At 68.9% G+C, this 115,343-nt stretch carries 99 protein-coding genes, 4 tRNA genes and 1 pseudogene (1 of these 104 running past the window's edge); 43 read left to right on the forward strand and 61 right to left on the reverse strand.

The genetic code is table 11. From position 1 onward, the window contains the following. On the forward strand, positions 1 to 1,314 hold a 1,314-nt coding region (locus APZ21_RS28860; RefSeq protein ID WP_204249176.1), incomplete at its 5' end, for a beta strand repeat-containing protein. A gap of 104 nt (positions 1,315 to 1,418) precedes the next feature. Here the strand turns inward: APZ21_RS28860 and APZ21_RS28865 are convergent. The 18 genes from APZ21_RS28865 to APZ21_RS28945 form a co-directional block, all read right to left on the reverse strand. Next, on the reverse strand, positions 1,419 to 2,615 hold the full coding sequence (locus APZ21_RS28865) for a DUF2399 domain-containing protein (RefSeq protein ID WP_054816441.1): 1,197 nt from the start codon (positions 2,613 to 2,615) through the stop codon (positions 1,419 to 1,421). Then, positions 2,608 to 6,816, reverse strand: a complete 4,209-nt coding sequence (locus APZ21_RS28870; protein WP_054816442.1) for a TIGR02680 family protein — start codon at positions 6,814 to 6,816, stop codon at positions 2,608 to 2,610. Before APZ21_RS28870 ends, APZ21_RS28865 begins: the two co-directional genes overlap by 8 nt. Next, complete coding sequence (locus tag APZ21_RS28875) at positions 6,813 to 7,958, reverse strand: DUF2398 family protein (RefSeq protein WP_054816443.1); 1,146 nt, start codon at positions 7,956 to 7,958, stop codon at positions 6,813 to 6,815. The genes APZ21_RS28870 and APZ21_RS28875 overlap by 4 nt, the downstream gene beginning before the upstream one ends. After that, a complete protein-coding gene (locus APZ21_RS28880) occupies positions 7,951 to 9,507 on the reverse strand; it encodes a DUF2397 domain-containing protein (RefSeq protein WP_054816657.1) in 1,557 nt (518 codons plus the stop codon). Before APZ21_RS28880 ends, APZ21_RS28875 begins: the two co-directional genes overlap by 8 nt. A 57-nt stretch (positions 9,508 to 9,564) precedes the next feature. Further along, on the reverse strand, positions 9,565 to 11,625 hold the full coding sequence (locus tag APZ21_RS28885; protein WP_054816658.1) for a hypothetical protein: 2,061 nt from the start codon (positions 11,623 to 11,625) through the stop codon (positions 9,565 to 9,567). Between the two features lie 404 nt (positions 11,626 to 12,029). Then, positions 12,030 to 13,835 (reverse strand): NlpC/P60 family protein, encoded by a 1,806-nt coding sequence (locus APZ21_RS36515; protein ID WP_371852311.1) that lies wholly within the window; start codon positions 13,833 to 13,835, stop codon positions 12,030 to 12,032. Between the two features lie 281 nt (positions 13,836 to 14,116). Next, entirely contained in the window at positions 14,117 to 14,905 is a 789-nt protein-coding gene (locus tag APZ21_RS28895; protein ID WP_054816445.1) for a hypothetical protein, read from the reverse strand. Then, positions 14,905 to 15,630, reverse strand: a complete 726-nt coding sequence (locus APZ21_RS28900) for a ParA family protein (protein ID WP_054816446.1) — start codon at positions 15,628 to 15,630, stop codon at positions 14,905 to 14,907. Before APZ21_RS28900 ends, APZ21_RS28895 begins: the two co-directional genes overlap by 1 nt. A 273-nt stretch (positions 15,631 to 15,903) precedes the next feature. Then, positions 15,904 to 16,080, reverse strand: a complete 177-nt coding sequence (locus APZ21_RS34475; RefSeq protein ID WP_156371387.1) for an alpha/beta fold hydrolase — start codon at positions 16,078 to 16,080, stop codon at positions 15,904 to 15,906. Positions 16,081 to 16,268: 188 nt separating this feature from the next. Then, entirely contained in the window at positions 16,269 to 16,844 is a 576-nt protein-coding gene (locus tag APZ21_RS28905) for a hypothetical protein (RefSeq protein ID WP_054816447.1), read from the reverse strand. Then, a complete protein-coding gene (locus APZ21_RS28910) occupies positions 16,841 to 17,380 on the reverse strand; it encodes a DUF6286 domain-containing protein (RefSeq protein ID WP_239476881.1) in 540 nt (179 codons plus the stop codon). The genes APZ21_RS28905 and APZ21_RS28910 overlap by 4 nt, the downstream gene beginning before the upstream one ends. After that, positions 17,377 to 17,697, reverse strand: coding sequence for a hypothetical protein (locus APZ21_RS28915; RefSeq protein WP_054816448.1), 321 nt, complete (start codon positions 17,695 to 17,697; stop codon positions 17,377 to 17,379). The genes APZ21_RS28910 and APZ21_RS28915 overlap by 4 nt, the downstream gene beginning before the upstream one ends. Continuing rightward, positions 17,694 to 17,882 carry a hypothetical protein gene (locus tag APZ21_RS28920; protein WP_054816449.1) on the reverse strand — a complete coding sequence of 63 codons (189 nt, stop codon included), beginning with the start codon at positions 17,880 to 17,882 and terminating at the stop codon, positions 17,694 to 17,696. Before APZ21_RS28920 ends, APZ21_RS28915 begins: the two co-directional genes overlap by 4 nt. Beyond that, positions 17,883 to 18,371: an Asp23/Gls24 family envelope stress response protein gene (locus APZ21_RS28925; RefSeq protein ID WP_054816450.1), complete on the reverse strand. Its 489-nt coding sequence runs from the start codon at positions 18,369 to 18,371 to the stop codon at positions 17,883 to 17,885. It abuts the gene before it with no gap. 82 nt (positions 18,372 to 18,453) lie between these two features. After that, positions 18,454 to 18,819: a hypothetical protein gene (locus tag APZ21_RS28930; protein WP_239476883.1), complete on the reverse strand. Its 366-nt coding sequence runs from the start codon at positions 18,817 to 18,819 to the stop codon at positions 18,454 to 18,456. Continuing rightward, positions 18,816 to 19,193, reverse strand: coding sequence for an Asp23/Gls24 family envelope stress response protein (locus APZ21_RS28935; RefSeq protein WP_054816451.1), 378 nt, complete (start codon positions 19,191 to 19,193; stop codon positions 18,816 to 18,818). The genes APZ21_RS28930 and APZ21_RS28935 overlap by 4 nt, the downstream gene beginning before the upstream one ends. Continuing rightward, positions 19,183 to 19,785: an anti-sigma factor family protein gene (locus tag APZ21_RS28940; protein WP_054816452.1), complete on the reverse strand. Its 603-nt coding sequence runs from the start codon at positions 19,783 to 19,785 to the stop codon at positions 19,183 to 19,185. The genes APZ21_RS28935 and APZ21_RS28940 overlap by 11 nt, the downstream gene beginning before the upstream one ends. Beyond that, positions 19,776 to 20,342 (reverse strand): RNA polymerase sigma factor, encoded by a 567-nt coding sequence (locus APZ21_RS28945; RefSeq protein ID WP_082393542.1) that lies wholly within the window; start codon positions 20,340 to 20,342, stop codon positions 19,776 to 19,778. The genes APZ21_RS28940 and APZ21_RS28945 overlap by 10 nt, the downstream gene beginning before the upstream one ends. A 313-nt stretch (positions 20,343 to 20,655) precedes the next feature. On the opposite strand from APZ21_RS28945, the gene APZ21_RS28950 reads away from it, so the two are divergent. From APZ21_RS28950 to APZ21_RS28965, 4 genes are all read left to right on the forward strand, one after another. After that, positions 20,656 to 20,853 (forward strand): hypothetical protein, encoded by a 198-nt coding sequence (locus tag APZ21_RS28950; protein WP_054816453.1) that lies wholly within the window; start codon positions 20,656 to 20,658, stop codon positions 20,851 to 20,853. A gap of 104 nt (positions 20,854 to 20,957) precedes the next feature. Further along, positions 20,958 to 21,971, forward strand: a complete 1,014-nt coding sequence (locus tag APZ21_RS28955; protein ID WP_054816662.1) for an adenylate/guanylate cyclase domain-containing protein — start codon at positions 20,958 to 20,960, stop codon at positions 21,969 to 21,971. A 3-nt stretch (positions 21,972 to 21,974) separates the two neighbouring features. Then, positions 21,975 to 22,793 carry a pseudouridine synthase family protein gene (locus APZ21_RS28960; protein ID WP_054816454.1) on the forward strand — a complete coding sequence of 273 codons (819 nt, stop codon included), beginning with the start codon at positions 21,975 to 21,977 and terminating at the stop codon, positions 22,791 to 22,793. A gap of 105 nt (positions 22,794 to 22,898) precedes the next feature. Further along, entirely contained in the window at positions 22,899 to 23,678 is a 780-nt protein-coding gene (locus APZ21_RS28965; protein WP_054816455.1) for a metallophosphoesterase, read from the forward strand. 2 nt (positions 23,679 to 23,680) lie between these two features. On the opposite strand, the gene APZ21_RS28970 is transcribed toward APZ21_RS28965, so the two are convergent. Next, positions 23,681 to 24,739: an AraC family transcriptional regulator gene (locus APZ21_RS28970; protein WP_054816456.1), complete on the reverse strand. Its 1,059-nt coding sequence runs from the start codon at positions 24,737 to 24,739 to the stop codon at positions 23,681 to 23,683. 82 nt (positions 24,740 to 24,821) lie between these two features. Here APZ21_RS28970 and APZ21_RS28975 point away from each other — a divergent pair, with 82 nt between their 5' ends. The 3 genes from APZ21_RS28975 (at position 24,822) to APZ21_RS28985 (ending at position 29,222) form a co-directional block, all read left to right on the forward strand. Then, complete coding sequence (locus APZ21_RS28975) at positions 24,822 to 26,300, forward strand: flavin-containing monooxygenase (protein ID WP_054816457.1); 1,479 nt, start codon at positions 24,822 to 24,824, stop codon at positions 26,298 to 26,300. Between the two features lie 64 nt (positions 26,301 to 26,364). Then, on the forward strand, positions 26,365 to 28,488 hold the full coding sequence (locus APZ21_RS28980) for an ABC transporter ATP-binding protein (RefSeq protein WP_082393543.1): 2,124 nt from the start codon (positions 26,365 to 26,367) through the stop codon (positions 28,486 to 28,488). Then, positions 28,485 to 29,222 (forward strand): energy-coupling factor transporter transmembrane component T family protein, encoded by a 738-nt coding sequence (locus tag APZ21_RS28985; RefSeq protein WP_054816458.1) that lies wholly within the window; start codon positions 28,485 to 28,487, stop codon positions 29,220 to 29,222. Before APZ21_RS28980 ends, APZ21_RS28985 begins: the two co-directional genes overlap by 4 nt. 55 nt (positions 29,223 to 29,277) lie before the next feature. On the opposite strand, the gene APZ21_RS28990 is transcribed toward APZ21_RS28985, so the two are convergent. The 5 genes from APZ21_RS28990 to APZ21_RS29010 all read right to left on the reverse strand — a co-directional run bounded on the left by APZ21_RS28990 (position 29,278) and on the right by APZ21_RS29010 (position 35,266). Next, positions 29,278 to 30,507, reverse strand: a complete 1,230-nt coding sequence (locus APZ21_RS28990; protein WP_054816459.1) for a lipase family protein — start codon at positions 30,505 to 30,507, stop codon at positions 29,278 to 29,280. A 223-nt stretch (positions 30,508 to 30,730) separates the two neighbouring features. Further along, positions 30,731 to 33,058, reverse strand: a complete 2,328-nt coding sequence (locus tag APZ21_RS28995; protein WP_054816460.1) for an ATP-dependent DNA ligase — start codon at positions 33,056 to 33,058, stop codon at positions 30,731 to 30,733. A 48-nt stretch (positions 33,059 to 33,106) separates the two neighbouring features. Next, complete coding sequence (locus APZ21_RS29000) at positions 33,107 to 33,313, reverse strand: antitoxin (RefSeq protein ID WP_054816461.1); 207 nt, start codon at positions 33,311 to 33,313, stop codon at positions 33,107 to 33,109. 52 nt (positions 33,314 to 33,365) lie between these two features. Next, a complete protein-coding gene (locus APZ21_RS29005; protein WP_054816462.1) occupies positions 33,366 to 34,511 on the reverse strand; it encodes an MBL fold metallo-hydrolase in 1,146 nt (381 codons plus the stop codon). A 26-nt stretch (positions 34,512 to 34,537) separates the two neighbouring features. Then, positions 34,538 to 35,266: an enoyl-CoA hydratase gene (locus tag APZ21_RS29010; protein ID WP_054816463.1), complete on the reverse strand. Its 729-nt coding sequence runs from the start codon at positions 35,264 to 35,266 to the stop codon at positions 34,538 to 34,540. Between the two features lie 82 nt (positions 35,267 to 35,348). On the opposite strand from APZ21_RS29010, the pseudogene APZ21_RS34480 reads away from it, so the two are divergent. Next, positions 35,349 to 35,489 (forward strand): annotated as a pseudogene (locus tag APZ21_RS34480) (pyridine nucleotide-disulfide oxidoreductase); the annotation flags it as partial. Between the two features lie 8 nt (positions 35,490 to 35,497). Here APZ21_RS34480 and APZ21_RS29020 read toward each other — a convergent pair. From APZ21_RS29020 to APZ21_RS29045, 6 genes are all read right to left on the reverse strand, one after another. Next, complete coding sequence (locus APZ21_RS29020; RefSeq protein ID WP_054816465.1) at positions 35,498 to 36,349, reverse strand: aldo/keto reductase; 852 nt, start codon at positions 36,347 to 36,349, stop codon at positions 35,498 to 35,500. 89 nt (positions 36,350 to 36,438) lie between these two features. Next, on the reverse strand, positions 36,439 to 38,196 hold the full coding sequence (locus APZ21_RS35860) for a carboxyl transferase domain-containing protein (RefSeq protein WP_054816466.1): 1,758 nt from the start codon (positions 38,194 to 38,196) through the stop codon (positions 36,439 to 36,441). A gap of 70 nt (positions 38,197 to 38,266) precedes the next feature. Then, the gene (locus APZ21_RS29030; RefSeq protein WP_174387363.1) at positions 38,267 to 38,869 is read right to left on the reverse strand and encodes a GTP-binding protein; all 603 of its coding nucleotides are present in this window, start codon (positions 38,867 to 38,869) and stop codon (positions 38,267 to 38,269) included. Then, a complete protein-coding gene (locus tag APZ21_RS29035; protein ID WP_054816467.1) occupies positions 38,850 to 39,224 on the reverse strand; it encodes a DUF742 domain-containing protein in 375 nt (124 codons plus the stop codon). The genes APZ21_RS29030 and APZ21_RS29035 overlap by 20 nt, the downstream gene beginning before the upstream one ends. A 7-nt stretch (positions 39,225 to 39,231) precedes the next feature. Next, complete coding sequence (locus tag APZ21_RS29040; RefSeq protein ID WP_011207200.1) at positions 39,232 to 39,645, reverse strand: roadblock/LC7 domain-containing protein; 414 nt, start codon at positions 39,643 to 39,645, stop codon at positions 39,232 to 39,234. Next, positions 39,642 to 43,466, reverse strand: coding sequence for an ATP-binding protein (locus tag APZ21_RS29045; RefSeq protein WP_082393562.1), 3,825 nt, complete (start codon positions 43,464 to 43,466; stop codon positions 39,642 to 39,644). The genes APZ21_RS29040 and APZ21_RS29045 overlap by 4 nt, the downstream gene beginning before the upstream one ends. 316 nt (positions 43,467 to 43,782) lie before the next feature. Between APZ21_RS29045 and APZ21_RS29050 the strand changes: the two genes are divergently transcribed. From APZ21_RS29050 to APZ21_RS29065, 4 genes are all read left to right on the forward strand, one after another. Further along, on the forward strand, positions 43,783 to 45,798 hold the full coding sequence (locus tag APZ21_RS29050) for an AMP-binding protein (RefSeq protein ID WP_054816468.1): 2,016 nt from the start codon (positions 43,783 to 43,785) through the stop codon (positions 45,796 to 45,798). Positions 45,799 to 45,928: 130 nt separating this feature from the next. Beyond that, positions 45,929 to 46,315 carry a hemophore-related protein gene (locus tag APZ21_RS29055; RefSeq protein WP_054816469.1) on the forward strand — a complete coding sequence of 129 codons (387 nt, stop codon included), beginning with the start codon at positions 45,929 to 45,931 and terminating at the stop codon, positions 46,313 to 46,315. Between the two features lie 104 nt (positions 46,316 to 46,419). Next, positions 46,420 to 47,121, forward strand: coding sequence for a response regulator transcription factor (locus tag APZ21_RS29060; RefSeq protein WP_156371402.1), 702 nt, complete (start codon positions 46,420 to 46,422; stop codon positions 47,119 to 47,121). Between the two features lie 88 nt (positions 47,122 to 47,209). Then, entirely contained in the window at positions 47,210 to 48,532 is a 1,323-nt protein-coding gene (locus tag APZ21_RS29065) for a sensor histidine kinase (protein ID WP_054816471.1), read from the forward strand. Between the two features lie 88 nt (positions 48,533 to 48,620). Here the strand turns inward: APZ21_RS29065 and APZ21_RS29070 are convergent, their stop codons facing one another. After that, positions 48,621 to 49,454 (reverse strand): LppX_LprAFG lipoprotein, encoded by an 834-nt coding sequence (locus APZ21_RS29070; protein ID WP_371852312.1) that lies wholly within the window; start codon positions 49,452 to 49,454, stop codon positions 48,621 to 48,623. A gap of 432 nt (positions 49,455 to 49,886) precedes the next feature. Between APZ21_RS29070 and APZ21_RS29075 the strand changes: the two genes are divergently transcribed. The 4 genes from APZ21_RS29075 to APZ21_RS29090 all read left to right on the forward strand — a co-directional run bounded on the left by APZ21_RS29075 (position 49,887) and on the right by APZ21_RS29090 (position 55,827). Beyond that, the gene (locus APZ21_RS29075) at positions 49,887 to 51,350 is read left to right on the forward strand and encodes a cytochrome b5 domain-containing protein (RefSeq protein ID WP_054816473.1); all 1,464 of its coding nucleotides are present in this window, start codon (positions 49,887 to 49,889) and stop codon (positions 51,348 to 51,350) included. A 136-nt stretch (positions 51,351 to 51,486) separates the two neighbouring features. Further along, positions 51,487 to 52,638, forward strand: a complete 1,152-nt coding sequence (locus APZ21_RS29080) for a type III polyketide synthase (RefSeq protein WP_054816665.1) — start codon at positions 51,487 to 51,489, stop codon at positions 52,636 to 52,638. A 37-nt stretch (positions 52,639 to 52,675) separates the two neighbouring features. Next, positions 52,676 to 54,517, forward strand: a complete 1,842-nt coding sequence (locus tag APZ21_RS29085) for an ATP-binding cassette domain-containing protein (protein WP_054816474.1) — start codon at positions 52,676 to 52,678, stop codon at positions 54,515 to 54,517. Between the two features lie 137 nt (positions 54,518 to 54,654). Further along, positions 54,655 to 55,827 carry a YhgE/Pip domain-containing protein gene (locus APZ21_RS29090; RefSeq protein ID WP_054816475.1) on the forward strand — a complete coding sequence of 391 codons (1,173 nt, stop codon included), beginning with the start codon at positions 54,655 to 54,657 and terminating at the stop codon, positions 55,825 to 55,827. Between the two features lie 65 nt (positions 55,828 to 55,892). Here APZ21_RS29090 and APZ21_RS29095 read toward each other — a convergent pair whose 3' ends face one another. Continuing rightward, positions 55,893 to 56,252 carry an FKBP-type peptidyl-prolyl cis-trans isomerase gene (locus APZ21_RS29095; protein ID WP_054816476.1) on the reverse strand — a complete coding sequence of 120 codons (360 nt, stop codon included), beginning with the start codon at positions 56,250 to 56,252 and terminating at the stop codon, positions 55,893 to 55,895. A 45-nt stretch (positions 56,253 to 56,297) separates the two neighbouring features. Further along, positions 56,298 to 57,602, reverse strand: a complete 1,305-nt coding sequence (locus APZ21_RS29100; protein WP_082393545.1) for a citrate synthase — start codon at positions 57,600 to 57,602, stop codon at positions 56,298 to 56,300. Positions 57,603 to 57,878: 276 nt separating this feature from the next. Here APZ21_RS29100 and APZ21_RS34485 point away from each other — a divergent pair, with 276 nt between their 5' ends. Next, positions 57,879 to 58,073 carry a hypothetical protein gene (locus tag APZ21_RS34485; RefSeq protein ID WP_156371389.1) on the forward strand — a complete coding sequence of 65 codons (195 nt, stop codon included), beginning with the start codon at positions 57,879 to 57,881 and terminating at the stop codon, positions 58,071 to 58,073. A gap of 155 nt (positions 58,074 to 58,228) precedes the next feature. Here APZ21_RS34485 and pdxH read toward each other — a convergent pair whose 3' ends face one another. Next, positions 58,229 to 58,957, reverse strand: coding sequence for a pyridoxamine 5'-phosphate oxidase (gene pdxH / locus APZ21_RS29110; RefSeq protein WP_054816478.1), 729 nt, complete (start codon positions 58,955 to 58,957; stop codon positions 58,229 to 58,231). A 112-nt stretch (positions 58,958 to 59,069) separates the two neighbouring features. On the opposite strand from pdxH, the gene APZ21_RS29115 reads away from it, so the two are divergent. Both APZ21_RS29115 and APZ21_RS29120 read left to right on the forward strand, forming a co-directional pair. Next, on the forward strand, positions 59,070 to 60,218 hold the full coding sequence (locus APZ21_RS29115; protein ID WP_054816479.1) for a citrate synthase 2: 1,149 nt from the start codon (positions 59,070 to 59,072) through the stop codon (positions 60,216 to 60,218). Between the two features lie 177 nt (positions 60,219 to 60,395). Further along, positions 60,396 to 61,241, forward strand: coding sequence for a polysaccharide deacetylase family protein (locus APZ21_RS29120; RefSeq protein WP_239476886.1), 846 nt, complete (start codon positions 60,396 to 60,398; stop codon positions 61,239 to 61,241). Between the two features lie 6 nt (positions 61,242 to 61,247). Here the strand turns inward: APZ21_RS29120 and APZ21_RS29125 are convergent, their stop codons facing one another. Then, positions 61,248 to 61,928, reverse strand: coding sequence for a hypothetical protein (locus APZ21_RS29125; RefSeq protein ID WP_054816480.1), 681 nt, complete (start codon positions 61,926 to 61,928; stop codon positions 61,248 to 61,250). 436 nt (positions 61,929 to 62,364) lie between these two features. On the opposite strand from APZ21_RS29125, the gene serC reads away from it, so the two are divergent. The 3 genes from serC to APZ21_RS29140 all read left to right on the forward strand — a co-directional run bounded on the left by serC (position 62,365) and on the right by APZ21_RS29140 (position 65,862). Continuing rightward, a complete protein-coding gene (serC, locus tag APZ21_RS29130) occupies positions 62,365 to 63,489 on the forward strand; it encodes a phosphoserine transaminase (RefSeq protein ID WP_054816481.1) in 1,125 nt (374 codons plus the stop codon). Positions 63,490 to 63,821: 332 nt separating this feature from the next. Further along, positions 63,822 to 64,820: a septation protein SepH gene (gene sepH / locus APZ21_RS29135; protein ID WP_054816482.1), complete on the forward strand. Its 999-nt coding sequence runs from the start codon at positions 63,822 to 63,824 to the stop codon at positions 64,818 to 64,820. Between the two features lie 289 nt (positions 64,821 to 65,109). Next, a complete protein-coding gene (locus APZ21_RS29140) occupies positions 65,110 to 65,862 on the forward strand; it encodes a DUF6928 family protein (RefSeq protein WP_054816668.1) in 753 nt (250 codons plus the stop codon). A gap of 8 nt (positions 65,863 to 65,870) precedes the next feature. On the opposite strand, the gene APZ21_RS29145 is transcribed toward APZ21_RS29140, so the two are convergent. Both APZ21_RS29145 and APZ21_RS29150 read right to left on the reverse strand, forming a co-directional pair. After that, positions 65,871 to 66,161, reverse strand: coding sequence for a DUF2537 domain-containing protein (locus APZ21_RS29145; RefSeq protein ID WP_054816483.1), 291 nt, complete (start codon positions 66,159 to 66,161; stop codon positions 65,871 to 65,873). Continuing rightward, a complete protein-coding gene (locus APZ21_RS29150; RefSeq protein ID WP_054816669.1) occupies positions 66,154 to 66,963 on the reverse strand; it encodes a TrmH family RNA methyltransferase in 810 nt (269 codons plus the stop codon). Before APZ21_RS29150 ends, APZ21_RS29145 begins: the two co-directional genes overlap by 8 nt. 100 nt (positions 66,964 to 67,063) lie before the next feature. Between APZ21_RS29150 and APZ21_RS29155 the strand changes: the two genes are divergently transcribed. Then, on the forward strand, positions 67,064 to 68,269 hold the full coding sequence (locus tag APZ21_RS29155) for a GNAT family N-acetyltransferase (RefSeq protein ID WP_054816484.1): 1,206 nt from the start codon (positions 67,064 to 67,066) through the stop codon (positions 68,267 to 68,269). Between the two features lie 53 nt (positions 68,270 to 68,322). Next, positions 68,323 to 68,733: a YccF domain-containing protein gene (locus APZ21_RS29160; protein ID WP_054816485.1), complete on the forward strand. Its 411-nt coding sequence runs from the start codon at positions 68,323 to 68,325 to the stop codon at positions 68,731 to 68,733. Between the two features lie 12 nt (positions 68,734 to 68,745). On the opposite strand, the gene APZ21_RS29165 is transcribed toward APZ21_RS29160, so the two are convergent. Then, positions 68,746 to 69,183, reverse strand: a complete 438-nt coding sequence (locus APZ21_RS29165; RefSeq protein WP_054816486.1) for a MarR family winged helix-turn-helix transcriptional regulator — start codon at positions 69,181 to 69,183, stop codon at positions 68,746 to 68,748. 62 nt (positions 69,184 to 69,245) lie between these two features. On the opposite strand from APZ21_RS29165, the gene APZ21_RS29170 reads away from it, so the two are divergent. After that, the gene (locus APZ21_RS29170) at positions 69,246 to 69,485 is read left to right on the forward strand and encodes a DUF2530 domain-containing protein (protein ID WP_054816487.1); all 240 of its coding nucleotides are present in this window, start codon (positions 69,246 to 69,248) and stop codon (positions 69,483 to 69,485) included. Positions 69,486 to 69,503: 18 nt separating this feature from the next. Here APZ21_RS29170 and APZ21_RS29175 read toward each other — a convergent pair whose 3' ends face one another. Beyond that, positions 69,504 to 71,561: a neutral/alkaline ceramidase gene (locus APZ21_RS29175; protein ID WP_054816488.1), complete on the reverse strand. Its 2,058-nt coding sequence runs from the start codon at positions 71,559 to 71,561 to the stop codon at positions 69,504 to 69,506. Positions 71,562 to 71,686: 125 nt separating this feature from the next. Here APZ21_RS29175 and APZ21_RS29180 point away from each other — a divergent pair, with 125 nt between their 5' ends. Then, entirely contained in the window at positions 71,687 to 72,310 is a 624-nt protein-coding gene (locus tag APZ21_RS29180; protein WP_239476891.1) for a TetR/AcrR family transcriptional regulator, read from the forward strand. Positions 72,311 to 72,319: 9 nt separating this feature from the next. On the opposite strand, the gene APZ21_RS29185 is transcribed toward APZ21_RS29180, so the two are convergent. After that, positions 72,320 to 75,205, reverse strand: coding sequence for a sacsin N-terminal ATP-binding-like domain-containing protein (locus APZ21_RS29185; protein ID WP_054816490.1), 2,886 nt, complete (start codon positions 75,203 to 75,205; stop codon positions 72,320 to 72,322). A gap of 41 nt (positions 75,206 to 75,246) precedes the next feature. Next, on the reverse strand, positions 75,247 to 76,785 hold the full coding sequence (locus APZ21_RS36095) for a DUF3027 domain-containing protein (RefSeq protein ID WP_156371390.1): 1,539 nt from the start codon (positions 76,783 to 76,785) through the stop codon (positions 75,247 to 75,249). A 17-nt stretch (positions 76,786 to 76,802) separates the two neighbouring features. Between APZ21_RS36095 and APZ21_RS29195 the strand changes: the two genes are divergently transcribed. The 3 genes from APZ21_RS29195 (at position 76,803) to APZ21_RS29205 (ending at position 80,150) form a co-directional block, all read left to right on the forward strand. Beyond that, entirely contained in the window at positions 76,803 to 77,576 is a 774-nt protein-coding gene (locus APZ21_RS29195; RefSeq protein ID WP_054816491.1) for a glutaminyl-peptide cyclotransferase, read from the forward strand. Positions 77,577 to 77,717: 141 nt separating this feature from the next. Further along, a complete protein-coding gene (locus APZ21_RS29200; protein ID WP_054816492.1) occupies positions 77,718 to 79,529 on the forward strand; it encodes an MFS transporter in 1,812 nt (603 codons plus the stop codon). Positions 79,530 to 79,562: 33 nt separating this feature from the next. Further along, positions 79,563 to 80,150 (forward strand): DUF2771 domain-containing protein, encoded by a 588-nt coding sequence (locus tag APZ21_RS29205; protein WP_054816493.1) that lies wholly within the window; start codon positions 79,563 to 79,565, stop codon positions 80,148 to 80,150. Between the two features lie 42 nt (positions 80,151 to 80,192). Here APZ21_RS29205 and APZ21_RS29210 read toward each other — a convergent pair whose 3' ends face one another. Continuing rightward, positions 80,193 to 80,633, reverse strand: coding sequence for a cold-shock protein (locus APZ21_RS29210; protein WP_174553590.1), 441 nt, complete (start codon positions 80,631 to 80,633; stop codon positions 80,193 to 80,195). 198 nt (positions 80,634 to 80,831) lie between these two features. Between APZ21_RS29210 and APZ21_RS29215 the strand changes: the two genes are divergently transcribed. Both APZ21_RS29215 and APZ21_RS29220 read left to right on the forward strand, forming a co-directional pair. Further along, positions 80,832 to 81,074: a hypothetical protein gene (locus APZ21_RS29215; RefSeq protein ID WP_054816494.1), complete on the forward strand. Its 243-nt coding sequence runs from the start codon at positions 80,832 to 80,834 to the stop codon at positions 81,072 to 81,074. Positions 81,075 to 81,451: 377 nt separating this feature from the next. Next, a complete protein-coding gene (locus tag APZ21_RS29220; RefSeq protein ID WP_054816495.1) occupies positions 81,452 to 82,078 on the forward strand; it encodes a transglycosylase family protein in 627 nt (208 codons plus the stop codon). A gap of 93 nt (positions 82,079 to 82,171) precedes the next feature. Here APZ21_RS29220 and APZ21_RS29225 read toward each other — a convergent pair whose 3' ends face one another. Beyond that, a complete protein-coding gene (locus APZ21_RS29225) occupies positions 82,172 to 82,360 on the reverse strand; it encodes a hypothetical protein (protein WP_054816496.1) in 189 nt (62 codons plus the stop codon). Positions 82,361 to 82,476: 116 nt separating this feature from the next. Between APZ21_RS29225 and APZ21_RS29230 the strand changes: the two genes are divergently transcribed. After that, on the forward strand, positions 82,477 to 84,927 hold the full coding sequence (locus APZ21_RS29230; protein WP_082393547.1) for a helicase-associated domain-containing protein: 2,451 nt from the start codon (positions 82,477 to 82,479) through the stop codon (positions 84,925 to 84,927). A 21-nt stretch (positions 84,928 to 84,948) separates the two neighbouring features. Here APZ21_RS29230 and APZ21_RS29235 read toward each other — a convergent pair whose 3' ends face one another. Further along, positions 84,949 to 85,470 carry an LppU/SCO3897 family protein gene (locus APZ21_RS29235; RefSeq protein ID WP_239476892.1) on the reverse strand — a complete coding sequence of 174 codons (522 nt, stop codon included), beginning with the start codon at positions 85,468 to 85,470 and terminating at the stop codon, positions 84,949 to 84,951. A 288-nt stretch (positions 85,471 to 85,758) separates the two neighbouring features. On the opposite strand from APZ21_RS29235, the gene APZ21_RS29240 reads away from it, so the two are divergent. Next, positions 85,759 to 86,592, forward strand: coding sequence for a hypothetical protein (locus APZ21_RS29240; protein WP_054816497.1), 834 nt, complete (start codon positions 85,759 to 85,761; stop codon positions 86,590 to 86,592). On the opposite strand, the gene APZ21_RS29245 is transcribed toward APZ21_RS29240, so the two are convergent. The 4 genes from APZ21_RS29245 to APZ21_RS29260 form a co-directional block, all read right to left on the reverse strand. After that, positions 86,589 to 88,049 (reverse strand): M1 family metallopeptidase, encoded by a 1,461-nt coding sequence (locus APZ21_RS29245; RefSeq protein WP_307587600.1) that lies wholly within the window; start codon positions 88,047 to 88,049, stop codon positions 86,589 to 86,591. The genes APZ21_RS29240 and APZ21_RS29245 overlap by 4 nt on opposite strands. An 18-nt stretch (positions 88,050 to 88,067) precedes the next feature. Then, entirely contained in the window at positions 88,068 to 88,721 is a 654-nt protein-coding gene (locus tag APZ21_RS29250; RefSeq protein WP_054816498.1) for a LysE family translocator, read from the reverse strand. A 72-nt stretch (positions 88,722 to 88,793) separates the two neighbouring features. Further along, positions 88,794 to 89,462 (reverse strand): DUF3239 domain-containing protein, encoded by a 669-nt coding sequence (locus APZ21_RS29255; RefSeq protein ID WP_054816499.1) that lies wholly within the window; start codon positions 89,460 to 89,462, stop codon positions 88,794 to 88,796. A 40-nt stretch (positions 89,463 to 89,502) separates the two neighbouring features. Then, positions 89,503 to 91,161: a DNA repair helicase XPB gene (locus tag APZ21_RS29260; protein ID WP_054816500.1), complete on the reverse strand. Its 1,659-nt coding sequence runs from the start codon at positions 91,159 to 91,161 to the stop codon at positions 89,503 to 89,505. 266 nt (positions 91,162 to 91,427) lie between these two features. Here APZ21_RS29260 and APZ21_RS29265 point away from each other — a divergent pair, with 266 nt between their 5' ends. Further along, positions 91,428 to 92,072 carry a LysE family translocator gene (locus APZ21_RS29265; protein ID WP_054816674.1) on the forward strand — a complete coding sequence of 215 codons (645 nt, stop codon included), beginning with the start codon at positions 91,428 to 91,430 and terminating at the stop codon, positions 92,070 to 92,072. 132 nt (positions 92,073 to 92,204) lie between these two features. On the opposite strand, the gene APZ21_RS29270 is transcribed toward APZ21_RS29265, so the two are convergent. After that, entirely contained in the window at positions 92,205 to 93,383 is a 1,179-nt protein-coding gene (locus APZ21_RS29270) for a pyridoxal phosphate-dependent aminotransferase (protein WP_054816501.1), read from the reverse strand. 182 nt (positions 93,384 to 93,565) lie between these two features. Between APZ21_RS29270 and APZ21_RS29275 the strand changes: the two genes are divergently transcribed. After that, entirely contained in the window at positions 93,566 to 93,784 is a 219-nt protein-coding gene (locus APZ21_RS29275; RefSeq protein ID WP_054816502.1) for a hypothetical protein, read from the forward strand. Between the two features lie 46 nt (positions 93,785 to 93,830). Here APZ21_RS29275 and sigJ read toward each other — a convergent pair whose 3' ends face one another. The 4 genes from sigJ to APZ21_RS29295 all read right to left on the reverse strand — a co-directional run bounded on the left by sigJ (position 93,831) and on the right by APZ21_RS29295 (position 97,619). Continuing rightward, a complete protein-coding gene (gene sigJ, locus APZ21_RS29280) occupies positions 93,831 to 94,748 on the reverse strand; it encodes an RNA polymerase sigma factor SigJ (protein ID WP_054816675.1) in 918 nt (305 codons plus the stop codon). Positions 94,749 to 94,847: 99 nt separating this feature from the next. Further along, positions 94,848 to 95,939 (reverse strand): 3-deoxy-7-phosphoheptulonate synthase, encoded by a 1,092-nt coding sequence (locus APZ21_RS29285; protein ID WP_054816503.1) that lies wholly within the window; start codon positions 95,937 to 95,939, stop codon positions 94,848 to 94,850. A gap of 219 nt (positions 95,940 to 96,158) precedes the next feature. Continuing rightward, complete coding sequence (locus APZ21_RS29290; RefSeq protein WP_054816504.1) at positions 96,159 to 96,629, reverse strand: carboxymuconolactone decarboxylase family protein; 471 nt, start codon at positions 96,627 to 96,629, stop codon at positions 96,159 to 96,161. A gap of 105 nt (positions 96,630 to 96,734) precedes the next feature. Next, positions 96,735 to 97,619 carry an oxidoreductase gene (locus APZ21_RS29295; RefSeq protein ID WP_054816505.1) on the reverse strand — a complete coding sequence of 295 codons (885 nt, stop codon included), beginning with the start codon at positions 97,617 to 97,619 and terminating at the stop codon, positions 96,735 to 96,737. Between the two features lie 120 nt (positions 97,620 to 97,739). Between APZ21_RS29295 and APZ21_RS29300 the strand changes: the two genes are divergently transcribed. Beyond that, entirely contained in the window at positions 97,740 to 99,356 is a 1,617-nt protein-coding gene (locus tag APZ21_RS29300; RefSeq protein ID WP_054816676.1) for a (2,3-dihydroxybenzoyl)adenylate synthase, read from the forward strand. Positions 99,357 to 99,401: 45 nt separating this feature from the next. Here the strand turns inward: APZ21_RS29300 and APZ21_RS29305 are convergent, their stop codons facing one another. Then, positions 99,402 to 100,715 (reverse strand): salicylate synthase, encoded by a 1,314-nt coding sequence (locus APZ21_RS29305; RefSeq protein WP_054816506.1) that lies wholly within the window; start codon positions 100,713 to 100,715, stop codon positions 99,402 to 99,404. 224 nt (positions 100,716 to 100,939) lie between these two features. Here APZ21_RS29305 and APZ21_RS29310 point away from each other — a divergent pair, with 224 nt between their 5' ends. The 3 genes from APZ21_RS29310 (at position 100,940) to APZ21_RS29320 (ending at position 105,357) form a co-directional block, all read left to right on the forward strand. Further along, the gene (locus APZ21_RS29310; protein WP_082393549.1) at positions 100,940 to 103,399 is read left to right on the forward strand and encodes a glycerol-3-phosphate 1-O-acyltransferase; all 2,460 of its coding nucleotides are present in this window, start codon (positions 100,940 to 100,942) and stop codon (positions 103,397 to 103,399) included. Continuing rightward, a complete protein-coding gene (locus APZ21_RS29315) occupies positions 103,396 to 104,850 on the forward strand; it encodes an HAD-IB family hydrolase (RefSeq protein WP_054816507.1) in 1,455 nt (484 codons plus the stop codon). The genes APZ21_RS29310 and APZ21_RS29315 overlap by 4 nt, the downstream gene beginning before the upstream one ends. A gap of 69 nt (positions 104,851 to 104,919) precedes the next feature. Continuing rightward, a complete protein-coding gene (locus tag APZ21_RS29320; protein WP_054816508.1) occupies positions 104,920 to 105,357 on the forward strand; it encodes a DUF6069 family protein in 438 nt (145 codons plus the stop codon). Positions 105,358 to 105,426: 69 nt separating this feature from the next. Here the strand turns inward: APZ21_RS29320 and APZ21_RS29325 are convergent, their stop codons facing one another. From APZ21_RS29325 to APZ21_RS29360, 7 genes are all read right to left on the reverse strand, one after another. Beyond that, entirely contained in the window at positions 105,427 to 106,146 is a 720-nt protein-coding gene (locus tag APZ21_RS29325; RefSeq protein ID WP_275426234.1) for a polyprenol monophosphomannose synthase, read from the reverse strand. 127 nt (positions 106,147 to 106,273) lie between these two features. Continuing rightward, positions 106,274 to 106,456: a hypothetical protein gene (locus tag APZ21_RS29330; RefSeq protein ID WP_054816510.1), complete on the reverse strand. Its 183-nt coding sequence runs from the start codon at positions 106,454 to 106,456 to the stop codon at positions 106,274 to 106,276. Positions 106,457 to 107,590: 1,134 nt separating this feature from the next. Next, positions 107,591 to 107,664: transfer RNA gene (locus APZ21_RS29340), tRNA-Phe, on the reverse strand. Between the two features lie 58 nt (positions 107,665 to 107,722). Then, positions 107,723 to 107,796, reverse strand: a tRNA-Asp gene (locus APZ21_RS29345). Between the two features lie 28 nt (positions 107,797 to 107,824). Continuing rightward, positions 107,825 to 107,897 (reverse strand) — tRNA-Glu (locus APZ21_RS29350). A 129-nt stretch (positions 107,898 to 108,026) separates the two neighbouring features. After that, on the reverse strand, positions 108,027 to 108,692 hold the full coding sequence (locus APZ21_RS29355; RefSeq protein WP_054816512.1) for a TetR/AcrR family transcriptional regulator: 666 nt from the start codon (positions 108,690 to 108,692) through the stop codon (positions 108,027 to 108,029). Positions 108,693 to 109,625: 933 nt separating this feature from the next. Next, positions 109,626 to 109,698, reverse strand: a tRNA-Lys gene (locus APZ21_RS29360). A gap of 1,250 nt (positions 109,699 to 110,948) precedes the next feature. Between APZ21_RS29360 and APZ21_RS29365 the strand changes: the two genes are divergently transcribed. The 3 genes from APZ21_RS29365 to APZ21_RS29375 form a co-directional block, all read left to right on the forward strand. Beyond that, a complete protein-coding gene (locus APZ21_RS29365) occupies positions 110,949 to 111,914 on the forward strand; it encodes an acyl-ACP desaturase (RefSeq protein ID WP_054816513.1) in 966 nt (321 codons plus the stop codon). A 157-nt stretch (positions 111,915 to 112,071) separates the two neighbouring features. After that, complete coding sequence (gene dusB / locus APZ21_RS29370; RefSeq protein ID WP_054816514.1) at positions 112,072 to 113,214, forward strand: tRNA dihydrouridine synthase DusB; 1,143 nt, start codon at positions 112,072 to 112,074, stop codon at positions 113,212 to 113,214. A 311-nt stretch (positions 113,215 to 113,525) separates the two neighbouring features. Continuing rightward, positions 113,526 to 115,343, forward strand: the 5' portion of a protein-coding gene (locus tag APZ21_RS29375) for an LCP family protein (protein ID WP_054816515.1). 333 nt of this gene lie beyond the right edge of the window; only the first 1,818 of its 2,151 coding nucleotides appear in the window; its start codon is at positions 113,526 to 113,528; its stop codon lies off the right edge, out of view.

Raw genomic sequence — 115,343 nt, forward strand, 5'->3', positions numbered from 1 at the left:
GCTCCCGCAGGAGCAGGGACGGTACAGGTCACCGTCACCACGGTCGGCGGAACCAGCAACGGTGTCGCCTACACCTACATTCCGGTCCCCACCCTCGTCACGGTGGTACCGAACGTGGGACCCGTGGCCGGCGGAACAACCGTCGTCCTCACCGGCACCGACCTCACCGGGGCCACGGCAGTCGATTTCGGTGCGACACCGGCGACCTCGTTCACCGTCGACTCCGCGACCCAGATCACCGCGGTCGCTCCGGCAGGAGCAGGGACCGTGCAGGTGACCGTCACGACGGTCGGCGGGACCAGCAACGGCGTGGGCTACACCTACATTCCGGTCCCCACCCTCGTCACGGTGGTACCGAACGTGGGACCGGTGGCGGGCGGAACAACGGTCGTCTTGACCGGCACCGACCTGACCGGAGCTACGGCAGTCGATTTCGGTGCGACACCGGCGACCTCGTTCACCGTCGACTCCGCAACCCAGATCACCGCGGTCACACCCGCGGGAACCGGGACCGTGCAAGTCACCGTCACCACCGCGGGCGGAACCAGCAACGGCGTGGCCTACACCTACGTCGCGGTTCCCACCCTCATCACGGTGGTACCGAATTCGGGATCGGCGGCCGGCGGCACAACCGTCGTCCTCACCGGCACCGACCTCACCGGGGCCACCGCGGTCGATTTCGGTGCGACACCGGCCACTTCGTTCACCGTCGACTCCGCCACCCAGATCACCGCGGTCACACCCGCGGGTTCCGGGACCGTCCAGGTCACCGCCACCACCGCGGGCGGGGCCAGCAATAGCGTGGCCTACACCTATGTTCCCGTTCCCACGCTCGCCACGGCGGTACCGAACGTGGGGCCCGAAGCAGGTGGAACCACCGTCGTCCTCACCGGGACGGGCCTGTCCACAGCCACCGTCGTCGATTTCGGCCCCACACCGGCCACCTCGTTCACGGTCGACTCCGACACCCAGATAACCGCCGTCTCCCCAGCGGAAACCGGGACCGTCCAAATCGCCGTCATTACCGGAGGCGGAGTCAGCAACAGCGTCGACTACACCTACATACCCGCACCCACCCTCACCACAGCGGTACCCGACACGGGCGAAGCCGCGGGCGGAACAACCGTCGTCCTCACCGGAACCGACCTCACCGGGGCCACCGCGGTCGACTTCGGTGCGACACCGGCCGCCTCGTTCACCGTCGACTCCGCCACCCAGATAACCGCCGTCTCCCCCGCGGGAACCGGGACCGTCCAGATCACCGTCACAACCGCAGGAGGGACCAGCAACAGCGTCGACTACACCTACCTCTGACGGCGGTCGAAAGACCCGGAACCAATCCGAATTCCCGTACTCGGCGCTGCTTCTCATGAGCGCCGAGTACGGCCGTCGGTATACCGGTGTGGAGAGTACGTCCGCTAGCGGACCTGCTGCGCTGCCGCACGGAGGTCGGCCAGCAGCAATGGCAGGATCGCCTCTTCGTGTAGATCCTTGCCGTGCAGGGCGTGCAGATCGGCGGGCCAGGCGTCCGCGGGTGTCTCCAGCCCGAAGTGACGGGAGTAGGTGCGGCTGTCGAAACGCCACGGCTCGGCGGTGGCGACCGCTGACTGGACAGTGCGGACGATGACCATGCCCGCGACGTCGATATCCGCACGCACTCTGACGGCTATCCCCGCTTCCGCGGCGCCGGCCAGCAGGTCCAGTGCGGCCAGCGCGGGCATGCCGTCGGTGCACACCAGAGCCGGGCATTGCTCGCCGAGTTCATCGGCGGCGGCCTCCGCCACCGCCGGATTCTCACACACGAACAACTCCGGCGGGGGCGATGCGAAAGACCACGGTCCCAGCAGATCCCGCAGTGTCAGCCACGAGGGAGCCCCGCGCCGGTGCCCGGCGGTGATATCCAGTGCGACATTCAGTGTGAGCACCCGCGAGGAAACGGTGTCGCAGCGCACACCCGCCGACGCCCACGCCGCCCGCCACCGCCTGCCCGGCCGGGCGGGCGGCGGGCTACCGCTTCTGATGGCTACGAGACGCGCGACCGTGCGCCCCAGTTCGGTGCTGTGATCGAGCGCGTGCGCGTCGCCGGTGGCCTCGGCCGCGAGCCGGCCGAGGCGCTTCGGCGGACCGGTCCATGGCAAGAGCGGCCACACCGCGGCGACACTGCCCGCCAACTCCTCGGCCCGGCCGGAACCCAGCTTCGGCGCCCTCGGACCGGCCAGCCATGACTCGACGATGTCCGCGGACAGCCCGACCCCGCCGAGGGTGTCCAGCACCAGGCGGCGTTCCCGCTGCTGTGCCCGCTCCCGCGCCGCCGCGAGTTCCCACCCGACCGGTAAGGGACCGCCGTGGAGCAGTTCGGCGAATCGGGCGACGGTGAGCCCGTGATGCGCGAGAGCGGCATTGAGCGCCCGCAGCGTCACCGCGTTCCCGGAGATCTCCCAGTCCACACCAAGCAATCGCCCGACTTGACGCCGCTGTTCGCTCGTCAGCGTCAATTTCAGCGATCCGCGTTCCAGCCCGCCGCCGCGATGGACGCGGCGGTATATCGCCTCGACAACGAGTGCGGGGCCGGGCAACGCGGCCCAGGTCCGTAATCCGGCGGGCAGCTCATCCATCGGCGGGCTCGAACAGGCCGTCCACCAGCACGGGTTCGTGCGCTGCGCCGAGCCGGTCCACGTCCACCTCGGTCAGCGTGCCTCCGCACCACAGGTAGGGCAGCACGTCGACACCGGGCAGGTGCTTCTCCCTGGCCAGTTCGTAGATCGCCACCGCGGGCACCGTCTCGTAGGTGCACCATTCATCGTGTGCGGTGAGCATGATGTCGAGCTCGAAATCGACTGTGAGCCCCATGAACGATGCCTTCACCTGAGCGTCGACACCGGTCATCGCCTCATCGAGCCACACCCAGCGCGGTGCGTGCGCCGCGGCCGCGTCATAGGCGACCACCGCCGCGGCGAATAACGGCTGCGACAACAGCACCACCTTCTCACCACCCGATTTGGCGCCGTGCTTGGCCGCGTCGAACGGCACCCACCGGCTGGTGCTGCCGGGCCGGTAGTGCAGACCGATCTTCAGCCAGCCTCGATAGTCGAGTGCCCGGCCGAGCTGATGCTTCCAGTCCACCGCGCCCTCGGCGGCCGCCTCGGAACGGGCTTCATCGATCTTGCGAGCGAGATACTGGCGCACCATCTCCTGCCGGTCGACCGACAGTTCGGCATAGCCCTGGCCGAGCGCGTCGAGTACCGCCGCCGCATCCGGCTCGGCCGGATCCGCGTGCCAGACCACTTTCACGGTGTGGCCCTGCCGGGTCGGGCGCTTGGCCAGCTGGTTGTTGATGTGGCTGAAGGTGCGCTGGGTGTAGTCGAGACGGTCTTTGAGGTGCTCGATGAAGGTCGAGCCGAGCAGGGTAGCCAGCACGCGTTGCTGCTCGGCGTCGAATCTGTCGCGTTGTTCGACCACCCGTGCGGCCAAGGTATCGGCCGCGGCGGGCGGCAGCTGGAATCCGGCGGTGCCGTCGGTATGGATCTCCGCCCGCGGCAGGGTCTCATCGTCGTCGAGGATTCGTGCGTCCTGCTGGGGCAACAGCGCCTGGCGCAGTTCCTCCAGCTTGTTCACGCATGCCCGCCACGCCCGATCCACGTCGGCGGGCTCGACTTTGAGCTCGACCGCGCGGCGCACCGCGGTCGCCAGATCCCGGGCCGCCTGCACATTCCGGCGCTCCGGCACCTCTACGGCGAGCGGCTGAGCGAGCCCGTGATCGAGCGCTTCCCACAGCCGCGCGATCGCCTGGTCGCGGCGCTGCTCGGCGTCTGCCCGTTCCCGTTCGTGATTGGCCAGCACCTCTTCGGCGCGAGCCTCGTCCACGCGCGCTCCGCTGAGCTGCTGGTCGTAGGCGTCGCGTTCGCTCTCCAACCGCTCGACGCGAGCGTCGAGTTCCGCCTTGCTCGCCAACTGCTGCTGCTGATCGGCGCCGAGCGCCTTCTCGGCGGTCCGCAGTGTCAGTTCGAGGTGGCGTTGTTCCTCCGCGACATCGTCGCGTGCGTTCTCGGCTTCGGCCCGCCGCCGCGCGATCTCCTCGAGGGTGAAGATCGCGTCGTCGTGTGCGTCCTCGGCCGTGTCCAGCTGCCGCAGGACCATGCCGTAGCGGTCTATGTCGCCACGCACGGCGTTGAGCGCATCCGCCTGATCGGTGAGTCGGTCCTGGGAGAACCGGTGCACCGCAGCGTATTCGGCCAGGGCGGCGCGTGCGACATCGAGATGAGCCAGTTCGGTCCCGTGCTTGGATTCGGCATCGGCGAGTTCGCCGTCCCTGGCGATCGTCGCGCGGGTGCGTTCCCCCCACAGCACCACCGCACCGTTGAGCTTGCGCTCCTCGGATTCCGGCAGCGCCCGCTCCTCGGCATCCAGCCGATCCAACGCCGCACCGGCCTTCGTGATCCCGGAATCGATCGCGGACAACCGCTGAGCCAACTCGTCCCGCTCGACTTCGAGTGCGGCGATGCGGCGTGCCCTGGCCGCCTCCCGCGCAGCGGCGCCGACATAGGTCGCCGGTCCGGCGGGATCCGCGCGACCGGCGAGTCCGCCCACGCGCCAGCAGCCGTCGGCGCCGAGCCAGTCACCGGCCGGTTCGGGTGCTCCCGCGGCACGCCAACCGAATCGGGCGAGCGCCCGCCGAACGAGTTCGACTCCCACGCCACCGGCTTCGACCGGTTCGAGCACCGCGAGCAGGTTCGTGCCCGACCGCTCCGCGGTCGCGGCGTCCGCGACCAGTCCCAGATCGGCGAACTCGACGTCGATGGCGCCATCCGGCGCGACCCAGGCGTCGAGCAAACCAGACCCGGCCAGCGCCGCCTCCAGTACCTCGAGCTCCGAATCGTCCACGCCCGGAACCGGATTGACCAGACGCCACAGCGGCGCGCCCTGCCCCTCGGAGATATCAGGCCGCGTCCGCCGTCGCCATGTCGTCGGAACCGGCGGCGCGGCATCGGTTTGCGCCCTCACCTCGGCCAGCTCCGCGGCGACCGCACCGGAGCGCTGCGCGATGGGCGCGCGCTCGAGCAGCCCGGACTGCTTACGCTCCTGCCATTCGGTGCGCGCGGCCGAGATGTGGGCACGCATCCGCGCCGTCACCGACGGCGGTGACGAAACCTCGCCGGTGTCCTCGATGACCGTCAGTTCGGCGATGAGATCGCACCAATCGGCCAGGATTTCGTCCGTTGGCCCGGCCACCTCGGCATCGCCGGACCATTCGCGCACCCGCGCCTCCAATGTCCGCGCGGCGCGCCGGACAGCCGACAGTGCCTCCTCCTCAGCCGCCCGCGCCCCGGCGAGCCGGTCCTCGGCGGCCTCGACCAGCCTGCCGGACCGCTCCACTCGCTGCGCCGCCGAGGCACGCTTTTCGTCGAGTTCCCGCAGGTGCCGGAATCGTTCCTGCCGGGACCGATGTTCACCGATCAGCGCGTCGACATCCCGGGTCGGCAGGTGACGCCGCACCGCCTCCGTCAGGCCCGCGAGCACCGCGTTGGCCGCCATCGACTGCTCAGCGGCACCCAACGCTTCGGCGGCATCGCGCACCTTGTCGGCGGCCTTCGTGACCTTCGTGGCGGCGTTCGCCTCGGAAACGCGTTCTCGTTCAGCCAGTTTGACGGCGCCGTCGTGTTGGGTTCGCACCCGCCGGAGTTCGCGGCGCAGCCCCTCGATTCGTCCGGTCGCGGATACCGCGTCCTTGTAGGAATCGGATTCGAGCAGCTCCCGCAAGGCCGTCCGCGCGTCCCCGAGCGCGCGGCGGGTCTCGGCGAGCCGCGTCTCGGATCGGCCACGCAACGCCATCGCGTCCGACAGCGTGGTCTCGGCGGCCTTCTTGTCACTCGTCGTCTTGTCCAGACTGGTGGTGGCGGCGGCCATCTCGTCGGACCGCAGCCGCAGCACCCGCTTGGCCCACGGCTGCCACCCCGTGCGGACGAATACCGCGATCGCCCGCGCCGATTCCTCGGTGCGCTGCATCGTCGCCCGGAGTTGTTCGAGATGCTCCCAGCCATCGGCGAGTTGATCGACTTCGTGAGAGGCCAGCGGCGGCAGCGCGTCACGCAAGGTCATGGCAAGGCTGGCCGGGTTGAGCCGCTCGCCCAGTTTCGGCTTACGCAACTGCTTGAGCAGTTCGGTGAGATTGTCGTACGACTCGGCACTGAGCCCGTAGAGTTCCTCGGCCAGCCTGGCCCGGTAGGCCGCGGCACTGCTCGGCAGCGCCACACCGTCGATCTGCTTGAGGTCCTTGAGTTCGAGCGCGCGGCCCGCCTCTAGCAGAGTGAAATCCCGGCCCAACCGCTGCCTGGTGACGAAATGCCAGGTGTTGACCGAAGCGGCGCCACTTCCCGCGCGCGCCGAGGCGCCGAGCCCGCAGGTGAAATAGGCCGGGGACCCGTCCTCGGCGATCCGGCCGAATTCGGCCCACGCGTATCCGAGTCCGGCATCGGCGGGTTCGCGTGGGTCGTCGCCGTCACCGGTGGGCAGCAGATTGAATCGCATGCTGCGATGCTGGGAACCGAAGGGGTCGAGCACCGACGGCGCGATCTCGCCGCGCAGCAGTAGCAGCGTGGTCAGTTCCAGCACCTTGGTCTTGCCCGCGCCGTTTCCGCCGCGCAGCACCAATCTGCCGTCGGCGAACCAGAATTCGGCGTCGTCGTATTCCCACAGGTTCACGATGCCGACACGCAGCGGCTGCCATCGTCCGCGGCTCGGCGACGGCAGTTCCCGGGACTGCGCGGCGTGCAGCCAGTCCTGCCCCCAGGCGCGGATGCCTGCGAGTTCGACGGTCATCGAGACTCCTCTATACGCGCGGTTTCGGCGAGAATCTCCGGCGTCCGGTATCGCGCGGCCGCCGGGGTCAGCTGCCACAGTCCGGGGCGCAGTGCCGGGCGGAGCAGATCGAGCGCCCGCAGCAGTTCCACCACTCTCTCCCGACGCGCGGTCGGCGCCGCGATCTCGGCGGTGATCGACTTCGGATGCCGCACCGCGACCTCCTCGACGGCCTCGCGCAGGTCGGCCTCGGCTACCACGCCGTCGTCGTCCCGGCGGCCATACAGGTCGCCGAGCACGACCAGAGTGACGAAATCGACCGCGCGCAATCGCGGGAAGGCCAGATCGGTTGCCGACTCCTCACCGGCGATGAGCGCCAAACCCTCGGCACGCTGTTCCACCACCCAACCGGTCATCTCGGTGCACCACGCCACCACCCGGGTGCGCTGGCGGATCAGATACGCACGCTCGGCTTCGGTGAGATCACTGTAGAGGCAGACCGGCAGCTCGATGATCCGCCGCATCACCGCGAACCGTTCGGCCGCCTCGGTGAACACCGCGCCGCGCTGGTCGAGTGCGGCCTTGAGCGCGGCCGGGTCGGCCATACGCAGCAGCATCTCGCGCTGCACGCCGTAGGTGCCGCCGACCTTGTCCGCCTGCCTGGCCCAGCCGTCGCGGCGGTCGACGCCATCGCTGCCCGCGATCGCCAGCGCGCCGGCCGATACCAGCAGCTCCAGCGCAGTGATGAACAATTTGCGCTCGGTGAACCGGTCGGGCTCATAGGGGGTGACCGGGCAGTCGTCGCGCGTGGAGATCACCCTGACCCGATCCGACAGGTCCTGGGTGGAGGTGATGTCCTCGGCTTCCTCCGCGGCCGCGGCGGCCAGCAGCGCGAGCACCAGCGCCCGACGCGGCGGCGGGTCGACCCGACGCGGCGCGATCACGGTGTCGCCCAAGGGTAGGCGGAACAGCCTGGCCGCGGTGTCGGTGACCACAAGACGGTAGCCGAGGCGGGAGGAGAACCAGTTCACCAGTTCCGGCCGGTGCCGGGGATGCCGAACGAGGCCGAACAGTTCCCGATGCCGGACGCGGTCGACCACCGGGTTGGCCAGCAGTCCGATGAACGCGCGGCGCAGGCCGAGCGCGTCCCGGTCGTCATCCACGGTGCACCGCCTCCGCCGGGTCGAGCGTGAAGAGCCAGTTCCGCGTCACGAGCCTGCCGTGCGGGCAATCCAGGGTGGTGGTGCCCGCAACCGCGGGCTCGGTCAATGTCACCCGCCATTTGCCGTCTTCGGTGACCCCGGCACGCCGCGGCTGTCCACGTCGGCCGCGCGCGGTCGCCAACAGATCGAGCAACAGCCGCAGTTCGGGCTCCGACAGCGGCGCCCAATCCGCCAGTTCGGTCCCCGATCGCGCGCGCAAAGCCGCCTCGGCCTCCCGCCGCTGGGCCAATGCCGCGGTCCGCGCCCGCCGTGCCGCCGCCCGCCCGGCGGACATATTCATCGCCTTGACCCGTCTGCCGACCGCGGCCCGCTGGCCGTGTTCCCGATAGCGTGCCGTGATCGGCGCCGCGGGCGCATCCGACCACGGCACGGCGTGGTCGTCGGCGCCGTCGGCGGCGATCAGCAGATGGCGTGCCGGGAACAGACCGATGGCCGTGTCCCACATGCGCCAGGCCGTTTCGTCGTCAGGTGCGCGCTCGATCGCACCGGCGAGCTCGAGCAACTCCCCGCGCCGGGTCAGCGCGCCGCCGGTATCCAGCAGAATGTGCATATTGCGGGCCCACGGCGCCACCAGGTCGCGCAATTGCCTGCGCAGCCGTCTGGCCTGCCCGTCGGCGCCGTCGAACCAGCTCCGCAACGATTCCCAGGTGCGCGTCCACCGCTGCACCTGTAGGTCCACCACGTTCTCGGGCGCGTCGTCGGCAAGGGCGCCGCGCACGCACGCCCGCCATACCGAGTCGATCAGCTGCGGATGCACCCGCGCCATCAACGCCGCGACAGCCGGGGTGTGAATGTCGACCTGCTCACCCCACATCCCGACATAGGATTGCAGCGTCCGCCACAGGACTTCCTGCTTGTCCGGGTCCGGCCCGCCGGACAGCGCGTGCGCCAGGCTGCGCTGCCAAGACCGCGCCGCCACCGCCATACCGTGATGCAAGGTGATGACCTGTTGGTACTCCGCCGCCGCGGAGGGAAAGTTTTGGTCCCGCAACGCGTCGGCGAACCCGCGCAAGCGGTCGTGGATCGCGCGCGGAGCCAGCGTCAGATCCGCGGCGGCATCCTCGTCGGCGGCCAGATCCGCGGTCCAGAACGCGTGCAGCCGGGCCGCCGTCGGAGTCAGCTGGAAGCGGTCACGACGCCGCAGGAAGTCCTCTCCGGTGCGCGCGGGCTCCTGCCACCGATTAAGCACTCCCCACCGCACCAGGCTGATCAACCGAGCATCGAGCGCGAAGGAGTCCTCGTGCAGCAGCCGATCGGCCACCTGCTGTCCGGCGCGCTCGCTCACCCACGCCCGCAATCGCGCGGCGATCTCATCGAACGACATACCGGTCAGACTGGTGTCCTGCGCCTCCACCAGCACATCGACGATCGCGCGATACTGCGCGGCGAACCGAGACACCAAGTAGGCGGGCACCAGTTCCTGCCCCGGCAGATGAGCGGCCCAAGGGTCGATTCCCGTCGATTCGACCAGCTCATCCCCATCACCCACCGGCACAGAATAGTCCGGCGGGCCGCGGTCGACGCAATCGTCGAGCCGCGGATGTGCTCACCGGCGCCCTTTGCGCTTGGCACGGGGTCGACCGGAGCGGGAAACCCCTTTCATGGGAATCACATTGGTGCGGGCGGGTGCGGCCACCTGGGCTCCGGCCACGGCGAGTAGCTCCGCCATGCCGGTGCGGTCGGGGTGATCGCAGTCCTGGAGCGCGGCGACCACGTCGCGGGCCTGTGCTCGCGGCAGGTCGGCGAGCGCGTCGGTGACGGCGTCGGGCCCGTGGATTTCCAGCAGGTGCAGGAACTGCTCGGCCATCCCGCGCAGTCCGTCCTCGGGATCGAGCTCGTCCGGGTCGATCTCGTCGTCGGCGACCAGCATCTGCAACACGATCGGGCCGACCTGCCGGTCCGCGCGCAATTCTCGCAAGAACGCGGATCGGTCGGGCGCGGTGCGGGCCAGCACATCGAGCATCACGGCCGCGCGGGCACGGAACGGGCAGCCGCGCACCCCGTCGAGCAGCAGCGGCAGTCCGCGCTCTCGGCCGCCGTGCGCGGCCAGCCACCCGGCGATCTCCGCGTCGGCCGTCTCCGGGCTGTAGTGCTCGGCGATCATGCCGAGGAGCTGGGCGGGTTCGGCCTCGGACAGCTCACCGACCAGCGGCGCGAAACGGCCTTCGCGGAGCAGGCGGGCGCGCACCGCGTAGGTCGCCAAGGGGGTCAGCGAGACCAACTCCATGGCGCCCGCGCCGGGTGCGAGCGCGGCACGCAACCGATCCCGAGCGTCCGGCGGCATCGCGGGATCGTCGGCGTCGAGCTCCCAGCTCGAGTCCAGGTCGGCCCGGTAGATCGGATCGGGATGGCCGACGGTCAGCTCGACCGCACCGAATTCGGCCAGCTGGCGGAGCAGCCGCCGCAGATCCGAGCCGACTCCCTCGCGCCATCGCGTCGCGGTCGCGGGATCGAGGGCGTCGAGATAGAACTCCGCGGCGCAAGCCGACCAGACGCTTTCGGCCAAGCGGACCACCGGCATCGGCTCGGGCAGTCCGTACACGGTGTTGAGCACATCGGGCAGCACCTCGTCGAGGATGATGTCGAGCATCCGGGTGTGTTCGGCCGCCCACGAGGCCGGGCGCGCGAGGAGGCCGAGGGCGGGCTGCGCGTCGAACGCCGCCGTCCACAGCGCAAGGCCATCCCGCAGCAGTGGCGCGGCCTTCGCCACGCACACCAGCCTGTTCTTGACCACCCGGACGAGCCGGATCTTCTTGGCCAGATCGATCGCGCGGGTGAGGCCGCCCAGGTCGGCACTGCTCTTGGTGCGAAACACGCGCTCGCCGATCCGCGGGTCGATGGTGTCTCCGGTGTCCAGCAGTTCCACCAGTTCGCGGGCATCGGCGAGTCTGATGTTGCCGGTCGTGGTCAACGCTCGGCCGTCACCGACCCAGCCGACCAATGCCCGCAGCCGGGCGACGACCGGCGTCTGCTCGGCGACCGCGGCGAGTTCGGCTTCCTCCGGCAGCGAAACCGGCAGTTGCACGATCGCGCGTTCGTGTCCGCCACCGCCCTCGAGGGCGTGCCGCGAGGCGATATGGGCGAGAACTTCGTGGTCGTAGTCGACCCGGCCGACGCCGACGTCCTCGAAGAACCTGTTCATGGCGGAACCGTCGGCGGGATCGACACCGTGACGGATCGCGGTCATCATCCAGAATTTGGCGATACCGAAGTTGCGCTCGTCGGCCATCGCCACGGCGAACTCGGCGGCGGACTCGGTGATGGCCGCGTCGACCTCGACCGATGTGTCGCCGGTGGGATCGGCCAGCCCCGTCGAGTGCAGGTAGGCGACGAGCAGACGCAGGGAATCCGGTACTCCGAGCGCGTCCTGCGCGCTGATCGACAGCCGCCGCGGTGCGTGCGACAACAGGAATTCCTCGGCCAGCGCGGCGGTCCAGTAACCCAAACGCCCGTCGATGCTGTGGTGCCGGAAATCCATCGCCGCGGCGAGCACGAAAGGATCGACCGAATGACCTCGCTCGGCGGCCCAGGCCGTGCAGCGCCGGGTCAACAGTTCTTTGGCCGCTTCGAATGCCTCGGTGTCTTCGGGCTCGAAGTAGGTGCGCATCGCTGTTCCGTCGTCCTTGCTGCTCTGGGTCGCGTACAGGTTATAGTCCGAGCGCGGCCGATGTGAGCCGTGCGGGATCACTCCCGCACGAGCATGAGGTCGGTTCTTCGGGCGACGGCCGTAATCCGAGAGGTTTCCGATCTGCCGCCGCACCGAGCTCACGGGCTTCGGTCGTCGAGCCTAGCGACCCGTTCCGAGCACCCGCGATCAGGTTCCGCGTCCCGGAACCGGTGCAAACGCCCGACGGCAGTCGCCCGCCGAGACGGCCACGTCACGAACGGCGGTCCCACGGCGAGCCGGCACGAACGGTGTTCGCACGGAACAGCGGCCGGCGCCGGCGCGCCGACCGCTGTAGATGTGGCTTGTATTCGATGCCGTTCGTGATCGGTTGGGAAGAAAGGAAATCAGAAACGACGGGCGGCGGTGTACGGCATGGAATCCATGTCGGATTCTATGACCCCCGTGCCGTAATCGGAGGCGTGGATTACTTTGCCGTCGCCCGCGTAGATGGCCGAGTGGCCGCCGCCGTAGTAGGAGATGACGTCGCCGGGCTCGAGCTCGTCCCGGGAGACGGGGGTGCCCGCGGCCAATTGGTCGTAGCTGGTGCGAGGGGTGTCTATGCCGGCTTGGTGGTAGGACCACTGGACGAGGCCGGAGCAATCGAAGGTGTCGGGGCCGGTGGCGCCGGTGCCGTAGTTGGAGCCGATCTTGGCTCGGGCCGCCTCCACGGCGAGTTCGCCGGAGGTCTTGGGGGCCACGGATTCCGACTGGGAGGAGCCGGGCGAGAACAGGAAGGTCGTGAAAGGGGCGGTGAAGCCGAAGAATTCGGACGGTACGGAGAAGAGCAGGGACGAGGACGCCGAACTCGAACCGGTATCGCTCGAGGCGGTGTCCCTCGCCGCGGCGGGGGCGGTTACCGCCGGATCGGTGAAAGCGACCGTGGGCAGGCCGTTCTCGACTTCGGCGCCGCCGAGGGGGGTCAGGTTCCAGATTCCGAGGGATCTGTCGGGGGTGGGCGACCTTCCGGTGACACCGCCGGGCGGCACGATTGCCGGCGGAATCATATTCGCGTCGACGACCACACCCGGGAATCCGATGGCCGGAAGCGCGCCAAGGGTGACGGTATGGACGGCGGGTGTCGAATATTGCGTGCCGGCGGGGGTGCGGCCATTCCGGGAGTTCGTCGACGTCCCGCTCTGCTGCGGATCGGTTCCGTTGTTCGGAGCGGCGCCGGTCGAGTGACCCTGGTCGGGCTCGGTGATGCCGGATCGACCCGTATTCGGGGCAATGCCGGGTTGCGCGGATTTCGGGGTACCCGACTCCGGCGTACCCGGCTGCGCGGATTTCGGGGTACCCGGCTGCCCGAACTCCGGCGTACCCGGCTGCCCGAACTCCGGCGTACCCGGCTGCCCGAACTCCGGCGTACCCGGCTGCCCGAACTTCGGGGTGCCGGGCTGCGCGGACTTCGGGGTGCCGGGCAGCTGTGAAAGATCCGCGCCGGGCGATGTGAAGCCGGGAAGGGCGTCGAGACCGTCGCCGAGGGGCAGGATCCTGGACAGTTCGGACAGCAGGCCGAGTTCCATCTCGGGCCCGCGCGGGCCGGTTCCGAAATCGCTCCCGCCGCGCTGGAATCCGGAAAGGAAGGCGTCGAAATCGTTGTCGCCGAACATATCCGGGAAGTCCGGCAGGGCGCCGAGTTCGATCGTCGGGTCGTTGGGGGTCGACGGCCGTTGCTCGGCCACGGTGATGCCGGAGATCGCGGGCGCGTCGGCGATCAGCGGTGCGTCCACCGGCTCTTCCCCAGCCCCGGACATGACCGGCGGTCGCGACGGCTCTCCGATGTCCGAGACGGTGGCGTCCGCGAGATCGGCGCCGAACCCGTTGTCGACGGTGAAGAGCGGAATGTGACGCACGATACCGGGCTGCGCGCCGTACCGCATTTCGGCGACTATCGGGCCCGAGATACGAATATCGGGATGCTGAATTTGCATCGTCCCTGGCGCGAATTCGAACTTCGGCGCTTGGAATGCGGGGACAGGGATATTGTCCGCAATGTCTATTGTTCCGATGCCGGGAACGGTGACCGGCGCGGCGGAGGCATTGCCCGCCGTCAGTAGCAGGGCTCCGAGAGCGGCGGCTGCGGCGCCGACCGTCAGGACGATCACACGGCGCAGCCTGCGGGTAGATCGGACGTCTTCGGGTGCTGCCATTGTTCGGTCCTCCGATGGTCACATCGACGGCCGATGGCGGACGCTCGGTGTTCACCACGGCCTTCGAATTGATTCGAAAAACATCACGGTGATCTGTTCTGTCCAGCGGATCCGAGAGCCAATCATTCGGCAGATAGCCGTCTAAGCAAAGTCGAACACACGTTATTTCGATAACGAACAAATAAAGAATTAACTGGCGAATTTATTCGTTTATTGGCAATAAATTGCCCCGCGGGCGAATTGCATCGCACCGCGGGGCAGGTGATCGCCGTAATCGCCGGTCAGACGGTGATCTGCTCTTCGATCTGCTGGGCGAGAGTGCGCAGGCGGGCGGCGAATTCGCGGGCCGCCACGGGATCTTCGCCGGAACCCTTCACCACCCGCCGACTCAGCGCGGCGAGTCTGGACTCCACGGTGCTGAACAGGTCGGCGGTCGGTTCGGCATCGGCGTCGACCTCGCCGCGCAACCACGCCTGCAACCGCTGCCGCACCTCGGCCTCGCCGCAACGTTCGGGCAGCACGGCGACGGCCTCGCGCAGTTTGACCGCGGTGACCTTGACATCGGGCGCGGCGGCAAGGGTCGTGTAGACGGCCACCGCGGCGTCCTCACCGTGTTCGGCGGCCACGGGCAGCAGTTCGCGCACCTGACCCTCGTTGATGCCGGGCGCCACCGGGTGCAGCCGGGCGGCCAGCGGCCACGCGCGAATCAGTTTGTGCGCGTAAGAGCGCTGCATATCCCAGCGCTGTTCGACGTAGTCGTCGAAGCTGGCGTGCGCGCTGCGGTAGAGCCGCCCGTCGCGCACGATCTGCAAGGCGCGACCCGCCGACCAGAACGCGATCCGCAAGCCGTCGATGGAGGTTTCGCAGGCGGCGAGCTGATCGCGTTCACGCGCGCTGAGCGGGCCGTCGCCCGCGGCCTCGGGCAGCGGCATGGTCAGCACATCGGGCTGTTCGACCGTTTCGGCGCGCCAGCGCGCATCGCGCAGCGGCGATACCGCCGGTGTGTGTTCGGCGGTGTCGGCCAGCGGATTCGCCGCGCCTATCGAGCCCTTTCTGCGTTGCGGAGGCATCAGGCGGGCACCTCCACGGCGGCGCGATACGGGCTGACCAGCTCGTCGCCGACCTGGCGGTACTCCCCCAGATCCTCGATGGGATTCTCGGCGCCCGCACCGACTTCCCCGTCGGCGGCTTCGCGGTACCACTTCCACGCGCTCAGGTAGCTGCTGAACACGTCATACCCCGCATCCTCGAGATGGGCTCGCTGCGTGCGGTATTCGGTGGATACGTTGACGCCCTTCTTCATGGTCACCGGCACCTTGGTCATGAGCACCCGCACACGGATCTCGCGTCCGCTGCCCGCCGCGGCCTCCTCGGCGGCACGGTAGGTGCTCGGCACGCGCTTGACCTCGGAGGGACTGACGCTGGTCAGCAGGAGCAGTTCGTCGCTGACCGGGATCGCGGCCTTGAATATCTCCGCGGACTCACCGCCCGCGTCGATGATGACGACGTCGTAGGCGGCGGCATTGTCGGCGACGCAGTCGGCGACGTGACGCGACGGGAAGGCGATGAGTTCGAACGGAATCGGGATGCCGCTCTGCGACAGCCGCCGGTGCCAGGAGTATCCGGTCTGACTGAGCGGGTCGGCGTCGATGACGAGCACCCGGCGTTCGTGGACCTGCGCGAAATAGGAGGCCAGGAAGAAGGCCGAGGTGGTCTTGCCGACTCCGCCCTTGAGATTCCCGAGTGTGACCACCAGGGGCCGGGGCAGTTCGAGTGGTGCGACAGAATTCGACATGGACAATCCTCCGTGGATGAGGAAAGCGTGAACTGTGCCGGGCCAGTCTGGCACGGGCGGCGCTCGTGACGGCCGCACGCGCGGCCGTGTCGGCGCGCCGCGCTCGCGTGGGCGTGCGCGAGATCGCCGGGCACACCGGCGGCGCTCGACCACGGACCTGATCCGCGCACCGGGCGCCGGCGCCGCAGATGTGTCCAATTGGACACAGTCCGAGTTCCGCACGGTTCGATCTTTGCCGAACATTATTGTCACGCAGTCGATTTCAGCATTTCACTACGGTGCGGGCGGAAGCGACGCGAACTCGCGCAGAATCCGCGCCACCTGGCCAGGACGCTCGACATTCGGCGAATGACCGGCCCCGGCGACGATCTCGACACGCGCGCCCGCGGCGCGGTATCCGGCGGCCGTGCGGATGACGTCGTAGAGCTGGTCACGGTCGCCGTGGATCACCAAACAGAGCTTGCCCGGTCTGGCGGATCTGCTCGCCCCAAGGGGGCGGCGGCCAAGCGGGCGCGGCGTTCGGCGATGACGGCGCGGTACATGGCGCGGTGGTCGCGGATCGGCAGGCGCGAGTCGGCGCAGGCGTTGTCCATCCGGAATCCGGGGACGAAACCCGCGCGCGGGCCGACCCGGCGTCGTCACCGCACCCGGGCCGGGCGGCGCTCCTCCTCGAAACGCAATTCCAGGGTGACCGGAATGACCTCGACCTCCAGCGCCCGGCGCAACCGGGCCACGGCGTGGTCCAGGATCCGGCGGCGCAACTCGGCGACATCGGCGTCCGGTTCGGCGGTGACGACCAGGTACAACTCGGGGGCGGTGCGGATGCCGCCGATCCAGGCGCCCGCCGAGCGCACGCCCTCGTAGGTCTCGATATCGGCCGCGACGGGTGCGGCGGCGGTCGACGAATCCAGGACGGTCACCCCGGCCGACCGCTCCGACCGGGTGCGCCAGGTGACCGGCTTCGGCATGCGGAACAGCTGGGCCAGCAGCCAGCGCAGGCACAGCAGCGCGAGCACGACCGCGCCCGCGACGACCGCGACGAACACCCCGGTCGGCGGGGCGGCGGTGCCGGGAACCAAGGTGGTGTCGGAGTCCACCCAGCGCAGCCGCCCGTAGTGGGCGGCGATCAGGGCGAGACCCGCGGCGATCAGCAGTACGCCGGTGAGGCCGAGCAGGCTGCGGTTCAGCGCGGCCGGGCGATTGCTCTCTGTCACGACGACTCGCGCTTCGTTCTCGGACCGCGCAGCCGGGCGCGCACCCGCCGCACGGGCGGGCCGAGTTCCTGGACGCGGCGGGTTACGGCGGCGCAGACCTCCTCGGCGATACCGTCGGTATTGCTCTGCCATGCCTGTCCGCGCACCGTCACCGTCTTGCGGTGCAGTTCGACTCGCACCGATTCGAGTCCTTCGACCTGTGCGGCGGCGGTGCGAAGGGAAGTGCGCAGGCCCGCGCGGGATACTCCCGCGCGCACTTCGTCGGACTCCGAGAGCGGCAGCACCGCGGCGCGTCCCGGCCACAGGGCGGCCCCCAGGGCGAGCAGTCCGAGGAGCGCGACGGCGACACCCGCGATGAGTACCTGGTAGTCACCCCAGGTCAGGTCGTGCAGGCGGGTGGCGACGGTGTCGTAGGACAGGTATTGACGCGCGCCCGCCATGCGTTGGATCAGCGAGACGGACACCGCGACGCACAGTGCGAGCACCACGATTGCCACGACGACGGCCGGGATCACCCGGCGCGAACGGCGGATCACCGAATCCTCCCTCCGACAACCTTTTCCGCGGTCAGCTCGGCGACGGAGATATCCACCGTTGCCACCACGAGACCGGTGAGTTCGGTGGTGCGCCGGACCAGATGGGCCCGGCACGCATCGGTGACCGAGGCGACCGGATGTGGATAGCCGATACGCACCCGAATATCCAATGACGTTCGGTCACCGCGAATTTCGGCATTCGCCTCGACCTCGCGCTCGATTCCGGCGACCTCGCGCGCGGCTCGCGCGGCGATGCGCCGCACCGCGCGCTCGGAGACCGTCGTGCGCCCCGGCAGCTCCTCGATCGCCGCCGTCATCGCCGGCTCCGGCGCTGCGCCGCGCGGACGATCCCGGACACGTCCAGCTCGCCGTCGAGCCACCGCCCGACCAGCAGGCCGACGATCCCGAACAGCAGCACGATGGTGAACGCGCCGAATCCGCCGAAGGCCGCGGCGAATCCGAGCGCGAGCCCGACCACCAGGCAGATCGTTGTCGCGTTCATCTACTGCACCCGGCTCACGCGGGCCGGCTCTTCCTCGTCCGTCCCGGGAATGAACACGTCGTTGACATTGATGTTGACCTCGACGACGGCGAGCCCGGTCATCTGCTCGATCGCATTGATGACATTGCGGCGCACCGCGCGCGCCACATCCGCGATCGCGACGCCGTATTCGACCACGATCTCCAGGTCGACCGCCGTCTGGGTCTCTCCGACCTCGACCGAAACCCCTTGCCCGACACTGGCCGAGGCACCGGGGATACGGTCGCGCAGTGCGCTGAACGCACGTGCCGCGCCCGCGCCGAGATCGTGGACGCCGCGCACCTCGCGAGTGGCGAGACCGGCGACCTTCTGCACGACGATATCGGCGATGGTGGTGCTGCCGAGCTCGCTGCTCAGCGCGCTCACCGGCCTCTGTTCGGGCGTGACGGTACGGGCGGGTCCGTCTGCCTTCGCGGCGGTGTCGGTCTTGTCGGTGGTGGTCGCGTTCATGGGGCTCCTCCTCGTCGATGCGGTGGACGTGCTCTATCGGTAGGACACCGGCCGGACGCGATCGTCACGGCCGGGCCGTGGATCAGGTACCCCCTTCGTCGGAATCCATTGCCGTGGAACCAGTTCCGGTCGACGCGGAGCCGGTGTCGCGGAAGGCGGCGGCGTCGAGGTCGGTGACGATCAGCCGCAGCGGCGAAGCCGACCATTCGGTGCCCGTCAGCGCGGCGCGGACCGCGACCGCCGCGTCGTCCAGCAGCGGTGGCAGCGGCAGCGCGGTGGCGACGACCCGCACCTCGACGCGCCCGGGAGACAGTTCGACCGCTGCCCCGCGGGCGTCCGAGGGCCACCACCGCGGCGGGTCGGCGCCCGAGGCGGCCGGGCGCAGACCGGTGATCGACTCCAGCGCCGCGAGCACGGCTCCGACCGCCGCGCCGCCCGCGGTGATCACGACGGCTCCGGTTCGATATCGGTCACCGTCACCGACACCTCGGCGACGGCGGCTCCGGTCTGCTCCCAGACCACGCGCGAAACCTCTCGTTGCACCGCGCAACCGACCGTCGCGACCCGGCATCCCGCCGCGAGCACCAGGTCGACGCGCACCGACAGCGCGCCGCCCGTGTCGTGCCGAACGCGCACGCCGTCGGCGGAAGCGGGCTCGGCGCCGGTCCGGCGCTGTCTCCCTTTGCGCACCAGGCTCGACACGAGTCCGCGCATGCCGGGTTCGAGTCGGGCCACCCCGGGAGTGGCCAGGGCGGCACGGGCTGCGACCGCGGCGAGGACCGCGTCCTCGATCACGATCTCCGGCGGCGCGCTATCGGTCACGGTGGTTCTCCCGGTCGGTGACGATATCGGCGACGACCACGTCGAGCCGGTTCAGCACGAGGCCGATCCGGGTGTCGATCGCGGTGGCGACCCGCTCGCGCACCAACGGCACCGCCGTGTCGACGGTGGCGCGGGACGGGTCGATCGCGATCGACAGGCAGACATCGACCCGGTGGCCGCCGTCGTCGTCGCGGCAGGCCGGGCGCACCGCGCAGTGCCGCGCCCTGACCCCGGACACCGTGTCGGCGGCATAGCGCAGCACGGCCGCCACGGCCTGTTCGCTGACCTCGACCGCGCCGGGTCGCGGGGTCGGCACCTCGAGCGCGCGACCGCGCCGGGCCTCCGCGCGCACCGCGGACATGATGCGTCCGACCAGATCGGGCGGGGTTGGCTCGGGTTCGTCGATCAGTTCCGCGGTGGCCGCCCGCAGGGCGCGCAGGCTGTCGCGCGCGGCGGCGCAGTGCGGGCAGGAGGTCTCGTGCTCGTCGCCGAGTCCCGCGTCGACCGCGTCGAGCCGGTCCCAGACCTGCTCCACTTCGCGACCGCAGGGCAGCCGGTAGTCCTGTCCCTCTGTCGTACTGTTCACCGCCACGGGTTCATCACCTCGGACAGTTGCGCTCGCGCCCGCGCGATGCGGCCGCGCACGGCCGTCCTGTTCGCGCCGACGATGTCTGCGATCTCCTCGTAGGACAGTCCGTCCACCTCCCGCAGTAACCAGCAGGCCCGCTGTTCGGGGGTCAGCGTGCCCAAGGCCGCGTGCAGGGCCCGCAGCTGATCGCTGACCTGCGCGGCGTGTTCGGGTTGCGCGTCCGAACGCGGTGACGCGGTGTCGTCGAGGTCGACGTCGACGCGCGGTCTGCGGGCCCGGATGGCATTGAGGCACTGATTGGTCGTCATGCGATACAGCCAGCCGACGAAGGCCGCGTCGGTCTCCAACTGCGGCAGCCGCCGCCATACGTGCAGGAAGACCTCCTGCACGACGTCCTCGGCGTCGGCCCGATCCCCGAGCATCTTGGTCGACAGGCGCAACATTCGCCCCTGGTAGCGCAGTACCAGTTGCTCGTATGCCCGCGTGTCGCCGTCACGGGCCCTGCTGACCAGGGTCGCGTCGTCGGGTGCGGCGTCGGGCACCGCTTCGATCGTGGTCACAACACCTCCTCCGCCGCTCACGTGTGGGACAACGGAAACGGAGAATCGTCACGTCCATTATCGCGTGATGGTTGTCTCAGCGGTTGCCGCGTGAGCGAACCGGGCGCGCCGGTGTCTTCTCCAGGTGCGCGACCGACCCGGGAACCACGACGCCATGGCTTCCCCGGACCGACCGGTGCGCGCGCCGCATTTTTCCCTGGCCGACGTAAACCGTTGGCGCGCAGACCGATCGAAGCGGATCGCAGCATACGTAGCGGCATCGGGAACCGTTGTCACGGTTTCGTAACGGCGCCGCGTGGGTAATCAGCGAGGTATGACAGTGACGGATGAGCGACCAACCCGAATCGCCGGTGTCGACGTGGGGTCCGCCGTCCTGGCCGCGACGACCTGCCTCGCCTTCACCATCGCCGTCGCCGTGCTGGCCGGCTCGGCCGGGCTCACGGTGGTGGCGGGCGCCAGCCTGCTGTCCGGCCTCGGGGTGACACGGACGATCCTGCCGAACGTGGAGTAGGACCCCATCCCACCGCGCGCCCGGTCGCGGCTCGCATTGTGATGTATCCCCGCGCGAGGCGCATCGCCGCCGGGCGGTACGGCGCGGGCCGTAAGGTGACAATCATGGTGTCGCCGGAAATCTCCAAGCTCGTACAGTCCGTCGTCGAGGACTATCTGATCGACGGCGAGCGGCTGTACAACCGCGTCGAGGTGGCCGAGCACTCGGGCGTTTCGCCGCAGGTGTCGCGCAAGCTCTGGACCGCTCTCGGTTTTCCGGCCAATCCCGACGATGCCGTGGAGTACACCGACCACGATGTGGAGGCCGTGCGCAGCTTCCGCAACTTCAAGGTCGTCAGCACCTCGGACCTGCGCGCGCAGGCCGCCACCGCGCGGGCCCTCGGTCTGAGCATGGCGCGGCTGGCGGAGTGGCAGGCCGATCTGATCTTCGCCGAGATCACCGCGCGCGTCGAAGCCGCCACCGCCGATGGTTCGGCGTCCGAACCCGAGGAGATCGCCTTGATCGCCAAGACGGCGGCCGAGGACACCATCTCCGCCGTCTCGGCGTTGCAGATATACGTGTGGCGGCGGCATCTGGCCGCAGCCCTGGCACGCTCGCTCGACGGCGGCCCCGCAGAGGATTCCACCCGCGAACTCGCCGTCGGGTTCGCCGACATGGTCGGCTACACCCGCCTCACCAGGCATCTGCATCCCGACGAGCTGACCATGCTGCTCGAGGCGTTCGAGTCAACCACGACGGCGGCCATCACCGAGAATGGCGGCTGGGTGGTCAAGAACGTGGGCGACGAGGTCATGTTCGCCGCCGAGACCGCGGCCGACGGCGCGCGCATCGCACTGGCCATCCAGGAGTCGACCATGATGGTCGCGGGCACGCCCGAGCTGCGGGTGGCCCTGGCCTACGGTCCGGTCCTGCAACGGCTCGGCGATCTGTACGGGTCGGTGGTGAACATGGCCTCCCGGCTCACCGGTGTCGCGCGGCCGGGCACCATCCTGATCGACGACGGCGCGGCGGCGGCGCTGGCCGACGACCCCGAATTCGATCTGCGGAACCTGCGCAGCGTCCGCGTGCGCGGCTTCAATCGCCTGCGGCCGCATCTGCTGCGCCCGAAGGAGAAGTAGCCGGTGGAGACCGACTGGTCCGCGCTGCGGGAGCGCTGCCTCGTCACCGCCGACGAGGCGATCCTCGCGTTGAACAAGCCCGCCGGCATCGCGGTGACCGGTGAGCGGCACGATACCGATATCGTCGAACTCGCCGCGGCCGCGGGTCGGACCCTGTATCCGGTGCACCGCATCGACAAGGCGACCTCCGGTCTGGTGCTGCTCGCCACGGACCTGACCGCGCATGGCGAATTGACCAGGCAGTTCAACAAGCAGACCGCCCAGAAGGCGTATCTGGCGATCGTGTCGGGCGAGGGGCTGCCCGAGCGGGGCGAGATCGATCTGCCATTGAGCGTCGGCCGCAAGAACCGGGTGCGCATCGCCGCGCAGCGTGCCGCCATTCGCACCGCCGACGACGAATCGGGTTGCCGCCGTTGGTATGTCGACGACGCGGAGCTGATCGACACCACGCGCTATCCCTCGCTCACGCGATTCGCGACCCTCGCGCGCACCGACGGGTCCGCGCTGCTGGTGGTGCGACCGGTCTCCGGGCGGCGGCATCAGATCCGGGTGCACCTGGCCTGGATCGGGCACACGATCCTCGGCGATCCACTCTTCGACAAGTCCGGCGCGCGGCCACGCGCCCATCTGCATTCGTGGCGGCTCGGCCTCACCGCGTCCTGGCGCACCCCGCCCGTCCTCGATCTGGAGGCCGGGCCCGGGGCGGACTTCTGGGAGCCGTTGCCCGCGGTCGACCCGGACATCCTCCAGCGCGCGAACGAGACGTTCGATGTGAACCGAGTCACTGATCAACTACTACACGCGCCGTCGTGGCGAGACTAACAACGACCGACAATACCCAGGTCAACTACCCTGTGTGGGTGCGCTGAGCCGGACACGCGCACACTCTGACGCAATGGAGCGATCCCCCAGAGAAAGCGAACGCCGATGATCCTGGTGGCTCAGGTCAGCGACACACACTTCGATCTCGGCACCCGCAACACCGAACGAGTCGAGCGCGTGCTGGAATTCCTCACCGGACTGCGCCGCCGCCCGGACGCCATCCTGGTCACCGGCGACATCACCGAATCCGGCAAGGCCGAGCAGTACGCCGACGCGCGCGCCGCGTTCGCCACCGACCTGCCCGTCGTCGCCATTCCGGGCAATCACGACGATCGCGCCAACTTCCGCACCGTCCTGCTCGACGAGCCCGCCTCCGACGAACCGATCAACCGGGTGCACCGGGTCGGCGACGCGACCGTCGTCCTGCTGGATTCCAGCGTGCCCGGCGAGGCGGGCGGGCGCCTGTGCGAGACCACCTACGAGTGGCTGCGCGAGGTACTCGCCGAGTCGCCCGCCGACGCGCCGATCCTGCTGGCGCTGCACCATCCGCCCGCGCGGCTGTTCAGCCCGGTCGTGGACGAGATCGCGCTGGCCGATCCCGAGCGCCTGGCCGCGGTGGTCGCCGCCGACGAGCGCATCGTCGGCGTGGTCACCGGTCACGCGCACTCCGCCGCGGCGACGACCTTCGCGGGCCGCCCGCTGCTGATCGCCCCGAGCACCGCCTCGGTGCTCGGCGGGATGTGGGAGCTGGAACTGCCGCACCGGGTGATGGACTACGCTCCCGACCCGGCCGTCGCCCTGCACGTCATCGACGAGAACCGGCGTCTGACAACCCATTTCCGCTCGGTGTCGATGGCCGGGCGGATCACGGCGCAGCCGAACTGATCTCAGCGGCGGCCCGCCCGTTCACGCCGGTAGGCCGCGGGGGTCGCGCCGGTCCAGCGTTTGAACGCGTAGATGAAGGTCGAGGATTCCGCGTAGCCGAGACGGATGGCCACATCGCTGACCGACAGCGGTGTGGCGGTGAGCATTTCCTCGGCCAGTGCGCGGCGCACCTCGTCCAGCAGGGCACGGTAGCTCGTGCCCGCCGCGTCGAGATGACGGCGCAGGGTGCGGGTGCTCATATTGAGATCACGTGCGACGGTGTCGATTCCGGCGGGCGCGGCGAATCCGTCGGCGTCGCCGGGCACCAGGAGTTTGCGCACCTCGGCGGCGATCCCGGTGCGGGCGCGGCGGCGATCGACCAGATCACGGCACTGGCTGAGGCACATGGCCCAGGTGTGCTCGTTGGCCTGCGGCAGCGGCTGTTCCAGGATCACCGGATCGATGGCGAACAGATTCCGCGGCATGCCGAAACGCGGCGTGACCACGGTGACCTCGGCGATGCGATCGGCGTATGCAGGCTCCTCGAAGCTGAATTCCGCACGGGTGAGCGGCAGATGCCGACCGAGTAGATCGCTCATCACCCGGTTCATCGCGGTCACGTCGCGCTCGATGAGGAACTGGCGCACATCGGCGGGTACGGATTCGTCGTGCACGTAGGCGACGAATTCCCCGTCGGACCATTCGGCCACCGGCAGGCAGAAGGTGAAACTGAGGTCGAGAAAGCGCAGCGCGAAGGCGATGGCCTCGCTCAGCGTCGGACTGCTGACGCAGGCGAAACCGAAGATGCCGAAGGTGGTGATGCGGTACTTGAGGCCGATCTCCACCCCGAGGGCGGGACGGTCGCCGAGTTCGGCGACCAGATTGCGAATCACCGCGAGTTCGGTGTGCGCGTCGATCTGGGCGTCGGGATCGTGCAGGGTGGCCTCGTCCAGTCCGGTTCCGGCGAGCATGCGCGCCGGTCGGACGCCGCATTCGCCCGCGTGGGCGACCATGAGCGCCACGCTCGCGATGCCACGCGGGAAGTTCCAGTCGCGGATTCCCGGATCAACCACCCGCCTCATCCGGCCATTATGGCCGAAATTCTCGATCAGTATGAGCGGCGGCCCCTACAGTGGATTCAGGAACGCATGTGGGGAGAGTCACATGAAAGCAGATTCGCACCGGGCGGCCGACCCCTCGGTGATCGTGATCGGCGCCGGATTCGGCGGCATCTGTGCCGCGATCGAATTGCGCCGCAACGGTTTCCGCCACATCACCATTCTGGAGCGCGCCGACGATCTCGGTGGGGTGTGGCGCGAGAACACCTATCCCGGCGCGGCCTGCGATGTGCCGTCGCCGCTGTATTCCTACTCCTTCGAGCCCAAACCGGACTGGCCGCAGCGCTACTCCCCGCAAGCGGCCATCCACGACTACCTCGCCGAGGTTGCGCGCAGGCACGGCGTCCTCGACGCCATCGAATACAAGACCGAGGTCACCGACGCCGAATACGACGACGCCACGGGCATGTGGCGGGTACGCACCGCCGACGGGACCGAACGCACCGCGCGGGTGCTGATCCCCGCCGTCGGCCAGCTCTCCCGCCCGGCGTGGCCGTCGATTCCGGGCATCGACAGCTTCGAAGGCGTCGCCTTCCATTCCGCGCGGTGGAATCACGAGGTCGATCTCACCGGCAAACGGGTGGTCTGCATCGGCACCGGGGCGAGCGCCATCCAGTTCATCCCCGAGATCCAACCGCGGGTCGGGCACCTGATGCTGTTCCAGCGCACCCCGGCCTGGGTCATCCCGAAATTCGACACCGATTACAGCCCGGTGCAGCACCGTCTCTTCGCCCGCATTCCCGGCATGCTGCTGCTGGAACGCTTCGGCTGGTGGTCGGTCGGGGAATTCGTCGCCCTCGGACTGGTCGAGGCGCCCGCCATCACCCGCATCGTGGCGTGGATGGCCGCGCGCAACCTGCGCAAGAATGTCGAGAATCCGGTCCTGCGGGTCGCGCTCACCCCGAACTACCCGATCGGATGCAAACGCGCGCTGTTCTCCAACGACTACTATCCGGCGCTCACCCAGCCCAATGTGTCCGTGCAGACCGCCGCGATCAGCGAGATCACCCCGCGCGGCGTGCGCACCGCCGACGGCGTGGAACACGAGGCCGACGTGATCATCTACGGCACCGGATTCAAGGGCACCGAATTCCTGTGGCCCATGCGCGTATACGGGCGCGGCGGCAAGGCCCTCACCGAGGTCTGGGCCGAGGGCGCGCACGCCTACTACGGCATCACCGTGCCGGAGTTTCCCAATATGTTCATGGTGTACGGGCCCAATACGAACCTGTCCTCCGGCTCGATCATCTACATGATCGAATCCCAGACCCGCTATATCGGCAAGGCCATGCGACTGCTCGCCGAGCGTCCCGGTCACGTCCTCGAGGTCAGGGCCGAATCCGAAGGCGAGTTCAACACCGCGCTGCAACACAGGCTGCTGCGCACCCCCTGGAACTTCTGCACCAGTTGGTACCGCACGGCGTCGGGGCGCATCACCAACAACTGGCCCGGCACCGTGTCCAGCTACCGGCGGCGTCTGCGGCGCGTGCGGCGCGAGGACTACACCCTGACCCCTGTCGCCTGACCCGGATAGCGGTCGCGACCGCGCACCGACCTCGGCCCGTGCGCCGGGCCGGCAGACTTGACCCGTGAGCGAACTGCCCGGCGCCATCGGACCGACCGACATCGCGCGCGGACCGCTGCGCCCGATCGAGCTGGCCACCGGCGCGGTCCTCGGCGGGGTCACGGTCGGGTTGATCACCGTCGGGTCGGTGATCCCCTTCGCCGCCGCGCTGCAACTGGTCGCCGCGGTGCCGATGGGGATGCTGGCCCATCGCTACCGGGTGCGCGCACTGTTCACCGCGACCGTCGCCGCCACCCTTGTCACCTTCGTGGCCGCGGGCCTCATGCCCGCACTCGGCGTCATCGCCACGGCCACCATCGGCGGCATCATCGGCGGGGTGAAGCGCCGCGGCGGCGGTTTGCTCGCGGTTTTCGTGCTCTCGATTCCCGCCGCGCTGCTGTGGGCGGGCTTCTCCATCGGATCACTGCTGATCTTCGGGCGTACCCGGGAACTGTTCTTCGACACCATCCGCAATACCGCCGACGGTCTCCAGCGACTCGCGGCCCGCCAGCCGCAGTTGGAACCGGTCGGGCGCGCGGCGGCCGACCTCACCGACTTCACCCTGCGCTGGTGGTGGGTCGTTGTCGGCGGCGGCGTCGCCACTGGCGTGATCTTCAGCGCGCTGATCTCCTGGTGGATACTCGGATCGGTGCTTGACCGGCTGGCCTGGCTGCCCAGCCGGGACCGGCTCGACGCACCCGCCGACGATCGCCCCATCCAGCCACTGCCGGTCACCCTGCACGCGGCCGGCTTCCGGTACCCGAATACCGCCGTCGCCGCGCTGAGCGATATCGACCTCACCGTGCGGGTCGGCGAATTCGTCGCCGTCGTCGGCCACAACGGTTCGGGAAAATCCACCCTCACCAGGCTGCTCGCGGGTCTGCCACCGACCTCGGGCACGGTGACGCGACCCGGGTCGGCCGGACTGGGCCATATCGGCGGCACCGCGCTGGTGCTGCAACGTCCCGAGAGCCAGACGCTCGGCGTTCTGGTCGCCGACGACGTGGTCTGGGGTCTGCCCGACGACGTCGCCGCGCAGACCGATATCGACGCGCTGCTGAGCGAGGTCGGCCTCGCGGGCATGGGCGGGCGGGAGACCGCGACCCTGTCCGGCGGACAGCAGCAGCGCCTCGCGGTGGCCGCCGCGCTGGCGCGCCGCCCCGCCCTGCTCATCGCCGACGAGGCGACCTCCATGATCGACCCGGAGGGCCGCCGGGAGTTGGTCGCCCTGCTGGCCGATCTGCCCGTGCGCCATCCGATGGCGGTGGTGCTGGTCACCCATCACGAAGCCGATGCCGCGGCGGCCCATCGCGTCGTGCACCTGGCGGCGGGCCGCGCGGTGGACCGGCTGCCCGCGTGGCCGCGGCCCGTTCGCGACAGCCGACGCCGCCCGATGGGCCCGACGGTGCTCGAACTGCGCGGGGTGAAACACACCTACAATCGCGGCACCCCGTGGGAGGCGCCCGCGCTGCACGGTGTCGACCTCACGGTCCGCCGCGGCGAGGCGCTGCTGGTGGTGGGCGGCAACGGTTCCGGCAAGTCCACGCTCGCCTGGATCATCGCCGGACTGATCACGCCGACCTCGGGGCGCTGCGAGCTCGCGGGCAGATCGAGGGGCAGGCGATCGGGCCGGGTCGCGCTGGCCTTCCAGCACTCGCGGCTGCAATTGCAGAAGCAGACCGTGGGCGAGGAGATCGCCGACTGGGGCGGGCGCGTCACCGGGTCCGGCGCGGTCGGGCGGGCCTTGGACTCGGTCGGACTCGATCGCGCGCTCACCGCGCGCTCCATCGAGGAACTGAGCGGCGGACAGGCCAAGCGGGTGGTGCTCGCGGCCATCGTCGCCAGCCGCGCGCAGGTGGTGGTGCTGGACGAGCCGCTGGCCGGACTCGACCCCGGCGGTCGCGCAGACATCGTGGAACTGCTCGCGCGGCTGCGTGATTCGGGGATGACCCTGATCATCATCTCGCACGACGTGGCCGATATGGCGGCGGTCTGTGATCGCACCGTGCACCTGGAGGCCGGGCGCATCCCGGACAGCCGACCGGTCGTCGACCCCGCGCCCGTCTCCGAACACCGCGATACCCGCCCCGCGCCGCTGCCCCATCCGGGCGACGCGGCCTGGCACGTCGACAATGGAGGACGCCGATGAGCACGGTACTGCTGCGCCAGGTGCCGGTGTCGAGTCCGGTGCACGATCTGTGGGCGGGCACCAAGATGATCGGCGCGTTCCTGATCAGCGTGCTGCTGATGTTCTGGCCCAGTTGGATCGCACTCGGGGCCATGGCGCTGTTCCTGGTTGTCATCGGCATCGTCGCGCATCTGCCGCTCGGCACCCTGCCCCGGCTGCCGTGGTGGTTCTGGGGACTGATCGGCCTCGGCGCCCTGCTCAACGCCCCGGTGGGCGCGGCCGCGGTGCTGCGCTACGCCCAGGTCGTGGTGTTCGGCCTGATCCTGGTGGCGGCGTCGTTCCTCATCGCCTGGACCACCCCGATGGGCGATATCGCCCCGGCACTGGCGACCATGGGCGCACCGCTGCGCAGACTGCGGATACCGGTCGACGAATGGGCCGTTGTGGTCGCGCTGACCCTGCGCGGCCTGCCCCTGCTGCTCGAGGAGATCAGGGTGTTGCGGGCGGCGCGCAAACTGCGGCCGAAGGACGGCGTGCTCGACCGGGCGGCGGACAGTCCGCTCATCGATATCCTCACCGCGGCCATGGCCGTGGCGACCAGGCGGGCCACCGAACTCGGCGAGGCCATCACCGCGCGCGGCGGCACCGGCGCGCTGACGGCCCATCCCAGTTCGCCCACCCGCCGCGACGGCCTCGCTCTCGGGATCGTCGTCGTGGTCTGCGCGGGATCGGTCGCGCTCGATCTGCTGATCTGAACCGCCCGCGCCGCCGAACACCACACGGTGCGCCGAGGACCGACGCGAAGGGCGGCTACCGCACTCGGCAACCCGGTGCGACGGGCCGACCGGCGAAACGATCCGCGAGATAGTCGAACGCGCCGCCGAACTCGACCACCGCCGTCGGATTGTGTCCGGGCAGCGGCGACAGCCGGTGGGTGACGGCGGCGCCGAGCGCGCAGTAGCGTCCGACCAGACCGATGAAACCATCTGCCGGAATCACCTCGTCGGATGCGCTGTGGTACAGGTACATCGGCGTCGACGGCGCCGCGCCGCCCAGTTCCTGCGCCGCCAGGGCGGCGCGGAAATTCGGCTGCGACAACAGATCCGGGACGGAGGCGAACTCCTCCACCCGCGCGTCGCGGTATTTCGGCAGCAGATCCTCACCGCAGGCGTCGCCGTCCTCGGCCAGCATGGCCGCGCCACGGGCGTTCAACAGCGCCCCGATGCCCGCCTCGGGATTGTTGCGGGTGACGGCGTGCACGATGAGCACGGCGAGGCCGGCCTGACCGGTGCCGTCGACGTGACGGGCGATCGCGGTCCAATCCGCGGGCACGCCCCCCGCACTCACCCCGACCAGGCGCACTTCGGGGGCGTAGGCGGGCTGGAGTTCGGCGGCCCACAGGGATGCGTACGCACCGCCGGAGTACCCGTAGGCGGCGACGGGTCCGGCGGGTCCGATACCGCCCGCGCCGAAGGCCAAGGCGGCGCGAATGCCGTCGAGCACGCCGCGACCCGCGTTCACCCCGTCCAGGAATCGGGCATCCTGACCGTCGTAGTCGCTGGTCACCACGGCCCAACCGCGCAGGAGCGCCGCGGCCATGAACGGCGAGTCGATCAGGGTGTTGAATCCGCCGGTGGTGCTGCCGCGCAGGGTCCGGGATGGTGCGCACCGCGCGCCGAGGCTGTCCACCGCGACCTGATACGACAGCACCGGACGCGGTCCGCCACCGAGCCAGGGCAGATCGGCGACCATGACGGTGGTCGCCTGCGCGACCGGGCGCTGCCGGGAATCGGTGCTCCGGTACAGCACCTGCCAGGCCGAAATCGGCAGCGGCAGACCGAACAACGCGATGGACCGGGTGCGCAGCACCGCGCCATCGGGATATCCGGCGAGTTCGGCGGGCGCGACGTAGAACGGGTCCGATTCGGAGGGCCCGGGATCGGCCACCGCGGGCGGCAAGGGCGCCGACGCGATCGCGGCAACGGCCAGTACTGCGGCGAATATTGTTCGCGGGCCGCGCTTTTCATGACAGGTGCGCATGACGCCTCCCCTGCTCCGCGAGGCGTCGATCCACCTCGACGAGACTTCGAACGGTACTGCGGTCGAGGTCGCCGCGGCAATGGGGCGAGGGCCGGGCAATACCTTCGCCTGCGTGTCCGGTGCACGAAATCGCCCGCGCCACAGCGGTAATGGGTCCGTCCAAGCGACCGGTGTCCTCGGCACGGTGCCGACCGGTCGGCCCGGCTTCGCGGCGCGACGGTTCCTACGGCCGGCGCGCGGCATCGTCGGCACCCAGCCAGGCCGGATGCCACAGCCTGCCGGTCTCGGTCCAGTTCATGTAGCGCACCGAACCGGTGATGCGCGGGGTCACCCAGACCGCCTCCTTGCGCTCCTCGGCGGTGAGTTCATTGGCGAACGGGCTGGTGCGGCGTTCGGACCGGCCGAGCCGCCGCGCCAGCTCCCGCATATCCGTATCGCCGAAACCGGTCCCGACCCGACCGACGTAGAAGAGTTCGCCCTCGTGTGGAATGCCTACCAGCAGCGACTTGAACCCCCGCGCGGCACTGCGCCGCCAGCCGCCGACCACCACCCGCTGGATACGCCAATTTCGCTGCTTGACCCACGAATGTCCGCGCTTGCCCGGCAGATACACCGAATCCTTGCGCTTGGCGACCACCCCCTCGAGTCCGTGCCGGATGCTGTGGTCCAGCGCCCGCGCCCCCGGACCGTCCAGCCGTGGCGGCACCGTCAGCGAGGGCGAATTCGCCGCCAACGCCTCCAACACCCGCCTGCGGTCGGTGTAGCGCTTACGCAGCAACGAGGTGCCGTCGAGATAGAGCACGTCGAAGGCGACGAACACCGCGCGAGCGGCATCGGCGCGCAACAGCCCCAGATTGGCGATGCCGTGATCGTCGAAGACCACCGCCTCCCCGTCGAGCACGACACTGTGCTCGGCCAGCTCGTCGGCCATGATCGCCAGACCCGGATAGCGGTCGGTCACCGTATTGCCCGCGCGGCTGCGCAAGGTCAGCGCACCGTGATCGATTTCGGCGATGAGCCGGAACCCGTCCCATTTGGTCTCGAAACACCACTCCTCGTCGTCCAATTCGGCGATATCGCCCGTTGTCGCCAACATGGGCGACAATCCGCGGGGGAACTTCGCCTGCCCACGGGCGGTGACGATGATCCGCGGCTGCGCCCGCACGGGATCGGACGGATCGGCGCGGTCCTGCTCGCGCATCAGATGCATGAGCCACTGTTTGCCATCGGTCCTGATCAAGGCGTAGCGGCCGGTCAGGCGGCGACCGTGGAAAGCGACGATGACCTCGTCCTCGCGCCATTTCTCGGTCTCGTAGGTGCCCTCGTCCCAGATCGTCATCTCGCCCGCGCCGTATTCGCCCTCGGGTATCACGCCGTGGAAATCCAGATACTCCAGTGGATGGTCCTCGGTGTGCACGGCGAGCCGATTCTGGTCGGGACTCGTCGGCGGCCCCTTGGGCACCGCCCAGGACACCAGCACCCCGTCACGTTCGAGCCGCACGTCCCAGTGCAATCGCCGCGCGTGATGTTCCTGCACCACGAACCGGTCACCGGAACCGGGCGTCGGCGCCGACGGCGGTACCGGTTCCGGGGTGCGCCGCGGATCGCGCATCGAGCGGTAGCGGGCGAGCGCGTCGTCGGGAGACGAAGGCGCGCAATCGGCGGCCAGGGGCGGGTCGAGGTCTGCCAGCAGGTCACCGTCGTCGCGGTAGCGGGCGAGTACCTCGTCGAAACGCAGGTGCCGCAGCCGTTCCCCGTCCTCGATCTCGGCCCAGGTGCGGGGGGCCGCGGCGTTCGGCTCGGCGCGGCCGCGCATGGAATACGGGGCGATGGTGGTCTTGGCCGGATTGTTCTGACTCCAGTCCACGAAGACCTTGTCGTCGCGCACCGATTTCGCCATCGTCGCGGTCACCAGATCGGGATGCAGTTTCGCGAGATTGGTGGCGACCTGTTTGGCCACCGTCGACGCGCCACCGGGACTCAGCGGGCGCTGCAACGGGACATAGAGGTGAATGCCCTTGCTGCCGCTGGTCACCGGAAAGGCGCGCAGCCCGATCCCCTCGATCATCTCCCGCACCAGCACCGCGACCCGCGCGCATTCGGCCAGTCCGGCCCCCGGGCCGGGGTCGAGATCGAAGACCAGCCGGGTCGCCGCGCCCATCTCCGCGGCGTCGAAACGCCACTGCGGCACATGCACTTCCAATGCGGCCTGCTGACCGATCCAGGCGAGTCCCGCCTCGGAATCGATGACCGGGTACACGACGCGGCGATCGGAATGCTCGACGGTGCGGCGTTCGATCCACGGCGGCGCGTGCGCGGGCAGGTTCTTCTCGAAGAACGAGGGTTCCTCGACGCCGTTGGGCCAGCGTTTCCTGGTCACCGGCCGTCCGGCGATGTGGGGCAGCATGGCGGGAGCGATCGCGGCGTAGTAGGCGATCACCTCGCCCTTGGTGGTCCCGGTCCGCGGATACAACACCTTGTCGAGATTGCTCAGCTCGACATCGACACTCGCCTCGCCGGGACCGCCACCGAATTTCCGGCGGGACACCATATGTCGACTCCGTGCCGGGAACCGGCGACCGCCGGTTCCCGCCGCACGTCAGTCGTGGTGGCCGGGGTGCTCGGGCGGGACCACCTTCTTGGCGGCCTGCTTGCCCTTGGCGATCTTGTCCGAATATTTGCCGCTGGTCTTCTGGTCGATGAAGTCGCCCGCCTTGTCGACGGCCTCGTTGATCTTGGGCGCGTTCTTGGCGGCCGCGTCCTTGCCCTTGTCGACCAGCTTCTTCAGGTTGTCTGCCAGACTCATGTGCCGTCGTTCCTCTCGTATCGCCGAATGGGGTCGAACAACGGGGTGGGTATCACCCCACATTTTCCCACCAAGAGTGGCTCGGCGGGAGGGCCAGCGGATCGACACGCTCGCCCGGCATGGGCACAGCCACCGCGGTGCCCACCGCCCGCGCCGCCTCGACCATTCGCCGCACCGGCTCCGACCAGCCGTGGAAGGCGAGGTTGAAGGTGGCCCAGTGGATGGGGACCAGCAGTCCGTGCCCCGGATCACCGACGCACAGATCGGCGTGCGACCGGACCGCCTCCTCGGGATTCATGTGCACGTCGGGCCAGTTCTCGTCATAGGCGCCGATGGGCAACAGGGTCAGATCGAAGGGGCCGAGTGCCGCGCCCGCCTCGGCGAACGCCTTGGTGTAGCCGGAGTCACCGCCGAAATACACCCGCCGCGTCGGGCCGACGATCGACCACGACGCCCACAGCGTGGTGTTGCGCAGCAGCCCGCGACCCGAGAAATGCCGGGCCTCGGTGCAGGTCAGGACCAGATCGGTGCCGTCGCGTTCGCGACCGAGCGCGGCCAGCGACACCGAACCGCCCCAATCCAATTCGACGATCCGATGTTCGGGCACACCCCAGTGCCGCAGATGCGCGCCGATGCCGACCGGCACCAGAAACGGGGTGGACTGGCCGTCGACGAGGGCCTTGACGGTCGCCTTGTCGAGATGGTCGTAGTGGTCGTGGGAGATGACGACCGCGTCGACCTCGGGCAGATCCGACAGCGGCGCGGGCACCGGATGCAGGCGCGCCGGACCCACCAGCGGCGAGGGCGAGACCCGTTCGCTCCACACCGGATCGGTGAGGACGCGGTAGCCGTCGATCTCGACCAGCGCGGTCGCGTGCCCGTACCAGGTCACCGCCAGATCGGCGGCCTGGGCCGGAACCTCGGGCGTCCGCGTCGGCACCGTGGCGCTCGGGCGACCGGCATTGCGTCTGGTCAGCGCCGAATACAGCAGCGCGGGAACGGCGCCCGCGGCCAACTGACTGCTCGGCTCGGTGTTGTGGAACCGGTAGTCGCGATAGGTGGTGGCGCCCGCGGCGTAGGGCTGGATCGCCGAGATCGACGCGCCGATCGCCGACGGGATGTCCCACGCCGCGCGAACCACCCAGGTGATACCGAGGCCTCCCGCGGCGACGCCCAATATCTTCCGCACACTCGTCATGGTGGTCTGCTGTCCTTGCTCCCCCGCTATCGGCCAACGAATTTCGCCGAACGCCGCTCCTGTCGCGCCAGCCGACCTTCCTTGGCGTCGGCGCTGGCCCAGGCGGCCTCCAGCGCCTCGCGCTGCGGCGCGGGCTCCGGTTCCCTGGTCCCGTCGTCATTCAATACCAACTTCATGTGCCGCAACGACAACGGCGCGAGTTCGGCGATGGATTTCGCCCACGCCTGCGCGTCGGCGAGCGTGCCGAGACGGTTGGCGAATCCGAAGGTGTAGGCGTCCTGGGCCGACACCGTCTCCGCGCCGAGCAGCATGGTGCGCGCCGGACCGCCGCCGATCAGCGACACCAGTCTGCGCACCGTCCAGCGATCCACCGAGATGCCGAGTCTGGCGGCCGGTATGCCGATATAGGCGTCGGGGGCGACGACCCGCAGATCCGAGGCGATGGCGACCTGCACGCCCGCGCCGAGCGCACCGCCGTTGATCGCCGAGATCACCGGCACCGGAACCGACTCGATGGTGTGCAGCATGTCGAACAGGCCGTCGAGGAACGAATCGGAGTACACGCCCGACAGATCCGCGCCCGCGCTGAACAGCGGTCCGCGCCCGGTGAGCACGATCACCCGCGCGCCATCGGCGACAGCGGCGAGCACAGCCTCGCGCAACGACGTCACCAACTCGGCGTTGAGCGCGTTGCGACGTTCCTCACGTTGCAGTTCGACGGTGACGACATCACCGTCGCGGCTGACTCCGAGCATGCTTCCTCCCCAACTCGCGGTGTCCTTCGGTCATCTTCACAATGCCACAGCCCGCGGCCGCCGCCACCGAAGGCGATACCACGGACAGCTCGCCACCCGGGTCGCCGCGGACCCGCGCGTGCACCTGATCGGCTACGGACCATCGGCAAGCACGATCGGGGCCAACCGCGCCGGACGGGCCGCCGCGGTCGAACTCACCCGCTATCCGGAATCGTCCGCCTGACCGGGCGGTCAGGCGCCGATGGTGAACTCGTCAGGATCGGGTCCGATGCGGCCGCCGTCGTCGAGCGCGTCGATCGCGGCCATCTGCGCATCGCTCAACTCGAAACCGAAGACGTCGAAGTTGGCGACGATACGGGCGGGGGTGACCGACTTGGGGATCACGATATTGCCGAGCTGGAGATGCCAGCGAATGATGACCTGGGCCGGGGTGCGGCCGACCTCCTCTGCCACCCCCGTGACCGCCGGGTGGTCGAGCAGCGTGCCCTGCCCGAGCGGCGACCACGCCTCGGTGGCGATCGCGTTGTCAGCGTGGAAGCGGCGCAACTCGCGCTGGGCCAGGCGCGGATGTAATTCGATCTGGTTCACCACCGGGATCTCGCCGGTCTCGCCGATGACACGGCGCAGGTTGTCGACGGTGAAATTGGACACGCCGATCGAACCGACCCGGCCGTCCTTCTTCAGCGCCTGGAAGGCGCGGAAGGTGTCGACGAACTTGTCCGCGACCGCGACCGGCCAGTGGATGAGGTACAGATCCAGATAGTCGAGGCCGAGCCGCTCCATACTCGCGTCGAAGGCGCGCAGTGTGCTGTCGTAGCCCTGTTCGGAATTCCACAATTTCGTGGTGACGTACACCGCGTCGCGCGGGAGCCCGGATTCCCGGATGGCACGGCCGGTGCCCTCCTCGTTCCCGTAGATCGCGGCGGTGTCGATGCTTCGGTAGCCCGCCTCGAGGGCTGTCTTCACCACGGGGTACGCCTCTTCGGAGGGCACTTGGAAGACGCCGAACCCGAGCTGCGGTATCACGTTCCCGTCGTTCAACACGATCGGGGGCACGGCGGAAATCTCGCTGCGGAAGGTCACCCGTTCGACCGTAGAAGTGCCGACGCGAACCGTCAACGAAGAACCCTCGCGTGTTGGTCGCGCCGTCGCAGGTCGAAGCGCTCGCCCCGCTAGCTGGCCGCGCCCGGCAGGCCGAGACGGCGATAGCGCGCGCCGCGGGCGCGGCGCAACTCGTCCGGGTCGACCGCGGCGAGATCGGCCAGTTCCGCGGCGATGGCGGTGACCATACGGTGCGCGAATTCGTGCGGCTCGTCCGCCGCGTCGGGATATTCCTCGACGACGCGATCGACGATACCGTCGGCGTGCAGGTCGGCGGCGCGAATGCGCTGGGCGGCGGCCAATTCCGGCGCGTGCGCGGTATCGCGGTAGACGATCGCGCTCGCACCCTCCGGCGGCAGCGGCGCCAGCCAGGCATTGGTCGCGGCCAGCACGCGGTCGGCGGGCAGCAGCGCCAGCGCGCCGCCGCCGGTGCCCTGCCCGAACAGGACCGAGACCGTCGGGGTGTCCAAGGTGACCAGATCGGCGATACAGCGGGCGATCTCGGGGGCGAGCCCGCGCTCCTCGGCCTCCTTGGACAACGCCGCGCCGACGGTATCGATCACCAGGACCAGGGGTAGTCGCAGTTCCCTTGCCAGCGCCATACTGCGCCGGGCCTCGCGCAGCGCGGCCGGGCCCATGGTGTTCTCGTCGTGTTGGGTGGACCGGTCGTGGCCGAACACCACGCACGGCCGCCCGCGGAATCGGGCCAGCGCGTGCACCACGGTCCGGTCGGCCTCGCCTTGGCCGGTACCGCTGAGCGGAACCCGTTGCGTCACATGGCGCAAGAGATCCCGAATGCCCGGACGATCCGCCCTCCTCGACCGCAGCACCGAACGCCAGGCTGGGTCTGTGTCTATGGCCGCGACTTCGTCGCGGCGGGTTCGCGGCCCTTCGGGTCTCGCGTCCGAGCGGTCGAGACTCGCGCCTGCGGCGCCTTGTCTCGACCGCTCGGACGCGAGACGGCCGCGAACCACATCCACAGCACCACCCTCAGCACTGCCAATCCCCAAACCCTCAGACCCCCCACCCGAACGACCGACACCCGCTCCTTCGTCACCCTGCCACGACCGCTCAGACCCGAGACGGCCGCGAACCACATCCACAGCAGCGCCATCCATGGATTCACGATCGTGATGGGCCGCGGTTGAATCGGGTATTACCGTGCCGCTGAGGACACTGAGGGCTCGGTGGGCGATCCGGCGGAATACCGGGATCGGCACCACGCCGTCGATCACGCCGCTGCGGTAGAGGTTCTCGGCGGTCTGCACGCCTTCGGGGAACTCGACGCCGTAGAGGGCCTTGTACACGCGGGGGCCGAGGAAGCCGATGAGCGCGCCGGGTTGGGCGAAGGTGATGTGGCCGAGCGAACCCCAGGACGCGAATACCCCGCCCATCGTCGGATCGCGCAGGTATACCAGATACGGATGGCCCGCGGCCTTGTGCTCGGCCACCGCGCCCGCGATCTTGACCATCTGCACGAAGGCGACGGTGCCCTCCTGCATCCTGGTGCCGCCCGAGGTCGGCGAGGCGATCAGCGGCAGTCCGAGTTCGGTGGCCCGTTCGACCGCCGTGACGATGCGCTCGGCGGCGGCGACCCCGATCGAGCCCGCCAGGAAGCCGAACTCGCAGGCGATCACGGCGACGCGCCGACCGCGCAACAGCCCCTCACCGGTGAGCACCGACTCGTCGGCGCCCGCGGCCGCCTCCGCCTTGCGCAGATCCTCGCGATAGCGCTCGGACATGGCCACCGGCAAGGGGGGCCGGTCCCAGCTGACATACGAGCGGGTGTCGAGCAGCTGTCCGAGTAGTTCACGCGCCGAGATCCGCATCGCGCGAGCATATCGGGCGCCGCCGAGGACGGATCCGGCGCGGCGAGCAGCGCCGCGCCGGATCGAGCCGTCAGTAGCCCTGCATCACCTTGCGGAGTGCGTATTCGGTGAGCGAGACCAGTGCCTGCTTGGCCGGTTCCCGCCGCCGTGCGTCGATGGACAGGATCGGGACGTCGGCGGGGACCGCGAGGGCCTGCCGGATGTCCTCGATCGGATAACGCGGTGAGTCGTCGAATTCGTTGAGCGCCACCAGGAACGGCAGATTGCGCGCCTCGAAGTAGTCGACGGCCGCGAAGCTGTCCTCCAACCTGCGGGTGTCGACCAGCACCACAGCGCCGATGGCGCCGCGGATCAGGTCGTCCCACATGAACCAGAATCGGTACTGGCCCGGTGTGCCGAACAGGTACAGCACCAAGTCGTCGGCCAGGCTGATACGACCGAAGTCCATGGCCACCGTGGTGGTGGACTTCATCGGAATGCCGGTCAAGTTGTCGATGCCGGTACTGGCATTGGTCACGAGAGCTTCGGTGCGCAGCGGAACGATCTCCGAGACGGCACCGACCAACGTGGTCTTGCCGACACCGAAGCCACCCGCGACCACGATCTTCGCCGAGGTCGGCTTGCTGGTGCGGGTATCGACCTGCGCCGTCGAATCAAATACGCCGGAGTCCACTGAGAACCCTTTCGATCAGCTCGCGACGTTCATCGTCGCTGGAATCGTCTTTCAATGTCGCCGAAACGCGGACATGCCCGGCTTCGATCAGGTCTGCCACGAGTACCCGTGCCACACCTATCGGAATACCCAGGCGCGCCGCAACTTCGGCGACGGACGGCGATTCTCTGCACAACTCCACGATTGACGTCTCGATGTTGGTCAGTTCGAACTGCCGCTCCAGGGCGACCGGATGCGATGCGACGAGGGCCTCGAGCGCCAACTCGACCGCGGGCCGCGTTCGGCCCGCGGTCAGCGAGTACGGCCGGACGAGGCTCGGCTCGGCGCTCCCCATGCGGTGATCTTCTATGTCCATCCCACCATCAGGAACCCATCGTGACGCGTGGGGTGGCCTGCACCGTCTGGCCGACACGCTCAACCAACAACGCCATCTCGTAGCCGACCTGACCGATATCGCAGGACGTATTGGTCAGCACCGCGAGATAGGAGCCGTCACCGACCGCCATCAACAGCAGATAGCCGTGTTCCATCTCCACGACCGACTGTAGGACGGTGCCGCCCTCGAAGAGGTTCGATACACCGACCGACAGGCTCGCCAGGCCCGCGGTGACGGCCGAGAGCTGCTCGGCGCGGTCGACAGGGAGCTGAGCGCTCGCGGCCATGAGTAGTCCGTCAGCCGAGACCAGGACGGCATGAGCTACGCCAGGAACCTCGTTGGCGAAGTTCGAAACCAGCCAATCCAGCTGACGATTCGTACCACCTAGATCGGGGTTCATCGGTCTCCTTTATCTCCGGTTAGGTTCGGTGCTTTCATTGCGCGGCCATCCCGGACGCCCTGCTGGTGACGACTCAAGCTTGACCTGATGGATTCCGGATCTCGGGGGCGCGGGGCCCGTGGCTCGGTGCCGTTGCTGACAGCGCCGGGCACCAGCCTGACGCCCGGATTGCGTTGCGGCAACCCGGCGGCGGTCTTCGTCTCGGCTTGCGCCTCACTCGCCCGACGCGCGGCCAGCCAGCCTTCGTCACCGGGCGCTTCGAAGCCTGCCGCCACCTGCGACCGATCCGGATTCGGGTCCGATAACCACGCCGACATCATCTCGGCGAAGATCGGACTGTCCATTGTCGACCCGTCCTCGACGGCGGGCTGAAGCCGGGTCTGGAAGAACGACGCGGTCTTGGCCGGGTTGGACCGGTAGCTGTGCCTGCCCGGATCGCGTCCCGCCGCCTCGCCGTCGTCGACGGCTTCGGCGGATGCCGACGGCCGTTCGCGTTGCGGCAGCGCCACACCGGGCGGCGCGACCTCGCGCGGCAGATTCGTCGCACCGGGCGCACGCTGCGGCAGACCGTTGGCCCCCGGCGCGGCGGGCTGCCTGCGCGGCAGGCCGCCCGCCAGCGGCTCCCTGGTGGGCAGGGAGTCCCTGGTCGGCAGTGCGTTCGGCGCGGCCTCGCGCGGTTGTTCGGCGGCGGGCTGCCGCTGCGGCAGACCGGTCGCACGCTGCGGCAGACCGGTCGCACGCTGCGGCAGACCGCCCGGCTCACGCTGCGGCAGGCCGGGCTCACGCTGCGGTAGGCCGCTCGGCTCACGCTGCGGGCCGCCCGACTCACGCTGCGGCAAGCCGCCCGACTCACGCTGCGGCAGACCGCTCGCGCCCGGTTCACGGGTCGGCAGGGAGCCGAGTCCGGGTTCGCGCGGCGGCAGTGCGCCCGCGGCCGGTTCTCTGGTGGGCATGGCACCCGAATCGGGTTCGCGCGGCGGCAGATTCGGCTGCCGCTGGGGTAGCCCGCCCGCACGTGATTCGCGCTGGGGCAGCCCGCCCGGCGCGGCGTCGCGCGGCGGCGGGCCACCCGCCGCGGGCTCGCGCCCGGGTAGGCCGTTGGCTCCGGGCCCGCGCTGCGGCAGACCGCCACCGGCGAGCGGCTCCCGGCTCGGCAGCGCGCCCGGTCCGGCGTCGCGCGGCTGTTCGGCGGCCGGTTGCCGCTGCGGCAGACCGGTGGCACCGGGTTCCCGCTGCGGTATCGCGCCCGCACCCGGTTCCCGGGTCGGCAGGGAGCCAGCGGTCGGTGCCCGGCCGGTGGTACCCGGGTCACGCTGCGGCAGACCGTTCGGGGTCTGCGCGCCGGGCTGACGCTGCGGCAGACCGCCCGCGGCGGCGTCGCGCTGCGGTGCGCCATTGGTTCCGGGCTGACGCTGCGGCAGACCGCCCGCGGCGGGCGGCACGCCATTGACGCCGGGCCTGCGCTGGGGCAGCTCACCGGAATCGTGCGGCGGCTGCGCGCCCGGCGCGGGCGGCGGACCGATCACGCTTGGCCCCGTCGGCGGACGCGGCGGACCGCTCTGGCCGAGGTTGCGCTTGGGCAGATTCGCGGCGGCGAGCTTGCCGCGCTGCGGGCCGTTGTGCTGCTGGCCAGGGGCAGGCCGCAGGGTCGGGCTCGACTGGGCCTGATCCTGGCGCGCGGCGGGCGACATGGTCGACCCGGGCTGGCGCTGCGGCAGACCGCCCGCCGCGGCGGGCGTCGCGGTGCCGGGCTTGCCGACCGAGATCGGGCCGCTTACGCCGGGATCGACGGTGACCACCATGTTGCCGCCCGGGGTCCGGGTGACCGCGCGGGTCTGCATCGAGGGACCCGTCGGCGGACGCTGCTGCGGAGTCGAGGGCCGGGGCGTTTGGGGCGTCTGCGGGCTCGCCTTGACCGCGCTCGGCTGCACGGGCTGCGGGACGATCGCCTGGCCCGCGACGATGAGTCCGACCGGCACGTGCACGGTGACGGTGACGCCGGGATCGCGCGCGGTGTCGAAGGTCGGCCGCAGCCGCACGGTCAGACCGTGGCGCTCGGCGAGCCTGCCGACCACGAACAGACCCATGTGGCGCGCGGTGTCCGGGCCGGGTTCGGCGGCCTGCTCGAGCCTGCGGTTGATGTCGGCCATCTCGGCGGGCGGCATACCGATGCCGCGGTCGGCGACCTCGATCAGCAGACCCTGGTCGTGCGCCTGCGCGAAGGTGAACTTCACGTCGGTCTCCGGCGGCGAGGCGCGCAGCGCGTTGTCGAGGAGTTCGGCGAACAGGTGCGCGAGGTCCGAGGCGGCGGGCTCCTTGAGCGAACCGCGCGGGGTCGCCCCGAGCTTGACCCGCTCGTAGTCCTCGACCTCGGAGATGGCGGCGCGCAGCACGTCGGCGATCTCGACCGGGGCGGACTTGGCCCTGCGCTGTTTGGTGCCCGCGAGGATCAGCAGGTTGTCACCGTTGCGGCGCATACGGGCGGCGAGGTGGTCCAGCCGGAAGAGGTTCTCGAGCAGGCGCGGGTCCTTCTCGTCGTATTCCATCGCCTCGATGAGGCTGAGCTGATGGTCGACCAGCGACTTCGACCGCCGCGCCAGTGTCTCGAACATGTCGTTGACCTGTGAACGCATCTGCGCCTGATCGCTCGCCAGGCGCAGCGCCTGACCGTGGATGTCGTCGACGGCGCGGGCGAGCTGGCCGATCTCCTCGGTGCTGCGCACCGGCATCGGTTCCAGTGGCACGTCCTCGGGTGAGGCGCCGTTGCGCAGCTGGTTGACCTCGTGTGGCAGATCGCTCTCGGCCACGCGCAGCGCGGCCAGTCGCAGCCGGTGCAGCGGCACGATCATCGACCGCGCGACGAACACCGCGAGCGCCAGTGCCGCGAGGATGGTCGCGACGACGACCGCGGTATAGGTCCACGCGTCGGTGCTCGCGTTGGACGACAGTGAGTTCATCGCGGTCTGGATGTCCTTGGTGGCCTTGGCGACCACCCGCTCGTAGACCTCGACGCTGGTGGTGAGCGAGAGCTTCAGGTCGCCGAGCGGGATTCGGCCCGCCTGCGACTCCGGGCCCGTGATCAACGCCACCCTGGTCTCGATGCCGGCGCGCAGATCCGCGATGGAGGCGTCACTGTCGGGGAATCGGTGCGCCAGCACGTTGAGCAGTTCGCGCTCGGTATTGGCCGCGCTGAGTACGTTCTGCATGGCGTCGGGCTTGCGCTGGAGTACGTCGCTGAAGGCGGCGAGCTCGCCGACCAGGGTCGCGCGGGTGTTGATCGAGTCGACCAGGCGCAGCTTCGCCGCGTCCAACGCGGGATCGCTGACCTGGGACGCGGCTCCTTCGACGATCCGCACGCTGTAGTTGCGGATGCGGTCGATCGCCGCGAGCGATTCGGCCGCGACGGTCGGCGACTTGCCGGGCGCGCGCACCGCTCTGGCCTCGGTGAGCATGCTGCCCAGCGTCGCGCGCGCGGCGGGCGCGCCCGCCAGCTGGGTGGAGGCGCCCTCGGCCTTGGCGATCGCGGCGTCGAGCTCGCTGAGGTCCTTGTCCGTTACGACGGTCTGCCCGTTGAGCGAGACCAGCTGGGATCCGGCGACCGTGGCCGCGGCGGCGCTCAGGCCGGTGACGGCCGGAATCGCTTCGATGTTCTGAGCCACGGTCGCGAGTCTCTGCGCGTTCGAGAACTCCGCGGTGATCCTCGACACGCCGAGCCCGACCGCGACCGCCAGCGGCACGGCGAGAACGGCCGTAACCTTCCAGCGCAGGTCCCAATTGCCGAGCGCCCAGCGCTTCTTGCCGGACCTAGCGGCGTCACGCATCTCCCACTCACTTTCCAAACTGGCCCCAGCCCGCGCCATCAGCGAACCTCCACAATCGCATGCTGGCTCGCCAGATGGAGCTGGCCGAGAACTGCGGCTGGCCGAGAAATTGCGTCTACGACGGCCCAAATAAGTGACATCAGATTCTAACGGATCAATAACAGCTTGGGTGACATCCGGTAAGGCAACGCCCCTTGACCTGCCTCTAATAGACAAAACCAAAGGTCGCGGCACCCGTCCGGGCGTCGCGTGAAGTCTGCCACAATCATGCAGATCTATCGAGGCGGGCATACAGGCGAGGCTAGGGAGTCACGATTTGAACGCGCGGCACGAGTATCGATCGGTCTATCAGACCAGCTTGGTCGACCCGACCGAGTTCTGGACTCGTGCCGCCGAAGCCATCGAATGGGACGTGCCGCCGACCCAGATCCTCGACAACGCCGCGCGCCCGGTCGCCCGCTGGTTCCCCGACGCCCGCCTCAACACCTCGGTCAACGCCCTCGACCGGCACGTACGCGACGGTCACGGCGATCGGGCCGCCCTGATCTACGACTCGGCCATGAGTGAGGACAGCCGCACCTACACCTACGCCGAACTGCTGCGCGAGGTCGCCGTCTTCGCCGGGGCCATGCTGCGGCTCGGGGTCGGCAGGGGCGATCGGGTGGTCATCTACCTGCCGATGATCCCCGAGGCCGTCATCGCCATGCTGGCCTGCGCGCGCATCGGCGCGGTGCACTCAGTGGTCTTCGGCGGATTCGCCGCCCCGGAACTCGCGGCCCGCATCGATGACGCCGAACCCGTGTTGATCGTCACCGCCTCCGGCGGCATCGAGCCACACCGGCGCATCGAGTATCCGCCCATCGTGCTCCGGGCACTCGACCTCGCCGAGACGACCGTGCCCCGCACGGTCGTGGTCAAACAGCGCAAGAGATTCCCCGCCATCGATTTCGCCGCACCGCAGGAAGCGACCGGGTCCCTACCCGACTCCAGCCAGACCGTCGCGGTCCGCTGGCTGGACTGGGAAGATGCGATCCGCGATGCCGAACCCGCCGAGCCGGTCTCGGTCGCGGCGACCGACCCGCTCTATATCCTGCACACCTCCGGCACCACCGGTAAACCCAAAGGCGTGGTGCGCGACAACGGCGGGCACGCGGTCGCGCTGGCCTGGTCCATGCGCAATATCTATGATGTCGGCCCCGGTCAGGTCATGTGGGCGGCCTCCGATGTCGGCTGGGTCGTCGGCCATTCCTATATCGTCTACGCGCCGCTGCTCGTCGGCGCGACCACGGTGCTCTACGAGGGCAAACCCATCGGCACCCCGGACGCGGGCGCCTTCTGGCGGGTGGTGTCCGAGCACAAGGTGCGGGTGCTGTTCACCGCGCCGACCGCACTGCGCGCCATCCGCAAGGCAGACGCCGAGGCCGCACTCGCCCACCGCCACGACCTGAGCTCGCTGCGCGCCCTGTTCTGCGCGGGCGAACGGCTCGATCCGGCCACATACGCCTGGGCCACCGACACCCTGCTGGCCGACCGGCCGGACTGCCCCGTGGTCGATCACTGGTGGCAGACCGAGACCGGCTGGCCCATCGCCGCCGATCCGCTCGGACTACAGCAGTTGCCGACCAAACCGGGATCGGCCTCGGTGCCCATTCCCGGCTATCGACTACGCGTGCTCGACGCCGAGGGCAATCCGGTGCCCGCGGGCACCGAGGGCAACATCGTCATCGGACTGCCGATGCCCCCCTGCGCGCTCACCGGTCTGTGGCAGGACGAATCGCGATTCCAGCGGTCCTATATGGATGCCTTCCCCGGCCACTACCTCACCGGCGACTGCGGCTATTTCGACGAGGACGGTTACCTGTTCGTGCTCGGCCGCAGCGACGACGTGATCAATATGGCGGGCCACCGACTGTCGGCGGGCAGCATCGAGGCCGCCGTCTCAGGACATCCCGCGGTAGCCGAATGCGCCGTGATCGGTCTGGCCGACGAACTCAAGGGACAGCGCCCGGTCGCCTACGTGGTGCTCAAGGAGGGCGTGGAGATCGAGCCCGACCGCTTGCGCGAAGAACTCGTGGCCCGGGTGCGCGAACAAGTCGGCGCCATCGCCACACTGCACGACGCCATCGTCGTCGCCGCGCTCCCGAAGACCAGATCCGGCAAGATCCTGCGCAAATCCATTCGCCAGATCACCGCGGGCGACGAATACGACGTGCCGTCGACCATCGAGGACCCGGCGGTGCTCGTGGCACTGGCCGATCAGATCCTGTCGGGCAGAACGCCGATCGCGCCGATCACCGCACACGACGACACCGGCCCGATCGCCCCGGCCTGAGCATCCGACCGTTGACGACGCGGGGTCGTCGTCACAGAGTTCTCTCAGGATCGGTTCACATGTCTGCCAGCGGATACCCATAGCGTCGAAAGGTCCGTGAAATACCCGACATCCCTCTGGGAGGCATCACATGAAGCGTTTCCGCAGCCGTACCGCCGTCGCCGCACTGGCCGTCGGCGGTGCCGCGAGTGCGGCCGTGTTCCTCGGCCCGGCCATCGCCGCCGCCGATCCATCGAGCATGGTCGCGCCGCTGCTCAACAGCGACTGCAGCTTCGCCCAGGTCGACGCGGCCCTGCACGCCGAGGCGCCGCAGCTCGCCGCCGCGCTCGACGCCAACCCGAACCAGAAGGCCCAGCTCCAAGCCGCCTTCGATCAGCCGGTGGAGCAGCGCCGCGCCGAATTCCAGCGCGCGATCGACGAGAACCCCGAGGCCGCGCGGCAGGCACAGAACGATCCGCGAGCCGCCCAGTTCCAGGAGACGATCAACAAGGTCGCGGCGGTCTGCCACAACTACTGATCCGCACGCTCGGCGCGCGACCGTCCGCCGGGTCGCGCGCCGGTGCGAGACTGTTCAGGCGCAACCACCGGCGAAGAGATTCGAAAGAGGCGAGAGTGCCCGAGGTGACTGGCTCGACCCCGACCGTGCTGGTCGTCGACGACGACGAGGATGTGCTGGCCTCGGTCGAACGCGGACTGCGGCTGTCGGGGTTCGAGGTGCTCGTAGCCCGCGACGGCGCGGCCGCGCTGCGCAGCGTCACCGAGCGCGCCCCCGACGCGATCGTGCTCGACATGAACATGCCGGTACTCGACGGCGCCGGGGTGGTGACCGCGCTGCGCGCCATGGGCAACGAGGTGCCGATCTGCGTGCTCAGCGCCCGCGCCTCCGTCGACGACCGCATCTCCGGTCTGGAGTCGGGCGCCGACGACTACCTGGTGAAACCGTTCGTGCTCGCCGAACTGGTCGCCCGGATCCGGGCGCTGCTACGGCGGCGCTCGGACACCGCCGCGCCCGCCACCCCCGGCGCTATCACCGTCGGACCGCTCGAGATCGACGTGGCCGGCTATCGTGCCCTGCTGCACGGCTCCGAGATCGAACTCACCAAAAGGGAATTCGAACTGCTGTCCACCCTGGCCCGCAACGCGGGCGTGGTGCTGAGCCGGGAGCGGCTGCTGGAACTGGTGTGGGGCTACGACTTCGTGGCCGACACCAATGTGGTCGACGTCTTCGTCGGCTATCTGCGGCGCAAGCTGGAAATCGATGGCACGCCCCGGCTGCTGCACACCATTCGCGGTGTCGGCTTCGTCCTGCGAGCGCCCAAGTGAGCGACACCGGAGCGCGCACGTGAGCGGGCAGCCGCGACGGCGGCGCCGGTCGTTCTCCCTGCGCACCAGGGTCGCGGGCGCGGCGGCGATGGGCGCGGTCATCATCGTGACCTTGTTGAGCCTGTTCAGCATCCGGGCCATCGAGCGCAACAACCTACAGCAGAGCGATCAGCAGCTCGCGCTGGCCTCTCGGCTGGTGCTGCTGCAACCGGTCATCGCGGTCGGCCTGGTCGGGCTCACCGGTTTGAACAATCAGATCGCGGTCACCGTGCGCGACAACGGCGCGGTGATCGCGACCGGGTCGACCCAGCTGCCGGATCTGCCGGTCGGATCGCGCACCGCCGAAGTGGACGGCACTCCATACCGCATTCTCACCACGGTCGAGAACCAGCCGCAGGGGCGCACGGTGTCCCTTGGCATCCCGGCCGAGGAGGCGGCGCGGGCCACCGCCGAGCAACAGCGCTGGGTGCTGGGCGGCGCCCTGCTCGCCATTGCCGCCAGCGCGGCGCTCGGTTGGTTGCTGGCAGGTCGCGCGGTCCGGCCGATCGTGGATCTGACCCGTCAGGTCGGCGCCCACAGCGCCTTCCCCGATCCCGACAATCCGCAACCGCCGGTGGACGGCTCGGGTGTGCGCGAGGCCGAGAAGCTCGCCGAGGCCGTCAACACCATGTTGGAGCGCGTGGACCAGGCTCAGTCCGAGACCGCCGCCGCGCTGGAGACCGCCCGCGATTTCGCCGCCGTGTCCGCCCACGAACTGCGGACCCCGCTTACCGCCATGCGCACCGACCTCGAGGTCCTGCGCACCCTTGACCTGGACGAGGCGCAGCGCGCCGAGATCCTCGACGACCTGCAACGCAGTCAGGGCCGGGTGGAGTCCACCTTGGCCGCGCTGGAGCGGCTGGCCACCGGCGACCTCACCAATGCCCGCGACCATGTCGACACCGATGTCGGCGACCTGTGCGATCAGGCCGCTCACGACGCCATGCGCCACTTCCCCGGCCTCACCGTCGACATCGACACCGACGCCGAACTGGTCACCCGCGGTCTGCCCGCCGGCCTGCGCCTGGCCGTCGACAACGCGCTGGCGAATTCGGTCAAGCACGGTCGCGCCACCCACGCGGTGGTCTCGGCGCACCGCATGCCCGGCGGCCGAATTCTGATCACCGTGGACGACGACGGCCGCGGCATTCCGGCCGCCGAACGCGAGCGGGTCTTCGAACGTTTCTTCCGCGGCAGCCAGGCCAGCAAGGGCGGTTCGGGACTCGGTCTGGCGCTGGTCGCCCAGCAGGCCCAACTGCACGGCGGGCGCGCGTATTTCGCCGACAGTCCGCTCGGCGGCGCGCGGCTGGCACTCGAATTGCCGCCGCGCACGAGCGGATTCCAACTCGGAGGCGAGGACGGCATCCGCTAGCGAACGGCAGGCGAACGAAAACCGGCCGGGTGCGCGTACGCACCCGGCCGGTTTCGTCGAGCCGAAGCTCCTGTGCGAGCCGAGGAAATTACTGGGGCTTGGTCACGGTGACCGGCTTGGCCCAATCCGACAGCGTCACGTTGATGGTGCCCTCGCCCTTCTTGACGATGGCGCGCACCAGGTTCGGGCCCGCGCCGGTGGAGGGAGCCGAGGACGGCTGCGCCGCGGCCGAGGAGGTCGGCGGCGCGACATCGGCGATGTAGAGGGTGATCGGGAACGAGCCGCCGCCCTCGCCGACCCGCGGGACGATCGGGTCGATCACCGTGGAGTCGATGGTGCCGGAAACCTTGACGACCGCGACGCCGTTGACGGTCTCGCGACCCTCGACCTTCGGGTTCTGCACCTTCGCGACGACGTTGGCCAGACCCTTGTCCTTGTCCAGGATCACGCCCGGATCGTAGATCTTCTCCGAGGGGCCGAGATCGGCGTACTTGCCGTCCTCCAACTGGGCCCACATGGACTTGTCAACGACCACGAACTTGGCCTTGACGAACGGCGCGTCCGGCTTGGTGCGCACCTTCGCCTCGCCCTGGGCCGCGCCCGCGCCCTGCGGCTGGTTGGTGACGTCGGCCTTCACGGTCTCGACCGGAAGGTTCGCGATGTTGGTGACCGCGAGATCGAGGTGCACCGCTTGCAGGGTCTGCGTCGTGCGCGCGGATTCCTGCACGATCTGTGCGGCGTCAGGAAGCGGGCCGGTTGCTGTGGCCGCCGAGGCGGAGTTGCCGGAATCGTCGGAGCCGCATCCGGTCACGATCGCCGCGAACAGCGACGCGGCCACGGCTACCGTGCCCAAGCGCACGGGTGAGAGTCGACCGAACCGAGGTCGGTACGAGCTGGATACAGGCATTGTCGTGTCACTCATGGTTTGCCCCCAGGAGAGTGCAAGGTCGGTTCGACCGGGTGGAGTGGCAGCAGGCGCTGCCGATGGTGGTGCAGCACTTCCCCGGGCGGAGAAGCCTTCTTATCGACCGGACCCTGTGTGGCCGACCCTTGGCCGGGTCACGGTCTGGAAGGGCTGCGGGCGCCGACGTTACCCTGTGTCCGCCCTTCTCGCATAGACCGGGGGAAAACCCGTCGCAACCGCGATCCGGGTTAAGGGAACGTTTAGCGGGACGTTAGGGATGGGACGCACCATACTGACCATGACCACTGACGCGGTGTGCGCAACCTGGGGGAAAGCTCAGGCTCGACCTGGTGCGGCGCCGTGTGCGCGTCCGCGGCGCAACCCTGAAATCAATTCCCGGCCGGAAGCGATACGGCCGTGGAAGCGCGGATCGGATCAAGAAGGAAAACGATGACAGACACTCGCCCCGTTACGGAGGAGCAGGACCTCCGTCGCCCCCCGGAACATCCGGGCCGACCTCCGATCTCGAATGTGTGGGTATACAACGGGAAAGCCTACGACCTCAGCGACTGGATCTCCAAGCACCCCGGCGGGGAGTTCTTCATCGGACGGACGAAGAATCGCGACATCACCTCGATCATCGGCTCCTACCACAAGGATCCGGAGCGTATCGAGCGGATGCTGGAGCGTTACTCGCTCGGCCGCGACGCGCTGCCCGAGGACATCCACCCGAAGAACAACGCGCCGGACTTCCTGTTCAAGGAGGGTTTCGACAGCTGGCGCGACACCCCGAAGTACCGCTTCGACAACAAGGAGGACCTGCTCCACAAGGTCAAGGCCCGGCTCAAGGAGCCGCAACTGGCCGCGCGCATCAAGCGCATGGACACGATCTTCAACGTCGTCGTCGCGACGCTGGCCGTGGCGTACTTCGCCGTGCAGGGTCTGCGACTGGCCGAACCGGCGTGGATGCCGCTGCCGATCTTCGTGATCGCGATGGTGTTGCTGCGCAGTTCGCTGGCTGGCTTCGGGCACTACGCGATCCACCGTGCCCAGAAGGGCATGAACAAGATCTACACCAACGCCTTCGACTTCAACTACGTGGCACTGGCCTTCGTCACCGCCGACGGCCACGCGCTGCTGCACCACCCGCACACGCAGAGTGAAGTCGACATCAAGAAGAACGTCTTCACGATGATGATGCGGATCCCCCGGCTCTACCGGATCCCCATCCACACCGTGCACAAGTTCGGACACACGCTGACCGGAATGACGATCCGGCTGCTCGACGTCTGCCGGCTCACCCGCAAGGTCGGCGTCAAGGAGATGTACGGATCATGGGGTGGCGCGCTGCCGCATTTCATCGGGTCCTTCGGCGTGCGCCTGCTGCTCGTGGCCGAATTGGTGGCGTTCACCCTCGCGGGCGACTTCTGGGCATGGGCTCTGCAATTCGTGATCACGCTGTGGATCAGTACCTTCCTCGTGGTCGCGAGTCACGACTTCGAACTGGAGACCGAGGAAACCCACACCGATACCGAGGACTGGGCCATCAACCAGCTCGAACAGGCATACGACCTCAAGGTCATAGGCAACCGCTATGTCGACTGCTTCCTGTCGGCCGGACTGAGCTCGCACCGGGTGCACCACGTGCTGCCCTATCAGCGCAGCGGCTTCTCCAATATCGCGACCGAGGACGTCCTTCGCGAGGAGGCGGCGAAGTTCGACGTCGAATGGCTGCCCGCGAAGAGCTTCTTCACCGACCGTTTTCCGAAACAGATACAGACGTATCTGCTTGCACGTTCCGACGAGGCGAAAGAGCGGAACTGGGGGTTCGTTCGCGAACACTGCTCTCCGTCGGCACTGAAGACCTGCGCCGTGTACACGGTCCAGGGCTTCACCGGAATCGGCACAGTCTGAGCCGATTCTCTCGACCGCCTGGCGAATTCGCCGATCAGAAGGCGGTGTGATCACCACTATTCATTTCGAAAGGTAGAAGGTCGTGTCTGTGACGATCGATGAGGGCAGCGTGAGCCGCCCGGGGACAACCCGCCTGATGGCGGATGGGGAGCAAGGGCACGATATCGCCGAGCGCATCCTTCCGCCCGCACCGCCCACCACGGTCGGCGTGATCGAGAGCATCGCGACGGGTTCGCCCGCGCGGACATTCGATCAGGTCGCCGCGGCCGAGCAGGTCGCCGACCTGTTCGGCGACGAGCGGCAGCGGGAGCGGATAGCTCGCATCTACAAGAAGACCAGGATCACGACCCGCCACCTGGCGGTCGATCCGCTCGATCCCGAATTCCTCTCCTACAGCGGCGAACGCGGCACCATCCGGGAACGGATGAATCTGTTCTACCGCCACGCGGTTCCGCTCGCGGTGGACGTGGCCGGACGCGCGCTGGCCGGTGTGGACGATCCCGCCGACATCGGTCTGCTGATCTTCGTGACCAGCACCGGCTTCATCGCGCCGGGCGTCGACGTCGCGGTGGTCAAGCAACTCGGTCTCTCGCCCACGGTCGGCCGCGTCGTGGTGAACTTCATGGGCTGCGCGGCCGCCATGAACGGCATGCGCACCGCGGTCGACTTCGTCCGGGCGCATCCCGACAAGAAGGCCATGCTCATCTGCCTCGAGTTGAGTTCGGTCAACGCGGTATTCGACGACAACGTCAACGACGTGATCATCCACAGCCTGTTCGGCGACGGCTGCGGCGCGGTGGTGATCGGCGCCAGTCAGGTGCGTCAGCCGCTCGCGCCCGGCCGAGTGGTGATCCGCGACAGCTTCAGTCACCTGCTCGACGATGCCGAGGACGGAATCGTGCTCGGCGTCAACGACAACGGCATCACCTGCGAACTGTCGGAGAACCTGCCCAAGTACATCTACGACGGCGTCGACCCGGTGATCCAGCGACGGCTGCGCGCCATCGGTCTGCGCAAATCCGATGTCGAACTGTGGGCCATCCACCCGGGCGGCCCCAAGATCATCGAGGAATCGGTGCGCTCGCTCGACCTTCCGGCCGAACAGGCCGCGTGGAGCTGGGACGTGCTCGCCGAACACGGGAACATGCTGAGTGTTTCGCTGATCTTCGTGCTGGAACGCATGATTCGGCAATCCGAAAGCACCGCCCCCATCTCCACCGGCGTGGCGTTCTCATTCGCGCCGGGGGTCACCCTCGAAGGAATGATCTTCGACATCATCCGCCAGTGATTCGCACCCACCGGCAGTTCCAGAAAGCACGATAACCATGCAACTCATCAGATTCCTCATCTCGATTTCCTGGGTGCGGATCGCGGGCGTCATCGCCACCGGACTGGTGGCGGGCGCCGCCAACACCTACCTGGTCACGCTGATCAACAGCGTGGTCTCTCCCGAGCCGCGCCCCGACAACCTCCTGCCACGCTTCGCACTCACCGGAATCGTCCTTCTGGTGAGTGGCCTGATCTCCCAGATCCTGTTGATCCGGCTGGCGCAGGACGCGATCCTGCGCCTGCGCGCCGACCTGAGCGCGGGTGTGGTCTCCGCACCGCTGGAACACCTGGAGCGGCTGGGCACCCACCGGCTGCTCGCGACGCTCACCGAGGACGTCCGCTCGCTGTCGCAGGCGGTGACCGCCATCCCGGCCATCTGCATCGACGTGGCGACCATCGTCGGCTGCTTCGTCTTCCTCGCCGTACTGTCCGGGCCGATCTTCGCGGTCACGGTGGCGGGCACCCTGGTCGGCATCTGCTGCGTGGAACTGTTCCTGCGGCGGGTGCGGGCCATCTACCACCGGGCCCGTGAGAACGAGGACCTGCTGCTCAACTCGTTCCAGGCCGTGACGCTCGGCATCAAGGAACTCAAACTGCACCGCGGCAGGCGCAAGGACTTCATGGACCGGCACCTGATCGGTTCGGCGCGCACCCTGCGCGATCAGAACGTCGAGGCGGGCGCACGGTTCTCGGTGGCCCAGGGGCTCGGCCAGGTCCTCCAGCTCGCGACCATGGCGCTGATCCTGTTCGTGCTCGCCACGGCGCTCGACCTGCCGCGCGATGTCGTGGTCGGCTACGTCCTGGTGACCACCTTCCTGGCGATGCCGATGCAGAACTTCATGCACCGGCTGCCCGATCTGGTCCGCGGCGACGTCGCGCTGGCGAAGATCCGCGCCATGAACCTGTCCATGGAGACACTGCACAACGAGGAGCAGCTGCCCTACACCGATCGCCCCGCCGCCCCGCAGGCGCGGTTGGAGCTGGTCAACGTGGGCTACAGCTACGCGGCCGAGCCGCCCGCGCCGTTCGCCGACGGCCCCGGCGCACCGCCGCCCGGCGGGCCGGGTGGTCCCGCCGGGCCCGGTGGTCCGGGTGGTCCGGCTGGTCAGCGGCGCGGCGCTCATCCGCCGCACGGCCGTCCGCCCGCGGGTCCGCCGCCGGATGTCAACGGCCGTCAGCGCCTTGACCACGGCGCACACGACAATCGCCCGGTGCCGATGGGCGGACCGCCGGTGCTCGAGGCCGAGGAGGCGACCGGTTTCGCGCTCGGCCCGATCGACCTGGTCTTCGAACCCGGACAGATCACCTTCATCGTCGGCGGCAACGGCAGCGGCAAATCGACACTGGCCAAACTGATCACGGGCCTGTACGTGCCGAGGACCGGCTCGGTGGCGCTGAACGGCGAGAAGATCGACCACGAGAACATCGAGTGGTTCCGGCAGAACTCGTCGGCGATCTTCACCGATTTCCACCTTTTCGAGGACTATCTCGGATTCGACCGTCCCGGTATCGATGACGAGGTGCGGCACTACCTCGAGGAGTTGCAGATCGCGCACAAGGTGACCGTGCGGGACGGGAAGCTGTCCACGATCGCGCTGTCCCAGGGCCAGCGCAAGCGCCTGGCACTGCTGACCGTCCTGCTCGAGGACCGCCAGATCTACCTGTTCGACGAATGGGCCGCCGATCAGGAACCCCGGTTCCGCGAGGTCTTCTACAACGAGATCCTGCAAGACCTCAAGCGACGCGGTAAGACCGTCATCGTGATCACCCACGACGACCGCTATTTCGACCGCGCCGACCAGCTCGTCAAACTCGAGTTCGGCCGCATCGCCGCCTGAGCCGGGCATCCGCGAGGGCCACACGAATTACCGTGTGGCCCTTGCGGCGTTCCCGGGGGCCGCTTTTTCGTCGGGCCTCATGGAATTCTCAGAGTTCCCTCGAGATCCGCTTCCTACGATCCCCATAGGGTGCGGGCGTGAAGGGAAATCTCGCCCGATGGGCCTTGCTCGCCACCACCGCCGTCACCGCGGGCGCCCTCGGCGCCTGCCTCACCGCCTGCACCGCCGACACCGCGGCACCCACGGGATTCGCACTGGTCAACAGCGATACCGGCCCTACCGGCGCGCGCATCCTCGCCGCACTGGAACAGGACGGCGGCGGCTACGACTGGACCATGGTCGCCCCCGGCGAGGCCGACACCGACGACTACGCCGCCGTCATCACCCTGCCCGCCGACCTCACCACTTCCATGACCACCCTGGCGGGCCCGAATCCGCAGCGCGCCAAGGTCAGTGTCGCCGCACACGACAATGCCGACGAGACTCTGGTGAACGGCGCGACCGCGGAGGTCACCCATCGCATCGGAGCGGCCGGTGTCGACGCGGCACTCGCCGCCGTCACCCAGGCTCGCGCCCAGCTCAGCGGGGTGCAGTTCACCGCGCAACTGCTCGGCGCGGGGGTGAATGCCGCCGCCGCGGGGGCGGATCAGTTCAGCGGGGGCGCGCAGCAGTTGCTCGACTTCCTCAACTTCGCCAAAGATGGCTCGGCGCAACTGAGTTCCGCCATCGCGGTGTTGAATCAGACGGTGGACGGCGCCGCCGCCCAGGCGAATCAGCTGGCGGCAGCGCTGGATTCGACCGGCGTGACGATCGCCCAGGTGCAGCGGACCGCCGGAACGGTCAGCAGTGGCCTCGACCAGATTCTTCCGCTGTTGCGCGCGTTGCCGTTCGCCAATGATCCCGCCTTGACCGACATCATCACCAAATTGGATGGGCTGCGGACGGTTTCGAGTCAGGCCGGGAGCCAGCTCGAAGGACTGGATCTCCTGGTGGGCGGGGCGGTCGATCCCGAGACCGATTTGGGGACCTTGCTGCGGACGGTGGTGGGACGGCTGCAAGGGGCCAGTGCTCAATTGAACGAGGGGGCGAGACTCGCCGAAGGGCTTCCGCGGTTGGCCGAGACCGGTGGTGCGCAGTTGGTCGACGCCATCGGGCAGTTGACCGGTGGGGTCGGGCAGTTGCAGACGATCGTGAACAACCTGAACACGCAGACCGGGAAGGCCATGGACGCCCTGCCCGTTCGCAGCGGGACTCAGCAGTCGGCCATCGCTTTGGCGTTGACCGACCCCGTGGAAGTCGTTCGGGAATAGGTCCGCCCGATTCGACCATGACGCCCGCGGCCACGCGGGGCCACGGGCGTCGGTCGACTTCTCCGCTACTGGACGTTGACCAGGTCGATCACGAAGACCAGGGTCTTGCCCGACAGTTGGTGGCCCGAACCCGCGGGGCCGTAGGCCAGCTCCGGCGGAATGGTCAGCTGGCGACGGCCGCCGACCTTCATGCCGGGGATGCCGTCCTGCCAGCCCTGGATGAGGCCGCGCAGCGGGAAGCTGATCGACTCCCCACGGCTCCAAGAGGAATCGAATTCCTCGCCGGTCTCGAATTCGACGCCGACGTAGTGCACCTCGACGGTGCCGCCCGGGACGGCTTCCTTGCCCTCGCCCTCGATGATGTCCTTGATCACGAGTTCGGTGGGCGCGGGCCCCGCCTGGAATTCGATCTCCGGCTTGGTCATTCGGCTATCCCCTTCGATAGGTGATGGTGTACGTGGTGTTTCGGTTCAGCGATTGTCGACCGGCGCGTAGTCGCGTGCGCCGTATCCGGTGTATACCTGGCGCGGGCGGCCGATCTTGATCGGCTCCTGGTGCATCTCCCGCCAGTGCGCGATCCAGCCGGGCAGCCTGCCCATCGCGAACAGCACGGTGAACATGCGGGTCGGGAAGCCCATCGCCTTGTAGACGACGCCGGTGTAGAAGTCGACGTTCGGGTACAACTGGCGGGAGACGAAGTAGTCGTCGGTGAGGGCGGCTTCCTCGAGTGCCTGGGCGATGCCGAACAGTTCGTCGTCACCGCCGAGTTTGTTGAGGATGGCGTCAGCGTGCTGTTTGGCGATGGCCGCGCGCGGGTCGTAGTTGCGGTAGACGCGGTGCCCGAAGCCCATGAGCTTGACACCGTCTTCCTTGTTCTTGACCTTGCGGATGAACTCCTTGACATCGCCGCCGTTGGCCTTGATGTCGTCGAGCATCTCGAGCACGGCCTGGTTGGCGCCGCCGTGCAGCGGACCCCACAGGGCGTTGATGCCGCCGGATACCGAGGTGAACAGGTTGGCGTCGGAGGAGCCGACGAGGCGCACGGTCGAGGTCGAGCAGTTCTGCTCGTGGTCGGCGTGCAGGATGAGCAGCATGTCCAGCGCCGCGGCGACTTCGGGGTCGACCTCGTAGGGCTCGGCGGGGAAGCCGAAGGTCATGCGCAGGAAGTTCTCGACCAGGGTCAGCGAGTTGTCCGGGTAGAGGAACGGCTGGCCGACGGACTTCTTGTACGAGTAGGCCGCGATGGTGGGCAGTTTCGCGAGTAGGCGGATGGTCGAGAGTTCGACCTGTTCCGGGTCACGGGGGTCGAGGGAGTCCTGGTAGTACGCCGACAGCGCGTTGACCGCGGAGGACAGCACCGGCATGGGGTGCGCGTTGCGCGGAAAACCGTCGAAGAACCGCTTGAGATCCTCGTGCAGCAGGGTGTGCCTGCGGATGCGGTCGGTGAAGTCGTCCAACTGCGCCTGCGTGGGGAGTTCGCCGTAGATGAGCAGGTAGCTGACCTCGATGAAGGTCGAGGACGACGCCAGCTGATCGATCGGGTAGCCCCGGTAGCGCAGGATGCCCGCCTCACCGTCGATGTAGGTGATGGCCGACTTGGTTGGCGCGGTGTTCATGAACCCGGGGTCGTAGGTGACGTACCCGGTGCTGGCCAGCATTTTGCCGAGGTCGATGCCCGAGTTGCCTTCGGAGGCCTCGGTGATCGTCATGGCGTATTCGCCGCCGGGAAAGCTCAGTACCGGCTTGGCGTCGTTGATGTGGTCGTTCTCGGGCACAGAAGGATCCCTCTCAGGCTAGGACCGTCGGCATCGGAGTGCGGTCGGCACGGCGGTGCGATTACCTAGACGCTAGTCGCTGTCCACCCGGCCCGACCACGAGGGTGCCCACCCGATTACCTCACAAACACACTTTCGTCACGTGAGTATCGCTACCGCGTGCGGCCCGGAACGGACTCATCGCGCGCGCTCGCCGAACAGGGTCGGCGATTCGGCTCTCTCCGCGACCGATCGACGAACGAAGGCCGGAAAGGCCAACGCGGCCAGCACGACACAATGACCACCACCCGGAGCGACGACGGGGCCGCCGAGGCGCACGGCGACGAAACCATGAGCAACATCACCGGGGCGCGGCGATCACTGAGGACCCTGGCCACGGTCTGCGACATTGCCACGCGCGGCGCGGCCGACGCCATGGCGATGACATCGACCACGAAGGAGGCCGGCAGGATGCGTCGGATAGCCGGATAGGCGAATCCGTCCAGCGCCGAACGGAATCCAGCGCCGCCGAACGCGGGCGGTTGCCACACCGCCCACAGGTGGCGGGCCGGCTAGCGCAAGGGGCGTACCGGCGAGTGGTCGCGGCGGCGGCGTGGTGAGTGCGCCGACCCCGCATGGTCACGGACTCACGGTTGCAGTCGGTCCACGACCTGCCTGCCCTCGGCGACGCGCACCCTGACGCGGTTGTGCAGCCTGCTGCGGCGGCCCTGCCAGAACTCGATCTCGTCGGGTCGCAGCAGGTAGCCGCCCCAATGCGGCGGGACCGGGATGTCGTCGACCTCGGCGAAGCGCTCGGTGGTCGCGGCAAGGGCCGCGTCGAGTTCGGCGCGCGAGGCGATGGGACGCGACTGCTGCGAGGCCCACGCGCCGAGCTGGGATTCACGCGGCCGCGACCGCCAGTAGACCGCGGTGGATTCCGCGGACGCCCGTTCGACCGCGCCGCGCAGGTGCACCTGCCGACCGAGCGCGGCCCACAGGAAAGTGGCCGCCGCGAAGGGCACCTCGGCCAGTTGCATGCCCTTTGCCGAATCGTAATTCGTGTAGAACGTCACACCCTCGGACGAGAGCCCTTTGCACAGCACGGTACGCGCGACGGGCCGGGGCGTACCGCCCGCGACCGTCACGGTTGCCAGCACCATGGCGTTCGGCTCCGCGATCCCGACGGCGGTTGCCTGCTCGATCCAATGCCGCAACAGTGGCTCCCAGCCTCCTGCCAGCCATGTTTCGTCCAGATCGGTATCGTCGCCACTGCCGAAATGGGCGACGCCGTAGTCGACGCGCATCGCGGCGAGATCGGCGGGAACGGCGTACTCGGCAGCATCCTGACCGAGAGAGGAATTGTCCAGGTCACGCATGGCCCAGACGTTACTCCGCGGTAGCAGGAGGCTAAGGTTTTGGTGATCGGCATGTGCTCACCGGCACCGGCGGCGAGAACCATGCGACCCGAAGTGCAAGGAGAGTCACACCATGACTACCAGCCCCGCGATTCCCGACGGTAAGTCCGTCGTACCGAGCGATTTCGTCAGCGGCCTCGAGGGCGTGGTGGCATTCACCACCGATATCGCGGAACCGGACAAGGACGGCGGCGCGCTGCGCTACCGCGGCGTCGACATCGAGGATCTGGTCCTCGGCCGAGTGACCTTCGGCGACGTGTGGGCACTGCTGGTGGACGGCGAATTCGGCCGCGGCCTTCCCCCGGCCGAACCCTTCCCCTTACCCGTGCACACCGGCGACGTCCGTGTCGACGTGCAGGCCGGTCTGGCCATGCTCGCCCCGATCTGGGGCTACCAGCCGCTGCTCGACATCGATGACGAAACCGCCCGCGACAACCTGGCCCGCGCCTCGGTGATGGCGCTGTCCTACGTCGCCCAGTCCGCCCGCGGCATCTACCAGCCCGCGGTGCCGCAGAAGAAGATCGATGAATGCGCCACGGTCACCGAGCGGTTCATGACCCGCTGGAAGGGTGACCCGGACCCCAAGCACACCGAGGCCATCGACGCCTACTGGGTCTCCGCCGCCGAACACGGCATGAACGCCTCCACCTTCACCGCCCGCGTCATCGCCTCCACCGGCGCCGACGTCGCGGCCTCGCTGTCGGGCGCGATCGGCGCCATGTCGGGCCCGCTGCACGGCGGCGCGCCGGCGCGGGTGCTGCCGATGATCGAGGAGGTCGAGAAGAACGGTGACGCGCGCGCGTTGGTCAAGGGCATCCTCGACCGCAAGGAGAAGCTGATGGGCTTCGGCCACCGGGTGTACCGGGCCGAGGATCCGCGCGCCCGGGTGCTGCGCGCCACCGCCGAGCGCCTCGACGCCCCGCGTTACGAGGTCGCCGCCGCGCTCGAGCAGGCGGCGCTGGCCGAGTTGCGCGAACGCCGCCCGGATCGCGCCATCGAGACCAATGTCGAGTTCTGGGCCGCGGTCATCCTCGACTTCGCCGAGGTGCCCGCGCACATGATGCCCGCCATGTTCACCTGTGGCCGTACCGCGGGCTGGTGCGCGCACATACTCGAGCAGAAGCAGCTCGGCAAACTGGTGCGTCCCGCCGCCATCTACACCGGCCCCGGACCGCGTCGCCCCGAAGACGTCACGGGCTGGGAGAACGTCACGCACTCCTGATCGGATACACCGGCGCGCGCCGGGCGGGTTCGCAGCCCCGCCCGGCGCGCGCCCTTTTCGGGTTCGGTAACCGAATGGCATCCTCGCCGTCGTCTGCGGGTCGATCGCCATTGTCCCGTTCGATGACCTGCCGCGCGTAGCATCCATCCGCTCGACCGGGACGATGAGGTGTGTGTGATGGCGGACAAAGGTGTTTCGCGGCGACGGATGCTCGGCGCCGTCGCACTGGCCGGACTGAGCGCGGCCTGCGCCGAACCGGCGCGCGCGCCCGAATCCCGGGCCGCGCCGCCCACCGCCGTCGCACCGATCTCGGCTCCACTGGCCGCGCCGCTGCCACTGCCCGCCGCCGTCGCCGCCCGCTACGAGAGCGCGCGACCCCGGCAGTGGGGCACGCAGATGCCCGGGATCGTCGATTCCTTCGACGCGGCGGGCAAGCAGATCGCGCTGACCTTCGACGCCTGCGGCGGTCCCGGCAACAACGACGTGGACCAGGATCTGCTGGATTTCCTCACCGCTCAGCGGATTCCGTGCACGCTGTTCCTCAATAGGCGCTGGATCGACGCGGACACGGACCGGGTCGTCCGACTCGCGGGCAATCCCCTTTTCGAACTGGGCAATCACGGGGTCGCGCACCGACCGCTGACGGTCGACGGCCGCGCCGCCTACGGCGTCGCCGGAACGGTCTCCGCGAGTGAGGCGGCCGACGAGGTGTGGTCCAACCACATGCGGCTCATCGAGTTGACCGGCAGGCCGCCGCGGTTCTTCCGGGCGGGCACCGCGCACTACGACGATGTCGGCGTCGCCATCGCCACCGATCTCGGCGAGACTCCGCTGGGATTCACCGTCAATGTCGACCGCGGCGCGACCGCGAACGCCGCCCAGGTGGCCGCCACGATGAAGGCCGCGGGTCCGGGCGCGGTGACCCTGGCGCACATACACCGGCCGCGTTCGGGCACCGGCGCGGGCATGGTCGCCGCGCTGCCCGCCCTGCGCGGCGCCGGCTTCACCTTCGTCCACCTCTGACGGCGGTCAGTCCTCCCCGAGCGAGGCCGTCCAGTCCACGGCGACCGATTCGCCGCGGTCGACGGCGAAGAAGGCCACCTCGAGGTGCCTGCCGAGGTCGACGAGTCCGATGGCCGAAAGCGGCACCGGCTGCACCACCCGCACCCGCCACGGCTTGGGCTCGTCCCAGGCCCGTAGTTCCAGGTCGAGGCGAAGCACCGGATCGTCGCGGCCGGAGTAGTCGCCCGCGACCGGCGCGGCGGCCAGGACCGTGGCGTCGGCGCGGCGGCCGTTCGCCAGGATCTTGGCGACGCTGATCCGCGGCGCCTCCTCGGCGTCGGGCAGGTAGAGCACGAGGCGGTGGCGGTCGCCGGGATCGACGCGGCAGCACACCACGTCGCCGGGCTGCACCCACTCCAGATCCGCGTCGCGCACCCGCTGTCTGACCCGGGTCTCGTACGGCAGTTCGCCCTCGATGCGCACCCGCACCCAGAACACCTGTCCCGGCTCACCGCGTCCGAAGGTCTCCGCGCCGGGTAGCGGAAAGCCGGGACCGACCGCGCCGCGGCGCACGCCGAGGATCGTGGCGACCCCCGCGGTCCCCCGCAACAACAGTTCGCGGCGCGCGGCGCCGGAAAGCACCCCGGTCCGCAACCCGAAATTCCACGCGAGTGCGCGCCGCCCCGAGCCCGCCGACGCGGTACTCATACCCGCACCTCGACCGCCACCCTGTGCTCGTCCATGGGAGCTAACGGTAACCCGCGTGTGGCCTGTGACACAGTGCGAACGGCCACCGGGAACCGGCCCGGACCGGCCCGTGACCCCTCTCTCGCCGCCATGAGGTACCCGAATCGGGATCGCCATTACGACGGCCCGCCGCCGCTCGGACGCATTTTCAGATGTGAGAACAAACACAACAACGGACGTCCGTGCGACCCGGCGCGTCGGACCCGCGCGTCGCGCGACACGGTGGCGCACGACCGGCAAACGGGATCGGCGAACCGAAGGCGCCGGGCCCGCGCCCTATCCACGCGAATATGGCCGCGACCGGCTTCCGTACCGACCGACCGGACTGCCGGCGATCGCATGGCAACCGCCGCACCCGCGCGGACGGATCGGGCGGGCACGTCTTAGGCTTGTGCCCATGACCTCTGCGTTCCCGACGATCCCCGACGATCTCAAGCCCGCCGACGGCCGCTTCGGGTGCGGACCCTCCAAGGTGCGCCCGGAGCAGTTGCAGTCCCTGGTCGAGGTCGGCGCCTCGGTGTTCGGAACCTCTCACCGGCAGAAGCCGGTCAAAGACGTGGTCGCCCGGATCCGCTCGGGCCTGCGCGAACTGTTCTCGCTGCCGCCGGATTACGAGGTCGTGCTCGGCAACGGCGGCACAACGGCGTTCTGGGACGCCGCCGCGTTCGGCCTGATCCGCGAGCGTTCGCTGCACCTGACCAACGGCGAGTTCTCCAGCAAATTCGCCGCGGTGGCCAAGGGCAATCCGTTCATCGGCGACCCGATCGTCATCTCCGCCGAACCCGGCAGCGCGCCCGAACCGGTCGCCGACCCCTCGGCCGACCTCATCGGCTGGGCGCACAACGAGACCTCCACCGGCGTCGCGATCCCGGTGCGGCGTCCGGCCGGTTCGGGCGACGCGCTCATCGCCATCGACGCCACCTCCGGCGCGGGCGGACTCCCGGTGACCATCACCGATGCCGATGTCTACTACTTCGCGCCGCAGAAGTGCTTCGCCGCCGACGGCGGGCTGTGGATCGCGCTCATGAGCCCGGCCGCACTGGCCCGGGTCGAGGAGATCAAGTCCGCGGGCCGCTGGACCCCGGAGTTCCTCTCGCTGCCAGTCGCGATCGACAACAGCCTGAAGGACCAGACCTACAACACCCCGGCGCTGGCAACCCTGCTGCTGTTCGCCGACCAGATCGAATGGCTCAATCGCAACGGCGGTCTGGACTGGGCGGTCAAGCGCACGCTGGATTCCTCCTCGCGGCTGTATTCCTGGGCCGAGTCGAGCGAATACGCCACCCCGTACGTCATCGATCCGGCGCACCGCTCCCAGGTGGTCGGCACCATCGATTTCGCGGATTCGGTGGACGCCGCCGCGGTCGCGAAGGTGCTGCGCGCCAATGGCATCGTCGATACCGAGCCGTACCGCAAACTGGGCCGCAACCAACTGCGCATCGGCATGTTCCCGGCCATCGATCCCGACGACGTCAGCCAACTGACCCGCAGCATCGACTGGGTCGTCGAGAAACTGGCGTGAATTTCCGCGAATAACCGCAACGCGCGAGCAATCACCCGGCCGCGCCGAGGTTTCCGTAATTCGACCCGCCTCGGGTAAGAGTTTCGCGAACCTCGCGCGCGCCCCGGTTGTGTGTCGCGCGGACTCCCGCGATGATGTACGACACGCCCCGATCCGAAGTCGGGCGAGTCGCGTGTAGACGTGGCAAACCGAAACGAACAGAGCAGATTAGCCGTTGCGACGGCCTGCCCGCAGATTTTCGGCCCGCGTGTCTTGCCTCGAGATCATGAGCTGTGCACTACTGTTGCGAAACAGTGGGCGGTGTCGCGAGTCGACGCGATAAGGAGGTAACGGTGCGTGAACTTCGAGTCATCGGGGTGACGCCCGACTCCACCCACATCGTGTGCATCGACACCGAGTCGGGAACCAAGTTCCGGCTGCCCGCCGACGACAAACTTCGAGCCGCTGCCCGCGGAGACCTAGCACGATTCGGCCAGATCGAGATCGAAATGGAAGCAACCATGCGTCCTCGCGATATCCAGGCCCGTATCCGCGCCGGTGCCTCCGTCGAACAGGTCACCGAGGAATCGGGCATGCCGTCGAGCCGGGTCGAGCGTTTCGCGTATCCGGTTCTGCTGGAACGCGCCCGCGCCGCCGAATTGGCGCAGAAGGCGCATCCGGTGCGACCGGACGGACCCGCGGTGGAGACACTCATCGATGTCGTCACCGCCGCCTTCACCGAACGCGGGCACACCCTCGAGAACGCCGAGTGGGATGCCTGGAAGGACGAGAAGGGTTTCTGGGTCGCCCAGTTGCAGTGGCAGAACGGCCGATCCGAGATCGCCGCGCACTGGCGCTACCAGCCCGACGCGCACGGCGGTTCGGTCTCCCCGCTCGACGATCCGGCCACGGATCTGATCGACCCCGACTTCGGCCGTGCACTGCGCGGACTCGCCTCGATCCTGCCCGAGCAGGCCGAAATCGAGACCGCGCCCGCACCGGAACCGCCCGCCGAGCCGCCGCGCGCGCCACGGGAGAGCGCGACCTCCCCGCGCACCGCCGCCCGGCCGGCCCAGCAGCGCGAGGAGTTCTACGAACAGCGCGCCGTCGCCGCGGGCGGTGCGCCCGCGGCGATTCCGGCGAGCAATGGTTCGGGCGGCGGCGCGTCTGCCGCGGTTCCGCCCGCGAACAGCGCCCAGGCGCCCGCGGCTTCGGCGAGCACGCCCGCCGAAGATCCGACGAAGGGCGATGCCAAGTCCGCGCCCGCCAAGCCCGCCCGCACCAAGCGCGGCAAGGCGCCCATGCCGTCCTGGGAGGACGTGCTGCTCGGGGTGCGCAGTTCCGGTCACTGAGTTCGTCTGGCGCGCCGAGACTTCGACGCACCGGTGCGCACGGACCTGTCGCCGCCGTTAGCTGATCAGCTGCCAGTACCCCTTCCACCGGCGACACGCCGAGTGCGTTGCACGCGTTCCGTCCTGCTTCGCCCCTGGAACAGTCGCGGGAGTGTAGATTTTTCGGTGTGCCATCGGCGCGAATGTCGGTGACACGGCGCATCTCGCGGTGTCAGATGGACGACATCACCAAGAGTTGCCCGAAGTTCGCGAAGCCATTTCGTGCAATATCGGGAGGTGCCGGAAAATGCTGTCTTCCAAAGCGTCGACCCTTTGGTACGTCGATGCCCGCGATCCCCTGGCGGTGCTCCGCGCACACCCCGACCCCGACCCGGACGCCGCCCTGGCATTGGCCAGGCAGCTGTACGCCGACCACGATGTCGTGCCGACGATGGTCGGGACGCTCGCCGGCTGCGCGGGTCCCGACCGCGACGAGGTCTACATCGGCTGCTATCCCGGTGTGACCGTGGTGTGTTCGACCCAGGCGGCCCAGTTGAAACCCACCGCGCTGCCCGAACTGCTGGTCCGGCCGCTGGCATCGGACCAGACCTATCTGACCGCCTTCGACAGCGCGCACGGCTGGGGCGCGTTCGCCTATTGGGAGCGCGGCGAATTCCGCCGCTCCTTCAGCTCGACCCGGGTGAACATCATCGAGGACGAGGGGCTGCCGCTGGTGTGGGAGAGACCTTTCTGGGCCGGTGAGCATCCGGTGCGGTGGCGGGCGGGGGAATTACCCGACCCGCAGTCCCTGCCCTTCGAGCCGCCCGATTTCGCCGACGCCGCCAACAACGAATGGCTCGGCTTCCACTATCGCGCCGCCGCCGCGCAGGGGGCGCTCGTACCCGGCGACGTAGCGGTCTGCGGATTCACCCTGTACCCCAAGGGGCAAGGGCCGGACCCCGCCGAGCTCATACCGCTGCCCGAGGACGGTCCGAACAACGCCATCCCGCCGCGCCGCGGCCTGTTCGGCTGGTGGCGGCGCAACCACGACCGAATCTCTTGACCGCGCCACTACAGCGCCGCCAACCCGGTGACCACGAGCGCGAACCACGCCAGCGACGCGCCGGCCACCGCGCCGCCGAGCGCCCACCGCAGCACCGGGGTCGCGCGCCAACGCCAGACCGTCGGCGCGATCCCGCCCGCCGACACCAGGTTAACCACCACCGCGAGCGCCGGATGCACCTGGGCGAGCGCGGCGCCGAACGCGTACACCGCGACCGCCGTGAGCAGGGCGACCAGCACCGCCACCGCGATGCCGGGCGCCCACGGCGTCGGATCCCGGTATCTCCCGTTGTCAGTCACGATCGCACCTCACCCGCTCATAGAACGCCATGGCCGCGGCGGTGGCCACATTGAGTGAGTCGGTTCCCGGCGACATCGGTATGCGCGCACGCACATCGGTCGCGGCCATCGCCTCCTCGGTCAGACCGGGACCTTCCGCGCCGAGCAGCAGCGCCACCCGCTCCCCCGACATGGCGGCGGCCAGGTTCGCCGACCGCGGATCCGGGGTGAGCGCGATCAGCCGGAATCGGCGTTCCCGCAGCAGTTCGAGACCACCGGGCCAGCTCGGCAGCCGCGCGAACGGCACCCGAAGCACATGGCCCATGGAGACCCGGACCGCGCGCCGGTACAGCGGATCGGCGCACCGATCCCCGAACAGGATCGCGTCGGCGCCCAGACCCGCGGCATTGCGGAAGATCGACCCGATGTTCTCGTGATCGTTGACCCCCTCGAGTACCGCGACCGTCCTCGCCTCGCGCAATACCTCGGCGGCCGCGAGTTCGGCGGGCCGCGGCGCGACCGCGAGCACCCCGCGATTGAGGTGGAACCCGACAACCTCGGCCATCACCTCGGCACTGGCACGGTAGTAGGGCACATCGACATCCGCCAGGTCCGCGGCCAGTTGGTCGTAGCGTCCGGCGACGCCGAGCAGCGCGCTCGGCCGGAATCTGGAATCCAGCATGCGCCGCACGACGACGACGCCTTCGGCGACGACCGACCCCTTTCGACCGGGCAGATCCGGTCTGCGGTCGGCGTCGGACAGGTCGCGGAACTCGTCCACCCGCGTATCCGCGGGGTTGTCGATATCGATCACGGCGGCCACCGCTCCATCCTGCCGGTCGGGTTCGGCGGTCTCGCGCGGCGGTCCCGCCGCGCGAGAAAATGCGATGCGATTCACGGGGCAGGCATGCGATGGTCGTGCCATGACTCTGGTCCCCGGCATCACCATTCGCACGGCCACCGATGACGACGCGGCGGCGATCGAGCTGCTGTTGTCGGTCTGCTTCGGATTCGGCTACGAACCGCCGGGGACCGATCCGAGGGAGCCGGTCTTCCCGCCGGGCGGCGCGCTGGTCGCCGTCGACGGTGCGCGGGTGGTCGGCCACTGCAACTCCATGACGATGACCGTGACGGTGCCCGGCGGGCGGCCCGTGAGCGCCTGCGGCATCGCCGCGGTCGGCGTCGCGCCGAGCCACCGTCGCCGCGGCATCCTGCGCGCCCTCTACACCGAACAGCACCGGCGGGTCGAGGACGCGCGGCTGCCGCTGACCATCTTCACCGCGAGCCGGGCCACCATATACGGCCGCTTCGGCTACGGCGCCGTGACCTCGATGAACCATGTCACCGTCGATCGCCGATTCGCCGAATTCCGTACGGGCGCACCGGATCCGGGCGGCGCGACGATAGCGGTGCCCGGCGATGTCGCGGACCGGATCGAGGAGATATACGACCGCTGGCGGCGGATCACCCCGGGCGCCCAGGTGCGACCGCCGACCAGTTGGGCGCAATTGTTCTACGACCACCCGAACTGGCGCGACGGCGGTTCGAGTCACCTGGCCCTGCTACACGCGGACGGCTACGCGCTCTACCGGTACGTCACTCGCGGACACGAGAAGCACGTACGGGTCACCGAATTCCGCGCGGTGACCGATGACGCGCACGCGGCGCTGTGGCGGTGTCTGCTCGGGCTCGACCTGGTCACCGAGATCGAAGCGGAGCTGCCCGACAACGATCCGCTGCCCTATCTGCTCACCGATTCGCGTCTGGTGCGCACCGTCGGCCGCACCGACGGCTGCTGGCTGCGGCTCATGGACGTGCCCGCCGCGCTCGCCGCGCGTACCTATGCGCGCGATCTCGAGTTGGTGCTCGGCGTCACCGACCCGTTCCGGGAGGCGGGTGGCCGTTTCGCACTCACCGTCCGCGACGGGGTCGCCGACTGCGCGCCGACGACCCGCGAACCCGATGTCGAGCTCGGTATCGACGTATTGGGCAGCCTCTATCTCGGCGCCCATCGCGCCGAACCGTTCGCCGCGGCGCGACGTCTGCGCGCCGCGACGCCGGAGCTGGTCCGCGCGGTCACCGAGGCGTTCGGCGCCGTCCGCGACGCCCAGCTGGGCTGGTTCTTCTGACGCACGGGACCGAGGCGTCGACCGCGGCCGGGATCTCGCCGTACGCTGGTCCCATGAAGCCGATCCAGTTGATCCTCAACGTGCTGTGGCTCATCTTCGCCGGATTCTGGATGGCGTTGGGCTACATCGTGGCGGGAATCCTCTGCTTCCTGTTGTTCTTCCTGGTCGTGCCCATTCCATTCGGCATCGCGTCGTTCCGCATCGCGGCCTATGTGCTGTGGCCGTTCGGGCGCACAACGGTGGACAAGCCGGGCGCGGGCACCGGGTCGATGATCGGCAACATCATCTGGTTCATCGTGGCCGGATGGTGGCTGGCCCTCGGCCACCTGCTCACCAGCATTCCGCTGTTCGTCTCGATCATCGGCATACCGTTCGGCTGGGCCAACCTGAAATTCATACCGCTGTCGCTGTTCCCGCTCGGCAAGGACATCGTCGACAGCGATCAGGCGTTCGGCGCGCGTTGAATCACCGGTCCGCTATTCGGATTCGGCGACGATCTGTTTCATGATGGCGACCGCCTTGGTCAGCACGACGAGCTGGTCGTCGGTCAGCGTGGACAACTGCTCGGTCATCCACGCCTCGCGGGCGCTGGCCTCATCGGCCAGCAGCGCGCGACCCGCGGCCGAGAGCGAGACGATGATCTGACGTCCGTCGGTCGGATGCGGATTGCGTTCGACGAGATCGAGATCCGTCAACGAGGCGATGACCCGCGTCATCGACGGAGGCTGCACCCGTTCCTTCGCGGCGAGCGCGCCCGGTGTCATGGCGCCCTCCCGGTTCAGGGTGGCGAGCGCGGACAGCTGGGTCAGCGAGATCTGCGCGTCCGCGCGCCGCCCGCGCAGATGTCGGGTCAGCCGAACCACCGCCAGCGAGAGTTCACCGGCGAGCGCTCGAACGTCCGTTGGCGTTGTCACAGTGCCAAACTGTACGTGAACGTTGTGGGCATGACGTGTGTTCGGGCCGCTAGGCTGGGACAGTGACAGACAATATCCCGCAGATACCTGCGCGTTTCACCGACCCGCGGCCGGTTCTCGCGGTCGGCAGCGCGCTGTGGGCCATCGCCGCGGTGGTGGTGTGGGTGAGCGGTGAGCGCTGGGAATCGGCGCGGCCCATCTGCCTGATGGGGCTGGCCGTCGGCCTGCTCGGCACGGTGATCTTCCTGATCCAGCGCCGCGGCGCGCGCCGCGGGGACAAGGGCGCGCAGACCGGACTCTGATCGGCAGGTCGTAGGTCGTCAGCCGATGTCGAACTCGTCACTCGTCCCGGTGAACGGGCGCAGCGCGCCGTCGGGGTCGAGACTGTCGGCGAAGTGCACGAAACGGTAGCGTCCCGGCGCGATATCGGCCGGAATGTCCCAGGTGAAGCGGGCCACCGATTCGGCGGCGCCGCGCTTGCTCCAGTGGAAGCGCACCGCCCACTCCCCCTCGTTGGCGACGCGCTCCCATTCGCCGGAGGCGGTACGACGCTGAACTTCCAGGAACGTCGCGTTGCGCCGCGGATTGTGTTTGGGATGGGCGGAGACGAATTCGACCTCGGCCCGCGAACCGGGTCCGTAGGCGGGGGCGGGCTGGGTCAGCACATCGCCGAAGGCGCGACCGGCCGGGGTCGCGTCCGTGCCGGGCGCGGGTGCGAAGTTCGGTTGCAGATCCGAGATGTCGCGCGGCGCGGGTCCGCGTGGGATCGCCTGCCCGGTCGCGAATGCCGTTGCCAGCCGGGTGAATTCCTGGAGGTAGGCGGGCAGTGTGTAGCGGCCGAACAGGGTCGAGCCGCCCTCGTACTGCTGGGCGTCGTATTCCTCGGGGGTGGTGACGTACTCGTGGTAGGCGTTGGCGTACCCCTGCATGAGCACCTGTTCCAGGTCGACGCCGAGCGCCGCCGCGACCGCGCGCCGAATGCGCAGGCCGGACACTATCGTGAACTCGCCGCCCGCACCGGCCAGGTAGAGCTCGCCGATGCGCACGATCTGGATCGGCACCACATTGGGCACCCACGGATACGGCGGCAGCAGGCCGAGCGGCGCGACGATGGCCTTTGGGGCCTGCGCGTCCGCGAGCCAGGCCGGCGCGGGCACGGTCGGATCGCCGAGCGCGTCGAGGAACGGATTGCGCACGCCCTCGGGAATGGGCAGACCGGGCAGACCGGGCCCGTCCTCCACGCTGCCCGCGATCAGCGCGACACCCGCCGCCGCGGGAGAGGTGCGGCGGGGTTGGCCGTCGGGAGTGAAACGGCCGTCGACGGCGATATCGGCCAGGTCGATGTAGCACAGCAGCGCATCGACCGGGCCCTGGATCGAGCGGGCCCGCGACAGCGCGGTCTTCGACGCTTCGTACTGCCGCTCGCCGATGACGCGGGTGTTCTCGAATTCGTCCTCGGTGGGCCCGGAGGTGGGGCGCAGATTCAGGTTCGGCGACAGGTCGCCCGCATTGGTCTGGGCGAAGGCCGCGATGAATTCGGGATCGCCGTCCAGGTATCGCACGCCGTGATCGATGTGTTCGTGCGCGAAGGACGCGTAGCCCTTGTTGTCGGCGCTGATGAGCCGGTTGCTGTTGCTCATCGACGTGTTGTGGGTCGCGTACCAGGTGATGGCGCCGACCCGCTTGCCGCCCTTGACGATCGACAGCGCGGTCACCGCCGGATCGATGGCGTCGGGGAAATACCGCTTGTCGGCCTCCGCATTGCGTTCGAAGGCCACGCGCGAGCGGTTCACGCTCGCGTTGTGCAGTTCGGCGCGGCCGAGGGCCAGGCTCGCCGGCCCCAGATCGGCGTGCGCGGCCTCGATCGCCTCCACGATGCCGTTCACCTCGGCGTCGTAGACCTGTTGCTGGAAGCCGAGAATCGACAGATTGTAGGCGTAGTCGTGGCTGGAGCCGCCGCAGGTCGCGTGCGAATGCGTGGAGGTGAGCATGACGTTCTGCTCGGTGTACAAGTCACCGAAGCGCTTCGCGAGTTCGAGCAGCACGCCGCGGTGCACCGATTGGAAGATCATGCCGTTCTCGGCCACCACGTACACGATGCGGCGCCCGCCCGCGGCGATGACGAAGGCGCGGGCACGCGGGCGAAGGTGGATGCCCGCGGTGGTCTGTGCCAGTTGGGAATAGCCCATCATTCCGCATTCGGCGGCGGGGCCGGTCAGATCGGAGATGCCGAGTCCGATCTCGTAACCGCCGGAATTCGGCTCGGCCGCCGCGGCGCCGTCGAATATCGCGGCGGGAGCGGGCAATGCGCCCGCGGCGGCCAGCGCGGCACCGCCGACGGCGGTCCGGGCCAGAACGGTTCTGCGTGACACAGACATACATGGCTCCTTCGTCTGGATGGCAGCGAACCATAGAACTGGACGATCGTCCAGTCAAACTTTTCCGTGCCGGCGAATTGACTGTGCGCGCCCCGGGCGCTTAACTCGCTGGGGTGTCCTCCCGATTGAGCGTCGAAGAACGACGGGCCCACCTTATCGAGGCGGCTATCGGCCTAGCCGAGAAAAAGGGTGTCGCAGGCGTGACCACTCGCGATGTGGCTCAGGCAGCAGGGGTCTCGCTCGGTGTGGTGCATTACTGTTTCGAAAATAAGGACGCGCTGATGACCGAGTTGGTCAAAGCGCTCGCGATGGAATTACGCGATTCCGTCGACGCCAATGAAACCGTGTGGCAGGCCGCGGGAACTGGAAAAGAAGCGCTTCAAAAATTGGTGCGCGCCGGTCTCGGTCTCATGTGGCTGAACATCGAGGCGACGCCGGAACGACAACTGCTCACCTACGAAACCACCACGTACGCATTGCGCGAAGGCGAGCAGACACCCGCGAAACTCGCGATCGCCCGGGAACAGTACACATTCAACGATTCCACCGTGGCCGACATACTCGACCACGCCCGCGACGCCACCGGAACCCAATGGGCGGTCCCGGTGCAGACGCTGAGCCGATTCACCCTCAGTGTCATCGACGGGATCGTGCTGCGCTGGCTCGTCGACAACGACAGCGACGCAGTCCGCGAACAGCTCGACCTGCTCAGCGAGATGCTCGCGGCGCACTCCTCGGCCGTCGGCTAGACCCGTCCGCTAGAGCGAGGACCCGATCGTCGCAGCCTCGGCGCCGATCGCGGTGCGCGGCACGGCGAGATGAGTGGTCGTGCCCTCGCGCCACCACGGCACCGTGACCGTCGCGGTCACGGCACCGGACAACCGCACGCGCAACTCCTCGTGCAGCACCAACTCGCCGTCCTGCGGCGGCAGATCGAACAGGCGCGTCCAGACGACACCAAGCGGTTCGGTGGACCAGGCGCAACGTCGGCCCTCACCGAGCACCTCGGCCGAGACCGCGTCGGAGACCAGTGGCAGATCCAACAGCCGCGCCAGCGCCGGTGCGGTGTCGGCATCGCCGAGCACCACCCGCTCGGGCGGCAGCACGAGACCGAACCACGGCAGGTCGAGGACCATCGCCTCGGCCGCGTCGACGGCCGCGCCCGACAGCGCGCGGACCCGTTCGGGCAGATCCAGATCGACCGGCTCCAGCCGCTTCTCGGCGACCGCGCTCGCCAGCATGCCGTGCACCCGCGAAACCACCTCGGAATCCGGGGTTTTCGATTCGTCGCCGAGGGCGTCGAGCAGCGCCGAGGCCAGATCCGCGGTCATGGTCTGCGGGTCGACGAATACCGAACGCAGACCGTCCAGGTCGGCGCGACCGAAACCGCTGAAGGTGAATTCCGGTAGCAGACCGGCGAATTCGGTGTCGGCGGGATGGCGGTACAGGCCGAGTCGGGTGCCGCGCACCCTGGCGTGTCCGCGCAGCCACCACGCGGTGTAGCCGTCGGGGTCGGCCAGCAGACGGCGGGTGGTCGGCTCGGAGACCAATTGCAGGAGGGCGTCGGGCCAGGCGATCTCGTCCACCAGATCCAGATCGCGCACCGCGACCAATTCCGGCGGGTCCGCGGCCAACCCGTCCCACCAGGATTCCTCGTCGTCCAGGCCGTGATCCGGACCGGTCGGGTCGATCTCGCTGACCACGCCGAAATCCCAGCCGACCCCGATCGCGCGCAACGCGGCCACACCGAATTCCTCGACCACCTCGGTCGACACGGTGCCCAGCGGTGCATCGGCGGCCAGCAGCGGATACAGCGGGGCGTCGGGCAGCAGCAGTTCGTCGGCCGGGCGCATCTCGCCCTCGGTATCGGGCAACTCCAGCTGTCCCAGCCACTGCGGCAACATGCGCGGGTCGGCCGTCGCCGCCAGCCGCAGCACCGCCTCGGCGATATGCGGATCGTCGGGATGGTCGGTCAATTCGGCGTGCAGACCCGGATCGTTGAGCAGATCCTCCGGGGTCGCCGTGCGCGCCCCCAGGCGCGACAGCAGCGGATGAACGGCGTACGGGTGCACCAGCCGCGCCCACGGCAGTTCGATCGCGTCGTCGAGTCCGTCGCCGAGTACCACCGTGCGCGGACCGGTCACCACCCGGCCGTCGGTCAGCGGCACACCGAGCGCACCCAATTCCTCCACCGCCAACGGGTCCGCGGCGAACGGCTCCAGCGCGTCGTAGAGGTCGTACCACCAGCGCGGGTCCCGCTCCAGCCCCGCGGTGAGCTCCGCCACTCGCGCCAGACCGAGCCGGTGCACGTCGAGCGCGCCAAATGCCTCGCTGTGCGCGGGGCGCGACAGTTCCGTAATGACCAGTGGGCCGACCACATCGGCGAGCAATTCGGCCAGATCCGTGTCGAGGCCGATCAATACGCTCGCGCGGGTGGGAATGGCCGTCGGGTCGTCATCGTCGGCGACGCGCGGGGTCGCCTCGACATCGAAGTCCGCCGGTTCGTTGGCGGTCGGAGCAGATGTCTCGCCGAAGGGATCGGCGGTGGCTGCCCGCGGTTCGGAGTACGGGAGGACCGGTAGCCACGAGTTGGTGCGCAGCTCGCGCAGGATGGCGCCGCGAATGAGGCCGTCCGCTTCGCCGCGGGGGAAGCCGGGGGTCGGAACGAGGACGAGACGATCGCGGCGTGGCAGAGCACGGGCGAAATCGGCGTAGCCCTCGGCCAATTCGGACAGGCGCGCACCGGGAAGGGGGCGGCGGCGGTCGGGCTGCATCGGGATGTCGGCGATGAGCAGCGCGGGAAGCGACAGTTCCTCGTCGGATCGGGTGGGGGCGCGCAGAACGTCCTCGACCGAGGCGACCGGTCTGCCCTGGCGCACCGGCACCAGCCAGCGGGCCCGCGCCGTGCGGAATTGCCACCAGGTGCGGGTGGCCTCACCCGGACCCGTCACCCGCAACTCCTGCACACCGTGCGGCAGATCGGTGACCGTACTGGCGATCTCGTCGTCACCGATGCGCACGCTGCGCAGGGCCGGAAGTTCGATCAGCAGGTCGACGGCTTCGGCGCGCATGGACTCGACCAGCGCTCGCGCGTCGATGTCCTCGCGCAGCCGCACCACCACCTCGGTGTCGGCCCCCGGAGCAGGCCGCTGTGCCACCGGCCAGGCCAGACGCAGGACCGGCGGCTCGAATCGGGCCTCGGCGGACCCGTCGTCGCTCACGGACGTGGCCGGGACGCGAACGGCGTTGTCGTGCAGCGCGGCACGGGTGCGCGCACGGGAGAAGTGCAGGGAACCGGTGGTCGACCGGATCTCGACATCGTCGCTGACCGAAAGCACCGCGGTGAATCCCACGCCGAAGCGCCCGACGGTGACAGCGGGATCGACCTTGTCCGAGGCGCGCAGCGCCGTCAGCGCGTGCACGCCCTCGACACCGAGCGGCACACCGGTATTGGCGATACGCAGCACGCGACCGTCGAGTCGCACCGTGAGCCTGCCCGGCACACCCGCCTCGGCGGCGGCGTCGGCGGCATTCTGGGCGAGTTCGGTCAGCAGCCGGTCGCGATATCCCGCGCGCACCAGATCCGCTTCGGTGGCCGCGTCCTCGCGCAACCTGGTCGGCGAATCACGCCAGGCCACGAGCACGGCGGCGCGCAGAGCCGCCGTGTCGAACGGATCCTCGACAGTCAGTTCCGCGGCGATGACCAGAACTCCGAGCCCGTCGCGGAACCATCCGCGACCTCATCGCCATCGGCCCGCGCCCGCGCGGCATCCGAAGCGCCGACGACGCGCCCGACCTCGAGCGCCGAATCCGCCACCGACCGCTCGATCCCCTCGATCTCCTCGGCACTCGCACCGATCTCGATCACCTCGCCACCGGCCGCGACCTCGGGCACGTCCACCGCCACGGGCGCGGCGCCCGCGCCCGCCAAGTTGTCGACCGAATCATCGAACTCGGCCCGCACAGCGGCATCGGCGTCGCTATCGCCGCCATCCGCGAGGTCATCGACAAGGGCAGGCGCCGCACCGCTGTCCATACTCATGGCAACCTGACCCACCGGCGCATTCGCATCGCTCGGAGCCTGATCGGCACTTTCTCCGGATATGGACCCAGCGTCCGCCTCGGTCACCGCGTCCACCTCGGCCACCGCGTCCACCTCGGCCACCGCGTTCGTCTCGCTGGCCGCGTCAGTCTCGGTCGCCGCGTCAGTCTCGGTCGCCGGGTCAGTCTCGGTCGCCGCGTCCACCTCGGCCACCGCGTCCGCCTCGGCTGCCGCGTTCGTCTCGGTCGCCGGGTTCGCCTCGGTGGCCGCGTCAGTCTCGATCGCCGCGTCAGTCTCGGCTGCCGCGTTCGCCTCGGTCGCCGCGTCCGCCTCGCTCGCCGCGTCCGGGGCACCGCCCGTATCGCCCACTTGGACGGCAACCTCACCGGATCCGGTGGGAGCCGCTTCCTCGGGCACGGCTTCGACCGCCTGCGGTTCTTCGTGCGAATACACGTCGTACGCCGCGTCGTCGTATGCCTGGAACAGGGGGGAACCGCCGCCGGTGGGGGCGACCACGTCGGAGTGGGCGCCGCAGCCGTATTCGGTGTGGACGACCTTTCCGTCGGCGCCCATGACATTGCCGCAGACGCCGAAGGCGGCGCGTAAGGCGCCTGCCAGAGGCAGGTAGAAACCGCAGTGGCCGCAGGTGCCGGGGGCGGCCTTGGCCATCTCGGTATCCGGGCCATGTTCGGCGTACCAGCGCTGCGCGGCCTCCTCGCGACCTTCCATGGACATGACCCTGGGGCGGCCGAGGCCGATCTCCAGCGCGACCTCGTCGACGGCGGGATCGCCGCACGCCATGTATCCGGGCACCAGGCGCGGATCGTCGGCGGGTGCGGCCAGCAGGTCGCCGGGGGCGAGGTCGCCGGGACGGACGCGCTGGTCCCACGGCACGAAATCCGGCGCGACGAGCGCGTCGGGACCCGGCAGCAACGCCGACTCGCTGACCGTCGCGTGGTCGGCGCCGGGGGGCGCCGCCACCACGACCGCCCACTGCCAGCCGCGATAGCCGCGCAGTGTCGCCTCGAAGCGGTGCGTCGCGGCACTGTCGTCCTCGGCGCTCACCCCCAGGTGCGCCCCGACCGCCGCGGGCTCCAACTCGAGGAGCGCACGGCGGGCGACATCCACGGCATCGGCCAGGATTGGCCGGACACCGGGCTCCGAAACTGATACTGCGCTCACGGCCTACATTTTGCCGTATGGGACGCAATCGGCGTTCGTTGGCCGTCACACTCCTGGTCTGCGCGCTCGCGACAGGCGGATGCGGTGGCGCCGACGAGGAGCCCGCGCGGCTGCGCATCGAGATAGTCGGCACCCGGCCGCACGACCCGACCGCCTTCACCCAGGGCCTCGATATCGGCGGCGCGGTGCGGTACGAGGGCACCGGTATGACCGGCGCGTCGGGCGTGCGCGCCTACGACCTGGACTCCGGCGTCGAACTCGTTCGGGCCGACCTGCCGCGACCCTATTTCGGCGAGGGCGTCGCGCTGGCGGGCGCGACACTGTGGCAGATCACCTGGAAGGACGGCGTGGCCTTCGCCCGCGACCCGGTGACGCTCGAGGTCCGCGACCGGGTGGACTACCGGGGCGAGGGCTGGGGACTGTGCGCGCGGTCCGGCCGACTGGTCATGAGCGACGGCACCGACACGCTCACCTTCCGCGATCCGGTCACCTTCGCCGCGACGGGAACCGTCCGGCTGCGAGACCGACGTGACGCGCACCTCAACGAACTCGATTGCGCACCCGACGGTTCGGTATACGCCAACGACTACCCCACCGACCGCATCCTGCGCATCGACCCGGACAGCGGAGCGGTGCTCGGGGTCGTCGACGCGGGCGGTCTGCTCACCGCGACCGAGCGGGCGCGCACCGATGTGCTCAACGGCATCGCCCATCTGCCCGGCACCGACCGATTCCTGGTCACCGGCAAGTACTGGCCGACCATCTTCGAGGTGCGATTCGTGCCCGCCTGAGCCGGGTGCGCTCGATCGTGTTGGCGCACAAGACCGCAGCCATAGCACGCGCCGACCACGGCCGACGCTGAGTGCGAGTTTCCCGACACTCGACGCGACGGGCTCGAGCCCGCCGACGCCGGATGGTCCAGAATTGTCGTTGTGACTACTCCCCGCGAACCCTCCGGTACCGCCCGTGGTCCGCGAGACCCGCGGGACCCGCGGGGCGGCGAGGAGCCCCCGATCACGCGCCACCCGGGTTTCGACCGGTATCCGCCACCCGATACACCGTCGCGGCGTCGGCCGCTGCCGCCCCTCGACCCCGAGCGCAACCGGCATCGCAGCCCGCCGCCCCGGCACGTGTTCCCCGGCAAGCCGGAACCCGCGCGTCCGGACAGACCCGATTCCACCGCGCCGCTGCCCACCGAACCGGAGCCGCGGATCGAAGAGGATCTCGCGCGCAGGCGCGTCCCGCGCAAGCTGACGGTCACCCGGGTGGCCGCCATGCGCGGGCGTGAGCTCACCGAGAAGGGTTTCGCGACCTTCCAGCGCGCCGCCAAGGCCAATGGCGCCGACAAATCCGGTCTCACCGCGCTGACCTACGCGACGATGGCGAACTTCGCCCTCGACGCCGCCATCGCGGTGGCCTTGGCCAACACCTTGTTCTTCGCCTCCGCTACCGCCGAGAGCAAATCGAAGGTCGCGCTGTATCTGCTGATCACGATCGCGCCGTTCGCGGTGATCGCCCCGGTGATCGGCCCGCTGCTCGACCGTTTGCAGCGCGGGCGCCGACTCGCACTGGCCACCTCGTACGCGGTGCGCGCGGTGGTGGCGGTGGTGCTCATCTTCCAGCTCGACTCGTGGGCGCTGTATCCGCTCGCCTTGTGCATGATGGTCGGCAGCAAATCGTTCGCGGTGCTCAAGAGCGCGGTGACGCCCCGGGTGCTGCCACCCGAGATAGACCTGGTGCGGACCAATTCCCGCCTGACGGTGTTCGGCCTGGTCGGCGGCACTATCGGCGCGGGCGCGCTGGCCGCGTTGGCCGCCGCGATCGCCGGGTCGACGGGTGCGCTGGTGTTCGCCACCGCCATCGCCGTGACAGGGGCCTACCTGAGCCTGCGGATTCCGCGCTGGGTCGAGGTCACCGAGGGCGAGGTCCCGGCCACACTCAGTTATCACGGCGACGACGCGACCACCGAGATCATGCGCTCGGGTGGCGAGTCCGCGGTGCCACCGCGCAGGCGCAGGCAGCCGCTGGGACGCGCGGTCGTGACCGGCCTGTGGGGTAACAGCGCCATTCGCGTGCTGACCGGATTCCTCACCTTCTACGTGGCCTTCGTGGCCAAGGCCACCGGCGAGGCGGGCTGGGCGCAGGCCGCGATGCTCGGCGTGGTCGGCGCGTCGGCGGCGATCGGCAATTTCGCCGGCAATGCCACCGGCGCGCGCCTGCAACTCGGCAGGCCGCAGTTGATCGTGCTCGGCTGTACCACGGCGTGCACCCTTGTCGCGCTGTTCGCGGTGTTCACCGACAATCTGCTCGGCGCGGCGGCGGCCACGCTGGTAGCGGCGGGAGCGAGCGCGCTGGCGAAGGTCTCGCTGGACGCCTCGATCCAGGACGATCTGCCACCGGAGTCCATCGCCTCGGGTTTCGGCCGCTCCGAGACCGTCCTCCAGCTGAGCTGGGTGGTCGGCGGCGCGGCTGGCGTACTGCTGCCCACCGAGTACTGGAAGGGTTTCGCGGTGATCACCGCACTGCTCACCCTCGGTCTCGTGCAGACCTTCGTCAGCTATCGCGGCCATTCCCTGCTGCCCGGTCTCGGCGGACACCGACCGCTGCACGCCGAGCAGGAAGTGCCGACCGTCGAGCGGACCGGGCCGGGCGCCGAGACCGATCCGAAAGGGTCGAGCGGCACGGCGCGCCGAACCGAGACATCACGTATCCAACGAGGGACGGGAGATCCCATCTGTGAGTGAGCGCAGCCAGTCGAGTGCCCGTGAGGCGCGGTCGTGACCAAACCGGGGACCCGCACGATTCTCGTCCTGGTGGCGGTGGCACTAATTGTGGTCGCCGCCGCGGTGGCCGGTGTGGTCGCGGTGGCGGTCCGTAACGCGCCGCAGCGCGCGCCGGAGCTCACCGCCTACGCGCACGGCCGCACCGTCGACGTGGCGCCGTTCGCCTATTGCGCGGTGAACATGCGCGACTGCGCGGTGCTGCCCGCGTCGGCCGCCGATGCCGCGGACACCGTATTCGAGCAGTTGCCCTGCGCACCCGACGCGCCGGAGTGTCAACGGGGCCGGACGGTGGACCTGGCCGTGCCGCCGGGATATCCGCTGCAACTGTCACTGCCCAAGCGAGTGGCGGACGCGCCGTGGATCGCCCGGGTGGTGTATGTCACCGAGAAGGGTGATCGGGTGGACGAGGTCATCAGCCGCAACGATTATCCCGAGGGCTCCTACGCGGTGACCATCGATTCGCGTCCGGTGCCGGAGCTGCGCCTGGTCGGTGTGGAACTCCAGCTGCCGATCCTGGCGCGCGATCAGACCGGCCGCGAGATCTACGTCCCGCATGCGGCCTGGTCGATCAGCACGGTCTGATCATCCGATGGCGGCACGCTCACCGCGCGCCGCCTCGGATGATCACTGGTCGAGTTCGCGGGCGACGGCGCGCACGACCTCGGAAATGCGCTGCGCGAGCTTGCGATCGGGGTATTTGCCGCGGCGCAGGTCCGGCTGCACCTTGGTCTCGAGCAGGGTGATCATGTCCTCGACGAGGCCGTGCAGTTCGTCGGGGGTCTTGCGCGGCTGGTTGGGCTCCTTGCGGCCACGGTCGCCACGGTCGCCACGATCGCGGTCCTGACCGGAACGCACCGACGGCGGCGCCTCGAGCAGTTTCAGGCTCAGCGCCTGCGGCCCGCGCCGACCCGCGGCCATCCCGAATTCGACGCGCTGTCCGGGCTTGAGTCCCTCGACACCTTCGGGCAGCGCTGACGAACGGACATAGACATCCTCCCCCTCATCCTGGGAAAGGAAGCCGAAGCCCTTTTCGACGTCGTACCACTTCACCCTGCCGGTCGGCACTGCGCTCACCCGTTCATCATCGACACCCGCGCCCCATCGGCCCGAGTACATCCACCTGTTCGATCGTCGCGGCACCAAACCGCCGCGCACGTTCTGTCAGCTTCGTAAAGAACGCGCCCCACAAACCTGTAGGGCGCGATTCGAACCGAGTCTACCCCGGTGGCGATTGCCGAAGCACATCAGTTTTACGGTCTTGGGGTGACGAACCCATCCGCACGACCGCCGCAGGGCGGCTCGCCCCGCCGCGCGGGCGACCGGTTCCTCTACTTCGCGCTCGCGCTGTTCGGGACAGGTCTGCTGGCGATCACGGCCATCTTCCTGACACCGCTGCTGAGTGATTCGGATCCGGCGCTGTGGCTGTACCTGACCGCCATGCTGACGCCGATAGGTTTCATCCTCGCCGTGTGCTTCGCGTTGTGGTCCGGTCGTAGGACCCGGTAACAGACGAACGGTTACCCACGCCGATCGTTACCCAATCAAAATGTGATCCTGGTCACATATTGTTGCGCTCGATGGGCGCCTTCAATGGGCAGCAGGCCGCATCCGCCCCCTCCTAGCTGCGAGAAAGCGCGCATACCCCCGTCGAGACACCACCGAGACCTGATCACACACGCCGGTTATCAAATAGTGATTTTTCGCGCGGTTCGTCGTACCGTCTTATCCAGCCGGGCAACCCCGGCGCCACCGGCCCGCCGCACCGAACCTCGCCCCGCGGGTACCGGACCCCGACGGATTCAGGGGCGAGGGCGGGACGGACGACCTCTCAGTCCGAACCCGAGCGAGACCTCGCAGGTGCGGACGAGAGGAAGACACCCGATATGAGTGGACGCCACCGCAAGCCGACTTCCACCGGTCGCACCGTTGCCAAGGTCGCCGTCACCGGCGCCATCATCGGCACCGCTGGTGTGGCCCTCGCCGGAAACGCCAGCGCGGCACCCGACTCCGACTGGGATCGCCTCGCACAGTGCGAAGCAGGCGGCAACTGGGGCATCAACACCGGCAACGGTTTCCAGGGCGGTCTGCAGTTCTCGCCGAGCACCTGGAACGCCCACGGCGGGCAGGAATACGCCGCCACCGCCAACCAGGCGAGCCGCGAAGAGCAGATCGTGGTCGCCGAGAAGGTGCTCGCATCCCAGGGCTGGGGCGCATGGCCCTCGTGCTCGTCCAAGCTCGGACTGAGCAGCAACCCGACTCCTCGCTCCGCGCCCGCCGCCCAGACTCCGCGCTGGAACCCCGAACCGCAGGCCCAGATCCCCGCGGCCGCCGATTCGAGCCAGGAGATCTTCCAGGCCGTCGATCGCGCCATCGCCGTGGTGCAGCAGCAGGGCGTGCAGATCCCGCAGCAGGCCCTCGACTTCTTCAATGCCGCCAAGACCAACGGCGTCAAGCTCGACCCGAACGTCGTGAACTTCTACGAGGCCAACAAGGGCATGCTCCCGCAGTAATCCACACCGTAGGCGGCCTCGCCACGAACAAGGCCCCCGCATCCTCGAGGATGCGGGGGCCTTGTTCGTATCTATCGGCCTGTTCGCCGTAGATCAGCGATTGATCACCGTGTGCGGGTGCAGGTACGGCAACTGATCGGCAGGCAGCGGGAATTCGGTGTCCTCGCCGAAGGGCGAAAGATTCCCGGAGCGAGTCGACGAGAGCTCGGTGACGGCATGGGCACCGTCGGCCAGCTCCGGCCAGCCGTTGTCGACATACGGTTTCTTCGATTTGTTCACCACCGTCTCATTGTGGCATGTCCATCGAACCGGGTCAGTTCCTGCTCACCGGGCGACGGACGCCCCCGGTGGATTACGCTCGAAACCGAAAGGTGACACAACGACGATCTCGGGAGCACATGGGCAACTCGTCGAGCGTTCCGAGCGCCGCTTCGGCGGCTCCGCCGCGCGCGGAGGACCCCGAGCACGAGGATTCGCGGCCGGACACGGTGTCGAGCCCGGCGGAGGCCGCGGGCGAGCCGACCGCCGACCGGACGCGGGCGCGCACCCCGCCGCGCGAGACGGCCACGCTGGCCGGATGGCTCGCCGCGCGCACCGATGCCCAACTGGTCACCCTGCTGCATCTGCGGCCCGACCTGGCGGTGCCGCTGCCCTCCTCGATGGCGGTTCTGGCCGCGCGCGCGCAGCAGCGCGCCTCGGTGCTGCGCGCCACCGACGATCTGGACACCCTCGAATTCGCGGTGGTGGAGATGCTCATGACGCACGCCACCGCCCGCCCCGCCGGTGACGCCACACCGCTGAACCGCAAGGACCTCCAAGCCGCGCTGAAGGGCCGGGCCACCAAGACGGCGCTGGACGCCGCACTGTACCGGCTCGGCGCCCGCGCGCTGATCTGGTTCGACGGCGAGGCGGTCCATCTGGTTCCGGCCACCGCGGAGGCCATGCCGTGGCCGCTCGGCAGCACGACCGAATTGCCCGACGCGCTGACCGAACCGGAGATCCGGTCCGCACTGGCCGAACTCGCCCCCGCCGAACGCGCGCTGCTGGACAAACTCGCCACCACGGGTCCGCGCGGGCGCAGCCGCGACGCCGCACCGAGCGCGCCACGGGACCGGCCGATCCCCCGGCTGCTGGATCGCCGTCTGCTGCACCGCGTCGACGACGAGACGGTGGAGCTGCCGGTCACGGTGGGCCAGATCCTGCGCAACGAACCGGTGACCCACCCGCACGTGCTGACACCGCCGAAACCGCAGCCGGGCAACCACGCCGCGACCGAGGTGAACGGGACCGCGGCGGGCGAGGTCGGTGAGCTGCTGCGGCACTGCGCGGACATTCTGGAATCCCTCGGACAGAACCCGGCCCCGGCCCTGCGCGCGGGCGGACTCGGGGTGCGGGAGCTGCGGCGGATCGCCAAACAGGTCGGCATCGACGAGAGCCGCGCCGGACTACTCGTGGAACTGCTGGCCGCGGCGAAACTGATCGAGAAGGGCCAACCCGAGCCCGATACCGATATCGACGCCACCGACGACTACTGGGCGCCCACCCCGTCCTCGGACGCCTGGCGGGACTCGCCGCCCGCCCGCCGCTGGGTGCTGCTCGCACGGACCTGGCTTGAACTCGATCGCATGCCGTGGATGATCGGCATGCGCGACCCCAACGACAAACCGCTGGCCGCGCTGTCGATCGAGTTGCGCAATCCGCACGCGGCCCGCGACCGGCGCGCGGTCGTGGACCTGCTCGCCGAATATCCGACGGGCGTGTCGCTGACCGCCGCCGAGATCGGCAAACTACTGGCGTGGCGGCAGCCGCGCAGGCGCAGGCATTTCCGTACCGAGGCGGTGGACAATACGCTGCGCGAGGCGGGCGAGGTCGGACTGCTCGGCCGCGGCGCGCTCGCCCACCCGGCCCGCGCGCTGCTGCACGACGGCCCCACCGCCGCCGCGGACGCCGAGACCGCGATGGCCGAGGCGCTGCCCGAACCGGTCGACCACGTCCTGGTCCAGGCCGATCTCACGGTGATCGCGCCCGGTCCGCTGCTGCCCGAACTCCAGCAGCGGATCGCGCTGGTGGCCGATGTCGAGTCCGCGGGCGCCGCGACGGTGTACCGGGTCGGGGAGGCCTCGGTGCGCCGCGCGCTGGACGCGGGACTGACCGCCGCCGAATTGCACACCCTGTTCGCGACCCATTCGCGCACACCGGTTCCGCAGGCGCTGACCTATCTGATCGATGATGTCGCGCGGCGGCACGGGCAATTGCGGGCGGGTGTGGCGCAGTCGTTCCTGCGCAGCGACGATCCCGCCCTGCTCGCCCAGGTTTTGGCCGCGCCGGTCGCGGGCGAACTCGCCATGCGCGCCATCGCGCCGACCGTGGCCATCGCCCTCGCGCCACTGGGCGAGGTGCTCGACCGACTGCGCGCCGCCGGATTCGCGCCCGCCGGTGAGGATTCCGCGGGCGTGATCGTCGACCTGCGCCGACGCGGCGCACGCGTCGCCGCCCGCCCGGCGGCCCGCCGGCCATACCGTCCGACCCCGCCGAGCACCGAACAGCTGGAATCGCTGGTCGCTGAGTTGCGGGCCGGGGATCGCGCCGCGGGCGCACGCTCGGGTCAGACGGTGCGCACCGACGGCACCCGAACCAGCACCGCCGCGACCCTGGCTCTGCTGCAATTGGCGGCCAGGGTGCGGCGACCGGTGAATATCGGCTATGTCGACGCGTCCGGGGTCGCGTCACAGCGCGTGGTCGAACCGATCAAGGTCGGTAACGGCCAATTGGACGCGCTGGATCCGGTGACCGGCGCGGTCCGACATTTCACCCTGCATCGGATCGCCTCGGTGGCGCTGGTGGAATGACCGTGTCGAGGTCGCGGCAGGTCAGGGCTTCGTCACGCAGTACAGGGTCTTGGGATCGGGCACGGTGATGAACCGGTCGGCGTCGGTGCACAGCATTTCGTCGGTCTGGCCGTCGATGCGCTGCACGACCTTGAAGGTGGCCTCCGGTGAGCCGCAATCGACCCATTTGTACGGCGAGGTGGCGACGTCGTTGTAGCAGGCGTTCTGCTGGAAATTCGGGGCGAGGCACATGAAGGTGGTCGCGCCGCTCACCAACTGTTCGGTGTAGCTGGTGTATTCGTTCGACGGACATTCGGTCTTGGTGTCGAAGGTGCGGAAGACCTTATAGACGGCCTTCGGCGAGGAGCAGTCGATCGATTCGCCCTCGGTGGCGGTCATGGAGTTGTTCGTGATGTTGATGCAATCGCCGACCTCGGTCTTCGCGACATCCGATTTGGTGACGCTGTCGACTGCCGAACACCCTGTGATCGCCGCCGCGGCCGCGGCCACCGCCAAGAGTGCGGAGGCGATTCGCGCCTGCGCTCTCACACCCGGGTACTTCACGTGAAAACCTCTCTCACCGAAAATATTCACGCTGGTCGTGAACGCGGTGAGGATACCCAAAGGTCGCGGTGGCCGCATCAGTCCCCGGCCGTTCGGACGGGCCTCAGAGAGTCAGACCGTACATCCCGAGTAGGGCGAAGCCGAGAATCCTGGGAACCAGACCGGTCAGCAACTGAAGTCCGAAACTGTTCACTCGCAATACCTTCCATAGATCGCCCACATCGTGGACGTTTGCCCAACTCGTGCTGTGTTTCGCTCCGAGCGGACCCGTCGTTACGCTTGGCAAGTATGACCCTCGCGGACGCCGCTCGCGACCTGTACGGGCTCGACCCCGCCGAATTCGTGGCGGCACGCGACGCGCTCGCGCGCGAGACCAGGGCCGCGGGCGATCGGGAACTCGCGGCCGATATCGGACGTCTGCGCAGGCCGACGGTCGCCGCGTGGACGGTCAACCTGCTCACCCGCTCGACGCCCGGCGAACTCGACGCGCTGCTGCGGCTCGGTGCGGCCCTGCGCGCCGCACAGCGAGAACTGTCCGGCGATCAGCTGCGGGCCCTCGGAGCCCGGCGGCAGCAGGCCGTCACCGCGCTGGCTCGGCGAGCCGGCGCACTCGCCGCCGAAGCGGGTCGCCCGGTCGGCGAGCCGATCCTGCGCGAGGTGGCGCAGACGCTCACCGCCGCACTCGCCGATCCCGCTGTGGCCCAACAGATCACCGACGGCACGCTGACGACAGCGGTCACCTACGACGGTTTCGGGCCGAACGAACCTGCACTGGCCGCGGTGGCGCCGCCCGTCCCGGAGGAACCCGCCGCGACCGATCCCGACGCCGAACGCGCGCACGCGGCCCGCGCCGAACTCGATGACGCGCGTTCCGGCCTCGAATCGGCGCGAGCGGCAAGGGATTCCGCTCAGGCGGCGGCCGAGCGGGCCGCACAGGAGTCGGCGACGGCCGACGACCACCTGACCCGCCTGCGCGCCGAACTGGCCGACGCCGAACAGCGGCGGCGGTTCGCCAAGTCCGCCGAACATGATGCGCGGGAACGACTTCGACACGAACAGCGGCAGCTCGACCGCGCCGAACGACGACTGCGCCGCGCGCGCGACGAACTCGACGGCGACTAGCCGCGCAGCGCGCCCGGGAAGAGGTACTCCTCTGCCGGAATGGTCGCGCCGTCGAGCCAAGCGCGGAAGAAGCCGGTCAGATCGGTGGCCGAGCGGCGCTGCGCGAACTCGCGCAGCTCGGCCATCGAGGCATTGCCGTAGGTGTGGCCGACGACGAAATCGCGAATGGCGGTGAAGAACACGTCGTCACCGAGCAGGCGGCGCAGCGCGTGCAGGAACAGCGGACCGCGAGAATATACCGACGTGAATTCCCGGCCCGTACCCGGATTGCCCAGCGGAATATCCCAGAACCGCCCGTCGTGGCGGAATTCGGCGACGGTCTCGCGATACTCCGCGTCGACGTCGACGCCGTCCATGCGTTCCGGCCACAGATAGTCGGCGGTATAGCTGGCGAAGCATTCGTTGAGGCAGATATCCGACCACTGCCGCACCGACATGGAATCGCCCCACCACTGGTGCGTGATCTCGTGCACGACGGTTGGCAGATCGGTCCATGGCGCGTAGATGGGCCGGGTCTGGGTCTCCAGCGAGAATTCGAGGTCGACATCGACGTAGATGCCGCCCGCCGACTCGAACGGATAAGGGCCGTAGAGCGATTCGAGGAAATCCAGGACCTCCGGCAGCCGTTGCTCGTCGGCGCGATTGTGTCCGGCCTCGGTCGCGAACGCGCTCAGTAGCGGTGTGCCGTTGGCGCGGCGCTGCTCCAGATACTCGAAATGGTCGATGGCGACGGTGGTCAGATAGCCAACGACCGGATGGCGCGTCTCCCACACGACGGTGCGCCGGCCACCGGTCACGGTGTCGGCGGTGCGCAGGCCGTTGGAGACCACGTCCCATTCGGCGGGCACGGTGGCGTTGAGCGTGAAGGTCGCCTTGTCGACGGGTGTGTCGTTGAGCGGGTACCAGGAGGTGGCCGAATGCGGTTCGCCCGCGACGAAGGCGCCGCCGCTGTCGGCGATGGTCCAGCCCTCCCCCGCCCGGTCCTGAGCGGTGCCGTCGTAGTCGACCAGCACCGTGAACGGCAGTCCCGGCAGCAATGGCACGAGCGGGGTCACGGTCAGTTCGTGTTCGCCGTTGCGGTCGAAGGCGGCGGGCAGATTGTTCACCGAGACCATGCGCACCGGTGGGCCGTCGTAGTCGAGGTTGAACACCCGCAGCGGCTCGGTCGCGGTGGCGTCGACGCGGGTGCGCCCGCGCAGTTCCCGATTCGACGGGTCGTAGTCGATGGTGACGTCGTAGTGGCCGACGTCGTAACCGCCATTGCCGTCCAGCGGGTAGTACGGGTCGCCGAGGCCGGGCGAGCCGACGAACAGATCGGCGTGGGCGGGTCCCGCCGTGACCGTCGCCGCCACCGCCACGGCCATTGCCGCGATCCACCGCCCCGACGAGCGCACGACCACCATCCCTTCCCGCACCACGGCGGCGCGGCTCGTATCGGCCGCACCGGGTTTCGGCATCGCTGGATGGTAGCTGATTCAGTCCGCCGTGCCGCTGATCGCCACCGACGCGCCGAGTCCGACGATGAGCGCGCCACCCGCGCCGCCGACGGCCTCCAACCTACGCGGCGAACGCGCGAACCAGGCGCGCGCCGCGACCGCGAGCAGCGCCCACACACTGTCGGAAACCAGGGCGACCGCGATGAACACGCTGCCCAGAATGAGGAATTGCAGTGGCAGCGGCCCGGCCGACGGATCGCAGAAATGCGGAAGGATGGCGGCGAAGAAGACGATCGCCTTCGGATTGGTGACCCCGACCAGGAAGCTCTGACGCAGCACCCGCGTGGTCGAGCCGCGCTCGCGCGGTGCGGCGTCGGCCGTGGCGCCGAGCGCGTCGCGCAACGACTTGCGTTCCCGGATGGCCTGCACCCCCAGGTAGACCAGATACAGCGCGCCGGCCATCTTCACCGCCGACAACGCGAAGGACGACGCCATGAGCACGGTGCCGAGCCCCACCGCGACGAGAAGGACGGCCAGGTAGACGCCCGCGGCGTGACCGAGCACCGACAACAGAGCGGCACGGCGGCCGAGGGTGAGCGCCCGGCCGATGGTGAACAGCACACCCGGCCCCGGGACGACGATCAGGACGAATGCCGCGGCGAGGAATGCCAGCAGATTGGAAGCCGGGACCATGCTCACGATTCTAGAGCCGCGCGCAACCGGTTTCCGGTCCGCCGGACGAGTGTCCGTGCGGCGCGGGCGAAATCAGGAGCCGAGGTCGCCAGGGAGTTGCTGAGGATCGAGCAGCAGCCGTTTGGTCGAGGTGCTGCGCACCTTGCCCGCGAGTTCGAGATTGTCGGTGAGCAACCGCCACTCCACCTCGCTGATCGCCGCGCGCGCCCGGTCTATGACGGCCACATCCCTGGTGCCCCACGCGATCGGCATGGCGCTGACCGTCTGCCACCGTTCGCCCACCTGACGCGGCGCGCGATCGGTGCGAACCGCCACCGAGGGCACTCGCTCGCCGGCCCGCTTGCTGTGGCCGGGCAGATCACGGACCTTGCGGGTCACCAGCGCGTAACGCGGGTCGGCGGCGTCCGGTTTCGACACGGCGACGAGCGCGAGCAGCACAACCCCGGAGTCGTGGGTCTCCGAGACCACGGCGGGCACCAGCTCACCGGTGGCGTACAGCTTGTCGATGCTCGACCGGTGCGGCGCCCACAGCGCCACCCAGAGCGCGACGACCGCGCCGAGCGCGAATGCCACGGCCAGCAGATAGGACCACGGGTGGTTCAACCAGATCAGGTACGCCGTCCCCGCGGCCGCGAAGACCGCGGCGGCGATCGCCATGAGGCGAAGTCTGCGCAGGGCGGCGAACACTTCGTTCACCGCATGGGCGTGCCTGCGGTCCACCGCGAATTCGAAGTGTCGCACGTCCTCTTCCTAGCACACGTTACGGAGGATGTTCCTCCACTTATCCGATCGCAGGTCCGAGCAAATCATCGGCATCGGTGATGCGGTAGGCATACCCCTGTTCGGCGAGGAAACGCTGCCGATGTGCGGCGTACTCGGCATCCAGCGTGTCGCGTGCGACGACCGAATAGAAGTGCGCCTGCCCACCGTCGTGTTTGGGTCGCAGCAACCGCCCCAGACGCTGCGCCTCCTCCTGACGTGAACCGAAGGTACCCGAAACCTGCACCGCGACAGATGCTTCGGGTAGGTCGATGGAGAAGTTCGCCACCTTGCTCACCACGAGCACCGGGATCTCGCCGCGCCGGAAGGCGTCGAAGAGTTCTTCGCGCTCTTTGGTTTTCGTCGAACCCTGGATCACCGGGGCGTTCAGCGCGACCCCCAGTTCGTCTAGTTGATCGAGATAGGCGCCGATCACCAGACTCGGCGCGTCGCGATGCCGGGCCAGGATGGATTCGACCACCGCGATCTTGGTACGCGCGGTCGAGCACAGCTTGTAGCGCTGCTCGGGTTCTGCCGTCGCGTACGCCATCCGCTCGGCATCGGTGAGCGTGACCCGCACCTCGATGCAATCGGCCGGCGCGATCCAGCCCTGCGCCTCGATGTCCTTCCATGGCGCGTCGTAGCGCTTGGGGCCGATGAGCGAGAACACGTCGCCCTCGCGGCCGTCCTCACGCACCAGGGTCGCGGTGAGTCCGAGCCTGCGGCGTGACTGGAGATCGGCGGTCATGCGGAACACCGGTGCGGGCAGTAGATGCACCTCGTCGTAGATGACAAGGCCCCAGTCGCGGCTGTCGAACAGTTCGAGATGTTTGTACTCGCCCTTCGTGCGACGGGTGATCACCTGATAGGTCGCGATGGTGACCGGGCGGATCTCCTTGCGCTCGCCCGAGTACTCGCCGATCTCGTCTTCGGTCAGCGAGGTGCGCGCCAGCAGTTCGCGCCGCCACTGTCTGCCCGCGACGGTATTGGTGACCAGGATCAACGTCGTCGCCTTTGCCTGCGCCATGGCCGCCGCCCCGACCATCGTCTTGCCCGCGCCGCACGGCAGCACCACGACGCCCGAGCCGCCCGCCCAGAACGAATCCGCCGCCATCTGCTGGTAGTCGCGCAGTTCCCAGTGCCCGCCCTCGTAGTCGAGAGCGATGTGATGCGCCTCGCCGTCGACGTAGCCCGCCAGATCCTCCGCGGGCCAGCCGATCTTCAGCAGCATCTGCTTGATCCGCCCGCGTTCGGAGGGATGCACCTGGACGGTGTCATCGTCGATGCGCGCACCGAGCATGGGTGCGATCTTCTTGTGCCGCAACACCTCCTCGAGCACCGCGCGATCCAGGCTCACCAGCGTCAGACCGTGCGCGGGATGTTTCACCAGTTGCAGGCGGCCGTAGCGGGCCATGGTGTCGACGATGTCGACCAGCAGCGGCTGCGGCACCGCGTAGCGCGAGTAGGTGACCAGCGCGTCGACGACCTGCTCGGCATCGTGCCCGGCCGCGCGCGCGTTCCACAGGGCCAGCGGCGTCACCCGGTAGGTGTGCACGTGTTCGGGCGCGCGCTCGAGCTCGGCGAAGGGCGCGATGGCCTGGCGCGCCATATCGGAGGATTCGTGGTCGATCTCCAACAACAGCGTCTTGTCACTCTGCACGATCAGCGGACCGTCTGTCACAGTCTCTCCTCGTATCTCGCGGTCGGACGCGGCATCGGCCCTCCGACCGCGCCCCGCCCGGCTCGCCGACCCCGCCCATTGTCCCCGAGGCATCCGACAACCGGGTCGCGGCGTCGTATGTCCTCGAACAGGGAAACTACAGCGCCGAGTACCCACGATTTGTTCCCCGGGTGACTTTCGTCGCATCCCGGACGCGCGCCGGGCGCGGTCCACCGGTGTCGAAGTGGACCGAGACGGGCGCGGCCCCGCGGGATGAGGATCGGAGCATGATCGAGACTGCGGCGGCGCTGGGAGTGGCGGCGGCCGCACTTGGCATGGTGCTGACCCCCGGGCCGAACATGATGTATCTGGTGTCACGCACCGTATCGCAGGGACGACGGGCGGGATTGGTCTCGCTGTCGGGGGTGGCCGCGGGATTCGGGGTGTACCTGACCGCGGCGACGGCCGGGATCACCACGGTCTTCGCGGTGGTGCCCGGCCTCTACCTCGCGGTGAAGACCGCGGGCGCGGCCTACCTGCTGTGGCTGGCCTGGCGCGCGATCCGACCCGGCGGTGCCTCGGTCTTCACGCCGAGCGCGCTGCCCGCCGACCCGGCCCGGCGGCTGTTCGCCATGGGACTGCTGACCAACCTGCTCAATCCCAAGATCGCCGTGCTGTACATGGCGCTGATTCCGCAGTTCATCGACATGGACGCCGGGCGGGTGTGGTTGCAGAGCCTGTGCCTGGGCGCGGTGCAGATCGCGGTGGCGCTGACCGTCAACGGGCTTATCGTCCTCGGCGCGGGGGCGATCGCGGCGCTAGTGGCCGCGAGGCCGCTGTGGTTGCGGGCCCAGCGCTTGGTGATGGGATCGGCGCTCGGCGCGATCGCGGTCCTGCTGATCACCGACCGGACGCGGCCCGCGTCCGCATAAGTGGGGTACGGCCTGCGCGTGCTCGCCCGCGGCGGCGGCACGGGCGCGCCCCGCGGAGGGTGACCGGCGCGACACCGGCGATGATTCGTCGAGCAGGTCCGCGTCGGCGAACGCGCCCGCCGGCCTTCGCGCTCAGCTCACGCCCACACCCGCACGCAATCGGCGGACCCCCTCGTCGAGGGTCCGGTCCTGTTTGCAGAAGGTGAAACGCACCAGCCTGTCCCAGCTCGCCTTGTCGTCGGCGAACACGCTGACCGGAACGGCGGCGACCCCGAGTCGATCCGGCAGCGACCGGCAGAACTCGAGTCCGTCGGTGGCTCCCATCGGCGTGATGTCGGCGCAGACGAAATAGCCGCCCGCGCTGTACTTCACGTCGAATCCGGTGTCGGCCAGCGCGGTGGAGAGCCGAATCCTGCGGTCCGACAGCGTATCCCGCAGCTTCGCGACCCAGTCGAGCTCGTTGGCCAGCGCGTAGGCGACCGCGGGCTGGAAGGGCCCGCCCGCGACGAAGGTCATGAACTGTTTGGCCGCGAGCACGCCGTCGAGCAGGTGCGCCGGTGCGCAGGCCCAGCCGGTCTTCCAACCCGTGACGCTGAAAGTCTTCGCGGCACTGGAGACCACGACCGTACGCTCGGCCATGCCGGGCAGGGCGGCCAGACTGATGTGTTCCACACCGTCGAAGACCAGGTGTTCGTACACCTCGTCGGCGAGCACGAGCAGATCGTGCGCGCAGGCGATTTCGGCGATGGCGGTGAGATCCGCGCGGCCGAGGACGGTCCCGGTGGGATTGTGCGGCGAATTGACCACGAGCATGCGGGTGGCGGGGGTGATGGCGGCGCGCAGTGAGTCCAGATCGAGGACGAAACGGTCGCCGTCGGGCACTAGTCGGGCGGTGCGCCGGGTCGCGCCGGCGAGCGCGACGGCCGCGGCGTAGGAGTCGTAATACGGTTCGATCAGCACCACTTCGCTGCCGGGTTCGACCAGCCCCAACAGCGCGGCGCTGATGGCCTCGGTGGCGCCGACGGTGACCAGCACCTCGGAGTCGGGATCGTATTCGGTGCCGTATCGGCGGGCGCGATCGGCGGCAACGGCTCGACGCAGCGCAGGCATTCCGCGGCCGGGCGGGTACTGGTTGAGCCCGTCGGCGATGGCTTGGCGCGCGACCTCGAGCATGCCCGCCGGACCGTCACTGTCCGGAAATCCCTGACCTAAGTTGACCGCTCCGTGCCGGATGGCCAAATCGGTCATCTCGGCGAAAATCGTCGAGGCGAAGGGGCGGAGGCGATCGACGGTCGCGGATTGCGAAAACATACACCGGAGAGTAGCCCAGTGGTCACTATCGTTGCCTATAGATAGCGAACACCTATGTTTCACATTTGAATCAGCGCTTCTACCTGCATGGTTGTGCGTTTTCCCATAGGCGGCTAGCCTCGCCGTGTTCTACCTCACAACTCCGCTGACCCCAATGCGGCGGAATCTCGAAAGGGGCGTATATGGCCTCCTACCTCGACCTAGTACTGCAACCGGCCGCGTCGGAGGTCGCCGGTACGGTACTCGGTTTCCTTCGCACCGCGGCCCACGACGTGCTCACCGATATCGGTGGATGGTTCACCGGATCGTCGACCGGGGATTTCTTCACCGGCTCGACAACTGGGAATCAGGGCACGGGATCCTCGACCGGGGACTGGTTCACCGGCTCGACCATTCCGTAGTGGACCGTGGCGTCGGGCCCGTCGACGAGGGCGGGCCCGGCGTCGCTCACAGGCGCACGCCGGACAGCTTGGCCGGATTCGCGTGATCGTAGGTCCCCCAGATCAATCCGTCGCACACCGTGAACCCGACGACACGGGCCGGATGCCAGTCCTGCTCGAACAGTTCCGAATCCAGATTCATCACCAGGCCCAATTGGCCGTTCACCGTGGCGAATTCGTAGCGAGTCGCCGAATCGGCGGAGTCGCCGATGCCGTAACGGTGCACCAGGGCCAACATGAAACGGGCGACCTGTTCCGCACCGCCGACGATATTCACCGCCGTCGAGGTGGTCCCGTTGGCATCGCCGATCAGGGTCGCGTCCGAATGCAGCGCGCCCTTGACGGTGGCCAGTTCACCGGTGGCCAGCGCCGAGAGCAGCCGCCGCACCGCCGCCTCGTGTTCGACATCCGGGACGGGAGCGGGCGTGGCCGCGATCGCCGCCCGAGCCACCCGGGCGAACCGTTCGGCCTCCCACGCGGAGATGTCGAGGATCGCGGCGATCTCCTCGAACGACATCGAAAGCCCTTCACGCAGGACATACGCCACGCGCTGCGGTGTGCCGAGGGTGTCGAGGGCCACCAGCGCGGCCATCCGGCATGCCGTGTCGCGCGCCGCCGACTCCAGCGCGTCGGGCTCGGACGAGAGCAGCCGCCCGGTCACCACCGGCTCCGGCAGCCACTGCCCGACATAGGTCTGGCGGCGCAACGCGGCACCGCGTAAGTGGTCGAGGCAGATTCGGCTCACCACACCGGTCAGCCAGAGGCGCAGATCCTCGATCTCGGACTGGTGCACCCCGGCCAGCCGTAACCTGCTCTCCTGTATGGCGTCCTCGGCGGCGCCGACGCTGCCCGTCAGCCGGTAGGCGACGGAAAACAAGTGTGCCCGATGCGATTCGAACAATTCGGCGAGCAGTGCGGCAACCATCGAGCTCATTCTACGGTCCGCCGGTATCGGATCGGACCGAGGTGCCGCCCGGCCCGTCCCGAGTCGGGACGAGCCGGGCCGTCGCCCGCGCGGCGCGCCTCAGCGGGCGCGGCGTTCGCGCACCGCCTCGGCCAGCCGGTCGAGCTGATGCGCGGTGGTGTCCCAGTCAAGGCAGGCGTCGGTGATGGACTGGCCGTAGGTCAGCTCCTCGGCGCGGCCGAGGGTCAGATCCTGGCGGCCCGCGACCAGGAAGCTCTCCAGCATCACGCCGACCACGCCCAGCTCGCCGCCCGCGACGCGCTCGGCGATATCGGTGACCACGTCGACCTGTTTGGTGTGGTCCTTGCCGCTGTTGCCGTGGCTGGCGTCGACCACGAGCCGCTGCGGCAGCGATGCCTTGTCCAGTCTCAGCCGGGCTTCGGCCACCGAGGCGGCGTCGTAGTTCGGGCCCGAGCTGCCGCCGCGCAGGATCACGTGGCAGTCGCGGTTGCCGGTGGTGCGGATGAGCGCCGCGCGTCCGTCCAGATCGGTGCCGGGGAAGACGTGGCTCGCGGCCGCCGCGCCCACCCCGTCCACCGCGACCTGCACATCGCCGTCGGTGCCGTTCTTGATGCCGACCGGCATGGACAGCGCGCTGCTGAGCTGGCGGTGCACCTGACTGGCCGCGGTGCGCGCGCCGATCGCGCCGTATGACACCAGATCCGCGATGTACTGCGGGGTGATCGGGTCGAGGAACTCACACGCGACCGGCAGGCCGAGCGCGGTGATGTCGACGAGCAGTTTGCGGCCGAATCCGAGTCCGGTGTTGACGTCGAACGAGCCGTCCAGGTGCGGATCGTTGATCAGACCCTTCCAGCCCAGCGTCGTGCGCGGCTTCTCGAAGTAGACCCGCATGACGACGTGCAGCGCGTCACCCAGCTCGGTGGCCTTGGCGGCCAGCCGCCTGGCGTAGTCCGTCGCGGCGACGGGATCGTGTACCGAACAGGGGCCGACGATCACCATCAGGCGATCGTCGGCGCCGTCGAGTACGTGCACGGTGGCCTTGCGGCCCGCCCGAACGGTGTCGGCGAGCGCGTCGGTGATCGGGTGGACCCGGCGCACCTCGGCGGGCGAGCGCAGGGGGCTCACGCTGAGGGTGCGCTGGTCGTCGAGATCGGCATGCCGTGCGTCGACATCGGCTGCGGTTGTCATATCCGTGGGTTCCTTTTCTCAGGCCGACCCACGGATTCGCATCACCCGTCGAGCCGGTCCGTATCCGGCTCGGGGTGGAGGAGAGTCAGCGCAGGAGGTTGCCGCAGACCAGCCCACCCAGGGCCGGCTTGCTAAACCAGAAATACGCGCGCCGCACGTCGGTCACAGTACCAGGGCCGTGCGCGGATTCGACCCGCCACCGGTCGGGGGCCGGACCGCTCACCACTGGCCCGGCTGATAGGAACCGGCGGGCGTTCGGGCGATGACGTTCATGCGGTTATAGGCGTTGATCAGGGCGATCAGCGAGATCAGCGCCGCGATCCGGTCGGCGTCGTAATGCTTCTCGACCTGGGCCCACGTGTCATCGCTCACACCGTGGCTCGCGTCCGCGATGCGGGTGCCCTCCTCGGTGAGCGCGAGCGCGGCGCGCTCGGCCTCGGTGAAGACAGTGGCCTCGCGCCAGGCCGCGACCAGGTTCAGCCGCTGCTGGGTCTCCCCCGCGTGTGCGGCGTCCTTGCTGTGCATATCGGTGCAGAAGCCGCAGCCGTTGATTTGGCTGGCGCGCAACTTGACCAGTTCCTGCGTCGACCGGGGCAGCGGCGAATTGTCCACGATCTGGCCCGCGGTGCCGATGCGCTTGACGAACTTCGCGCCGTCCGCGGTGCCGAAGTAATCGAAACGAGCGTTCATGATGTCGCCTTCTCTCGTGTTGGCGTTTGGCTTTCACCGAGACGACGACATGTGCCGCGGGACTGTGACATCCGCGCGTACCAGCGGATGTCGCGGTCTTCCGCGCTACTGCTTCCCGAAGTCGTAGGTGACGCCGGTGAGCTTCTCCGACAACTCCCACAGCGCGGACGCGACCCTCTCGTCCCTCGACGCCTCAGTGGACCCGGACCGTCCCGGATAGCCGCGCGACCCGCCGAAGGAGGTGGGTCCGTAGTAGGCGCCCGGCTCGACCGGCGCGGTCGCCGCGTACAGCTCCGGCAGCGCGCCCATCTCGGCGCTCTGCGCGAACAGACGATTGCCCACCGTCATCAACGAATCGAGGAGCGACGATTCGTTGTGCGATTGCAGGTCGGTGGCGGCGTAGCCGGGGTGGGCGGCCACCGACAGTTTGGCCGATCCGGCCGCGGCGAGCCTGCGCTGGAGTTCGTAGGCGAACATGAGGTTGGCCAGTTTCGCCTGACCGTAGGCGGCCCAGCGCTTGTAGCCGCGGCGTTCCCAGTTCAGATCGTCGAGGTCGATGCGGCCGCGGGTGTGCGCGACGCTGGAGACGGTCACGACCCGATCGGAGATGCGGTCGAGCAGCAGTCCGGTCAGGGCGAAGTGCCCGAGGTGGTTGGTGCCGATCTGACGCTCGAAGCCGTCGGCGGTGCGGCCAAGTGGAACCGCCATGACGCCGGCGTTGTTGACGAGCACGTTCGCACCGTCGATGCCGTCGGCGAAGGCGCGGACCGAGGCGAGATCGGCCAGGTCGAGATGAGCGACCCGCGCCCGCTCACCGATCTCGGCGGCCACCGGCTCGGCTTTGGCGGTATCGCGGCAGGCCAGCACGACCTGCGCGCCCGCCGCGCCCAACGCCCGTGCGGTCACCGCGCCGAGACCGCTGTTGGCGCCGGTGACGATGAACTTCCGGCCGGTCTGGTCGGGAATATCCGATGTGTCCCAACGGGTCATGGGGCGAAGTCTAGTCCGGCCGGACCGACTCCGAGGACCTTCCGCCGACTCTGAAGTAGGGTTGCCTAACCTATATTGATATCCACATCCGCGTTCGCGCGAAACCCTGTGAGGCAGATCGTGACTTCCCCCGCCACCGCGTCCACCGGCCACCGCGACGGCTACGTGCCCTTCCCCGCCGAGGCGGCCGAGTCCTACCGCGCCGCCGGGTACTGGACCGGTCGTCCGCTCGGCGAGCTGTTGCGGGAAACGGCACGGCGCACCCCCGACCGGCCCGCCCTTCTCGACACCGGCCGGACCTACGCCGAACTCGACGCCGACGCCGACGCGATGGCACACGGAATGCTCGCGCTCGGCATCGCGCCGGGCGACCGGGTCGTGGTGCAGTTGCCCAACGGGCCGGAATTCCCGGCGGTGCTGTTCGGACTGCTGCGCGCGGGCATCATCCCGGTCCTGACCCTGCCCGCCCATCGCCGCGCCGAGATCGAACACCTCGCCGCGCTGTCGGAGGCGGTCGCCTACGTAATCGCCGATCGCCAGGGCGATTTCGACTACCGCGAACTCGCCTCGACCGTCCGGGACACGGTGGCGAGCCTGCGGCACGTGCTGGTGGTCGGCGACGCGGGCGAGCACACCGAACTCGGATCGGTGCCGCGGGCGGGCGGCGAACCGCTGCCCGCGATCGACGCGAGCGATATCGCGCTCATGCTGGTCTCCGGCGGCACCACCGGCCTGCCCAAACTCATCGCCCGCACCCACGACGACTACGTCTACAACGCCACCGAGAGCGCGCGGATCTGCGAACTCACCGCCGACGACGTCTATCTCGCGACACTGCCCGTTGCACACAACTTCCCGCTGGCCTGCCCCGGCATCCTCGGCACGGTCGCCGTCGGCGGCGCGCTGAGCTTCGTCTCCGATCCGAGCCCGGACAGCGCCTTCGCCGCGATCGAACGACACCGCGTGAGCGTCACCGCCGTGGTGCCGCCGCTGGCCCAGCTGTGGAGCGCCGCGGTGGAATGGGAGGAAGCCGATCTCTCGTCGCTGCGGCTGCTCCAGGTGGGCGGCGCGAAACTGGCCGAGGTCAACGCCCGCGAGATCGAGCCCGCGCTCGGCGCGAGATTGCAGCAGGTCTTCGGCATGGCCGAGGGACTGCTGAACTACACCCGGCTCGACGACTCGGCCGATCTGGTGTGCGCCACCCAGGGCAGGCCGCTCTCGCCCGCCGACGAGGTGCGGGTGGTCGACGCCGACGGCGACGACGTCGCGCCGGGCGAGGAGGGCGAACTGCTCACCCGGGGGCCGTACACCATCCGCGGGTACTACCGTGCGCCCGAACACAATGCCCGCGCGTTCACCGCCGACGGCTATTACCGCAGCGGCGATCTGGTGCGCCGACTGCCATCCGGCCACCTGGTGGTCTCCGGGCGCATCAAGGACGTCGTCAACCGCGGCGGCGAGAACGTCTCCTGCGACGAACTCGAGGAACATCTGCTGGCCCACCCCGCGATCCGGCACGCCGCCGCCGTGGGACTGCCCGATCCGGCACTGGGCGAGAAGGTCTGCGCGGTCCTGGTCGTGGACGGCGAGATGCCGAGCCTGGCCGCGATCAGGACCTTCCTCGCGGGCCGCGGTCTTGCCACCTACAAACTGCCGGATCTGCTGCGGCAGGCCGATCGGCTGCCGGTGACCGCGGTGGGCAAGATCGACAAGAAGGCCCTGCGCGCCGGTGGCTGAACGCGCGCGGGCCGGGTGGCGCGCACGCCCGGCCGGTCGCGGCGGTCACGCCTTGACCACGTACGGCGCGACGCTGCCCAGTTTCTCGCAGGTCTCCTCGAATTCCCTTTCCGGGCGGGACTGTCCGACGATGCCCGCGCCCGCGCGCAGCCACGCTCCCTCGGCGCTCTGGTAGACCGCGCGAAGCACCAGTGTTGCCTCGAGCGCGCCGGTCGGCGAAACGGTCACCACCGCACCGGAATACAGGCCGCGGCAGTCGCCATCGAGCCGGAACACCGAATCGACGCCCTCTCGTTTGGGAATTCCCGATGCGGTCACCGACGGGAACAGCACCTCGAGCGCGTCCCAGCTCGATCGGCCCGCGGCGAGTCGGCCGCGCACCGTCGAGGCGAGATGCTGGACGCTGCCGCGTTCGCGCACCGCCATGAAATCCGAGACCGCGGGGGTGCCGGGATCGGCGACAGCGGAGATCTCGGCGAAGGAGGTCCGCACCGAGATCGCGTGCTCGACGATCTCTTTGGGGTCGCTCATCAGCTCCGCGCGCGCGGCCAGGTCGATATCGGCGCCGAGACCGAAGGCGCGCGTGCCGGCCAGCGGTTCGGTGGTCACGACCCGCTCGTCGTCCACCGACGCCACCAGCTCCGGACTGAAGCCCGCGGCTTCCAATCCGCCCAGGCGCAGCAGGAACGATCGCGCCGGGGTGTTGTTCGCGCGGCCGAGCCGGTAGGTGGCCGGTACGTCGACCGCGAAGGGCAGTCGCACCTTCCTGGACAGGATGACCTTTTGATATCCGCCCGATCTGATCTCCTCGACCGCGGTGGCGACGCGGTCGAGGTAACCGGTGGGATCGGTGCGGATATCGATCGGATGCGGTCGCGGCAGCGGGGTGTCCTGCGCGGTCGCGATCAGTTCGCGGATCTCCGCGAGTTCCGCCGGGTTCGCCCCGGAGACGCCGAGGCCGTTCGCGCCGACACGCACCTCGATCCGCGGGATCATCAGATGGGCCAGTGGCGCACGGGGATCGAGGTGCCGAGTCGCGTCAAGCGCCCACGCGCAGAACTCGAATCCGATCCAGCCGTATGCCGTGCGGCCGTCCACCGGCAGGCCGCCCAGCGCCTCGTCGAGTACGGCGGCCGGTGTCCCATCCCACGCGGTGGCGGTGGCATGTCCCTCCCAGGTCACCCGCAACTGTTGTACGTCGAGTTCGACAGCGCCGATGGGATCGGCGGCGAACACCCATTCCCCCGGACGCTCGTATACGACGTACTCGCCGAACCGATCCGCCGCTGCCAGCCGGGACATGGCTGCCGCCGGATCGGTCACATACTCCGCGCGCGAGCGCTCGTCCGTGGTCGACAACGATCCTCCAAAGGTAATGCTGACCTGACTCGGAAAGTAAGGTTAGCATTACCTTCGCCGCTGGCGCGGTCCCGTCATGCACCCGGTCAGCACGCGGTTTCCGCCGCGTGCCCGTGATTCACCGGTCGCGTTCACACACCGGATCAACTCCGCCCTTCGGAGTTCCTGCGCAATCGGCCGCGGAGAGATTGAATAGAAAGATCGCCTGTTTGCGGAGGAACGCCATGATCGAAGACTCTGGGGAAGCGCCCGCGGCGGCTCCGCGAACGGCACCGCCGGATTCGATGGTGGCACTGGTAGACGCGACCTCGCCGGTGGAGCGCGAACTCGTCGGGGCCTGGCTCGCCGACGGCGGCCTCACCCGCGAATTCGGCCGCGACATCCCGGTCACCCAGATCGACCTCGACGCCGACGCCATCGCCGAGCGGCTGGTGCGCCGCAGCGACGATCCGCTGGTTGTCCCGGTCCGCGTGCTGTGGCTGCCGCCGGAACGCGACGGCGTCCGCCGAATCACCTTCGCCGACCTGGCCCTGCTCACCAATCCGCGCAAACCCAACCGCTTCGCCCAGCGCCGACTCGTGCGCCGCTCGCCGGATCGCACCGTCGTCCTCACCGGTGCGCCCGCGCTGCTCAGCGAACTGCGCCGCAACAATCCCGAGGCATCTGCCATGCTGACCGCGGGTTCGGCCGACCCGTTCGCCCGCGCCATCGTGCGCGCCGCCGTCTTCACCCTCGAACGCGCCGAGCGCACCATCATCGGCGACCGCTACAAGGTGCCGCGACTCGTCGCCGAGGAGATCCTCGACAATACGGAATTCCTGCGCAAGCTCGAACTCATCGCCGACCGGATCGGCGCGGACTCCCAGGAGGTGTACCGGCGCGCGGAGAAATGCCTCAACGAACTCGTCGCAGCCCAGAGCCGCCTGGTCTCGGACCTGTTCACCCAGGCGATGCGCCCGGTGCACGCCTCGACCTGGCGGGTCGACATCGAGGAACACGGACTCGACGCGCTGCGCAAGCTGAACCGACGCTATCCGCTGGTCTTCCTGCCCTCGCACCGCTCCTACGTCGACGCCTTCGTCCTCGGGGATGTGCTGGCCCGCAACGACTTCCCGCCCAATCACGTCATCGGCGGCGCGAATCTCAACTTCTGGCCGATGGGGCCCATCGCCCGCCGCACCGGCACGGTCTTCATCCGCCGCAGCTTCGGCGAGGACGAGGTGTACAAGGCGGTGGTCGAGGAGTACTTCGCCTACCTGCTGGCCAAACGGTTCAACCTGGAGTGGTACTTCGAGGGCGGACGCACCCGCACCGGCAAACTGCGCCCGCCGCGCTACGGGCTGCTCAACTATCTGGCCGCGGCGGTGCGCGGCAACAGGGTCGACGACGTGATGCTGGTGCCGGTCTCCATCACCTACGAACGGCTCAACGAACTCGGCGCCATCGCGAACGAACAGGTCGGCGGCGCGAAGAAGTCGGAAGGCCTGGCATGGATGGCGCGATACGTGCGCAGCCAACAGCATTCGGCCGGACATGTCTACGTGCGATTCGGCGCACCGCTGTCGGCGCGCGAACGGCTGGCCGCGCACGGCGATCCCATGTCCCAGGCCCCGGTCACCATCCCGCTGCACCGCACCGACGCGGCGCGGGTCGAGGCCGTGGCGACCTCGACCGACCACGAAACCTCCGACCTCGAGCGCAAGGCCGTACAGCGGTTGGCCTTCGAGATCGCCGTGCGCATCAACGAGGTCACCCCCATCACCGTCAACGCACTGGCCACCCTCGCCCTGCTCGGGGTGCATTCCCGCGCGCTCACCCTCGGCGAGGTGCGCGCGCTGCTCGCGCCGGTGCTCGGCTATATCGACAAGCGCGGATTGCCGAGCGGCGAACTGGCCGCGCTGCGCGACGAGCAGAGTCTGGCGGTGGTGCTCGAACATCTGTCGCTGGCCAAGGTGGTCACGGTGTACCGCGGTGGCCTGGAACCGGTGTATTCCATCGAGAGCGGCGCGCATCTGGAGGCGGCCTTCTACCGCAACAGCGCGGTGCACTGGTTCGTCAACCGGGCCATCCTCGAACTGTCCATCCTGGCCGCGGTCGAGGCGCCCGGCGTCGATCAGCTCAGCGCGGGCTGGGAGGAGGCCTATCGGCTGCGCGATCTGCTGAAATTCGAGTTCTTCTTCCCCGACCGCGCCGAATTCGCCGAACAGATGACCGCGGAGATGCTGCTCGTCGATCCCGACTGGCACAGTCATACCCGCCGGGACACCTTCGGCACCGACATACTCGAGAAGTTGACCGCGTCGGGATTCATGATGGCCCACCGGGTCCTGCGCTCGTTCGTGGACGCCCAACTCGTGGTGGCCGAACGGCTCGCCGCCCGCGATCCCTCGGTCGAGGTGGACCGCAAACAGTTCATCGCCGAATGCGTGGCCGTCGGCAGGCAGATGCTGCTGCAACAGCGGTTGCACAGTCCGGAATCGGTGTCGACCGAATTGTTCACCAGCGCACTGAAACTCGCGGGCAACTACGGCCTGCTCGAACCGGCCGATTCCGCCTCCGCCGAGGCCAGGGCCGAATCCATCCGGCGCAGAGAGGATTTCGCCGATCAGTTGCGCGTCCTCGGCGCGCTGATCTCCCGCGCCGCCGCCCTTGACCCGTCGAATCGACCGGAGCAGCGGCTATGACCGGCGGGCGCGGCGCGCCCGGCGACCTCCCGGCCATGCTCGCGGCGATCCGCACCGGGCCGCAGGGGCCGCGCGTGGCCGCCTTCTTCGACTTCGCGGGCGCGGTGGTGGACGGATACGCGGGTTCGCGGCGCTATCGGCGGCGCGGCTCCGACGACGCCCGCACCGTGCTGCGCGACGGCATCCGCGGCAATCTAACCGATGGCGAGTACAGCCGGTTCCTCCAGCACGCCTCGCACGCGCTGGGCGGACGCACCGAGGCCGATCTCGACGCGCTCGGCGCGAACCTGTTCCGCCGCACCATCTACGGTCGGGTGTATCCCGAGGCGTGGCGGTTGATCTCCACCCACCGCGCCGCCGGTCACACCGTGGTCCTGACCAGTCCGCTCACCCGCTTCCAGGTTCGACCCGCGGCCGAGGCGCTCGGCGTCGGCCACGTGCTGTGCACCACGATGGCGACCGAGGACGGCGTGCTGACCGGTCACGTCGAAGGCAAGACCCGCTGGCGCAGCGGCATGGTCGACGCCGTCCGCGCCTTCGCCGCCGAACACGACGTCGATCTCGACAACAGTTACGCCTACGCCGACGCGGACGCCGATCTGCCGCTGCTCGGCGCGGTCGGCCATCCCGTCGCGGTCGGCCCGACGCGCGCACTCGAGGTCGCCGCCGCCGAACACGACTGGCCCGTGCTGACTTTCCGCCCACGCCGCACCCCCGGCATCGGCGATATCGCGCGCACCGTCCTTGCCTTCGCCGCCCTGCTCGCGGGCGCGGTCGCGGGCGTGCTGTCCAAGGTCCACACCCGACGGCGGCGCGATATGGCCGACGCGCTGATGGACCGCGGCGCGAGCGCCACCCTGCGGGTGCTCGGCGTGCGACTGCGCGTGGTCGGCGGGGCCAATGCCCGAAGTCCGCGGCCCGCGGTATTCCTGTTCAACCACCAGAGCCAATTCGACGTGATCATCGTCCCGAAGGTGCTCGGCGGCGGCGTGACCGGAATCGGCAAGAAGGAACTGACCCGCAACCCGGTCTTCGGCCCGCTCATGCGCTTCGTCGGCGTCACCTTCATCGACCGCGCCCACACCGCGACCGCGAAGGCCCAATTGGCCCCGGTGATAGGGACACTGCGCGGCGGACTGTCCATCGCGATGGCACCCGAGGGCACCCGCTCCTACACCCCCGAGGTCGGCCCTTTCAAGAAGGGCGCCTTCCACATCGCCCACCAGGCGGGCGTACCGGTGATCCCGGTGGTGATCCGCAACGCGGGCGAGATCTCCTGGCGGAATTCCATGGTCGCGCGGCGCGGCACCGTGGACGTGGCGATTCTCGACCCCATCGACGTCTCCGCCTGGGATCCGGCGGCGATGGACGCCGAGGTGGAGGAGGTCCGGCAGCGGTATCTGCGTACCCTGCTCGACTGGCCGTCCACAGCGGAGCGGTCCACGCCTTGACATCAATATAAGTTGAGGTTCGAGGATGGTCTCACACCGGATTCACAGCCGACTCGCAGGAGAAGCCCCATGGCCGATGTGACGACCACCGCCCCATCCCTTCCCGTTCCGTCCCTCAACCGCCTCGTCGCCGTCGTCGGCGCCGTCCTCGCCGCCCTCGCGGTCAATTCGATCATCTGGCTGATCGGCATGGCGGCGGGCGGCGAATTCGTCACCGTCGACAACGGCACCGAGATGAAGGTCGCCCCCGGCGGCGTGGTCGTCATGTCGACCGTGCCGTTGCTCATCGGCCTCGGCGCCGCCGCGCTGATCTCCTACCGCTGGGTGGGCGTGCTGCGGGTGGCCGCCGTGATCGGCTCGCTGCTGACGCTCGGCACGATCGCGATGACCATCGAGGCAACCTTCGACACCGCCTCCACGATCGCGCTCTCGCTCATGCACGTCGCGCTGGTGCCGGTCCTGGTGTTCGCCACCGAGGGGCTGCGCAACCGACTGGTCGCGGACTGACCGGTGCTCGAGGAACGGCCCCGCGGCCCGTGGTCGCGGGGCCGCGGCGCGTCCGGGAGCGGGTCAGGGTCAGACGGCGCGGCCGAGCAGCAGCTTCCACGGCATGAGCGCCGATTCCAGCTGCACCTTGAGGCTCATCTTGGACGCGCCGAGGGTGCGCTCCTCGAATCGGATCGGCACCTCCGCGATCACGATGCCCTTCTTGACCGTGCGGTAGTTCATCTCGACCTGGAAGGAATAGCCGTTGCTGCGGATCGAGGCCACGTCGATGGTCCGCAGCGTCTGCGCCTTCCACGCCTTGAATCCGGCCGTCGCGTCCTTGACGCCGAGGCGCAGGATCAGGTTGACGTAGAAGTTGGCCCACGCCGAGAGCGCCTTGCGGTACCACTTCCATTCCGCGGCAGTCGAACCGCCCGGAATGTAGCGCGAGCCGAGCACCACGCCCGCGTCGGAGGTCCGCAATTTCTCCAGCATGGCCGGGATCACCTCGGCCGGATGCGAGAGGTCGGCGTCCATCTGGATGACCACGTCGGCACCCTCGTCCAGCGCGCGGGTGATACCCGCCACATAGGCGCGGCCGAGGCCGTCCTTCTCGGTGCGGTGCAGTACCCCCACCACATTCGGCAGCTCCGCCGCCAGCTTGTCGGCGATCTCGCCCGTGCCGTCCGGCGAATTGTCGTCGACGACGAGAACGTGCAGGTCGGACACCGGCAGCGCCGTCAGCCGCTCCACCGCAACCGGCAGATTCTCCCGCTCGTTGTAGGTCGGCACAACAACGGTAACCCTCAAGGGTCGCCCTCCCTGCTCACCAGGTCCAGCCCGCAGCCCACGCCGGACCGCCGAGCATGTCGGTTGATTTCCGAGCAACCCTAGTGGATGGACCTGACGAGCACCTGAGGGGTCTTACGGAGTGTGGTCATTCCCCATCGCGCCAGGACCGGTCACTGGCATCCTCGCGCTCGTTGCGGGCCCGCGCGATCTCGAGCGCCCGCTCCGCCGTCGCCTGGTCGGGATAGGGCCCCATCCGGTCGCCGAACCAGCATTGCCGCCCCAGTTCGGCCCGCTGGTGCTTCAAGCAGTAGTACCACTTTTCCGCCATGCTCCCAGCATGTCACCGATGTCCGATCGCAGCCCGGATTTCGCCCGATCGCCCACCGGCCCGGCCCACGCGGGCGATCCCCGACGGACGGGACACACCGTCCTGGATTTCGGTTTCGAATCATGCCGCTCGGTCTGTTGAAAAGGAAGGAATTCAGAATGGGCGCACCCGCCGAGGAGAAGTCCCGCGACGCGGACTCGAGGATTCCACGAATGCGGCCCGGTCGAATTCGTGAGATCGTCAATGAGAACTTTCGGGGTCGAATTGACCCATCCCCGTGCACTTTTCGATTCAGCTGGCGTGATTATGTTCGGCTACAACAGTTTCCGTGCCAACCTGCCGCCGCGCGGCCTCCCGACGAAGCGACAAGACCGCAATCCGCCGCAGGCCAGCCGATTTCACACATTCCCACACGCACGGTCGCGTGCGGACACCGCCGCGGCCTCACAGCCGATGGCCACGACCGGTGCACCCCCGCACGGGCCGCCCAGCATCCGCACCGGGACCTGCACGTACCGCAGCAACCACGCGCCGCCGCCGAGCGCCGGAATCACCGCAAACACCGAAGCGGCCGACAACCCGCACAGCTAATCACCGCAACGGTACAAAAGCCGTAACACCCGCCAACTGAAAAAGACATTCGAAAACAATAACTTCGCCTATAAAAGACAAACCGGCCACGGAACACAGAACAAACACAACCGCCCACGACAAGATGACAGAAACAAAGAGCGGCACGGCCGACGAATACGGCGCAAGCCTGCCGATCGACCGGATAGGTACCGCGTCACCGAATTCCGCGCAATGCCGACGTCACCGAAGCCGAGGTTCACCGAATGCATCGGAAACGCGCGACCGAAAAGCCGGCCGCGGTGAACAACCCGGTCGGCCGGACCGCAATTCTCGGTGAACCCGGATTCGACGGCATCCCGCCGACGCGCCACCGGCAGCCGCGGTCGGTGAGGCAGTCGCCAAGGGATCCATCGCGCACGTACTGGGACCGATCTCCTACCCGCTCGCCCAGGGGCCGAGGGCGCATCCTGTTGGGGCGCGGGGGGCTTCGCGCCCCAAGGGCACGGAACCGAAACAGCCCCACCCGCACTTTCCGGCGGATGGGGCTGTCTACTGTCTCGGTGGCCAGGGCCGGGATCGAACCGGCGACCTTCCGCTTTTCAGGCGGACGCTCGTACCAACTGAGCTACCTGGCCGCAGGCACCCGTTCTGAATGCCATACGCGAAGCGCCGGATCTCTCCGGCGCTTACTTGCGACCCTGACGGGACTCGAACCCGCGACCTCCGCCGTGACAGGGCGGCGCGCTAACCAACTGCGCCACAGGGCCTTGCATGCTACCAACGATCCTGAGACCGTACCCCCTACGGGATTCGAACCCGCGCTACCGCCTTGAAAGGGCGGCGTCCTAGGCCGCTAGACGAAGGGGGCTCGTCACGGATTCCTCCGTACCGGCTTCAACGGCTGTCCGTTGGGAGCTCGCATAGCTTATGACAGCCACGCCAGGTTTCCCAAATCGGCTGGTCAGAGCCCCGCCCAGGCTCTGACCCGGTTACGGCGCTACAGCGCGAGCCCGAGCTCCTCCAGCCTCGCCGTCGTGCGCCAGCCGTCGATGCGGAATCGTTCGGTCCATTCCGGGGTTGCCATCGATTCGATCACCACCTCGAGCGCCTCCTGGAATCTCGATCGCAGGTCGACGGTGCCGCCGAGGAGGTCGACCATATACCGCTGGCCCGCGAGCGCGGCGGTGAGAGTACGCGTGAACCGGTCGGGATCCGCATCGACGCGCAACTGTCCGTGTTCGATGGCGCGCACGGCGAGGACCCTGGTGGCCCGGCCCAGTATGCGCCCACCGCCCGCTTGGACGTCGCGGTAGAAGTCCGGCTCGATGATGAGCCGGTATTCCGCCTGCACGATGATGTCGTGTTCGAGGCGCAGCGCGGCCTCGTCGATCATCCCGTGCAGGATGTCGAGTGGTCCGAGATCGGTTCGCGCGAGCCATCGTTCGGCGGAGGAGCGGTAACGTTCGACCGCCGTCTCCAGTACCGCGCGCGCCAGATCTTCCTTGGAATCGAAATGGAAGTACATCGCCCCCTTGGTGGCGCGCGACCCTTCCAGTATGCGGTTGAGCGATGCAGCGGCATAGCCGCTCTTCCCGAACTCAACGGCGGCGGACCTGATTATCGCCGCGCGTGTCCGGCGGGCCCGCTCTTGCTGCCGTGCCATGCTCGAAACGCCTCCGAAGCCTACTCGTCGCCAATCGGAACCCCCAAAGGAACGAACCCTTGGCGCGAAGTTATGAGTTTTATCAATACTTCAAACCGGGTTTTCGCCCAGTTTCAAACTTTCGGTACGAAAACTTGCGAAAAACCTGAAACACACCAGCTGGTATAATTTTCGCACCCGGGTGCGCCGCAGGGGGTGCGCACCCGGGTATTTCTTTACATCTCGGATCAGCCTCCCACGGCGTCGAGTCCAGGCTGTCACGATCTGTCGTACCGATCGTGACAGGTTCGGGCACAACAACGATAAGCCGAATTCCGGATCCCGCGTACGTTTCAGCCTTCGGCCCGTAATTCATCAAGTCGTCACCGTACCCGGAATCGTCATCCGACACGCGGCAAACCGAGGAGTCAGTCAGCCGAAGGTGGCCGATATCCGTTACAGCAAACATCTCGCAACAAGTGCGGTGACTCGACGGACATTCGAATTCGACGCTCCTCAACCGACCCGCACCCGACCGCGCGCGGCCGGATCGCGGCCGGATCGCGCATCGCCGAGCGCGGGGCGGACCCCCTCAGCAAATCCAAAATTATTGCCAGACAACATCATTCGATGATGCCGGCTCGAGCCGCGATGGACAAAGCGGGCACGGAGGCAATCGAACCGTGCCCCATCGCGCGGCCCACGCCCCTGATACCCACTGCGACATAGCGACTCGCGTCCGCCCCGGCTCACCACCTCCTTCGCCGGAGGGCCCACCCTGCTCTTGCGTCTGTGATCGCCCCTGCGTTCCCAGCCGTCCACTGCGTCGGATCGTCACGCCCGATCGTCGCCTGGCGGGGATCACGGACCCGTTCGGGCGGACCGGCCGCGACCGGGAGAATGACGGAATCAAGAGACGTATACGACGCCGTACACGTCCGCCTTCGCGGTGAGTGCCCCCTGTAGGACTCGAACCTACGACCTAGTGATTAAAAGTCACCAGCTCTACCAACTGAGCTAAAGGGGCTCGGCTGGACAGCCTACCCGACACCGCGCGCGGGACACGAATGCAGGGGCGCTCGCCGTGCCGGTCGGGCGTGACAGCGGCGCCGCGCGACACGAACACCATGCGGCCCAGGCCATTCCCTGCGATAGGCCACTACGGGGGGATACGGAACAGCGAAGTCCAGGCAATCTCCGCCTACACGCACACGGACGACCGAGTTACCGCCCGGCACCGCCGCGCGACCGACCGTAACCGCGCGAATTCGAGTCGCGGCGCGGACTCATACGGCCGTCGGGGTGGCAGGTCGTTGCCGTCGACGCGATGCCGGAGCCATCTCGTACAAGCTCGGTGACCGCCGGTCGACCCGTCGGAGGCGGCGGGTACGCGACGGCGGTATCCGTAGGCGCCGTACCCGGTGGGCGTTCGCGGCCGCCCGCGCGCCGGCAATCGAATCAACTATCGCTGTCCGATAGCGACTTTCAGCGCTGCGCACAGCCGCACCGACGGGCGCCCACAGTCGGACATCGGCGTCGCGCCCGCCGTCACGAACAGCCACGCGTCCGGGAAGTCGGATGTGGACGGACTCGTGGACCGAGGCGTGCGCGGTACCCCAAGCCGCCGCACGAATTCCGCGAGCGCCGGCCGACGGTCGCATAGATCCCGATCGGCGGCGAGCGCATGTCGCCGGACACCAGTGCCGCCGCGACGGTCAAGATCATCGCGGCGATCTGTCGGCCCGCCCGCGCGCACCACGGATCGATCAGCGGAATGCGAACGCCGTCGTCTGTCCCACCGCGCCACAGGCAGACGCCCGCGCCCCCTGCGCCGATCGCGACGCCGAGGCGCGAGCGGATCGGGAGTCACCGCCGCGGCGGAACACGCCGACGCACGAATCCGAGCCGGAGGAGATCGGCCGTACAGACTCCGCGTCGACGGCAGATCCTTACCCGAGGGCAACGCGAATGTCGCCACCGCCGCCGATACTCGGTGCTAACGACTTCCCCGCCGCGCCGATAGTCCCGTCGTCGCGGCGGAGGTCGCCGTCGCGGCGGCGCGCCTTCCCACGACCCGGAGAACAGCGAAACCACCTAGACTCTGAATCGTTGCCGAATCGTCGACGTCGACGAACCGATCAGGACGCCGGGCGTCACACGTGGTCCGATGCGTTTCGCATCACACCTACGGTGCCGTAAGGTATGGCCGCATCGGCACGGTCAATATTCCGGGGGAAGACCTGCAAGCGAGCAAGCACTCACCGAAGGGCTATAGACATGGCAAGGGATCTGACTCAACTCGAGCTTCTGACGGAGTTGGAGCCGGTTGCCGAAGAGAACGTCAACCGGCACCTCTCCCTCGCGAAGGAATGGCACCCGCACGACTATGTCCCCTGGGACGAGGGCCGCAACTTCGCGGCGCTCGGCGGGGTGGACTGGGATCCCGAGCAGTCCCGTCTGAACGAGGTCGCCAAGGCCGCCATGATCACGAACCTGCTCACCGAGGACAATCTGCCCTCCTACCACCGTGAGATCGCCGAGAACTTCTCCCAGGACGGCGCGTGGGGCACCTGGGTCGGCCGCTGGACCGCCGAGGAGAACCGTCACGGCATCGTCATGCGCGACTACCTCGTGGTCACCCGCGGGGTCGACCCGGTCGCCCTCGAGGAGGCGCGCATGATCCACATGACCAACGGTTTCGCCTCGCCGACCGAGGCCGACGCCGGATTCCTGCACTCGGTCGCGTACGTGACATTCCAAGAGTTGGCCACCCGGGTCAGTCACCGCAACACCGGCAGGGTCTGCGATGACCCGATCGCCGATCGCATGCTCCAGCGCGTCGCCGCCGACGAGAACCTGCACATGATCTTCTACCGCAACATGTGCGGCGCCGCCCTCGATCTGACCCCCGACCAGGCCATCGAGGCCATCACGCTGATCCTCGAGCACTTCCAGATGCCCGGCGCGGGCATGCCCAACTTCCGACGCAACGGCGTGCTCATGGCCAAGCACGGCATCTACGATCTGCGCCAGCACCTCGAAGAGGTCGTGCAGCCGGTGCTGAAGAAGTGGGACATCTTCGAGCGCACCGATTTCACCGCCCGCGGTGAAGCGGTCCGCGATCGACTCGCGACGTTCCTGGACAAGCTCGGTGAGGATGTCGTGAAGTTCGAAGAGCAGCGCGACCGCATGCTCGCCCGCGAGGCCAAGAAGCGCGAGTTGACAGGCGCCACCGCGGGCTGAGCCCGCCGACGTCCCCGCGGGCTGAGCCCCACCGACGTCCCCGCGTCCGACGCGCCCGCACCGGTTCGGTGCGGGCGCGTCGTTCGTTCTCGACCGTCCCGGCCGCGGCCGTGGCAGCGCTCACATCGGATCGGATGCGACACTGGTCAACGTGACGATGACTACCGAGGCGCGGACCACGCTGCGGATCGGACCGTATCCGGTCGATCCGCCGGTCGTGCTGGCGCCCATGGCGGGCATCACCAATCTGGCGTTCCGCAAGCTGTGCCGCGAGTTCGGCAGCTCCACCTCCATCTACGTCTGCGAGATGATCACCGCCCGCGCGGTGGTGGAGCGCAACGAGAAGACGCTGCACATGATGTCCTTCGACGCCGACGAGCATCCGCGGTCCATGCAGCTCTACGGTGTCGACCCGGCCACACTCGGCGAGGCGGTGCGCATCATCGTCGGCGAGGGATGGGCCGATCACATCGACCTCAATCTCGGCTGCCCGGTGCCCAAGGTCACCCGTCTCGGCGGCGGCGCGGCGCTGCCGTACAAGCGCGCGCTGTTCCGCGGCATCGTGCGGGAGATGGTGGCGGCCGCCGAACCCGCGGGCGTGCCGGTCACGGTGAAATTCCGCGTCGGCATCGATGACGAACACCACACCTACCTGGACGCGGGCCGGATCGCCGAGGGCGAGGGCGCTCGGGCGGTCGCGCTGCACGCCCGCACCGCCGCCCAGCGCTACTCCGGCGCGGCGGACTGGTCGGCCATCGCGCGACTCAAGGAAGCGGTGCGCACCATTCCGGTGCTCGGCAACGGCGATATCTTCTCCGCCGCCGACGCGGTCACCATGATGGCCGAAACCGGATGCGATGGCGTCGTCATCGGTCGCGGCTGCCTCGGCCGCCCCTGGCTGTTCGCCGAACTGCAAGCCGCCCTGCGCGGCGAGCCGCTGCCCGAGCCGCCGAATCTGGGTCGGGTCGGCGAGATCCTCTATCGCCACGGCAGCCTGCTGTCGGATCACCTCGGCGAGGACAAGGCCATGCGTGACCTGCGCAAACATATGGCCTGGTACCTCATGGGCTTCCCGGTGGGCGCCGATTCCCGTCGCGCGTTCGCGACGGTGTCGAGTCTGCGCGAACTGCGCGAACTCATCGGCGGACTCGACCCCGCCGCACCGTTCCCCAAAGACGCCGAGGGGCCGCGCGGACGACAGGGCTCCCCGGGCAAGGTCGCACTGCCACACGGCTGGCTCGATGATCCCGACGACGCCGCGGTCCCGACCGCCGCCGATGTCATGCACAGTGGCGGATGAGCCCGGCCGCGGCGCGCGGATCACGATTCGGGTAATCGATGGTTCCGATCCACCGATTTCCGATATCCGCGCGTGATTGCGGCCCGCAAACACGTATGCGTGCCGAATCATCTGCGCGGCCGATATTCGCGCCAGAATCGCTAATATTCAGCTATCGAACTTCGGTGCGTGACATATGCCGGTGCGGGGTACTCGGTTTCGCGCTGGACTGGCTCGTCGTGGCGGAATCGTTATCATTGGCGGATCTGCTGGATTCGGCGCGGGCGACAGCGGGTACGAGACGTGCACAAACGGAGAAGTGAGGTTCGTTGGTGGGTGACGATCGGCACGGGCAATCGCCACGGCCCGGAGGTCGCGCCCCGTGGGAGCGCTATGCCACGGCGGACAGCACCGAAAGAGAGGGGTCGCGCGCGTCGCGGCGCTCCCGTCACGACGCGCCGCCAGAGCCCGGGGCGGCACCGCTGACCGTCCAGGATCTCGTCGAGAAGGTCGACAACGAACGCACCGGCCGCAGACGCCGCGCCGCGCCCCAAGCCGCCCAGCGCCCCGTCCGCACGCCCGAGGCCCCACCGGAGGCTCCGCGCGGGGGACCCGATCCTGTCGGCCCCGAGTCGGCCCGCCCCGCGCCGGTCAACCGCCCGCCCGCCGCCCGACCGGAGGCCGGTCCGCGCCGCGCCGGACCCGCCCGGCCCGGCACCGGGTCGGTCGTCGTGGACGACATCGTCGGGAAGCCCGCCAAACCCGCCAAGCCCCCCAAACCTCCGCAGGTTCCGCGCCCGCCCGCCGGGAAGCGGCAGGCGGTCGCCGCCGAACCGGCCGAGGCCGTCACCGACGTCCTTCCACCGGTCGCCGAACCCGCCGAACCCGAGGCCGAGCCGCCCGTCAAGTCCCGCACCGGCCGCTCGGCCACGCCCAAGCCGGTCGGCAAGCCGCTCTCGCGCCTGGCCGCGGGCAAGCAGCGCCGCAATCGCAGGCTCAAGACCACCGGGCGGATCACCGCCGCGCTGTTCGCGGTGCTGGTGCTGCTGATCACCGGCGGCGGATGGAGCTATCTGCGCTCCACCAACAACGCCTTCACCCAGGTCTCGGCACTCGACGAGAATCCCGAGGACGTCATCGACTCCGGCGCACAGTTGGGCGACGAGAACTTCCTGCTCGTCGGCACCGATACCCGGGCGGGCGTGAACGGCCAGATCGGCGCGGGCACCCTCGACGACGCCGAGGGCGCGCGCGCGGACACCGTCATGCTTGTGCACATCCCCAAGAACCGGAAACGGGTTGTCGCGGTCTCCTTCCCACGCGACCTCGATGTCACCCGCCCGCAGTGCAACGGCTGGGACAACGACAAGGGCGAGTACACCAAGGACGTCTGGCCCTCGGCCATGGGCGACAAACTCAATGCCGTCTACGCGCTCGCCGGACCGAGATGCCTGGTCAATGTCGTACGGAAGATGACCGGTCTGACCATCGGCCACTTCATCGGCATCGACTTCGCCGGCTTCGAGGCGATGGTCGACCGCATCGGCGGCGTGGAGGTGTGCGCGCCCAAGCCGATCGTCGACGGTGTCCTCGGCACCGTGCTGGAGAATCCGGGCAAGCAGCGCGTCAACGGCGAGACCGCGCTGAACTACGTGCGCGCCCGCCACGTCTACGGCGAGGAGCGCAGCGACTACGACCGCATCAACCGGCAGCAGCGCTTCATGTCCTCGTTGCTGCGCGGGGCGATGTCGAGCCGCGTGCTGTTCGATCCGGGCAAGCTCAACGGCTTCATCGAGGAGTTCACCCGGCACACCTGGGTCGACAACGTCAAGTCCAGCGACCTGCTCACCCTCGGCCGCTCCCTCCAGAAGGTCGACGCGGGCGCGATCACCTTCCTGACGATCCCGACCGCGGGCACCACCTCCTACGGCAACGAGATCCCTCGCGAATCCGATATTAAAGCCATCTTCAGCGCTGTCCGCGACGACCGGCCGCTGCCCGGCGAGAAGACGCCCACGCACGATCCGACCACTTCGACCTCGGCCGCGCCCGAACCGCCCAAATACATCGCCGTCGATCCGAACAGCATCCCGGTGCTGGTCTCCAACGGCTCCGGCGAGGCGGGCGCGGCGAATACCGCGGCCAACAAG

Origin of the sequence: Nocardia arizonensis (genome assembly GCF_001310275.1) — a bacterium.
Lineage (GTDB): Bacteria > Actinomycetota > Actinomycetes > Mycobacteriales > Mycobacteriaceae > Nocardia > Nocardia arizonensis.

Bases quoted from the DNA above. Each gene is read 5' to 3' on its own strand.
- APZ21_RS28865 (WP_054816441.1), bottom strand. From the start codon at position 2,615: ATGGATGAGCTGCCCGCCGGATTACGGACCTGGGCCGCGTTGCCCGGC.
- APZ21_RS28870 (WP_054816442.1), bottom strand. From the start codon at position 6,816: ATGACCGTCGAACTCGCAGGCATCCGCGCCTGGGGGCAGGACTGGCTG.
- APZ21_RS28885 (WP_054816658.1), bottom strand. From the start codon at position 11,625: ATGCGCACCTACTTCGAGCCCGAAGACACCGAGGCATTCGAAGCGGCC.
- APZ21_RS36515 (WP_371852311.1), bottom strand. From the start codon at position 13,835: ATGGCAGCACCCGAAGACGTCCGATCTACCCGCAGGCTGCGCCGTGTG.
- APZ21_RS28895 (WP_054816445.1), bottom strand. From the start codon at position 14,905: ATGCCTCCGCAACGCAGAAAGGGCTCGATAGGCGCGGCGAATCCGCTG.
- APZ21_RS28900 (WP_054816446.1), bottom strand. From the start codon at position 15,630: ATGTCGAATTCTGTCGCACCACTCGAACTGCCCCGGCCCCTGGTGGTC.
- APZ21_RS28915 (WP_054816448.1), bottom strand. From the start codon at position 17,697: ATGACGGCGGCGATCGAGGAGCTGCCGGGGCGCACGACGGTCTCCGAG.
- APZ21_RS28920 (WP_054816449.1), bottom strand. From the start codon at position 17,882: ATGAACGCGACAACGATCTGCCTGGTGGTCGGGCTCGCGCTCGGATTC.
- APZ21_RS28925 (WP_054816450.1), bottom strand. From the start codon at position 18,371: ATGAACGCGACCACCACCGACAAGACCGACACCGCCGCGAAGGCAGAC.
- APZ21_RS28950 (WP_054816453.1), top strand. From the start codon at position 20,656: ATGACAGTGACGGATGAGCGACCAACCCGAATCGCCGGTGTCGACGTG.
- APZ21_RS28955 (WP_054816662.1), top strand. From the start codon at position 20,958: ATGGTGTCGCCGGAAATCTCCAAGCTCGTACAGTCCGTCGTCGAGGAC.
- APZ21_RS28965 (WP_054816455.1), top strand. From the start codon at position 22,899: ATGATCCTGGTGGCTCAGGTCAGCGACACACACTTCGATCTCGGCACC.
- APZ21_RS28970 (WP_054816456.1), bottom strand. From the start codon at position 24,739: ATGAGGCGGGTGGTTGATCCGGGAATCCGCGACTGGAACTTCCCGCGT.
- APZ21_RS28975 (WP_054816457.1), top strand. From the start codon at position 24,822: ATGAAAGCAGATTCGCACCGGGCGGCCGACCCCTCGGTGATCGTGATC.
- APZ21_RS28985 (WP_054816458.1), top strand. From the start codon at position 28,485: ATGAGCACGGTACTGCTGCGCCAGGTGCCGGTGTCGAGTCCGGTGCAC.
- APZ21_RS28990 (WP_054816459.1), bottom strand. From the start codon at position 30,507: ATGCGCACCTGTCATGAAAAGCGCGGCCCGCGAACAATATTCGCCGCA.
- APZ21_RS28995 (WP_054816460.1), bottom strand. From the start codon at position 33,058: ATGGTGTCCCGCCGGAAATTCGGTGGCGGTCCCGGCGAGGCGAGTGTC.
- APZ21_RS29000 (WP_054816461.1), bottom strand. From the start codon at position 33,313: ATGAGTCTGGCAGACAACCTGAAGAAGCTGGTCGACAAGGGCAAGGAC.
- APZ21_RS29005 (WP_054816462.1), bottom strand. From the start codon at position 34,511: ATGACGAGTGTGCGGAAGATATTGGGCGTCGCCGCGGGAGGCCTCGGT.
- APZ21_RS29010 (WP_054816463.1), bottom strand. From the start codon at position 35,266: ATGCTCGGAGTCAGCCGCGACGGTGATGTCGTCACCGTCGAACTGCAA.
- APZ21_RS35860 (WP_054816466.1), bottom strand. From the start codon at position 38,196: ATGCGGATCTCGGCGCGTGAACTACTCGGACAGCTGCTCGACACCCGC.
- APZ21_RS29035 (WP_054816467.1), bottom strand. From the start codon at position 39,224: ATGGACATAGAAGATCACCGCATGGGGAGCGCCGAGCCGAGCCTCGTC.
- APZ21_RS29040 (WP_011207200.1), bottom strand. From the start codon at position 39,645: ATGAACCCCGATCTAGGTGGTACGAATCGTCAGCTGGATTGGCTGGTT.
- APZ21_RS29045 (WP_082393562.1), bottom strand. From the start codon at position 43,466: ATGCGTGACGCCGCTAGGTCCGGCAAGAAGCGCTGGGCGCTCGGCAAT.
- APZ21_RS29055 (WP_054816469.1), top strand. From the start codon at position 45,929: ATGAAGCGTTTCCGCAGCCGTACCGCCGTCGCCGCACTGGCCGTCGGC.
- APZ21_RS29065 (WP_054816471.1), top strand. From the start codon at position 47,210: ATGGGCGCGGTCATCATCGTGACCTTGTTGAGCCTGTTCAGCATCCGG.
- APZ21_RS29070 (WP_371852312.1), bottom strand. From the start codon at position 49,454: ATGAGTGACACGACAATGCCTGTATCCAGCTCGTACCGACCTCGGTTC.
- APZ21_RS29075 (WP_054816473.1), top strand. From the start codon at position 49,887: ATGACAGACACTCGCCCCGTTACGGAGGAGCAGGACCTCCGTCGCCCC.
- APZ21_RS29080 (WP_054816665.1), top strand. From the start codon at position 51,487: ATGGCGGATGGGGAGCAAGGGCACGATATCGCCGAGCGCATCCTTCCG.
- APZ21_RS29085 (WP_054816474.1), top strand. From the start codon at position 52,676: ATGCAACTCATCAGATTCCTCATCTCGATTTCCTGGGTGCGGATCGCG.
- APZ21_RS29095 (WP_054816476.1), bottom strand. From the start codon at position 56,252: ATGACCAAGCCGGAGATCGAATTCCAGGCGGGGCCCGCGCCCACCGAA.
- APZ21_RS34485 (WP_156371389.1), top strand. From the start codon at position 57,879: ATGACCACCACCCGGAGCGACGACGGGGCCGCCGAGGCGCACGGCGAC.
- pdxH (WP_054816478.1), bottom strand. From the start codon at position 58,957: ATGCGTGACCTGGACAATTCCTCTCTCGGTCAGGATGCTGCCGAGTAC.
- APZ21_RS29115 (WP_054816479.1), top strand. From the start codon at position 59,070: ATGACTACCAGCCCCGCGATTCCCGACGGTAAGTCCGTCGTACCGAGC.
- APZ21_RS29120 (WP_239476886.1), top strand. From the start codon at position 60,396: ATGGCGGACAAAGGTGTTTCGCGGCGACGGATGCTCGGCGCCGTCGCA.
- APZ21_RS29125 (WP_054816480.1), bottom strand. From the start codon at position 61,928: ATGAGTACCGCGTCGGCGGGCTCGGGGCGGCGCGCACTCGCGTGGAAT.
- serC (WP_054816481.1), top strand. From the start codon at position 62,365: ATGACCTCTGCGTTCCCGACGATCCCCGACGATCTCAAGCCCGCCGAC.
- APZ21_RS29155 (WP_054816484.1), top strand. From the start codon at position 67,064: ATGACTCTGGTCCCCGGCATCACCATTCGCACGGCCACCGATGACGAC.
- APZ21_RS29160 (WP_054816485.1), top strand. From the start codon at position 68,323: ATGAAGCCGATCCAGTTGATCCTCAACGTGCTGTGGCTCATCTTCGCC.
- APZ21_RS29175 (WP_054816488.1), bottom strand. From the start codon at position 71,561: ATGTCTGTGTCACGCAGAACCGTTCTGGCCCGGACCGCCGTCGGCGGT.
- APZ21_RS29195 (WP_054816491.1), top strand. From the start codon at position 76,803: ATGGGACGCAATCGGCGTTCGTTGGCCGTCACACTCCTGGTCTGCGCG.
- APZ21_RS29220 (WP_054816495.1), top strand. From the start codon at position 81,452: ATGAGTGGACGCCACCGCAAGCCGACTTCCACCGGTCGCACCGTTGCC.
- APZ21_RS29230 (WP_082393547.1), top strand. From the start codon at position 82,477: ATGGGCAACTCGTCGAGCGTTCCGAGCGCCGCTTCGGCGGCTCCGCCG.
- APZ21_RS29240 (WP_054816497.1), top strand. From the start codon at position 85,759: ATGACCCTCGCGGACGCCGCTCGCGACCTGTACGGGCTCGACCCCGCC.
- APZ21_RS29245 (WP_307587600.1), bottom strand. From the start codon at position 88,049: ATGCCGAAACCCGGTGCGGCCGATACGAGCCGCGCCGCCGTGGTGCGG.
- APZ21_RS29250 (WP_054816498.1), bottom strand. From the start codon at position 88,721: ATGGTCCCGGCTTCCAATCTGCTGGCATTCCTCGCCGCGGCATTCGTC.
- APZ21_RS29265 (WP_054816674.1), top strand. From the start codon at position 91,428: ATGATCGAGACTGCGGCGGCGCTGGGAGTGGCGGCGGCCGCACTTGGC.
- APZ21_RS29270 (WP_054816501.1), bottom strand. From the start codon at position 93,383: ATGTTTTCGCAATCCGCGACCGTCGATCGCCTCCGCCCCTTCGCCTCG.
- APZ21_RS29275 (WP_054816502.1), top strand. From the start codon at position 93,566: ATGGCCTCCTACCTCGACCTAGTACTGCAACCGGCCGCGTCGGAGGTC.
- sigJ (WP_054816675.1), bottom strand. From the start codon at position 94,748: ATGGTTGCCGCACTGCTCGCCGAATTGTTCGAATCGCATCGGGCACAC.
- APZ21_RS29285 (WP_054816503.1), bottom strand. From the start codon at position 95,939: ATGACAACCGCAGCCGATGTCGACGCACGGCATGCCGATCTCGACGAC.
- APZ21_RS29290 (WP_054816504.1), bottom strand. From the start codon at position 96,629: ATGAACGCTCGTTTCGATTACTTCGGCACCGCGGACGGCGCGAAGTTC.
- APZ21_RS29295 (WP_054816505.1), bottom strand. From the start codon at position 97,619: ATGACCCGTTGGGACACATCGGATATTCCCGACCAGACCGGCCGGAAG.
- APZ21_RS29310 (WP_082393549.1), top strand. From the start codon at position 100,940: ATGATCGAAGACTCTGGGGAAGCGCCCGCGGCGGCTCCGCGAACGGCA.
- APZ21_RS29315 (WP_054816507.1), top strand. From the start codon at position 103,396: ATGACCGGCGGGCGCGGCGCGCCCGGCGACCTCCCGGCCATGCTCGCG.
- APZ21_RS29320 (WP_054816508.1), top strand. From the start codon at position 104,920: ATGGCCGATGTGACGACCACCGCCCCATCCCTTCCCGTTCCGTCCCTC.
- APZ21_RS29330 (WP_054816510.1), bottom strand. From the start codon at position 106,456: ATGGCGGAAAAGTGGTACTACTGCTTGAAGCACCAGCGGGCCGAACTG.
- APZ21_RS29355 (WP_054816512.1), bottom strand. From the start codon at position 108,692: ATGGCACGGCAGCAAGAGCGGGCCCGCCGGACACGCGCGGCGATAATC.
- APZ21_RS29365 (WP_054816513.1), top strand. From the start codon at position 110,949: ATGGCAAGGGATCTGACTCAACTCGAGCTTCTGACGGAGTTGGAGCCG.
- dusB (WP_054816514.1), top strand. From the start codon at position 112,072: ATGACTACCGAGGCGCGGACCACGCTGCGGATCGGACCGTATCCGGTC.